Annotated in this window: 105 protein-coding genes and 4 pseudogenes (1 of these 109 running past the window's edge); 37 read left to right on the plus strand and 72 right to left on the minus strand. The window is 52.8% G+C overall.

The window, feature by feature from the left end:
- Position 1: 1 nt before the first annotated feature.
- Positions 2-415 (plus strand): annotated as a pseudogene (locus BLL42_RS27420) (DDE-type integrase/transposase/recombinase); the annotation flags it as partial.
- 84 nt (positions 416-499) lie between these two features.
- On the opposite strand, the gene BLL42_RS31180 reads toward BLL42_RS27420, so the two are convergent.
- Positions 500-649 (minus strand): DUF2790 domain-containing protein, encoded by a 150-nt coding sequence (locus BLL42_RS31180; RefSeq protein WP_408004044.1) that lies wholly within the window; start codon positions 647-649, stop codon positions 500-502.
- A 376-nt stretch (positions 650-1,025) separates the two neighbouring features.
- Positions 1,026-1,268, minus strand: a pseudogene (locus BLL42_RS27430) (IS3 family transposase); the annotation flags it as partial.
- 163 nt (positions 1,269-1,431) lie between these two features.
- Between BLL42_RS27430 and BLL42_RS27435 the strand changes: the two are divergent.
- From BLL42_RS27435 to BLL42_RS29910, 4 genes and pseudogenes are all read left to right on the plus strand, one after another.
- A pseudogene (locus BLL42_RS27435) lies at positions 1,432-2,024 on the plus strand (transposase); the annotation flags it as partial.
- A gap of 64 nt (positions 2,025-2,088) precedes the next feature.
- Positions 2,089-3,723 carry a replicative DNA helicase gene (gene dnaB / locus BLL42_RS27440; protein WP_071555872.1) on the plus strand — a complete coding sequence of 545 codons (1,635 nt, stop codon included), beginning with the start codon at positions 2,089-2,091 and terminating at the stop codon, positions 3,721-3,723.
- Positions 3,724-3,805: 82 nt separating this feature from the next.
- On the plus strand, positions 3,806-5,203 hold the full coding sequence (gene dnaB, locus BLL42_RS27445; RefSeq protein ID WP_071555873.1) for a replicative DNA helicase: 1,398 nt from the start codon (positions 3,806-3,808) through the stop codon (positions 5,201-5,203).
- 192 nt (positions 5,204-5,395) lie between these two features.
- Positions 5,396-5,797, plus strand: coding sequence for a hypothetical protein (locus BLL42_RS29910; RefSeq protein ID WP_129587017.1), 402 nt, complete (start codon positions 5,396-5,398; stop codon positions 5,795-5,797).
- A gap of 83 nt (positions 5,798-5,880) precedes the next feature.
- On the opposite strand, the gene BLL42_RS27455 is transcribed toward BLL42_RS29910, so the two are convergent.
- The 3 genes from BLL42_RS27455 to BLL42_RS27465 all read right to left on the minus strand — a co-directional run bounded on the left by BLL42_RS27455 (position 5,881) and on the right by BLL42_RS27465 (position 9,076).
- Positions 5,881-7,026: an AlbA family DNA-binding domain-containing protein gene (locus BLL42_RS27455; protein WP_071555875.1), complete on the minus strand. Its 1,146-nt coding sequence runs from the start codon at positions 7,024-7,026 to the stop codon at positions 5,881-5,883.
- A gap of 571 nt (positions 7,027-7,597) precedes the next feature.
- Entirely contained in the window at positions 7,598-8,245 is a 648-nt protein-coding gene (locus BLL42_RS27460; RefSeq protein WP_071555876.1) for a hypothetical protein, read from the minus strand.
- A 78-nt stretch (positions 8,246-8,323) separates the two neighbouring features.
- Positions 8,324-9,076, minus strand: coding sequence for a replication initiation protein (locus BLL42_RS27465; protein WP_071555877.1), 753 nt, complete (start codon positions 9,074-9,076; stop codon positions 8,324-8,326).
- Positions 9,077-10,061: 985 nt separating this feature from the next.
- On the opposite strand from BLL42_RS27465, the gene BLL42_RS27470 reads away from it, so the two are divergent.
- The 5 genes and pseudogenes from BLL42_RS27470 to BLL42_RS31190 all read left to right on the plus strand — a co-directional run bounded on the left by BLL42_RS27470 (position 10,062) and on the right by BLL42_RS31190 (position 13,163).
- The gene (locus tag BLL42_RS27470; RefSeq protein ID WP_071555878.1) at positions 10,062-10,967 is read left to right on the plus strand and encodes a hypothetical protein; all 906 of its coding nucleotides are present in this window, start codon (positions 10,062-10,064) and stop codon (positions 10,965-10,967) included.
- A gap of 72 nt (positions 10,968-11,039) precedes the next feature.
- On the plus strand, positions 11,040-11,222 hold the full coding sequence (locus tag BLL42_RS27475) for a hypothetical protein (protein ID WP_071555879.1): 183 nt from the start codon (positions 11,040-11,042) through the stop codon (positions 11,220-11,222).
- A gap of 219 nt (positions 11,223-11,441) precedes the next feature.
- Positions 11,442-11,891: a LexA family protein gene (locus BLL42_RS27480; RefSeq protein ID WP_071555880.1), complete on the plus strand. Its 450-nt coding sequence runs from the start codon at positions 11,442-11,444 to the stop codon at positions 11,889-11,891.
- Positions 11,888-12,455 (plus strand): annotated as a pseudogene (locus BLL42_RS31185) (Y-family DNA polymerase); the annotation flags it as partial. The gene BLL42_RS27480 and the pseudogene BLL42_RS31185, both read left to right, overlap by 4 nt.
- A 54-nt stretch (positions 12,456-12,509) precedes the next feature.
- A complete protein-coding gene (locus BLL42_RS31190) occupies positions 12,510-13,163 on the plus strand; it encodes a DinB/UmuC family translesion DNA polymerase (RefSeq protein WP_408004047.1) in 654 nt (217 codons plus the stop codon).
- A gap of 479 nt (positions 13,164-13,642) precedes the next feature.
- On the opposite strand, the gene mobI is transcribed toward BLL42_RS31190, so the two are convergent.
- Positions 13,643-14,122: a conjugative transfer protein MobI(A/C) gene (gene mobI, locus BLL42_RS27495; RefSeq protein ID WP_129587018.1), complete on the minus strand. Its 480-nt coding sequence runs from the start codon at positions 14,120-14,122 to the stop codon at positions 13,643-13,645.
- A 479-nt stretch (positions 14,123-14,601) separates the two neighbouring features.
- Between mobI and BLL42_RS27500 the strand changes: the two genes are divergently transcribed.
- Together BLL42_RS27500 and BLL42_RS27505 are read left to right on the plus strand one after the other, a co-directional pair.
- Positions 14,602-15,633, plus strand: coding sequence for a ParM/StbA family protein (locus BLL42_RS27500; RefSeq protein WP_071555884.1), 1,032 nt, complete (start codon positions 14,602-14,604; stop codon positions 15,631-15,633).
- Positions 15,634-16,049: 416 nt separating this feature from the next.
- Complete coding sequence (locus BLL42_RS27505) at positions 16,050-16,733, plus strand: hypothetical protein (RefSeq protein ID WP_071555885.1); 684 nt, start codon at positions 16,050-16,052, stop codon at positions 16,731-16,733.
- A gap of 14 nt (positions 16,734-16,747) precedes the next feature.
- On the opposite strand, the gene BLL42_RS27510 is transcribed toward BLL42_RS27505, so the two are convergent.
- Entirely contained in the window at positions 16,748-17,437 is a 690-nt protein-coding gene (locus tag BLL42_RS27510; RefSeq protein WP_071555886.1) for a S24/S26 family peptidase, read from the minus strand.
- A 377-nt stretch (positions 17,438-17,814) separates the two neighbouring features.
- Between BLL42_RS27510 and BLL42_RS27515 the strand changes: the two genes are divergently transcribed.
- The 7 genes from BLL42_RS27515 to BLL42_RS27545 all read left to right on the plus strand — a co-directional run bounded on the left by BLL42_RS27515 (position 17,815) and on the right by BLL42_RS27545 (position 24,290).
- Positions 17,815-18,375, plus strand: a complete 561-nt coding sequence (locus BLL42_RS27515; protein WP_071555887.1) for a lytic transglycosylase domain-containing protein — start codon at positions 17,815-17,817, stop codon at positions 18,373-18,375.
- A complete protein-coding gene (locus BLL42_RS27520) occupies positions 18,375-18,851 on the plus strand; it encodes a hypothetical protein (RefSeq protein ID WP_071555888.1) in 477 nt (158 codons plus the stop codon). Before BLL42_RS27515 ends, BLL42_RS27520 begins: the two co-directional genes overlap by 1 nt.
- Positions 18,848-19,498 (plus strand): FlhC family transcriptional regulator, encoded by a 651-nt coding sequence (locus tag BLL42_RS27525; protein ID WP_071555889.1) that lies wholly within the window; start codon positions 18,848-18,850, stop codon positions 19,496-19,498. Before BLL42_RS27520 ends, BLL42_RS27525 begins: the two co-directional genes overlap by 4 nt.
- Before the next feature lie 45 nt (positions 19,499-19,543).
- On the plus strand, positions 19,544-21,025 hold the full coding sequence (locus BLL42_RS27530; RefSeq protein ID WP_071555890.1) for a UvrD-helicase domain-containing protein: 1,482 nt from the start codon (positions 19,544-19,546) through the stop codon (positions 21,023-21,025).
- Positions 21,026-21,934: 909 nt separating this feature from the next.
- Positions 21,935-22,747: a ParA family protein gene (locus BLL42_RS27535; RefSeq protein WP_081427371.1), complete on the plus strand. Its 813-nt coding sequence runs from the start codon at positions 21,935-21,937 to the stop codon at positions 22,745-22,747.
- Complete coding sequence (locus tag BLL42_RS27540) at positions 22,747-23,715, plus strand: ParB/RepB/Spo0J family partition protein (protein WP_071555891.1); 969 nt, start codon at positions 22,747-22,749, stop codon at positions 23,713-23,715. The genes BLL42_RS27535 and BLL42_RS27540 overlap by 1 nt, the downstream gene beginning before the upstream one ends.
- A gap of 101 nt (positions 23,716-23,816) precedes the next feature.
- Positions 23,817-24,290: a hypothetical protein gene (locus BLL42_RS27545; protein ID WP_071555892.1), complete on the plus strand. Its 474-nt coding sequence runs from the start codon at positions 23,817-23,819 to the stop codon at positions 24,288-24,290.
- Here BLL42_RS27545 and BLL42_RS27550 read toward each other — a convergent pair.
- Positions 24,283-24,762: a hypothetical protein gene (locus tag BLL42_RS27550; RefSeq protein WP_071555893.1), complete on the minus strand. Its 480-nt coding sequence runs from the start codon at positions 24,760-24,762 to the stop codon at positions 24,283-24,285. The two genes, BLL42_RS27545 and BLL42_RS27550, sit on opposite strands and share 8 nt — an antisense overlap.
- A 156-nt stretch (positions 24,763-24,918) precedes the next feature.
- Here BLL42_RS27550 and BLL42_RS27555 point away from each other — a divergent pair, with 156 nt between their 5' ends.
- The 5 genes from BLL42_RS27555 (at position 24,919) to BLL42_RS27570 (ending at position 27,826) form a co-directional block, all read left to right on the plus strand.
- Positions 24,919-26,010, plus strand: coding sequence for a DNA replication terminus site-binding protein (locus BLL42_RS27555; protein WP_071555894.1), 1,092 nt, complete (start codon positions 24,919-24,921; stop codon positions 26,008-26,010).
- 57 nt (positions 26,011-26,067) lie between these two features.
- Positions 26,068-26,892: a hypothetical protein gene (locus BLL42_RS27560; protein ID WP_129587019.1), complete on the plus strand. Its 825-nt coding sequence runs from the start codon at positions 26,068-26,070 to the stop codon at positions 26,890-26,892.
- Between the two features lie 130 nt (positions 26,893-27,022).
- The gene (locus tag BLL42_RS27565) at positions 27,023-27,265 is read left to right on the plus strand and encodes a hypothetical protein (protein ID WP_129587020.1); all 243 of its coding nucleotides are present in this window, start codon (positions 27,023-27,025) and stop codon (positions 27,263-27,265) included.
- Positions 27,266-27,390: 125 nt separating this feature from the next.
- Positions 27,391-27,549 carry a hypothetical protein gene (locus BLL42_RS30105; protein ID WP_161492362.1) on the plus strand — a complete coding sequence of 53 codons (159 nt, stop codon included), beginning with the start codon at positions 27,391-27,393 and terminating at the stop codon, positions 27,547-27,549.
- Between the two features lie 46 nt (positions 27,550-27,595).
- Positions 27,596-27,826 (plus strand): hypothetical protein, encoded by a 231-nt coding sequence (locus BLL42_RS27570; protein WP_071555897.1) that lies wholly within the window; start codon positions 27,596-27,598, stop codon positions 27,824-27,826.
- A 200-nt stretch (positions 27,827-28,026) separates the two neighbouring features.
- Here BLL42_RS27570 and BLL42_RS30110 read toward each other — a convergent pair whose 3' ends face one another.
- The gene (locus BLL42_RS30110) at positions 28,027-28,188 is read right to left on the minus strand and encodes a hypothetical protein (RefSeq protein ID WP_161492363.1); all 162 of its coding nucleotides are present in this window, start codon (positions 28,186-28,188) and stop codon (positions 28,027-28,029) included.
- Positions 28,189-28,482: 294 nt separating this feature from the next.
- Here BLL42_RS30110 and BLL42_RS27575 point away from each other — a divergent pair, with 294 nt between their 5' ends.
- Positions 28,483-29,016, plus strand: coding sequence for a hypothetical protein (locus BLL42_RS27575; protein ID WP_071555898.1), 534 nt, complete (start codon positions 28,483-28,485; stop codon positions 29,014-29,016).
- Between the two features lie 341 nt (positions 29,017-29,357).
- Here the strand turns inward: BLL42_RS27575 and BLL42_RS27580 are convergent, their stop codons facing one another.
- Entirely contained in the window at positions 29,358-31,067 is a 1,710-nt protein-coding gene (locus BLL42_RS27580) for a DUF4145 domain-containing protein (protein WP_071555899.1), read from the minus strand.
- Positions 31,068-31,527: 460 nt separating this feature from the next.
- Between BLL42_RS27580 and BLL42_RS27585 the strand changes: the two genes are divergently transcribed.
- The 3 genes from BLL42_RS27585 to BLL42_RS27595 are packed head-to-tail and all read left to right on the plus strand — an operon-like array spanning position 31,528 to position 33,691.
- A complete protein-coding gene (locus BLL42_RS27585) occupies positions 31,528-32,310 on the plus strand; it encodes a MarR family transcriptional regulator (protein ID WP_081427397.1) in 783 nt (260 codons plus the stop codon).
- On the plus strand, positions 32,307-33,011 hold the full coding sequence (locus BLL42_RS27590; protein WP_071555900.1) for a hypothetical protein: 705 nt from the start codon (positions 32,307-32,309) through the stop codon (positions 33,009-33,011). The genes BLL42_RS27585 and BLL42_RS27590 overlap by 4 nt, the downstream gene beginning before the upstream one ends.
- Entirely contained in the window at positions 33,008-33,691 is a 684-nt protein-coding gene (locus BLL42_RS27595) for a serine/threonine protein phosphatase (protein ID WP_071555901.1), read from the plus strand. Before BLL42_RS27590 ends, BLL42_RS27595 begins: the two co-directional genes overlap by 4 nt.
- A 593-nt stretch (positions 33,692-34,284) precedes the next feature.
- Here the strand turns inward: BLL42_RS27595 and BLL42_RS27600 are convergent.
- Genes BLL42_RS27600 through BLL42_RS27615 form a run of 4 tightly spaced genes read right to left on the minus strand, consistent with a single transcriptional unit; the run spans position 34,285 to position 40,142 of the window.
- Complete coding sequence (locus BLL42_RS27600) at positions 34,285-37,404, minus strand: conjugal transfer protein TraG N-terminal domain-containing protein (RefSeq protein ID WP_071555902.1); 3,120 nt, start codon at positions 37,402-37,404, stop codon at positions 34,285-34,287.
- Positions 37,404-38,828 (minus strand): conjugal transfer protein TraH, encoded by a 1,425-nt coding sequence (locus tag BLL42_RS27605; RefSeq protein WP_071555903.1) that lies wholly within the window; start codon positions 38,826-38,828, stop codon positions 37,404-37,406. The genes BLL42_RS27600 and BLL42_RS27605 overlap by 1 nt, the downstream gene beginning before the upstream one ends.
- On the minus strand, positions 38,812-39,840 hold the full coding sequence (gene traF, locus BLL42_RS27610; RefSeq protein ID WP_071555904.1) for a conjugal transfer protein TraF: 1,029 nt from the start codon (positions 39,838-39,840) through the stop codon (positions 38,812-38,814). Before traF ends, BLL42_RS27605 begins: the two co-directional genes overlap by 17 nt.
- Complete coding sequence (locus tag BLL42_RS27615; protein WP_129587021.1) at positions 39,840-40,142, minus strand: hypothetical protein; 303 nt, start codon at positions 40,140-40,142, stop codon at positions 39,840-39,842. Before BLL42_RS27615 ends, traF begins: the two co-directional genes overlap by 1 nt.
- Positions 40,143-40,503: 361 nt before the next feature.
- Here BLL42_RS27615 and BLL42_RS27620 point away from each other — a divergent pair, with 361 nt between their 5' ends.
- On the plus strand, positions 40,504-40,752 hold the full coding sequence (locus BLL42_RS27620; protein WP_071555906.1) for a hypothetical protein: 249 nt from the start codon (positions 40,504-40,506) through the stop codon (positions 40,750-40,752).
- A 44-nt stretch (positions 40,753-40,796) separates the two neighbouring features.
- Here the strand turns inward: BLL42_RS27620 and BLL42_RS27625 are convergent, their stop codons facing one another.
- The 12 genes from BLL42_RS27625 to BLL42_RS27680 all read right to left on the minus strand — a co-directional run bounded on the left by BLL42_RS27625 (position 40,797) and on the right by BLL42_RS27680 (position 52,985).
- On the minus strand, positions 40,797-41,855 hold the full coding sequence (locus BLL42_RS27625; RefSeq protein ID WP_081427372.1) for a site-specific integrase: 1,059 nt from the start codon (positions 41,853-41,855) through the stop codon (positions 40,797-40,799).
- A gap of 451 nt (positions 41,856-42,306) precedes the next feature.
- Positions 42,307-42,855 carry a hypothetical protein gene (locus BLL42_RS27630; RefSeq protein ID WP_129587022.1) on the minus strand — a complete coding sequence of 183 codons (549 nt, stop codon included), beginning with the start codon at positions 42,853-42,855 and terminating at the stop codon, positions 42,307-42,309.
- A gap of 1,046 nt (positions 42,856-43,901) precedes the next feature.
- Positions 43,902-45,029: a DUF7146 domain-containing protein gene (locus BLL42_RS27640; RefSeq protein ID WP_071555909.1), complete on the minus strand. Its 1,128-nt coding sequence runs from the start codon at positions 45,027-45,029 to the stop codon at positions 43,902-43,904.
- A 300-nt stretch (positions 45,030-45,329) separates the two neighbouring features.
- On the minus strand, positions 45,330-45,452 hold the full coding sequence (locus BLL42_RS30830) for a hypothetical protein (protein WP_269086219.1): 123 nt from the start codon (positions 45,450-45,452) through the stop codon (positions 45,330-45,332).
- A 454-nt stretch (positions 45,453-45,906) separates the two neighbouring features.
- Positions 45,907-46,125 carry a hypothetical protein gene (locus BLL42_RS27645; protein WP_071555910.1) on the minus strand — a complete coding sequence of 73 codons (219 nt, stop codon included), beginning with the start codon at positions 46,123-46,125 and terminating at the stop codon, positions 45,907-45,909.
- A gap of 432 nt (positions 46,126-46,557) precedes the next feature.
- Entirely contained in the window at positions 46,558-46,872 is a 315-nt protein-coding gene (locus BLL42_RS27650) for a DUF5983 family protein (RefSeq protein ID WP_071555911.1), read from the minus strand.
- A 247-nt stretch (positions 46,873-47,119) separates the two neighbouring features.
- A complete protein-coding gene (locus BLL42_RS27655) occupies positions 47,120-47,851 on the minus strand; it encodes a hypothetical protein (protein WP_071555912.1) in 732 nt (243 codons plus the stop codon).
- The gene (locus tag BLL42_RS27660; RefSeq protein ID WP_071555913.1) at positions 47,829-48,200 is read right to left on the minus strand and encodes a hypothetical protein; all 372 of its coding nucleotides are present in this window, start codon (positions 48,198-48,200) and stop codon (positions 47,829-47,831) included. The genes BLL42_RS27655 and BLL42_RS27660 overlap by 23 nt, the downstream gene beginning before the upstream one ends.
- A gap of 227 nt (positions 48,201-48,427) precedes the next feature.
- Positions 48,428-49,978, minus strand: a complete 1,551-nt coding sequence (locus BLL42_RS27665) for a DNA cytosine methyltransferase (protein ID WP_071555914.1) — start codon at positions 49,976-49,978, stop codon at positions 48,428-48,430.
- A gap of 118 nt (positions 49,979-50,096) precedes the next feature.
- Positions 50,097-50,840, minus strand: coding sequence for an IS21-like element helper ATPase IstB (istB, locus tag BLL42_RS27670; protein WP_071555915.1), 744 nt, complete (start codon positions 50,838-50,840; stop codon positions 50,097-50,099).
- Positions 50,837-52,387 carry an IS21 family transposase gene (gene istA, locus BLL42_RS27675; protein ID WP_071555916.1) on the minus strand — a complete coding sequence of 517 codons (1,551 nt, stop codon included), beginning with the start codon at positions 52,385-52,387 and terminating at the stop codon, positions 50,837-50,839. Before istA ends, istB begins: the two co-directional genes overlap by 4 nt.
- Positions 52,388-52,694: 307 nt before the next feature.
- Positions 52,695-52,985, minus strand: a complete 291-nt coding sequence (locus BLL42_RS27680; protein ID WP_071555917.1) for a hypothetical protein — start codon at positions 52,983-52,985, stop codon at positions 52,695-52,697.
- A 111-nt stretch (positions 52,986-53,096) separates the two neighbouring features.
- Between BLL42_RS27680 and BLL42_RS27685 the strand changes: the two genes are divergently transcribed.
- Positions 53,097-53,513: a hypothetical protein gene (locus tag BLL42_RS27685; protein WP_071555918.1), complete on the plus strand. Its 417-nt coding sequence runs from the start codon at positions 53,097-53,099 to the stop codon at positions 53,511-53,513.
- 133 nt (positions 53,514-53,646) lie between these two features.
- Here the strand turns inward: BLL42_RS27685 and BLL42_RS27690 are convergent, their stop codons facing one another.
- Positions 53,647-54,624 (minus strand): IS5 family transposase, encoded by a 978-nt coding sequence (locus tag BLL42_RS27690; RefSeq protein WP_071550144.1) that lies wholly within the window; start codon positions 54,622-54,624, stop codon positions 53,647-53,649.
- A 139-nt stretch (positions 54,625-54,763) separates the two neighbouring features.
- On the opposite strand from BLL42_RS27690, the gene BLL42_RS29350 reads away from it, so the two are divergent.
- Complete coding sequence (locus BLL42_RS29350) at positions 54,764-55,330, plus strand: hypothetical protein (protein ID WP_129587023.1); 567 nt, start codon at positions 54,764-54,766, stop codon at positions 55,328-55,330.
- A 145-nt stretch (positions 55,331-55,475) separates the two neighbouring features.
- Here the strand turns inward: BLL42_RS29350 and BLL42_RS29915 are convergent, their stop codons facing one another.
- From BLL42_RS29915 to BLL42_RS29920, 18 genes are all read right to left on the minus strand, one after another.
- The gene (locus BLL42_RS29915) at positions 55,476-56,015 is read right to left on the minus strand and encodes a hypothetical protein (RefSeq protein WP_129587024.1); all 540 of its coding nucleotides are present in this window, start codon (positions 56,013-56,015) and stop codon (positions 55,476-55,478) included.
- Between the two features lie 662 nt (positions 56,016-56,677).
- The gene (locus BLL42_RS27700; RefSeq protein WP_071555919.1) at positions 56,678-57,037 is read right to left on the minus strand and encodes an immunity protein PIM1 family protein; all 360 of its coding nucleotides are present in this window, start codon (positions 57,035-57,037) and stop codon (positions 56,678-56,680) included.
- A complete protein-coding gene (locus BLL42_RS27705) occupies positions 57,034-61,254 on the minus strand; it encodes an RHS repeat-associated core domain-containing protein (protein ID WP_071555920.1) in 4,221 nt (1,406 codons plus the stop codon). The genes BLL42_RS27700 and BLL42_RS27705 overlap by 4 nt, the downstream gene beginning before the upstream one ends.
- Before the next feature lie 42 nt (positions 61,255-61,296).
- Positions 61,297-61,746: a DcrB-related protein gene (locus BLL42_RS27710; protein WP_071553200.1), complete on the minus strand. Its 450-nt coding sequence runs from the start codon at positions 61,744-61,746 to the stop codon at positions 61,297-61,299.
- 31 nt (positions 61,747-61,777) lie between these two features.
- On the minus strand, positions 61,778-63,733 hold the full coding sequence (locus BLL42_RS27715; protein ID WP_071555921.1) for a type VI secretion system Vgr family protein: 1,956 nt from the start codon (positions 63,731-63,733) through the stop codon (positions 61,778-61,780).
- A 92-nt stretch (positions 63,734-63,825) separates the two neighbouring features.
- Positions 63,826-64,344 carry an Hcp family type VI secretion system effector gene (locus BLL42_RS27720; protein WP_071555922.1) on the minus strand — a complete coding sequence of 173 codons (519 nt, stop codon included), beginning with the start codon at positions 64,342-64,344 and terminating at the stop codon, positions 63,826-63,828.
- Positions 64,345-65,309: 965 nt separating this feature from the next.
- Positions 65,310-66,191 (minus strand): DNA adenine modification methylase, encoded by an 882-nt coding sequence (locus BLL42_RS27725; protein ID WP_071555923.1) that lies wholly within the window; start codon positions 66,189-66,191, stop codon positions 65,310-65,312.
- Positions 66,192-66,272: 81 nt separating this feature from the next.
- The gene (locus BLL42_RS27730) at positions 66,273-66,518 is read right to left on the minus strand and encodes a hypothetical protein (protein WP_071555924.1); all 246 of its coding nucleotides are present in this window, start codon (positions 66,516-66,518) and stop codon (positions 66,273-66,275) included.
- A 206-nt stretch (positions 66,519-66,724) separates the two neighbouring features.
- Positions 66,725-67,177: a hypothetical protein gene (locus BLL42_RS27735; RefSeq protein ID WP_071555925.1), complete on the minus strand. Its 453-nt coding sequence runs from the start codon at positions 67,175-67,177 to the stop codon at positions 66,725-66,727.
- Between the two features lie 73 nt (positions 67,178-67,250).
- Positions 67,251-68,963 (minus strand): VWA domain-containing protein, encoded by a 1,713-nt coding sequence (locus tag BLL42_RS27740; RefSeq protein WP_071555926.1) that lies wholly within the window; start codon positions 68,961-68,963, stop codon positions 67,251-67,253.
- A 69-nt stretch (positions 68,964-69,032) separates the two neighbouring features.
- A complete protein-coding gene (locus BLL42_RS27745; protein ID WP_071555927.1) occupies positions 69,033-70,217 on the minus strand; it encodes a DUF3150 domain-containing protein in 1,185 nt (394 codons plus the stop codon).
- A gap of 67 nt (positions 70,218-70,284) precedes the next feature.
- Positions 70,285-70,746 (minus strand): hypothetical protein, encoded by a 462-nt coding sequence (locus BLL42_RS27750; RefSeq protein ID WP_071555928.1) that lies wholly within the window; start codon positions 70,744-70,746, stop codon positions 70,285-70,287.
- The gene (locus tag BLL42_RS27755) at positions 70,743-71,789 is read right to left on the minus strand and encodes an AAA family ATPase (RefSeq protein ID WP_071555929.1); all 1,047 of its coding nucleotides are present in this window, start codon (positions 71,787-71,789) and stop codon (positions 70,743-70,745) included. The genes BLL42_RS27750 and BLL42_RS27755 overlap by 4 nt, the downstream gene beginning before the upstream one ends.
- A gap of 293 nt (positions 71,790-72,082) precedes the next feature.
- On the minus strand, positions 72,083-73,078 hold the full coding sequence (locus BLL42_RS27760) for a YqaJ viral recombinase family nuclease (protein WP_071555930.1): 996 nt from the start codon (positions 73,076-73,078) through the stop codon (positions 72,083-72,085).
- A 78-nt stretch (positions 73,079-73,156) separates the two neighbouring features.
- Positions 73,157-74,254 carry a RecT family recombinase gene (locus BLL42_RS27765; RefSeq protein WP_071555931.1) on the minus strand — a complete coding sequence of 366 codons (1,098 nt, stop codon included), beginning with the start codon at positions 74,252-74,254 and terminating at the stop codon, positions 73,157-73,159.
- Positions 74,255-74,319: 65 nt separating this feature from the next.
- Positions 74,320-74,859 carry a single-stranded DNA-binding protein gene (locus tag BLL42_RS27770; RefSeq protein ID WP_071555932.1) on the minus strand — a complete coding sequence of 180 codons (540 nt, stop codon included), beginning with the start codon at positions 74,857-74,859 and terminating at the stop codon, positions 74,320-74,322.
- A 250-nt stretch (positions 74,860-75,109) separates the two neighbouring features.
- Positions 75,110-75,295, minus strand: coding sequence for a hypothetical protein (locus tag BLL42_RS27775; protein WP_129587026.1), 186 nt, complete (start codon positions 75,293-75,295; stop codon positions 75,110-75,112).
- An 84-nt stretch (positions 75,296-75,379) separates the two neighbouring features.
- Positions 75,380-75,655, minus strand: coding sequence for a hypothetical protein (locus BLL42_RS29920; RefSeq protein WP_129587027.1), 276 nt, complete (start codon positions 75,653-75,655; stop codon positions 75,380-75,382).
- 422 nt (positions 75,656-76,077) lie between these two features.
- Here BLL42_RS29920 and BLL42_RS27780 point away from each other — a divergent pair, with 422 nt between their 5' ends.
- Both BLL42_RS27780 and BLL42_RS27785 read left to right on the plus strand, forming a co-directional pair.
- The gene (locus BLL42_RS27780) at positions 76,078-76,836 is read left to right on the plus strand and encodes a hypothetical protein (protein WP_071555934.1); all 759 of its coding nucleotides are present in this window, start codon (positions 76,078-76,080) and stop codon (positions 76,834-76,836) included.
- 104 nt (positions 76,837-76,940) lie between these two features.
- Positions 76,941-77,786: a hypothetical protein gene (locus BLL42_RS27785; RefSeq protein ID WP_071555935.1), complete on the plus strand. Its 846-nt coding sequence runs from the start codon at positions 76,941-76,943 to the stop codon at positions 77,784-77,786.
- A 114-nt stretch (positions 77,787-77,900) separates the two neighbouring features.
- Here BLL42_RS27785 and BLL42_RS27790 read toward each other — a convergent pair whose 3' ends face one another.
- The 24 genes from BLL42_RS27790 to mobH form a co-directional block, all read right to left on the minus strand.
- Positions 77,901-78,473: a hypothetical protein gene (locus BLL42_RS27790; protein ID WP_071555936.1), complete on the minus strand. Its 573-nt coding sequence runs from the start codon at positions 78,471-78,473 to the stop codon at positions 77,901-77,903.
- A 922-nt stretch (positions 78,474-79,395) separates the two neighbouring features.
- A protein-coding gene (locus tag BLL42_RS27800) for an IS3 family transposase (protein ID WP_129586922.1) occupies positions 79,396-80,558 on the minus strand; the annotation gives its coding sequence in 2 pieces (ribosomal slippage) (positions 79,396-80,303 and positions 80,303-80,558; 1,164 coding nt in all).
- A 59-nt stretch (positions 80,559-80,617) separates the two neighbouring features.
- Positions 80,618-80,896 (minus strand): hypothetical protein, encoded by a 279-nt coding sequence (locus tag BLL42_RS27810; protein ID WP_071555938.1) that lies wholly within the window; start codon positions 80,894-80,896, stop codon positions 80,618-80,620.
- Positions 80,893-81,384, minus strand: coding sequence for a hypothetical protein (locus tag BLL42_RS27815; RefSeq protein ID WP_071555939.1), 492 nt, complete (start codon positions 81,382-81,384; stop codon positions 80,893-80,895). The genes BLL42_RS27810 and BLL42_RS27815 overlap by 4 nt, the downstream gene beginning before the upstream one ends.
- A 240-nt stretch (positions 81,385-81,624) precedes the next feature.
- Complete coding sequence (gene traN, locus BLL42_RS27820; protein WP_071555940.1) at positions 81,625-84,324, minus strand: conjugal transfer mating pair stabilization protein TraN; 2,700 nt, start codon at positions 84,322-84,324, stop codon at positions 81,625-81,627.
- 8 nt (positions 84,325-84,332) lie between these two features.
- Positions 84,333-85,355, minus strand: a complete 1,023-nt coding sequence (locus tag BLL42_RS27825) for a TraU family protein (protein WP_071555941.1) — start codon at positions 85,353-85,355, stop codon at positions 84,333-84,335.
- Positions 85,356-86,036 (minus strand): EAL domain-containing protein, encoded by a 681-nt coding sequence (locus BLL42_RS27830; RefSeq protein ID WP_071555942.1) that lies wholly within the window; start codon positions 86,034-86,036, stop codon positions 85,356-85,358.
- Positions 86,033-87,148, minus strand: a complete 1,116-nt coding sequence (locus tag BLL42_RS27835; protein ID WP_161492364.1) for a TrbC family F-type conjugative pilus assembly protein — start codon at positions 87,146-87,148, stop codon at positions 86,033-86,035. Before BLL42_RS27835 ends, BLL42_RS27830 begins: the two co-directional genes overlap by 4 nt.
- 14 nt (positions 87,149-87,162) lie before the next feature.
- Entirely contained in the window at positions 87,163-87,681 is a 519-nt protein-coding gene (locus BLL42_RS27840; protein ID WP_081427375.1) for a S26 family signal peptidase, read from the minus strand.
- Positions 87,678-87,986 (minus strand): hypothetical protein, encoded by a 309-nt coding sequence (locus BLL42_RS27845; RefSeq protein WP_071555944.1) that lies wholly within the window; start codon positions 87,984-87,986, stop codon positions 87,678-87,680. The genes BLL42_RS27840 and BLL42_RS27845 overlap by 4 nt, the downstream gene beginning before the upstream one ends.
- A complete protein-coding gene (gene traC, locus BLL42_RS27850; RefSeq protein ID WP_071555945.1) occupies positions 87,983-90,385 on the minus strand; it encodes a type IV secretion system protein TraC in 2,403 nt (800 codons plus the stop codon). The genes BLL42_RS27845 and traC overlap by 4 nt, the downstream gene beginning before the upstream one ends.
- Positions 90,386-90,392: 7 nt before the next feature.
- Positions 90,393-91,082 carry a DsbC family protein gene (locus tag BLL42_RS27855; RefSeq protein WP_081427376.1) on the minus strand — a complete coding sequence of 230 codons (690 nt, stop codon included), beginning with the start codon at positions 91,080-91,082 and terminating at the stop codon, positions 90,393-90,395.
- Positions 91,083-91,230: 148 nt separating this feature from the next.
- Positions 91,231-97,938: a tandem-95 repeat protein gene (locus tag BLL42_RS27860; protein ID WP_071555946.1), complete on the minus strand. Its 6,708-nt coding sequence runs from the start codon at positions 97,936-97,938 to the stop codon at positions 91,231-91,233.
- A gap of 115 nt (positions 97,939-98,053) precedes the next feature.
- Complete coding sequence (traA, locus tag BLL42_RS27865) at positions 98,054-98,431, minus strand: TraA family conjugative transfer protein (protein WP_236722028.1); 378 nt, start codon at positions 98,429-98,431, stop codon at positions 98,054-98,056.
- Positions 98,432-98,457: 26 nt separating this feature from the next.
- The gene (traV, locus tag BLL42_RS31195; RefSeq protein ID WP_081427377.1) at positions 98,458-99,012 is read right to left on the minus strand and encodes a type IV conjugative transfer system lipoprotein TraV; all 555 of its coding nucleotides are present in this window, start codon (positions 99,010-99,012) and stop codon (positions 98,458-98,460) included.
- Positions 99,013-99,061: 49 nt separating this feature from the next.
- Positions 99,062-100,384: a TraB/VirB10 family protein gene (locus BLL42_RS30905; protein WP_071555947.1), complete on the minus strand. Its 1,323-nt coding sequence runs from the start codon at positions 100,382-100,384 to the stop codon at positions 99,062-99,064.
- 12 nt (positions 100,385-100,396) lie between these two features.
- The gene (locus tag BLL42_RS27880; protein ID WP_081427378.1) at positions 100,397-101,452 is read right to left on the minus strand and encodes a TraK domain-containing protein; all 1,056 of its coding nucleotides are present in this window, start codon (positions 101,450-101,452) and stop codon (positions 100,397-100,399) included.
- Positions 101,436-102,083 (minus strand): TraE/TraK family type IV conjugative transfer system protein, encoded by a 648-nt coding sequence (locus tag BLL42_RS27885; RefSeq protein WP_071555948.1) that lies wholly within the window; start codon positions 102,081-102,083, stop codon positions 101,436-101,438. Before BLL42_RS27885 ends, BLL42_RS27880 begins: the two co-directional genes overlap by 17 nt.
- An 8-nt stretch (positions 102,084-102,091) precedes the next feature.
- Positions 102,092-102,373, minus strand: coding sequence for a type IV conjugative transfer system protein TraL (traL, locus tag BLL42_RS27890; protein WP_064363844.1), 282 nt, complete (start codon positions 102,371-102,373; stop codon positions 102,092-102,094).
- Positions 102,370-103,224, minus strand: coding sequence for a DsbA family protein (locus tag BLL42_RS27895; protein WP_071555949.1), 855 nt, complete (start codon positions 103,222-103,224; stop codon positions 102,370-102,372). The genes traL and BLL42_RS27895 overlap by 4 nt, the downstream gene beginning before the upstream one ends.
- Before the next feature lie 94 nt (positions 103,225-103,318).
- Positions 103,319-103,963: an IncC plasmid conjugative DNA transfer DtrJ family protein gene (locus BLL42_RS27900; RefSeq protein WP_071555950.1), complete on the minus strand. Its 645-nt coding sequence runs from the start codon at positions 103,961-103,963 to the stop codon at positions 103,319-103,321.
- Between the two features lies 1 nt (position 103,964).
- The gene (locus tag BLL42_RS27905; protein WP_129587028.1) at positions 103,965-104,420 is read right to left on the minus strand and encodes a hypothetical protein; all 456 of its coding nucleotides are present in this window, start codon (positions 104,418-104,420) and stop codon (positions 103,965-103,967) included.
- 7 nt (positions 104,421-104,427) lie between these two features.
- Positions 104,428-106,299, minus strand: a complete 1,872-nt coding sequence (traD, locus tag BLL42_RS27910) for a conjugative transfer system coupling protein TraD (RefSeq protein WP_071555952.1) — start codon at positions 106,297-106,299, stop codon at positions 104,428-104,430.
- The gene (gene mobH, locus BLL42_RS27915; RefSeq protein WP_129587029.1) at positions 106,296-109,007 is read right to left on the minus strand and encodes a MobH family relaxase; all 2,712 of its coding nucleotides are present in this window, start codon (positions 109,005-109,007) and stop codon (positions 106,296-106,298) included. The genes traD and mobH overlap by 4 nt, the downstream gene beginning before the upstream one ends.
- A gap of 206 nt (positions 109,008-109,213) precedes the next feature.
- Here mobH and BLL42_RS27920 point away from each other — a divergent pair, with 206 nt between their 5' ends.
- Positions 109,214-109,750, plus strand: coding sequence for a hypothetical protein (locus tag BLL42_RS27920; protein ID WP_129587030.1), 537 nt, complete (start codon positions 109,214-109,216; stop codon positions 109,748-109,750).
- 93 nt (positions 109,751-109,843) lie between these two features.
- Here BLL42_RS27920 and BLL42_RS27925 read toward each other — a convergent pair whose 3' ends face one another.
- Complete coding sequence (locus tag BLL42_RS27925; RefSeq protein ID WP_071555955.1) at positions 109,844-110,653, minus strand: hypothetical protein; 810 nt, start codon at positions 110,651-110,653, stop codon at positions 109,844-109,846.
- Positions 110,654-111,083: 430 nt separating this feature from the next.
- Between BLL42_RS27925 and BLL42_RS27930 the strand changes: the two genes are divergently transcribed.
- The 3 genes from BLL42_RS27930 (at position 111,084) to csrA (ending at position 113,783) form a co-directional block, all read left to right on the plus strand.
- On the plus strand, positions 111,084-111,950 hold the full coding sequence (locus tag BLL42_RS27930) for an eCIS core domain-containing protein (protein WP_081427379.1): 867 nt from the start codon (positions 111,084-111,086) through the stop codon (positions 111,948-111,950).
- Positions 111,951-112,569: 619 nt separating this feature from the next.
- The gene (locus BLL42_RS27935; RefSeq protein ID WP_071555957.1) at positions 112,570-113,571 is read left to right on the plus strand and encodes a ParB/RepB/Spo0J family partition protein; all 1,002 of its coding nucleotides are present in this window, start codon (positions 112,570-112,572) and stop codon (positions 113,569-113,571) included.
- A 26-nt stretch (positions 113,572-113,597) separates the two neighbouring features.
- Positions 113,598-113,783 carry a carbon storage regulator CsrA gene (csrA, locus tag BLL42_RS27940; RefSeq protein WP_071555958.1) on the plus strand — a complete coding sequence of 62 codons (186 nt, stop codon included), beginning with the start codon at positions 113,598-113,600 and terminating at the stop codon, positions 113,781-113,783.
- A gap of 146 nt (positions 113,784-113,929) precedes the next feature.
- Here csrA and BLL42_RS27945 read toward each other — a convergent pair whose 3' ends face one another.
- Both BLL42_RS27945 and BLL42_RS27950 read right to left on the minus strand, forming a co-directional pair.
- Positions 113,930-114,460, minus strand: coding sequence for a DUF2931 family protein (locus tag BLL42_RS27945; protein ID WP_330220795.1), 531 nt, complete (start codon positions 114,458-114,460; stop codon positions 113,930-113,932).
- 137 nt (positions 114,461-114,597) lie between these two features.
- Positions 114,598-115,343: the 3' end of a phospholipase effector Tle1 domain-containing protein gene (locus BLL42_RS27950; protein ID WP_071555960.1), read on the minus strand. 1,102 nt of this gene lie beyond the right edge of the window; the window shows 746 of its 1,848 coding nt (coding positions 1,103-1,848); its start codon lies off the right edge, out of view; its stop codon occupies positions 114,598-114,600.

The raw sequence follows: 115,343 nt of genomic DNA on the forward strand, positions 1-115,343 counted from the left end.
GCGTCGAGTTGTGGGCTGGGCGTTATCAGAAAAGCCGGATGCAGATCTGGTGGTCAAGGCGCTGGACGTGGCTTACGAACAACGTGGAAAGCCTCAGGGGTTGCTGTTTCACTCGGATCAAGGATCGCAGTACGCCAGCCGCCAATTTCGCCAACGACTGTGGCGCTACCGTATGCGCCAGAGCATGAGTCGCCGAGGAAATTGCTGGGATAATGCGCCGATGGAACGGGTGTTTCGCAGTTTGAAAACAGAATGGATACCGACCACTGGCTACATGACCGGCCAGCAAGCTCAGCGAGACATCAGCCAGTACCTGATGCATCACTACAACTGGATCCGACCCCATCAATTTAACGATGGGTTGGCCCCGGCGAAAACTGAAGAAAAACTCAAAACCGTGTCCGGGATTAGTTGACCACTACACCCGAGATTCCGTGAGGAACCAAAAAACCGCTAAAAGTAACGGATAGCGTCACTGGTATTAAATGAGAATCCCCCCCTAGTTATCGTTGCTACAAGTTCCCCAGATCGGGTAACGCAAAAGATGTTGCTGCCCTTGCGAATCTTCATACAGCATTTCCACTTCATGGATTCCACAAACATCATTCAGGTCGGGCGAGTGAAGCACTCGTTTCACATCCAGACGCATACCGTAGTAGTAATCCTCTGCAACGGGCTTCGCGGGGCCATCAGCGGCACCAGCTATCGTGCTTAGGCCAAAAAAAACAGACTGACAGTACAACGGAAGCTTTCATAGCTGACCTCCTAATGCATCACAGAGATGGCAGCGATCAAATAGTGTTTGTCGTCCTACGTCTCGCGATAAACTCCCGTGCATCCCTTCACGCCGCGCCATACCGCTACCATTTGTAGGGCAGGATGCCCTTAAAAAAGCGTAGTCTATGCCCGGTGTTAGATGTGTAAACTTGAACAAATTAAGCGGAGAAATTTGGCAGTCGCGGTTGTTACGACTGTGCGCGGCCTCTCATCGTGACGTCCTTTGCTGCATCCGCTGCTCTGCGACCTCAACTGGACTGCCCGCGCCACCACAGACAATTCCATCCTCCTAATGAGGCCCTTTCAAAGGCCTCAGGGCTTACGCCGCCCAGATGGCTGTAACGGCGTATTCGGTTGTAAACACCTCAATGTAATCGAACACATTAGCCCGGGCCATATCCCGAGTTTTGTAGATCCGCTTGCGGATGCGTTCCTTTTTCAGGCTGCTGAAAAAAAGACTCGGCCACGGCATTGACGCTCCCATGCCAACAGATCTAGCCGAGTCAGCCAGATCCGCCAAGATTAAGGGTACAGATCCGAATGGCACTTACTTAGCTGCCGACAGCGTCATTTAAGCGGGAAAATGGGAGAAGGCTAGCCTTGGTCTACGGTGATAGTTGCGAACACACGCCGAAAACCAAGGACACAGCCCAAATGAATCGTAGACGCCAAATTTTTCAGCATCAACAAAATCGCCTGCGTCAGCATGCTTCCAATGCAGACGCCTACGCGTTCTTCGATTTGCTTACGGCCCCGCAGCTATTGCCCGTTGTAGATTCCTTACTTCCTGAACATCGGGAGCGGTTGTTCCGCCGACCGAAACACTTTCCATGTTTCTCGCCCAAGCGTTGGGGGCTGATCGCTCCTGTCAGAATGCCGTCAATGATTTTTCAATAAAACGCGTCTGTGGAGGCTTGAGCCCTGGCAGCACCAGGACCGGGGGTTATTGCAAAGCCAGAAAGCGCCTACCTGTCGAAATGGTCTCTACATTGCTCCATCACACAGGTGCACTGATCAGCGATCATGCCCCAACGTCCTGGCGCTGGCTAAACCGACCGGTACGGCTGGTAGATGGCACTACGATCAGCATGCCCGATACGGCGGAAAATCAGGCGGCCTATCCTCAATCTGGTAGTCAGAAAGCCGGTCTTGGTTTCCCGCTGTTTCGAATGGTCGGTATCGTTTGTTTGGCCAGTGGGGCTGTCTTAGATGCTGCCGTGGGCCGTTTCCACGGCAAGGGCGGGGATTATTCCCATGTGCCGGAGAATACGTTCATCTAAGAGCGCCGCTGCTTCCTGGATGCATGCCGGAATGGAAGTCCTCACCGCTGCCTGTATGATTGCGTTCGGCTTCCTGCGGGCGATTTTCCACTCCAAATGGGCCTTCCGGCTGATTCTCGGCACCGACCAAAGCAGACATCTTGATGAACCTACCCACCCCGATGAGCCAACAGAAGCATTTCGGATTCCGCCTCACTCTATCGAGGCCGAGCAAGCAGTGCTTGGTGGGTTGCTTTTGGATAACTCTACGTTCGAGTCGATGATTGACTTGGTTTCTGCGGACGATTTTTTTCTGGCAGACCACCGAACGATTTTTCACGCCATCAGCACCCTTGCTGACCGAGGTATGGCGTTTGACGTCGTCACCCTTCATGACCAACTGAGCAGCGAGACTCAACTTGAGCAGCCGGGGCATCTGAATTACTTACGGGAGCTTTTGGCCAACACCCCATCTATCGCCAACATCGAGTCTTACGCGAGCCTGATCAGGGAACGTGCAAAGCTTCGGCAGATTATCTCGACCTGTGATGACATAACCCATAATGCGTTGAGCCCAAACGGTAGAACCGCTCCTGATCTTATTGAAGATGCAGAACGGAGAATGCTCATGCTCGTTAACTCAAGCCGAAAGCGCGGCGGCCCTAAAGCTGTTACTCAACTCCTAACCAGGGCTAAAAAGAAAATCGATGCGCGCTCAAAGTCAGCGAAGGCCATTACAGGTCTGTCGTCGGGCTTTAGCGATCTGGATCGAAAGATTGATGGTTTTCAACCCGCGGATCTGATCATCGTTGCTGGTCGACCTTCGATGGGGAAAACGACTTTCGCGATGAATCTCGTAGAAAACGCGGTTCTTCAGGGCGAGAAGCCCGTGCTGGTTTACTCCCTGGAAATGCCAGGCGAATCATTGATTATGCGCATGCTGGCATCCTTGGGCCGCGTCGATCTGACAAAGTTTCGCTCTGGACGACTAGAGGACAATGATTGGCCCCGCCTGTCCTCGGCAATCGATCTTCTCAACGATCGTAAACTGTTCATTGACGATACATCGAGCATCAGTCCGTCAGAAATGCGGTCCCGCACACGACGCATAGTCCGGGAGCACGGTGAGCTCGCGCTGATCATGGTCGATTACCTGCAGTTGATGCAGATCCCCGGCGCCAGCGGCCTGAACCGCACGAATGAAATTTCGGAGATTTCTCGATCACTAAAAGCGCTGGCCAAAGAGTTCAACTGCCCCGTAGTAGCTTTGTCTCAGCTCAACCGATCCCTGGAACAACGTCCTGATAAACGCCCCGTCAACTCTGACCTGCGTGAGTCTGGCGCGATCGAACAGGACGCGGACGTGATTATGTTTGTGTACCGGGATGAAATTTATCACCCGGACACCAAATTCAAAGGGACCGCGGAAATCATCATCGGTAAACACCGTGAAGGCCCTACCGGTTTCTGCAGGTTGAATTTCCTTGACCGTTTCACACGGTTCGAATCGCTCCTACCTGGTACCCATGCCTTCACCGACCTCGAACTGGGCATCACGGAGGTCATTGATGAACATCCTCGCTTAGGCAGGATGGTCGCCTCCGAGCTGGCCACACAAAGCAAATTAGTGAGGGTCATGACCCCATTATTTGGAATCAAGCGAGGTTCCAGCCGACCCAAAAAATAGCTCCCGTGAAGTCACTACTTCCGTTGCGCCCCTCAAAGGTCGCTTATCTAAGGTCAGCTTCTAACCCATTGGGCTCGTGTCTATGAACGATTTTTCCGCTCCTGAGCAATACGATCTGCAAACCTCCGCACTGAAGGTGCCGCCGCACTCCATCGAGGCCGAGCAAGCCGTGCTCGGCGGTCTGATGCTGGACAACAACGCCTGGGAGCGCGTGCTCGATCAGGTCTCGGACGGTGATTTCTATCGCCATGACCACCGCCTGATTTTCCGTGCGATCGCCAAGCTGGCTGATCAGAACTCGCCGATCGACGTCGTGACCCTGTCCGAGCAATTGGACAAGGAAGGTCAGACCTCGCAAGTCGGCGGTCTCGGTTACCTGGGCGAATTGGCGAAAAACACGCCGTCCGTCGCCAACATCAAGGCCTATGCCCAGATCGTGCGCGCACGGGCGACCTTGCGGCAGTTGATCGGTATCGCTACCGAGATTGCCGACAGCGCCTTCAACCCGGAAGGCCGCACGGCTGAAGAGATTCTCGACGAAGCCGAGCGGCAGATTTTCCAGATCGCCGAAGCGCGTCCGAAAACCGGTGGCCCGGTGAGCGTCAACGACCTGCTGACCAAGGCCATCGACCGTATCGACACCTTGTTCAACACTGACAACGCCATCACCGGCCTGTCCACCGGCTACACCGACCTCGACGAGAAGACCAGCGGTCTGCAACCGTCTGACTTGATCATCGTCGCCGGTCGTCCATCGATGGGTAAGACCACCTTTGCGATGAACCTGGTGGAGAACGCCGTGTTGCGCAGCGACAAGGCGGTGCTGGTGTACTCACTGGAGATGCCAGGCGAATCGCTGATCATGCGTATGTTGTCGTCCCTGGGTCGGATCGATCAGACCAAGGTCCGTGCCGGTCGCCTGGAAGACGACGATTGGCCGCGCCTGACCTCGGCGGTCAACCTGCTCAACGATCGGAAGCTGTTCATTGACGATACTGCCGGTATCAGCCCATCTGAAATGCGTGCGCGTACTCGACGTCTGGTGCGTGAGCACGGTGAAGTGGGCCTGATCATGATCGACTACCTGCAGCTAATGCAGATCCCGGGCTCCGGTGGCGATAACCGGACCAACGAGATTTCCGAGATTTCTCGCTCGTTAAAGGCTCTGGCCAAGGAATTCAACTGCCCGGTGGTGGCGCTGTCGCAGCTCAACCGCTCCCTGGAGCAACGTCCGAACAAGCGCCCGATCAACTCCGACCTGCGGGAATCCGGAGCGATCGAGCAGGATGCCGACGTCATCATGTTCGTGTACCGGGACGAGGTGTACCACCCGGAAACCGAACACAAGGGCATCGCCGAGATCATCATCGGCAAGCAGCGGAACGGTCCAATCGGTACGGCTCGACTGGCTTTCATCGGCAAATACACGCGCTTCGAAAACCTTGCGCCTGGCAGTTATAACTTTGGAGATGATGAGTAATCTAACTCATCACCTGTTGCTAATTGCTTCCTGTGGGGCAGTCTTTGGGCTTGCATTATTACGCGTCATGGGATGATTACTGCGAGTATTCGAAGGATGCGAAATTGCACCCCACTTGACACCCGGATGCAGCCCTATGGCCCATCAAGTCGCCATGAATACGCCACAATCACAGCGAACACGGAAGCTACCATGCGAAATACCTCTATAATCCGCCAAGCTATTTTTGATGTTTCGTGTTCTGTCCGTTCCGATTTTGAAATGCAGACGTCCTCCTCGATGAGTGCGCTGGATAATCTATGCGGCCCTATGAGCGAGTCATTGACTGCTGCTCTAATGGTCGCCGGCTTCGATGCCTGCACTGTTCGTGGAACCTACTTTGATTGCGATCCGAGTTATGTTCCCGATTTTACTGAATGGGACGAAGAAGCAGTTGAAGGGCATGATTCAGCCAATGGTTACTCCCACTGCTGGGTATCGTGCGAAGGCTTGTTCATCGACATCTGCGCCGCCCAGTTTCACCCTCATGAAAGGGACAAATATCGAGTGGTCGTGGTCAATCAAGATAGCCTCGACTATCAGGTAGATCAGTAACTAAAAATCATGAGCATGAAACCACTGGGTAATCCCGGAAAAACAGCTCCACCACAAGCCCTGCTTGCGGGGCTAAGCCAGCATTACAACGCCTCAAAGCTCAAGGTCTGCGCGGTGGCCTGAATTGTGGTCGGAATGCTAACCACGATCGGCGCGCGGAGCTCGTCAGCGTGAATGCGTACCTGGATTGAAGTCAGCTCGGAGGGTGGAGTGACCAAAAATATGTCGCCGCTTGGGACCGACTCTCCAGCATGAATTTTCCCAAAGCTGAATACGGCGGTGAGCCGATCGGGCTCCATGTGCTCGTCGAAGGGTGGATTTAGCAAGGTAGCGAGGTTGGCAACTTTCGGTACCGTATCGGTGCTGGGCATATCCTCAAGTTCAGCTTTAACACGCAGAGTTCCAGCTGGTTCAAAGCACAGGTGCACCCTCACGCTGTGTGCTGTTGCTGTGCCTCTGTTCACCAGGCTCAATCTGAATCCAAACGATCCTTTCTGCACCTGATGGTAGAGAGCTAAGTCTCGATAGTAATTGCGATTCACCAGTATGTTGTTCAACTTGAGGTACCCGTGTGTCCCGTCGGTGTAGTCTGGGTACTCCTCCAACATCAAGTGTGTATAGGCAAAGCTGATGCCACTGTTGAGTGGTGTCTGACCTTCGATATTGGTTATCTCAACGGCCAGCAGGGGTTCACCTGTCGCTCCCCTCATGGCTTCCATTGCGCCCATTTTCGCTATCTGCGTTGGATCAGCGATCGCAGTTGAAGAGCCATAACGGACATACACGATGTCTTTATCAACAATCCCATACTTTTTCTTTGCGTAGATCGGGCGCTCCTGAACCTCGATGGTGTAGAGCCCCAGCGAACGATCCTTGTACATGACTGCCCGGTAAGAGAACACCACGTGCTTGTTTGTCTTTCCGTTGATGAACTGCTGCAGCCTCGAATCATCTGGGTGACGATTGACAGGGTAGAATTCCTGCTCATCCTCATCAAAGCCAATCAGGATATAAGCGGGCTCCGTTCGCCAGGTATTGCTGAACGCCAGGATATCTTTGAGCAGTTCACTTTTTTTAACGTCATCGGACCCATCGGTAACGTACCCTTCCCGCTTGTAATCGAGTGTGGTCCCTTCACCGGTGTAAAGCAGTCGATCGATCAAGTCTTCATCTGTCATGGGCGCACCTAGTTGAACAATACCGGTGAGTTCGAGTTCGCGGCGCACCATGGTCAGGTCTAAGCCGTCGTCTTTTAAGCAAGATTGGGAGGTTCGCGGAGTTAACTCTTGTGACCAGGACGCCTGACGGTGATCCAGTTTCCGTATGGCTTGAGCTCTGAAATTGATCGAAAGACAGTATCAAGCGGTGGATTACCGAAGCTAGGCAATGACCTTTCAGGGTCATGGACGACAATCTCATACGCTGGGTGACTTTCCACCACCACCCAATGCCAACAATTAACGGGAGCCTCAGGGCCACAGCCCACCTTTACGACCCCCATTCCGCTCACATGACCCCACCCCTTCCATTGCATCATACGTGCTTCCAAGCGATGCTCGCTAAGAGCCGCGATCAGCTCACTGAAGTTTGAGGAAAACGGTTTGCGCTTCGGGCGACCATCGCCGTAGCCCAAACGAAGGAATGTTTCGCGTGCGTCCATATAGCTCGTACCGGCGAGCATGGCCAGACATGCTACGCCGCAACCAAACGGATCTTCCTGGGAGACATGGCTGATTGTGCAAGACGACTCCCACTCCGGTACCGTCTCCAATATCGCCTGTGTTCTGTACTGTTCTTGAGTCACTGTTCTAACCATACCGCCAGCTTTTCGACCTCGCCGATCGCCGCATGTAGATCCTCACGAGTCACGTGGATTGCAGGATCGATTAGCCAGCGCCCACCGCAATCTTTCATCAGGTCCTTTTCATAGTCGCTAACGAACAATGGACTCGGGTATTTACGAAGCGTTGCAGGTTTATGGTTTGCTCGGGTGTCTGTGATCCAGTTGACATGCTGACTCGTATTTCTGGCGAGTACCACTTGTTCCAGGATGCTGAAGTCAGCAGGACAATTGGCCCAATTGACGCCGTGCTTCGCGAAACAAATCCGATAACCACGGATGAAGCCTTTCGCGAATGCCGCACGTCCACACTCGTTCTCACAATCCAATCCCGCGTTGCGTTCATACGTAGCGAACAATACTTTCAAGCTCTCCGAGAGCATTGAAACACAGGTTTGGCCAACTACTTCCAACCCTGTTTGTGCACGGAGCCATTCGTCAAGAAACGCGGGCTCATCGCTCATCGTTTCAGGATCGAAATGCGGAGGCTCGAACGGTGCTTCTCCGGCATCGATTTTCCGGATTGTCTCCAGAAACGGCGCTGAGGCTTCGTCGAAATAGTGCCGGACGAAGACTGTGCGCTGCTCTAGAAAATATCTGACATCCACTCGACCTACTCCATGGCTGATTGATGCGGTGCAGCGAAGGGCCCTATCTTTCTATCCCCAACCAGGTTGAATGTGAATTCAACCCACCGCGGCCAGGGCTTCGAGGGGCTCAAGGGGCTCAGAGAGGTCCAGGCGCATCTGATCGCTTTCCTTGAACCGGAATGTCAGTCGCTTCACGGTACGGCCCTCGGTGTGAGTTTCGTAGGTGATATCAAGGTTACTCTTGGCCTTCAGCTCCTTGATCGACGGGTCGATGACTTTCTGGCGCAGGTTGTTGAACCTGGCGTAGCTGTCACCCAACTCCAACATTTCCCGAAATGCATCGACTTCGATCGTGTACCAACCGGTTTCACGGAACTGCATAAACAGCTCGAACATTCGGATCGAGTGAATGCTGTTCAGATGGGCCACACGCCTCAACTCATAAGTCGTGAAGTGCTTGTTGAGCATACTGAGGTACGGGAGAACGTGAACCGTAAAGTGCAGCGTCGCGCAGCCCTCGCCTTTCTCGTATTCAACGCGATCAACCCAGCGAAAACGCACAGTCTTAGATTTGCTCTCTTTGGTCTTGATGTCGCGGTCGTACAACGTGTTGCAGGCGTCAATCATTGCCTCGTAGGCTTGCTTGAGCGGGATGTTGTAAACATCGGCAAAATCCGTCGCGCGAACAGTGATTGGCTTATGGATCGGCTTACGTGAGTCGATCTGCCCAATCGTGATGAGCAACAACCGCTGCTCCTGCAATGTGAGCTTGTACGACGCCGACACCAGATCGTTGGCCTTCGTGACCTTGTGACTGGTTTGTGGCTGCACCACGACGATATCGTTCATCGACTAAATACCAAAACTCGTTTAGTCGAATGTAATCGACTACGAGAGAAAAGGGAAATAGTCGATTCAATTTATTTTCAGGAGCCGAAATTCTTAGTCGATTGCTCGCCCGGAATCATTAGTCGAACCAACCCGGAATCATTAGTCGCCAGCAGGCCGGTTTTTTTAGTCGATGGCGAAGAATGTTCTTTCGTGACGACATGCCCGGAATTCTTAGTCGTTGGTAGCAGAGGGTCATTTGCTGACAGCCGGAATTCATAGTCGATTCACAAAAGTCGGCCTGTAACCCCCGTGAATACAGGGCCTCGCGCCTTAGGCAGGCTACCGGAATCCTTAGTCGATGGATCTTTAGGGGGCTGATTGAGACCGGAATTGGTAGTCGATACCTGACGACAGCCCAAATCCAGGCGCCGATCAGGCACTCAGAACCCGGTTTTTTTAGTCGTCAAAGAGATTTAAACCACCGACAACCTGAGGAAACTCTACGCAACCCGCTGAAACCTAGACAAAATTTGACCGTGAGAGCTTAATGAGTGCTGAACTGATCAAAGATTGTTCGCTCGCAGACGGTAAGCCGGAAAACGGAGTCGATTGAAACCGGAATTGGTAGTCGTTGCCGGCCGGAATCCATAGTCGATAGGACCTAAACAGCCTCTGTGGATAACAGCCGAAATGCTTAGTCGTCTTGGCCGAAATCGGTAGTCGAAGCACCCTGAATCGGTAGTCGTTGGGCCCGATTTACTTAGTCGATACCTACCCTGGAGCCCTTGATTTACGTGGCTTGCAGCCTCTTAAAAACAAGGAGAAACAAGAAGAAAGATTTAAAAAGGACACATCGACGACGAATCAAGCTACGACTGAGGGGGTGGATAGACTCACGACCGCTTCCATCTCAACCTCATAATCCCCTTTTGAACACCAAGACGATTCTCATCTCCTACCGGCGTCCAGTTTGGAACGGTCCGGTCGCCATATCCGGTACCACATGACGATACCTCCTGAATTCCAACAGGCTTGCCTGCTGATACTCGTCCTTTACCTCGCGCCCATTCTGGTGATTCGTGCCTGGACAGTAATTTTCTCGCTGATGACAAACAAAGCCTGGTCGATATTTGTCTGGACTGGAGCAATCGGTGTTCCAATTCACGAGGCCTCACACCTTTTGGCCTGCTGGATCTTCGGTCTCAAACCCACAAACGTGGTGTTTTTCAGGCCCGATCGTTCTACCGGTACACTCGGCTACGTGAATTTTCGCTACAGACCACGATCGGTCCGAGCGAACTTGGGTTTATTCGTTCAAGGCATTGCGCCACTGATCAGCGGCGCTCTCGTAGTCTCTCTCTGCCTTTCGCATGCCTCGGGAAAATCCACTGCGCCACTGTTCATTTTTGACAGTGAGAGCAATGGTGCAGGAGTCGTTCTGTTCGTAATCAACGCGACCCTCAATACGCTGACCATGGCCTCAGAAGGAATACTCAGCGGTTTTACCGGCGCCCTCACAGTGTGCTTTGCCGCATGTGTCTCGCTACACGCCATTCCAAGCTGGGCCGACATTCGAATTGGTCTGCGCGGAGCCGTTGCCCTTCTGATCACCACCCTCTTCGGAATTGTTTCCATCGGAGCTCTTTCTGAAGTCACTGGCGTCGGCACATCCACCTCTTTGACCAGCAAGCTCCAACCACTGATCGGTGAAGTCGGCAGTTGGCTGACTTCCTCTCTGTCGTTCGCTTTGTACGGTACGGTTTCAGTCATGACGCTGACGATCGTTACGACACTCGCCGCATATGCCGTCTCAGTTCTATTGAAAGCAGTTGTGAATTCAAAGCCCTGGTCAACAAAACGAGCCAGAAAACAATCTTCTGATGATCCACCTGATCTGAGACAGCACTGAGATCGATCAGCACAGCCCAGTTGCATTTACCCCTGGCATGGGAAAATGAAGGCATCAACAGGAGAAAATGAAATGCAAAATATCTGGATCGCAATCTGCAATTTGCTCTTCAATCTGGTCAACCCTCACTCTGCGGCAGCCCAGCCCACCGCACAAACCTCATACCGCGCGGATCCATTCAATCCTGCGACTGGTCAGGCCATGGTTGACCAGTTCGACTCAACGGGAGCGGTCTATGGATACGACGCCCCCTAAAACGCGAAAGGTCTCCAACGTCCAGCATCACATCCCACGCCCTCTTTGCCCTTCAAGCTCCCGGCTTGAGGGGATTCACACGTTGCCAATCGCCTAACTGGTAAATCCTGGCAAGGCCTCCCCTCGCACCTCTCCTTTAGACATGACCGTTTGGCATTCCGCCTTGACGCAAATAGGCGACAGCACATAATACGCTGTATGTTTATACAGGTATTTCCCATGCACGCACTCCGCCTTATCGGACGAGCACTTCAGACATCGCCCACAAGGATTGTGGTCCCCTACTTCGGGCTCATTCACTGCGGATTTCCGTCTCCAGCGGAAGACTACGTTCTCGCAGAACTCTCGCTAGATGAGCTGATAATCCTCAATCCTCCCGCAACATTCATGCTGAGAGCCGCAGGCAACAGCATGCGCGATGTCAACATCAACGCCGGGGACATTGTCATCGTCGACAAATCCAGGTCAGCCAAGCACAACAACATCGTGATCGCCGTGTACCAGGGAGACTTCGTGTGCAAACGCCTGGTGATCGATCGACACAACAATCGCATCATCCTTCAGGCTGAAAACCCGGACTATCCGTCAATCGTGGTCGAGGACAGAGACCAATTAGAGATTTGGGGAGTGGTCACCTGGACCGCGCACTGCCACTTGGACACACCATGACCACAAGAACCTGGGGAGAAATCGCTCTCATTGATCTGAACAATTTTTACTATGCCGCTGAAGCCGCAGTTTCCCCTCACCTCCAGGGATTACCGGTGATCATATTGTCCAACAATGACGCCACGGTCATATCTCGATCTCCAGCCGCCAAGGCTCTCGGAGTCTCCATGGGCGAACCGGCGTTCAAGCTCAAGAACTTGATATGGCATGAAGGTATCGAGGTTCGATCCAGCAACTATGAGCTTTAGTTCAATGAGTCGTCGTTTCGTACAGACCGTGTCATCAGTCGTCCCGCGGCTCTACCAGTACAGTATTGACGAGGTGTTTTGTGACCTTCAGGGAACAACTGTCCCTTCCCTGGAGACCGCAGCGCTGCTTCGCTCACGGGTGCTCAAATGGACCGGGATGCCGTCCGGAGTAGGTGTTGGTCCTAACGCAACATTGGCCAAGCTCAGCAATCACATCGCAAAGAAATTTACTGACACTGGGGTCTTTCGCATCGAGAACGCATTCGACCATGCTCAGCTGCTGTCAGAAATCGACGTATCGGAAATTTGGGGAATCGGCAGCAAGATTGCTTCGAAACTGTCCAGCCTGGGCATAACGTCCGTAGCTGACATGCTGAATGTCGATAAGGCCCTAATCCGGGAGCATTTCCCAATCACGGTCCAGAGAACGCATGCGGAATTACAGGGACACCGCCTCATACATCCCTGGGATGATGGTACAGAAAAACAGGCCATTTCCTGCGGCAGGTCGTTCGGTCGCCCAGTAACAACGCTCCATGAGCTGACCGAAGCTGCAGCCGAATTTGCAGATAGGGCTACCACCAAATTGCGCGCTCAAGGATCCGTTACCTCAGTGATCCAGGTCTATGCACGTTCGAATCCATTTTCGGCACACGTGACTCCCTACAGCCGATCCAGGACTATCAAACTCATACGGCCTACAGATGACACCCGTGAAATCACCCGCGTGGTCGCCCTTGCACTGGCGTCCATCTTCAATGAGCGTGTTGCCTTTACAAAAGCTGGGGTGGTTCTTCTTGAACTTGATGCCAAGCATCGAATGCAGACTGACCTCTTCTCTGCGTTCAGTCTGAACCAGAAGGCTGAAGCCGTGATGTCAGTGTATGACGCCATCAACAAGAAATTTGGAAGGCGCAGCGTTCGTCTGGGACGCTCAACAGGGAAGAAAAACTGGGCCGCAAAAGCCGAGCACATGTCCATGCGTGCGACCTCTGATTGGCAAAGCATCCCCCCTTGTTACTGAGGCTCCCTGACCATTTTCCTTGGTACAGCGTTTGGCCCTTTTCCCTACCATTTTTCGATCAATCCGAGGCGTTTGCCTTTCCCTAGCCATTTGCGTTTGGGGGATTGGCGGCGTGAGCCTCTCCCTAACCATAAGCCCTTACGGGCCTACTTCTCCTTAACGTGATGACACCAGGCGAAGTCGCCCGTACCCGCTAGAACTGATCTTGTCGGTATTGGGCTCAGTGCTTTGAGCTGAAGGTCGAGGTTGTTGCAGAGCAAGGTCCAAAGAGCTTCCGAGATTTTGAGTTGGCAGATAATTCCATGGTGCCAGGATGAACTGCGAGAACCTCAGATCGTGAGCAGCGCCCATACGTTTTACCTCACTGAACAGATCTCCCCACACGTCTAATTCTTCATCGGTAAATCGATGCTCACGCATGCTCATGCCCTCTTGTTGAGTAGTCCTCCGACTTTACCGGACGCCCCTCCAATGCAAGCTCACATCTGCGAATCCAGAAACTCCTTACGCATCGCCGCCAGAGCTCGTTGGGTTTCGACAATAGCTGCGCGGTGTTTTCTGATCGCAATGCGGATGGCTGCAAATTTCGGCTCGAAAATTTGAAACAACTCCTCCTGACGCGCCGACATAGGGCCCATGGATTTTCGGGTGAAGGTATCTCCCGCACCTTTCGAAACCGCAAACAGTTGCCAGCTCCTGGACTTACCAGGTGCAGAAGCCTGACGCCACCGAACCTTCGACCAAGTGATGGTTGGAGTACCTGAGGAACTCCGAAACACCCTACAGGTATGGGTTTTCAATTCCTCGGTCGAATCAAGCCTTCGCCAGTGCTCTTCCTTCAGGCTGAAAGCTAGCTCGTACAGAGCGTCAAGGGCCTCCTTGGAAGTACTCAGCACATGGGCAGCTGAATGTAAGTAGCCCGAGTTTTTTTCTATTCTATCTATCCGCATTTCAGTCATGTTTTGCTAATGTGGAAAAATCGAGACAAAAACCAGCCTCAACCCCCCGCAAATCCTATGTTTGGTTCTATTACCGGGCGTTGCTAATAATCTGCAAACACAGGTGAATTTACGAATATGGAAATTTCACTTCTTAAATCCAGCTGGTTTTACGAATAATCAGCAAGCAGCCATTCGAAACCCAATAGCACCACATCCCCTCTTCATGATCAGGTCCTAACAGCCCCCAACTAGGGGGTTGATGATCGACTTGCATTATTTTCAGGCGTGCCAAGATCAAATCGACTCAAGACGCACTCCAGCATTTCGCAGGAACGACAAAGCGCTGATTGGCGGTTTGAGAGGCTCTAGTCGTCCTTCAGAACGACAAAAGGGTCTATCAAAGCACAGAGTCCAAATCTCACGCTGAGTGCCGCAATTTGTCGTTCTAGTGAACGACTGGTATTTGACTGAATTGATAAAGGGTAAGGAATTAGGAAATGGCTAAAGCCGCAGCAAAAACGGGAAAACTGGTAGTAGGCCTCGACATTGGGTACAGCAATCTAAAGCTCGCCTACGGTTTCAAAGATGGAGCTGAGCCAACCGTCGTCGTCAAACCTGCACAGGCAGCACCGATTACTCAGATGCCAACTGGCTACGAGGATGGGTCGGCTCGTCGAGAAGGGGAATATCGTGTGTTGGTCGATGGCCAACCCTGGATCGCTTGTATAGATCCGGGCCGATCCAGCGGCATGCAGCGTCAATTGCATGAAGATTTTACTTCGAGCGATGTTTACAAAGCGCTGTTCCACGCCTCTCTAATCGAGGCTTGCCAGGACGGTGATGTCGTCGATGTATTGGTGACTGGGCTACCGGTATCTCACAATCGGAACAGGGGGATGCGTGAGGCGTTGATTGCCCGTCTCACGGGGGAGCATCAGGTCGCGGCAGCTCGAAAAATCACCGTAAAAGAGGTCATCGTGCTGGCTCAGCCAGTGGGTACATTCGTCGACGTCTTTTCCTACCATGAGGATGGGGTTGCCTTCAGCGAATCCAGCGTTCTTGTGCTCGATCCTGGGTTCTTCAGTCTGGACTGGGTTTTATTTGTAAACGGTGAACTGGTTGAAAGCTCGTCAAACAGCTCGTTGAAAGCCATGAGCGTGATGCTTGATGCGGTGAATGAAGAAATCATCAAGGATCTGGGAGGGAGCCCCGGTACCGAAAAGCTTGAAATTGCCCTGCAACAGAACAAGACGTCTATTCGTCTCTTCGGAAAGGTGGTGGAGCTTGAAATTTACTTGCAGCGAGCAGCTGCGAGGATTGCCCCGGCAGCGCTCGAAGAAGTAAGACGCGATATGCGATTCCTGGCAGGAAAGGAGCTGGACTTTCTGGTGGGCGGCGGCGGTGGTGGAAAGTTCTATATGGATGCGGCTAAAGAGGTCTATCCGAAAACACAACCCATCATTTCCGACAGCCCTGTAACGTCCAATGCCACCGGATTTTTCTGGTATGGCGTAGATAAGGCAGCCTGATAAATGCCCTCCATCAAAACACAAGTCATTGTTGATGAGTCCCATCCTGAGTTGCTGGCCGAACTGGAGCACCTCTCCCCTCGAAGCAGAGCGGAGCGTGTGAGAGCGTTGGCTACTGCCGCCATATATTTGATGAGAGGGCAGAGTCAAATGTCGAACTTCGCTGGGGCACCTAGGTTCCCGGTGGAGCCCAGCGAAAAAACAGTCACACCAGTTCCAGCGGTAACCGAAGAGGTACCCTCCTCGGTTACTGCACCTCAGCAAGCTGACCTCAAATTGGAACAACGACAACGGGCCCGAAGGCCGTTGCCCGGCAACATCAACGCAACAATGTCTTAATCAGAAGGCCCCAGTAGGGGCCTTGTGTTTCCTCAGACCGAGGTAAAAAAGGGAAATGAAATAGCGAGGGTGATGGAGTGAATAAAATTACTGCACTGCTGATACCGGAAAGATACATCGACCGAACAGAGGTACTTGCGTGCTACAGCGGCCTACAAGCGGGTTGGGAGGGGGTGCTCATCGGAAGGATCTCAGGAGTCTCAAAACCGCGCACGAGTAGCCTAGCAGCGTCTATGAGTCTTTCAGACAGCGTTGGCAATGAACTGAACGCTATAGTATGTACAAACAGCCCCGAATCAGTCTTAGAGGGAACTTCTTTTGCCTACGCTGGCCGAGTAACTGCTGAAGGAGATGGGCTCGTTTTCGAGTGTTTCAATCTGGCCAGGCGGTATGTTGGAAAAGTTGAGCCGCAGTATCGGAACACAACCAACGCAAGCCATTACTTCTCGCGTCTAACACTTGAGGAATGGGAGGCCGCAAAGTGGTTAGCAATCCATCACATGCATTTTGAGTTGGGTCCGGTCCTTCCAGGGCTTCTCTCCGTCCCTCCCGCCCAGGTAGATGTGGTGCTATCAAGAGTCCTTCAGGATCTGCATTACCCAGAGAATCCTGAGGCTGGAAGAAAGGCCAGGTCCCGAGTCGCCAGGATCCTCAAAGCCATCAGTCAGGAAAAAGCCCAATTCAAGCAGCTTTTCGCAAAGGGAAAAGGCTTCGATCGCTGGGCGCAAGGTTTCGGCTGCTTTCAGTCTGCTACCTGCTAATCCAGTTTCAGGCGTTACAGCGGGGTGACTTCAAAGTGGTTGAACAGTCGCCCGATTATGCTGACTCCAGGATCAGTTGGGTAAAACTCAGCGTCCACAGTCAAAGTAAATCCTGGGTAAGTGGAGTTCACGGGCATAGCCATGTATCCGCGGATAGTGGGGGAAACAACCCTAATGATTGCGGACCCCTGAACCGCCAGAAGAAAGTAACCTTGAGTCAAAGGCTGCTTGCGAATATCCACTAAACAGTGATCCCCCGGTTTGAGCTTCGGGGCGTTGGTATCTGATGTGATAGTCAGCAGCCTGCACAGATCTGGATCCCTCCCACCCAGGGCAAAATAACTACGGTCTTGGGTGAGGACAAATTTAGTCGCCGTCTCATGTCCGACGGGCTTTTTGCTGATGTACCCCAACTGATAGGCGAGCTCATCCTCACTCAATGATACGAGCTGGGCTTCTTTCTCGTTTGCTGCCGCGGATTCGTCGCCCGTTACCAACCAGGTGAAATTCGCCCCGGTAGCCTGGCAAAAGGACATCAAATTACTCAGGGTGGGCTCCACCTCTCCCTTGAGGTAGGAGCGAAGTGTCGAATCTGAAAAGCTCACGCGATCACAGATCCATGAATTCCCCTTTTCGCCCATTGCACGTTTCATCCGGGCAGCAAAGGCTTCCTTATCGAAAGTCGTGGGTAACACATCACTCATTTATAAGGGGTCTCATCGTTCAAGTGTTTGAATCCATTCAAAGCCTTAGGATTCTGCGTATTTAGTCTACATGAATACTAACCTTAAATAGTTACCTACCATCGTAGTCAATGACATGGCAGCGCGCCATCATTTTGACTGTTCAAGGGAAGTATTCTTGCTAGCGTCAAAAAAACTCAGAATCCTACAAAAGTGTAGGCTCAAACCACAGTTTAACCAAAAAATACCACGGTAAGCTGTGATAATTCCGCAGCTTTACGACGGCAACCTATTGCAACCCCCGACAACCCAAACTAGAATTCCGTCACAAATTAGGCGCCATTTTCCGTATCTCGCTGCGCTCATGCGTTGGGATACCAAAGAAAAGCCACGGAATTATGAGAAAAACACTTAGGATCATCGTCTTCAGCACGGCAGCAGCCTGCACCGCACCGAATGTTTTTGCGTTCGATTTGCGTGGGACAGTGTGGGAGGAGTTTGGCAAGCCAAAAGCGTTGGATCCGTTGCTGCTTTATGCGGTGGCCCTCCAGGAAAGCCGAATAGCTGCTGGCGGATCTAAGGTTCGGCCGCACCCTTACGCAATCAATTGCAAGGGTACTGGCGCTTTTTACCCTGAGACTCGGGTAAAGGCAGAGGAGATTCTTCGTAGAGAGCTCAAGCGTACCAACCTCTGCGATGTGGGGCTCATGCAAGTGAACATTCGATGGAACGGGTACCGGGTTGATCGCGTAGAGGATCTATTCGAACTAAGAACAAACGTGAAGGTAGGTGCGCAGATCCTGAGAGAGGCTATCGATGCTCGACCAGGAGACATGGAACTGGCCATCGGCGGTTACAACACCCAGAACCCCGATCTAGAGGAGACAAGCCGCGATTATGCGAGAAAAGTCCTCTCTATTTGGCGACGGCTACAGATTTTGTCCGCCCAGGTGAAGTGATGTTTGAATCTCAGTTGCTTCTCGAAGCCCTCTCCTCACTCAGCCAATCACAACCTGATTCTTTCAGGAGCTTGACTGCATTCTCTCTCGCAGAGCGTGAGTGGATGAAAAAAGTCGACCATTCGACCTACATGGGATTGGCCAGTAGTCCAGTCAGTCCGCTGACTATCAAATTTGATGACACTGCGACCTCTCAACTCAAAGACTCTGAAGACCTTTACAAGGTCATGTGTGTGCTTCTGGAGATTCGTGCGCAACTGAAGAGCGACAAACTCAAAGCCCAGTTACGGCACGGCCTCACGCGACAAATGGCGGGCTGGTTACAAAACGCAAACTTTCAATCTGTCCATGATGCCCTCCGTGGGGGACGTATCCAGTTCCAGTTGCGCGCCGGGACTGATGCTGCGGACAGAAACAGTGCATTACAAACATTACGGATATTGGGCGGAAACGCTAAGCGAGGGAGAAAGCTATGAGCCAGGCAGCATCATCGGACACCATCATCTTTGCGAGGAAGATGATCGGCGCAGGTTTTCGAAGTGTTGTGGTCAGAAACTCCACTGGGGTTTCAAGAAAGATCATTGAAAACATGCGAAAGAATTCCGACGCGCCTGAATCTTCGTGTGGGCCATTGAGTAGCGCTGAGACGTTGATCAAAAGCAATGCGGCTGCTGTCGAGGCAACCATTTTCTTGCTCAGCTATCGTCAACTGGCGATGAAGCCGGAAGAAGAAATCGATGTTGAAGCGGTGATCGCTGCATTCGACGTCTACCAGGATGCACACGGTGCTGCCCGAGGCGGAAAAGTCGATGAGACGGTTCTCCTCGATATCAATGACACCTGGGTCATTGCCCGAGATTATCGTTCTGCTGAATTGAGCGAGCATTACTGCGGTCACTGCGGGATATCGTTTTTTAGGCCCGTTCGTCTTTCTCAAAAGTCCTGCCCGCTGTGTCAACTGCAGGACGTCGAAGATCAGCCATCGGCATTTGATACTGGCCTTAATATTGCCCATGTGAGGGACGAGGCTTTAAAAATGCGCAACTGGGGTCAATCCGACGATGAAATAGCGCGTTCACTAGGTGTGTCCAGTGATGACGTTGAGAAGTTGCTAAGTCAGTAAAACGAAAGGCCCTACCCTCCCCTCTCTCCACTACAGCAGCAGTAAATGCACGTACAGACTGAAGAGCAGATCCACTGTGTGAACTCTGCTCTGCGAGCGGCAAACTCTTCCAAGCCATTGGTCATTGAGGCTGGTGCGGGATGTGGGAAGACTACCACTCTACAGTCAATCTCCTCCGCGCTGTTCCAAACAGGCCATGCGAACCAGCTGTACCTCGCTTACAACTCCGCTTTGGCTGCCGCCGGAAGAGATGCTTTCCCGAGTGGTGTCGAGGTTAGAACGGTTCATAGCGCTGCCTATCGCGCGCTTTCTAAAGCCTTGGTACACCGCAAGACAGGCACCGTTTACAGCAAGCACATCATCGATGCGCTTGCTCTAGATGGTCGATCAGGGATTCCGGACAAGTTCGCCTATGCCAGAGCGCTACTCACATCAATGGAGCGCTTCTGTGCATCAGCAGACAACAACATATGTCTGGATCACATAGCCCACTGGCTGCTGCATGACTCCATTAGCAAGGAGCAGGCAATAGCGGATACCCAGAGCTTGTTCCAGCTAGTCTCCCCTCTTAGCAAAAGCAACATTCCCGTAAGCCACGACGCTTATCTGAAAACCTGGCACCTCCTGGGCGCACCAGGTATGAACGAATATGACTCGGTTCTTGTCGACGAGGCCCAAGACAGCTCGGCGGTCATGCTTGCGTGCTTGGAGCATGCGAACAATCTGATCGCTGTCGGTGATTCTGCACAGCAGATCTACGCATTCAGGGGCGCTGTAGACGCTTTGAGAAACATGGATGGGATGCGTTGCTCTCTATCGCAAAGTTTCCGGTTCGGTCCCGAGGTAGCAATTCTTGCGAATAAGCTGCTTCAAAAGAAGAAGGTTAAACCTAGCTTGTTCCTGAAAGGTATGGCTGCCAAGGGCACAACCCTAACTGCTGCGCCGAAGGGCGAAGCAGTTACCAAAATTTATAGAACCAATGCAGAGCTCGTGAAAGACGCACTAATGCTGTACGACTACAACCGTTCGGATCAGGTTTTCGTCATTGGAGATCTTGAAGATTTGGCATTGAAGGTCCGCACTGCTTTCGACCTAAAGTCAGGGGTGCAAAGCGGGAAAAAACACCCATCATTCTTTCAGTTCAAATCATTTTCTGAGGCTGAAGTCTGGGCTGAGAAATATGCCGACGCGGAGATTGCTCAGATAATATCGATGACGAAGGAGTTTGATTCCCGATCAAGCGATGTCGTTGGGATGCTGGAAAGTATAGGGGCTCGCACTAAAGCCTATAAGAAACCACCTAGTGATGCGAAGTTTGTTCTAACAACGGCTCATCGATGCAAGGGGCTGGAATGGGCGAACACAATCATAGCGTCTGACTTTGATAAATTGTTCACCCCGTTCAACCAGAAACGTCTTGGTTCTAAGGTTGATGATGAACTGAACCTTCTTTACGTTGCATTGACTCGTGGTATACAAACGGTCGACATTAGAAGCTCTTATCTGATGGATATCGCCAAAGCATAATACTGGTGATCTACCCTCCCCCCTCCCGCTTCCACCCTCTAAGGCTTACATGATTGGCTGACGTTAGTCATTCGTTAGTCATTCGCTAGTCGTTCAGCCGCCATCCAGCCGCTGCATGAAGACTATCCAACATCCTTCTGTCGGCCTTCAGTCGTTCGCACGAACGACACCTTAATGCGCTATCCTTTCTTCCTGTTCTACTGTCGTTCAGGAGAGCCGCTGTAGAATGGCTTGAACTTTGATCACCATCAAAGAGCCTGTTCCTACTAGGAACGGGTTGCCGAATTGGAACGCGCATTGCGTGCCGACGGTGTTCCTACTAGGAACACGGTTTCTTCGAATTATGAATACAAACGGCGTTACCGCAATTGAAGAGGGAGCTAGGGTCGATGGTGTCGCATCACGACAATCATCTGGGTTGTCAGCGACGGGCACCAAATGTTCCTAGTAGGAACGGGACGGCGGACTCTACAGTGTCGTGTCCTACCCCTACCACTATGCCAAGTAGGACAACGCCGCTGCAGATTTCGAACAAAAAAAATCACAGCCAACGAACCGTAAACTAAGCTGATCGGTAGCCGGCGACGAGCCTTATCGGACCTGCCTGTCGTTAAGGGCTGGATATCGTTCCTACTAGGAACAAGGTGGAACAGCTCGCTTTTTGTGGATTTCAAGATGGACGACTGTAGAATGGCCTCGTATCGACTTGGTCGATCCTCCACGACGCTGATGTTCAGAGCAGTACCACTGCAGAGCTATCGGGCGTAAGCCGTGGAAATCAACCAAAGATAGAAAATCAACGAGGGGCGCATCTAGATCGAGCGTTCCTAGTAGGAACAGGGTATCGGTGCTTGCGTTCTTCAAACGTGCGGTAGCATCAGATCAACATTTTCAAATGGGAGTTGAGCTGTGGGAAGCACGCCAAAGTTGAAGAGGACAGTTGTTCTCGTAATCGCGAATCACAAGGGTGGGGCTGCAAAAACAACAACGGGTATCAATTTGGGGGACAACATCGCGCAGATGGGCAAGTCAGTTTGCCTCCTTGATATGGATCCCCAGGCAAATGCCAGTCGACACATAGGGTTGAGCCACCCATCAGAAATTCAATATACCGCGGCAGAAATGCTGTCGATCGTGGAGTTACCACTGGCACTGTTCATTCATGACGAAACGCGAGTTGAAGGGGTATCGCTGATTTATGGTTCGATTGGTCTTGAAAATTCCGATGACTTACTGAGGGCCGAACCGCGTCCGAACGAAGTGCTGAAGGAGCGACTTGCTCCCCTTATGGGCACGGCTGACTTCATTATCATTGACTGCCCACCAAGTCTGAAATTGCTGACTACGAACGCACTGGCGGCTGGGACCCACTTGATTGTTCCGGTTGAATCGGGCGATGCGTATGGCCTGCATGGTCATGAAGACTTGCTAAGTCGGGTTAAGAAAATCAAACAGATTAATCCAGAATTGATAAATCTAGGGGTGCTGCTCAATCGTCATGATCAGCGCCAGGTGGTCTGTAAAAACATGGAAGAGAACGCAGCGAGTCTCTACGGGACAGTTGTCCCTGTAAAATTGGGTACAACTACGAAGGTGAAGCAAGCATCAAGCCTGCAAATGACACTGCGTCAACTGGATAGCGGGAACACTGTAAGCCAGCAGTTCCGGCAACTGGCGGAGTGGCTTGTTGAGGAAACTAGAGAGTTCAGGGGGGAAGCATAATGGGTGCGAAACAAGATGTTACTTCCCCGAAACCTCAAGCAGCAGCAAAAAGGCCGGGCTTGGCGGATATGTTGAAAAACTCATTGTCACAGCAAATGAGTCAACATCGGGAGATGCAGCCGAACGAGGATGACGAGCAGGGGGCGCGTATTGCTCAGCCTCTAAGGGTTGATTTGATCGACCCCAACCCTTATCAACCTCGAATGTCTTTTGACGCAGAGGAAATTGAAGAGCTTGCTCAGTCCATCGATGAATTAGGCTTACAAAGCCCTATTACCGTCAGAGTGAAAGGTGAGCGGTTTGAGCTTGTCACTGGCGAATGCCGCCTAAAAGCTCACAAAGTGCTCGGAAGGATAATGATCAGCTCCTTCGTAGTACAGATAGACGACGAAACCAGTGCTGCGAATGCATTGCAGGAAAATGTACAGCGTAAGAATCTCTCTGATTTCGAGATATTTAACTCGATAATGCGAATGAGGGCTGACTTCAAATCGAGCAAGACGATCAAGCAAAAAATCAAAATCAGTAAAGCCCACTTGTCGAGAATTGATGCTTTCGAGGTGTTTACACCAGGTGCGATTGAGATCCTGAGGAAGAACCCGAAAATCATGGGCAGCAATACAGCTGGGGCCCTTCGATCAGCATTGAATCTGCTTCCTGAACTTGATAAAACCGCAATTGATGACGCTTTCTGCAAGGCTCTCAGGGACCTAACGAGTAATAAAATCAAGCAGAATGCTTTTGTCAGTGCCGTGCTTTCTCAGCTAGGTGTTACAAAACCCTCCAAGCCCATAACAGCATCGTCGGATATTCAGAAGGAGGGTGTAGCTATCGCATATGTGAAAGACACCAAGAAAGAACGTGTGATCTATCTAGATAAGAAAGAGTTCACAGAGGATCAATTTAAAAGCATTTGGGATTACATAAAGTCAGTATCCCCGACCAGTAAAGAGAAGGGCGCCCAGTAATTAAAGTGGCCGGAGTGCAACTTCGCGTTCTGGCCTTCTTTCGAATCCAGCCAATCCTAAATAATCTTAACCATCAATTACCACAATCGATTAGAGCCCTTATGATTTCCCAAGCCCAGTTGCTAAGAGCGGCTTTCCAGTATTTACGGGTCAAAACTGAAGAGGATTGCCCAGGGCGCGAACAAAAGGCCTCGTTACTTCTTGCAGAATTGTTGACGCTGGTGCTGTTGAGAAACAGGAATCGAAAACTTGATGACAGCTATCCGTGGAAGGTCAGCGACCTAGCATCCCAGAAAACTGAAGATTGCTTGAAAAATGGAGGAGGGAAGTGGGAGTCATTAATTTGTCGCGATCCAGCCAGTCATGCTTTGTATTTAAGCTGGCTTGGTATGGAGCGAATGACAGCAGGAAAAGACGTTTTAACTCCCGATGATTTAATTTTTTTGGGACATAAAGGGATGGTCATGGAAGGGCTGGCAATACCAGATTTGATCGGTTTAGATGATGAGGAGGCGAGGGCGGTTGCGGAGCTCATCGGGTCCTACCTCCAGCGATTTGAGATCAGACCTAGATAGGAGGAGTCGCTTTGGCCTGATTGTGCAGTAGCCTGCCAGTCGTCAGTCGGAGGATTTCGAGAGCGTCATGTACAGGACATTTTGAATAGAGAGCGAGTTGGGATAAACCCAGCCTCCCAATACTAAAAGCATCTGCAGGGCCAATCGGCACTGCAACCCGTTTCCCCCCTTCAGATACTCGGCAGAATATTCTTCCGCTTGCCGATTGATTTTCCAGCATCAACGATTTGTTCCCAGAACCGTGGTTCGCTGCTGTAAACGTTGGTGTCCACCCAAAAATCGAAGCTAGGAGGGCAGGGAGTTCCCTGGTGGTCACCTGGAAAATTATCTTGTCGTCCCACTGATATTTATTCGGCTCGCCATTGGCAGCTTCGATCAGCAGTGTGGGATCACCTGCTTCAGTAACTGTCGGTTCAAATTTCAGCGCTCCGCTGCCGCCATAGACAGTAAACCCAATTCTAGTGGCTTTCATGCATATGACCCCAAGATCCTGTAGCTCGTAATACCAGCCCTATACTACCAAATCACAACGCCCTCAACTCCGAAATCCCGGCTCGGCCACTGATTGCAGCGCTTCGCGCGATGGGAGGGAAAAGGGAAGGTAGGTTGAAGGTGGAAGGTAGGGAGAATGGACGGGGAAGAGGGTATATGGTTTATATTGAACATCGAGCATAGGGCTGGTATTACGCTGTTCGGCTTGGACCATGGGAATGGCGCCACAAAGAACATGACCTTAGTGAACGTATGCGCTGGTAAGGGGGGAGCGATGATTTTCGACTTACACGATGCGTGGAACGATATGAACCGCGCGCAGCATGATTTCAATTCAGAGTGGATGTCCAAAGTCGTTGCAGCACAGGTATGGGTTTTGCCAATAAAGGCCACCGCTCAAAGTTCAAACGCGATTACACCAATAATGTTGGAAGGGCAGGAGGCTATCGAAGCTTCAAGTAGGGCCATGGCACAGTTTGAAAAGGAAGAGACTCAACACCCAGGAACGGTGATGCGTCTACCTGGCTGGATAGGCGTTCATACCTCGGTACTCGCTTCGGCCCGTGCGGCAAATAGGGCTCGGCAGAGTTTCTTGGATCTGCTCGACACTGAAACCCAAAAATCAAATCTAAAGACAATGTCCAAAGGGAAATATGCCCGGACGGTTTTAAAAGTACAGGTGGTTCTTAAGCAGATTGAACGCCGGATCCAGGTGTTTGACGGAACGCCACGACGTATTCTTTTCACCTGGGCGGGGAATACAGCCGCGCCGGAAATGGTGGCTCTCTCGACGGTTATCGAAAAGCTGCAGATGCAGTTGGAAGATGCTGTCCGTGCAGAGGATCTACCAAAAGAACAACAACGCCGAATGGAACTGAGAGCACTCAGTGGATTGAGTCAGGATGCTGTAATGCATCGATACAGACCAATTGCCCCACATCCGCGCGTAATGCTCTACTTTGGAGAAGGTGCTCGATACGATGCCATGCCACACGCCAACCTACCTATTTTCGTTGTCATGGATGAAAAAGCTCCCTGGCCAAGAGTGGATGGCTTAGGGACGTTCGATCCAGAAAAGGCTCGGCGTCTCCGATCGGACAAGGCAACTCGCCAACCCGTCATTCCGCGGTTGGACCTTTACCTACAGACGGATCGCGAGTCCGGTAACGGCGAGGTGGGTCACGGGACAGCTCTGCCCCTGGACTCAACGTACAACCAAAAAACGTAGAGGACTTGCATTAAATCGGAGGGGGTTACAATGGAAGTACAAACCGAGGAGAACCCCATGAACTATCTGAATCTGATTGTCGACGAAGCACGGATTGTGGAGCTGCACATCGAGGCAGCTCTATCTGTACGGGTGACCATCAACCGGAATACCGGGGTAACTCCAGGTTTGAGCGACCACCAAAATCTACTGCTGCGCTCGATGGCTGCCATTTTGACTAAAGCTGAATCGAACGGCGCGGATCAAGCATTGGCGGCTGACTTCATCAATATGGCCGATGAGCTGAAAGAAAGCGTATCGAATAAAGCAGAGTACCTAGAGCAGGCAAGTAGAGAAATATTGCCTTGGGAGAATCCAGCGCACTACGCAGTGAATGCAATTCAGAATGTTCTGCGTAAGATTGATAAAGCGACCGGCTCCTCAATGATTATGGGGCTGATCAAGCTAGGACTCGCATTAGCTATGGTCTGGGCCGTCAAGGAAGAAGGGAAGGGGACTGGTGAGTTTCTTGCCGCAGTAGCTGGGATGGTCTTCGTTATGGTCACTGTGATGGCTCGGGTTAAAGGCAAAGACTTGTCAATCGCCTCGTTCATTGTCGGCGCCGCTATTGCCTACGGTGCTGTCTACTTCACAACGCATGGTAGTACAGAGAATGCGCTTGGGATCTGTGCAGTCGGCGGTGTATTCGCAATGTTGTACATACTTATTGCCAGCGCGCAGAAAGTAGATCCAGGCATGGGGCATTCGTCGACGACAGCAAACAGAAATGTGATGGGGGGCCCTGAAGAAACCTTCCTGATGACAAATCCAGCAACTGGCTTGCCGATGATGGGTGATGTGGACATCGAAGGGAATGCATATGGAACGGGAATGGATCGTTAATTTCCTAAAGATCACACCATGAACACATTGGACGCGGAATAGCAAAATGAAGCGGTCGACAACATGGCTAAACACCAATGTAGGCCGCCACGTTCCCCCTAACGAACCGAACAGAAAGGATTCAGAAGCGATGCCCCTAATGATTAATACTGAACCGCTGCTGCCGTACCTGGCTGCCGTCGATGCGGCCAACGAGCCGCGCTACGCCTTGGCCAAGGCCTATCGCGAGTTGCCGCAACCGGTGACCCAAGCGCAAACCGACCAGTTCCAGGCAGACTACCAGAAGGCCAGCACCGACTGGGCGAACGCCTGCGGAACCCTAGCGCACTGGCTGGCGGTGGAAGTCGAGCGGGGCCAGGTCGCCGAGCAATAGGCAACGAGAAAGGAACCCCGGTATGGCGACGTTCACCTACGACGAGAAAGCCGCCGCCCTAGAGCACTGGCAGACGTATTACCTGTCGGCGGTTTCGCGGGGGGGGGGGGGGGGATCGTCACGACATGCGGCAAGCCTGTCTGGTCGCCAATGGCGTGGCCAAGGGGCTGCAATTGGCCGGACTGCTGAGCCGTGACGAAATGATGGGGCTGATTCGCCAAGCCACGACCGTGCGCCGTAAACGGCAGGTACTTTTGGACGAACTCACCGACTCGGGCGAGTAGCCCGCCGCGTTACCTATAACGAATTCAACCGAAAGGAATCCCCGCCATGCCAGAGTTAACCCCGAAAAAAGCGGCGGTCTATGCCGAGGTAAGTGACGCTCTGGACGTGGAAGGCTACGGTGATTTGTTGACCGGTCAGCCGGTGGATGTGCATGACGCCTTGGCGCAAATGGTGCTCGATGCTGAGCAGATGATGAACCGTGGCGAGCGGCTGCAATCGAAACTGGCCGAGGCGGATGATGACGCCGAGGTCGAGCGAGCCGACGCCGAAGGGTAGGGCGCCGGTACCGACATTTCCCCGATCAGAAAGGAACCCAGCCGATGATCGACAGTGACAAACTCCAGTCCACCCTGGCGGCTTAGTAGGCCGCTGGCAACGCCATCGTCACAACCGTGCAGGCGGCCGACGCCGCGTTCCTGCTCGGCGATACGCCGGTACCGGAAAAGTCCCCCACCGGATCCGGTGGGGGATCGAGGTCACCAGTGGTGGAGGACGTTGGCCACGGTGAACCCGCCGACCACGATGGCCACGACGACACTGAGGATCTGGAACAGGGGAACGTAGGGTTTAACCTGGTCGGCCAGGTCGAGGGCCAGAATTTGGACGGACAGAAAGACGAATAGTAGATAGTCGAACATTGGATTGTTTTTAATAGGTTCTGACTATTTATAGGGGGTCGAGGTCGACCTGACCAATTCGAAGCCCGAGAACCGAAAAAAGTCCGGTGCACCGAAAATGGGTGCGCGGAGCCACGAAGGCGGGGAGAGGCTGGGGAATATCCCGTTATTCGCAGCCACGTACACGCGGCTTGCCGGCTCAGACCGGGGGAATTATTCGGAATTATGGCTGGGCCATAATTCACGTCAGACTGTCGAAATGTCGTGCTAACTGTGACATAATGTCATCTAACATACGACGCAAGCGGAGCAGCTATGGTTGGCGACGATGATTTTCTGAATGCCGAGCAGACGGTCGCTGTCTTGGCCGAGAAGCTGCGCAACGACCTGGACGAGCTGGGCTGGACGCCGGCTGCGCTGATGGATCGCATGCGCTCCTTGGGCGACTACCGCTCACCGCAGACCATTCTGCGCGGGATCAACCGGGCCCTTGAGGGCCAGATTAAGGTCTCCGGCGAACTGCTGGCTCTGGTGCGGCAGATGGTGCGCTTCAAGCGCCGTCTGTTGCGCACCTATGGCAACGCGCTGTGGACGGAGCTGGGCGATGGCTCGCACACAACGCAGATCGAGGATTTCAGGATTACCGTGGCCCCGCAAACGAAGGGGCGGTGGCTGGTGATTGTGGTGCATAAGGACGGCTTCAGCCCGCCGTATCCGCGCTGGCAGGATACGCTGGAGGCCGCGCAACACATGGCCTTCATCACGTTAGATAATGCGCAGAACTGGATGCAGGATTACGCTGAAGAGCAGGCCCGTGAGGCACCAGAAAAGCAGGGTAGCGCCGGGTAGGCCTGGAGCACAGGAGGTTGCTGGCGGGTTCGACGCTGCAGCTGCTGCGCAAGCGCAGAGTGGTTCGACAAACTGCTGGCCGCCGAGGACTATTTGGCGGCGCGCGCGATCCGCGACGGCGGCTGTAGGTTGTACAAATAAATGCGAATGACACAGCCTGTGACTCTCGTTTTTTCGCTAAATCTCTCCCACATTAAATGCGACCAATATCGGAATTAGCTGCGCCCACGTCTGGATTTACGCGCAATAGGTGCGACAGCCCTAGGGGGTAGGTAAAAGACAAGCCTGACAGCCATCATGGTCACCAACTCGCGCATTGGACCTTTAGTCGTAGCGCAGACCTAACGACCATGGCAGTTCTTGAACTTCTTACCTGAGTCGCAATAACAAAAATCATTACGCCCCAACTTCTCCCCGCCAGGCGCTCTGGTGAGAACCGGCTCCGAAGTCAGAAATGTGCTACGCGAAGATTCCTTTACGTCGACAGCGGGGCGGAGCGGGATCACACAGGCCTCACGGTAAAGATATTTCGTGTTTTGTTCTTTTGCTTGCAGGCCGCGGCTCTCCAAAGTGGACTCTATATCCTGCGTGCGCGCGCTTCGGTCGACAACGGGAACACCGTTCTTATCGAAGAGCGCACAGATCATTAAATCTTCCACACCCGTCTCGCGATCTGAGCCATAACGACCAATATGCGCTCGCACTCGTCCTATCAGCCTGGCAGCGATTGCCAGGCAGTCTTCTCTTAGGCTGTGGGGATCATCATCTTTGGAGATTGTTTCGTAGCAAATTTGTAAAAGGTCCGCTGCCTTAATTAGACCTTTCACATCCAGATGAAGTGCCTCAGTCAATTCGGCAAAGGACAGCGCCGCGCGAGCTCGGTAAGTCCGATACTTCCCGTAACGCACGACTCGCTCGAACTTAGCCAGTGCATCGGTTTTCAATCGGCCAGGGACTCTGCCGGCCTGAATCCAGCAAGCCAAGTTGTAGACAGCGCCGGGGTGGTCTTGGTCTGCAGCCTCGATAAGCCACCTAAGAGACTCAGCCTCGTCCTTCGGCAAGACATTCCCGTCATGGTAAAACACGAATAGATTGAACTGGGCATGCGGGAATCCAGCCTCTGCTGCTTGGAGTGTGCATTGCGCAGCCGCTACGGGGTTGACCTCGCCGCCTAAGCCTTTCGCATACATCGCTCCAAGTTGCCCAAGCGCTTGCGGATGTCCTTGCCTGGCCGCTCTCTCGAACAGCTCACGGGCTACAACGTGGTCTTCGATAAAAATTCCAGTACCGTCGATGTACCCGTGGGCCACATACACAAGTGCTTCAACATGGTCGGCGTCGGCAGCACGTGAAATCAGGCGTTCGCCATCTGATTTTTTTTGTTCACCTACATCGCTTCGATTTACTTCGTAGATGCCAGCCTGATACATGCAGTTGGGATGGCTCTCCTCTGCTCCTCGCTTAAACCAGTACATCGCCTGGTCTATATATGGCCAGGCTTCGACGCTGTATCCGTCAAACCGCAAAAGCGTTTTTTGCTTCGTGATCTGGTCAGCCTTTTCCTTGAAGTACTCCCCCGCCTGGTTCATGGCCTCAACGTCGCTTTCCAGCATGGCGCGATAGCACATGTCCCGCAGTGCGCTGGACTCCACTGCGACAATCTCGTACCGAGGCACCTCCTCATAACGCAGCTGATAGATATGCTTGATCAGGTCTCGAGCCGCATCCAAGGCTTGGGCTACTAGTGCATGGAAATCATGCTCTTCGAACTCGAAGTCCTCAGGGTGAGCAGCGATGTTCCCTGTCCACTGAAGGGTCTTAAGGTAGCGAAGTGCCGGTGGTTTCAGCATGCTGCGGCCATTCAGGCTCTTGATTCTGGCATCAAGCCCAACATCAGAGAGATCCTTATCTAGGTAGACGCAAAAACTCGCCGCAAGCCCCCGAAGATAGGTAAGCGCATGAATGGGCGTGTCCACGCTAAAGGCTTTGCCAGCCTGGTAGAGGCGTCCAATTTCGGGCGTCGCGCCCTTCGCAAACTCGATGTCGTCCATGATTATCCGTTAGAGATGAGTACGACTGCCTCGCCCATCAAGCTAGAAATATCGTGGGCCGAGGCAATAAATTGTCGTTATCTGAGTATAGATACGAAGCTAGCTTCATACTTGAAAATAGAATTTTAACACCCGCCACATGAACACATGAACACATGAACATGAACACATGATTGTCCCAAGCCAAAGAGCGTCTGTGTCATCAGGTGGTCTTTTCTGGCTTGAAGGCGCCGTGGCCTATCTTACTGGACCAAGGTGCTTGCACTGACTGACGTGTATGAAGCAATGCCTGATGGCACAGGAGTGTCCGGGGCGATAGTCAAAGCAACCCGACGCGTTCATTAATCGGCAAATGAATCGTATAGCTTCAACCTTCGCAGGGATCTTCCTCAGAAGGGATTCGAAAAATAGCTTTGACATCGACAAAAACAGCATGCGACATTTGTCCACGTTTTATGGAATGTGGACAGAGAGAGGTTGTTTCCGTGTGAAAAGTCAAGACATTTTACTCATGTATAAAATGGCCAGCCTTCACGCACAGGAAGAGGTGTCGCCGACTGGCCGCCAAACAGTGGCATGGGGCGGTCTTTCCTTGATTGACTTACTGCCTGATGGCTATACCCCTGAATTGAAATTTATCACTTCCCCGCCGGCTGACGAATCCTGGGACAACATCGAGGTCGCCGTTAAACGCATCATCGACGCGGACTCGTTCAAGTGGGAGGGATGGGGCGCCGACGATGATATCCCCCAGAAAAGGGCCGCGGCTAAATGGGAAGACCGCTACACCCTGAGGTCTCTTGCTGAATCCTTGGGCTTGAGCAAAAGTGAAATCTCAAACTCATTCGTCCGGTGCCGGGAGGCTGGGCTTGTAACAAACGACTATGAGACGTCCCTGCCCAAGGTGAATCGCCTTGCTCTTTTAAAAATAACCGAGCACGCGCTGAAGTACTTTTTTCCAGTCAAGCCTGGCGCCCTGGTGAGAGGAATTCCAACAGGGTTTGCATCGCCGGTACTTTCCAAGCACCTCAAAAGCGCGGGTGGAAATATCCATGTCTGGCCCGACCCGCATGGCACAGAGCGTGGCCAGGCCGTCGAACCCATTTACAAGACAGTGCCTGAAGCTGTGAAGAACGACCGCACCCTTTACCACTATTTAGCGCTAGTGGACTCCATCAGGCTGGGCGGACCCCGCGAAACCAGCGTTGCAATTCAACTCCTTAAAAAAGGTATGGGCCTTTGAGCATTGCCTCAGATCACAACTTCGAGATGTTGAGCGCCGTCGCGGAAGGATTGGGCGACGAGCTTTTAAGGGAGGTCGCTTTTGTTGGCGGCTCTACAACCTGGCTTCTATGCACTGACGACATTGTGCTGGACGATATCCGCAGCACTGATGACGTTGACCTAGTCATTGAGCTGGGTGGAATTGCTGATTGGCAAAGACTTACAGAACGCTTGGCGGCGAAGGGTTTCAAAATTACCGCCGAGCACAGCGATGTGACGTGTCGGTTCAAGTTCAACGACGTCATTGTCGACGTGATGCCATCCGTGAAGGAAATACTCGGCTATGAAAACCGCTGGTTCGTGGATGGTCTGGCGAACGCAGACACCACCACACTCCCAAGCGGGATTGCGATCAAAATCTTCAAACCAACCTATTTTGTCGCTACAAAGCTCGAAGCGTTCAAAGGCCGAGGTAACGGCTATGCCTACCATAAAGATGTCGAGGATATCGTTCTCGTTGTAGACGGTCGAGAGAGCTTGCTAGAAGAGGTTAGCGAAGCGGATCAAGAACTACGGGCGTATATTGCGGCCGGTATCGCCGGTCTGCTGGCACTCAATTCTTTCGAACATGTTATTGAAAGCTCGCATTCAGTCAGCGCGAACCCGGGCCGAGGCAAGGTGATTTATCAACGTCTTAAACAGTTGAGTAACGTCAAATGATCTACTCAACAAGGTCTGTTAAGGGGCAAGCCAGAGACGAGAACCGCGATTGTGTAGGGGCAGCATTTGATGGAGTCCGGGGAATTTTTGTCGTAGTCGATGGCACGTCTAAACCCGGCAGCGGCCAGCTCGCACAGGCACTGATCGACCAGATACTCACACGATATTGCGAGAAAATCGCGAGTGGCTGCTCGGATAACAGCCATGAAGAGGCAGCGGTATTGCTCAAGGAGGTATTGAATGACGCACACGACACTCTCTTCTCGACGGCCTTCACAGGCTCGGCGAGTTATCTGGTCGGGGTAGCCGCCGCAGGACTTCTCACAATCGCTTACGAAGGCGACTGCTGTGCTGGTAGTGTGGAAATCTCAAGTAGCCCGATCACGTGGTTCACAGCACCTCACTGTCTTGCCAACTGGAAGCGTGATCGCGATCACAGACAACTGGCAGCAGATCTAGGCCGGCACCAAATAAGTCGGAGTTTCAAAGCACGGAAAAAACCAGACCCTGAGATAGTCACAAGGGCGACCGTTGAAGGTGAGAAACTGGTTTTTGCCACCGATGGCTTTTGGGCTGACTTGAGCGATGTGACACAAGCTCAGTTGCTTGGAGCTGAGATGTCCGATCCCACCTATGTCGATGACGACGTCTCCTGGATAGTCGTTCAGATCCCGGCTTAATATCACCCGACCACAGTCACAACTCGTCAGCAGATCCTAGCGGTTGGGCTGCTGGACATGCGTTCGGCACAATATATCGGAGAGGCAATGTAATTTTGTGTGCACAGTAATTTGCAGCTCTCACTTGACCGGTGGGGTGAATGCCAATGGCACCTGCACCAGATGGAAGCGAATTATCACGAACCGTCGAGCTGTGATAAGGAGCTCGAAAGCCTATGACGCCCATCGATGCGCGGCCTTGTTAGCGCCTGAAGGGCGCGAAATGCTTTTTGTGACAGTCGCATTTATCTCGAGGAATTCGCATTTATTTCGGAAACCGACAGCGGCCACGCCTTTACGGCCAACCAGGAGCAGCGGCGCGACATCACCCGAAGCGAGGCCGACATCATGCGCGCCCTTGAGCGTAACGCGGTCCGGAAACGGTAGACTGAAGATCTGGGGTGAACACCAAGCTTAGAACGTCGACTTCCTTCTCTGCAGGCTGAGCGGGGATGAGTTCTCCGACGGCAGAACTACTGTATCGTTCAGAATTCCACAGCACCTGCATCGTAAAACCATACCCATGGGTAGAGCAGATTAAGCATTTGCGGGATCTACAGGTGCCAACTCGTAAATAAAGAGCCCCGCCGAGCGGGGCTTAATTTACCGTCCAGGCATATAAGGCGGTTTATCAGTTGGTCCAGTTTCGGGAGGTAGCTGAGGGACATCCAGAAGGTCATGCCCACCGGAAGACTGAGCTTGAGGCTGTTTCGGCGCAAAGTCCGGAGACATGGCGCTTGGTCGTGTATCCGCTGGAAGATGAGGGACATCGTATGGATCGTGCCCACCGGAAGACTGAGCTTGAGGCTGTTCCGGCGCGAAGCTCGGAGACACGGTGCTTGGCCGTGTATCGGCTGGAAGACGTGGGACATCGTGCAGATCGTGCCCACCGGTTTGAGGTGGGGCAGGGGGGGATTATCCAGTGAGGCAGGTACAGGCGAATCAGGCCGCAATTGTCCTGGTCCGTATGATCCTGCCGCGTTGGGGTGGATGATCCCGGCTTCGGCAGCTTTCTCAAGCGCAGTCCCCATTACGCCCGCCGATTCACTCACAACCGCATGAGTCAAACGCTCGCCTGCACCAAATTGACCAACCTTCGGTACTTCAAGTTGGTCAGCACGCTCTCTGTGGTCAGAGCGCGCAGCATTGATACCTGAATTACCAAGATTTTCAGCCTCGCTTTTTCCACGTTGAAACAGTGAATCACGGGCACCAGCACCGGCAACGCCGCCCAAATCGTTGACACCCATGTGATCGAAGCGATTTGACATCCCTTCGGCATCAACTGAAGGTCCCTTCATTGCCAGATTCGAGTTATGGGCATCGTTCGAGACACCGAAGCCCGCAGTTCCAGGCATGACAGAGGCAACAGTTTCCCAGTCACCGCTGGTTGCCAAGGCCTGAACCATACCAGCGACTTGAGCCGCCTTAGGATCCGCCATTGTCGAACCATAGGTTGCTGCAAAGGAAGCTGCTTTTTCCTGTAGGCCTGACCCGTATACGGCTTGTTGAAGACGCTCCGCAGCTCCGTCGGACTTCAACACGTCCTGAGCCACAGCATCGAGCTTTATAGAGCTGGAGGAACCGAACATGTTCTGCAGACCAGACATTTCCTGGTAACTCTTCTGAGCAGAAAGAGTTTGTTGGGACTGCTTGGAGATCTGTTCCGAATCGGAAGAAGAGAAAGTCGATGTTTCAGCATTAGACAACGAGTGGGCCTGCTGTGCGTTGACTCCATTGTTAATGGAGCCAGTCAAAGCCTTATTGAATCCCGTCTCTTCGCCAATTTGCGCGAGCCTGCCCAAATCCTTGTTATCAGACTCCGTCAGGTTCTTACCGACCTGGCCAGAAAGTTTGCCACCGGTACCTAGCGCCTCTAAACCAGCAGAACCGCTAGCACCAATAGCGCCCATGTACGCATTGACTGACTTCTCGGAGATCCCTTCCGAACGAGCTTGCGAAGCAAAGTCTTTGTACGATGAAGACCCAGAAACACCGTAGGCCCCACCGACAGTTTGTCCTAGTTGAGCAAGATCGGTCGACGAGCTCGCATTCTGGTACGAGTTCTGGACACCACGGCTGAACGCCTGATTGAGCGATGTTTGGGCGCCTTCGGCTGTCTGTTGTGCTGACTGGACAGAGCTGGTAAGTGCAGAGTTCGCATTAAGGTTGGGTCGGTTCATTTCTGAGTTCGTAATGCGACTACCCATCGTCGGATCATTTTGCGCAAGAGCAGACATGGCCATACCTGCACCTGGGGTTACGACATCCGGGCTTACAATCTTCTCATCGATAGTATCTCGACCGTTCATTCGGTTGGCGATGCTCATACCAGCAACCGAGCCGCCCCACACAAGGAATCCGCACAGCACAGGCACAGAAGCCGCCATGTAGCCACCAACACCCACCCAGGTACCGAGAATGCGCTCGACCTGCATAACGGACTCAAAGGTGATCTGAGAGGTTTGCAACTGATTCAGCATCAGGCTCTGTATCTGATACTTGGCGCCCGAAATGATGAACAGATTGACGATCGCCATGATGGGTGTCCAAAGCATCATCCAGGCAGCCATCAACAGATACTTCCCGAGCATGGAAATTCCTTGGCTGCCAAGAACAAGGATGAAGGCCATCAACGGCGATATCGCGTAGATGAAACCCTCAAAAAACGTCAAGAATGGCCTGACGTTCCGGACGAACATGTTTCCTTCCGCCGCCCACTGGGTGTTCTGCTGCATCATAGCCTGGCTCATCATGATTGCTGCAGCATCCTGCATATCGGCCATGGCTTTGGAAGCGGGTCCGTCCTGGAACAAAGGGAGAAGGGCGCTGGCCAGCGCGAACTCACGGGCATCAGAAGCTGCAATCCCTAACGAATTCAACGAGTCGGTCACTTTTCCTTCAACTTCGAAGCCGTCATTAAGCTTTGGGAAGGCCGACTTAGTCGAGTCCATCAATGACGGTAGTTGGCTAGTTGTAAGCTCTACCAACCGCGTATGTGCATCAGAACAGTTCAACAACTCCTCTCCACCCGGAGCATAAATTAATGTTCCGTAAACTGCCGAATCAAAACGTAGAGCTTGCATAGGCGAGCCCTCGTTCTTGATCTTATTGAAAGCACTTGGATCTCTTTCAACATTTACCATTGTGCATTCGCGGACGTAGTTCATCCATGAGGAGTAGAGGTCACCCGCTCCACCAGTCTGATTAAAAGCTGGTATAGCCGTCATATCTTGCGTGACTCTACGGAACTTCATCAGAGTATCTAGAGGGTCCGCAAAACCATATTGGGTCATGGCCGGCGTTGAAAATCCTTGCTCAAATAGTTCTGAGAGTGTGATACCGATACCGGACAAGAAGGAACCCACAGCAACTGGACCAAGTGGTACGCCATCTACAACTTCGACAGCACCGGTGTACTTATCTTCAACAATAGCTGTTGCCGTGGCCCCAAACATAGCAAGATACAGAATCACGCATGCCAATAATTTGTGAAACTGAATTCCAGTATTGTTGCTGACTGCTTGAAATGCAATCAAGAACACGCCAAACATCAAACCAATGCGAGCCAGCGCCTCGACATCGCCAGTACCGGATATCATGGCCACAGCGTTGAGGATTTCGCCCAGGAATCGGGCGTATCCAATGGAATTAATTGTAAATTCGGCAGCCATCAGTTAGATGCCTCTGGATAGTTAGCCGCGCGACCTATAAAAAGACTTGTTTTTGGCATGGCGGCCATGAATTCGCGATATTGACTGATCAATTGAGGTTCTCCACCGAACTGCATCCGCAACGAGATGATTTCAGAGTCAAATTTCTTCCGAGCCTCAGCAAGTTTACGAACGGCTTCTTCGGTATGAGGAATGGTAGCACCGGCAATCGCCATATCAGCACCTCTCAACAGTTCGTCCATAAAATATTGAGACATTGCAAGAGCAATAACGCGGGAGTTAGTTCTGACGTAAGTACGAGCCAGACTATCGGATCGGCTAGCCAAGTTGCGGATCATTGTCCCGAACGGGGTCCCGTTCAAACTGCCGATCATGCGCTTCTCATCGTCGCTAAAAGAACCGGTGTTATGATAGAACTTACCGATAATACCGATGCTTCCACCAACACCGCTGAACGCCTTTTCGATTTTCTGAGCCAAACCCTCGATCTTTATCTCCTTCATAGAAGGCTTTGTACAGTAATCATCGTCATCGCACTTGTAGACAGGCGCCGTACCGTCCCCTGTGCCCTCAAGGAAGTCCTTAAGGCTCAGACCGGTAGGTTGGATGTAGCTTATGCTAGGGACTTTACCTTTCCCGTCCGCAGCGCTTTGATCAGGCGCGCCAAGGTTTATAGAGCCAACGATGCTCATGATCAATTCTTGAGTCTGGGTGTCGCCATAGGTATAAATACCTTTGGTGTTTTTCTCCTGCATAAGGCACCAGAGGACGTTACCCTGGTCCTTACACATTTCGAATACACCGGCCTCATAGTTTTTTGAGCTGGTGGACTTTGTAGAGTCCCCCCAGCTACCGAACACGTCTGATAGACCTTTAGAGACAGATTTGGAACTAGAAGCACTCTCCCGCTTGCTATCTATGGCGCTGAATGCATCTGTAACTAGACCCTGTGCTAATTGGCAACTGTTGGAAAACATCTGATTCAGCTGTTGAACTTTTTTCTGGAGGGTTTCGATATGTTTCTGGCAGGTAGGGCACAACGCATCGAGGGCCATATTGAATGCATAACCAGATGCGATACCAACAGCGTTACTTGCTACCGACCGTAGTAACTGAACAAACTGTTGAGCGTTGATAAACGAGAACGAGCCACCAAACATATCAATGCCACCGCAACCTGATTCAAACGACGGTGGTTTAATCGAAACAAGTGAGGTCGTCATGATCTTGTTTCTCGTCGTGAACGCCCCCCCTGTTAAAACACCACGGCGAGCGGTTTCATAAGCACCAGGAGCTGTAGTGTTAGACATATTATTGAACATACTATCAAGCTGGGAATTCAGATTCGCATATGCACCAGTGGCACATAAGCCGAATGTTGCCGTGAGCATGAGAGATAAAACAGTCTTACGGAGCGATTTCATCGTTATTCATCCTCACGGTTTCGCGCAAATGGTCTTGAAGGTATTGGGAAAGTTGCGCCGGGTCTTCAAGTACCGTCTTATCGACCGACTGCAGCTCTTTAGAAATTAGTAGGCCATTGTCAAATACAGGTTGTGTTGACTGATACTGTTTGGTGGTGATGACTTTTGCATCCCTTGCCACAACAACTATCCTATTGAGTAAAGTGTCGAGCGTAACAGCTCCAAAACCTACGACTTCCGTTCTAGAAGGAGGGATTGCCAGCGCTAAAGCTGGAGTTTGATAAATACCTAACTGTTCAGCTTGACCGGAGTCAACCTTATACTCCGGGAACAGTTGATTATCCAAAGATTTGCCATCTAGGGAAATTGGGATAATTGGCACGCCTGTAGCATTCCGAAGAGCAACCAAAACGCCGGCCTGCTCCGTACATAGGATGCAGTTACTTTTAAAGAAGAAAAACAAGCCGGACTTAGTGCCGATTTCCTTTACTACTTCGTTACGCTTATCCAACGCTTCCCTAGCCATAGCGTTCGCCGCATAGGTAGCTTGTGGGCGACGTGAATCTTCATCAAGAAACGGGTCTCTCATAATGACGTTGGTCGACATTTCAGAGAACTTCGTGGCCTTGTCCATGGCCATCCGCTGAAGATAGTAATAAGCCCGGACGTTCTCTGGCGACGGATCGTCCATTGCCCTATCTCGAAATTTCGGCAGTTCAATCCTTATCCAAGCTGACGTGAAGGGCTTTGTTTCATCCCGCTCAACTTTGGAAACTTGCTCAGGGGCAGGTTGCGTTGGGGGGGAGGGCAAAGGTGGCATTTCCTTGACCTCGGGCTCAGCATCCGGGTACTCCTGGTACCAGAACCACCCTTCGCTTTTTCCTTGATAGAAGGACTGGCCTGCGATCGCTTCAGGATTGCTGCCCTCACGCTGACCGTCGGCCACAGCAAAAGGCGCCAGACACAAAGCAGCCGCACTCACGAGCAATCCTAACGATCGACTTTCAATCATCAGCGATCACCGGCAGCGAATGCGGCTACCTTAATGGTAGAGAAGGCGTCATTGCGCCCAGGTCGGACCCTTGCATTTCTGATTGGAAGAACCCAGGGCAGGTGTTCAAAACGCAAACTCCCGAGCTTTTTCTTCATCGTAATTTCAGAAAGGCCCAGCTCAGAAGCAACCTGGGCCAAGGTCATTTTGGAGCCATACTTGTGCTTGTAGTCCTGTTCAAAATCCGACTTCGCGTCAGATACAAGGCGTACAGCATCACGGGCTAGGTTGCCCGCATAACTGAGATGCATTGAGGCGCTCACCCTATAACTCCTTATCCCGGTTGGTTTTGTCTACCGTTAAGGTATTGAAGGTGGGGAGAGCAGGGGGAGGGTGTTTGCCCCCGGTCTGGGGGTCAGGTTTCAATGAGTTGTCGGTTAGGGGGAGTCAGCGAATTCGGAAAAAAACGTACGCTAGTACCGTATCGATTATTCAAGAAAGGCGGCGTCTCTGTGCACTGAATCAAAGACGATGCGTTTATATTTGGTCAGGGAATGTTCATCTAAACGCTAACGATTGGCCTCCTTTGCTGTAATGTTCACTGCGCGCACCGGCCCTTGATCGGGCTTTCGACAATACCTGGATGAGTTTTTTTGCGTCCACGAAAACGAAAGGGCTTTTCAAATGACTGAGCAAAAAGTCGAACTCTGCTTGCAGAAAACACGCCTCTACATCGCAGCGATCAGCACCGCGGCCAACGTCGTAGATCTAGATTTGAGCTACGGCCAAGCAAATGGTTATCTTCGCTGCATGCTGGACACTGGGGCGATTTCTAATGACCGCTGGCAAGAGATGTCATTGCTTGCGCAGAGAGCCCACCTCGGAGGTCTAAACCATTTTGGTGTAGATCGAGTGATGGACTACAACAGATAGGAATCGGTCTGAAGTGGATGTTCTCAACGTATTCGTCCGCCAGGTTAGAAGTCTTCACCCTTCATTATTTTTTGCTTCTCCTTGTCCCCTCGCATGTCATAAAGCAGTGTGGTGGTGACGTTCGCGTGGTCCGCCAACTTCTGCGCCATCCCCTCACCATGCTTGTCGATCATGCGGGTTATGAAGGTGCGGCGCAGATCGTGGGGTTTAACCTTGACGCCGCATGCTTTGGAACGTTTATCGAGAATGTAATAGATCGCTTGAGGGGTTAGCCCCTCATCGGTTATCAAGCCTGGCGTGACTTTTTGCTCGGCAGAGTCTGAGCCAGATGCCTGGGCATGTGCTGATTGAGTCACCACTTTTTTTCTACCTTTCCTGATCCGCGTAAATAAAGGCCCCTCTGATCCAACCGCCGCGTTGCGGATCTCCAACCAGGCGCTGATGCGTTTCACTGCGCCAGGGGCGATCCACTTTTTGAGTTCCTTGTTCCCCTTACCGATGACCGTCACAAACCACTCGCTTTGATCGAGGTTCTGAAGATCGATTGCTACCCCTTCGGCTCTACGAAGGCCGGAGCCATAGAGCAACGAAATGATCGCTGCGTCTCGAAGCCCCTGGTGTCGCCAGTCAGAAACACAGTCAGCCAAAAGTTTGTGAAAGTCCTGTTCCTCAACAAATTTGCCGGTAGGCAGCCGCTGCTCACGAAATGGCTTTACCTCGCGCAAGCTATGCAACCGATCGTAACTGATCAGCTCGAGGTGTTTGGCTTCATTGAAGACACCCCTCAACGCCGATAAATAAAGCCCGCATGTTTTCGAAGCGTAGCCATGCAGACGCATTTTTTCGACGAGGGCGTAAAGGTGAACCCGCTCAACTTTTTGCCAGGCAATTTCTTCCAGAGGCACATCCTCGGCCCCCAGCATGGTGGCGACCTCCTGGAGTGCGTACCTCATCGTCAGTTTTGATCCAGGGCCAAGCCTCCGGATGAAATTGCTGTACGGATTGTTCTGAGGGTGCCTGGAAGAACTCAGAACAATGTTCTGATCATCGTCGGCCAGTAGCGTGTCAATGTCGAAGCTGGCCAGGTCAGTCGAGGGTTCCAAAGTGACGCTCCGCAGGTGAAACCGAGGAATTTCAATCTGCCTTAGTGAGCTTCGCGCTAAAGGACAGATTTCTTATAGCTTTTACTTTTCAAAACAACTATTTAGATAAGTAAAAATACAGCATGATTTTGTCACGCGCGTGTCGAGATTACTTAAATATGCGAAAAAACAGCTAAATATGAAACGGGATACAAATCAGGCCCTTAGCGAGCATGGTACCTAGCATTGGCCTGGAAAAATTATTTAAATATGCGTATCAGACTCAAGCCCCCCCGGATCAGGACGCCTACGGCCGGCGCCTCTACCGATCTAGTTGAATTCGTCGACGCGACCTGGCGAAGGGGCTGGAGCAGCTTGGCCCAACCATTCAGATCTTGCGCCTACGCGAAATCTGTCGAGCAATCAGGGGCAAACAGCACACATTTCACGTAGAGAACGGCCACACGGTCGGTCAGCCCAAGTTCACGTCGACCATCGACACCGTGTCCCCTGTGGTCATCGAAATGAGCTCAGTGATCGAAACTGTTCGGACATCCTCACCAAAGTCACCAGCACCGTTTTCTGCAAAGCGTTCTATCGTCGCAAGTACCTGAAGAGGACTTCCATCACTGTCTTTGTCAACTCTTATTGACTTTAAAACATAGATCATCATATTAGGTCTTAATATCACATCTGCGTTCGGATAAAAACCATAGCCATACAAAATGGTATGAGAAAGCATTGTTAGTAACTGGACATTATTGGCCAGTGAAACAATTTGCTTTGCTGGCTTTTGCTTCGCCACTTTCTTATACAACTGAGGGTCCTGACTACGCAGAATAGTTAACATCTTATGTCGATGTTGATCTATGTAGCCACGTACTACCTCTTCGGCTTGTTCATTTGTCAATGAGTCGCTGATAAATAGTTGCAAGGATAAACCTTCCTTTCCTTTCCTCAATAACCATCTGCCAACCAGTTTTTGTTTGGTAGTAGAAAGTATTGTCTTGCCGAGATCCATAAAAAGCCCTTTTGTCCCGTATCACCTTCTGAGGAAGGGTAGTTACCGGTAGAGCCCCTTTAATGTGTAACTGAATTTTTCGAAAAACTCTGTCTAAAGCGAGGTCTCCCCTCGTGCGTTGGTAGTACCTGTGAATCGCGTAAGGTGAAATGCAAACGAACCCCAGGCCCTGGGCCCATGCGCCGGGAAGCTGCAACGAGCTTTCTGTCCAGATGGCACAGGCAAATGGCTCAAAGTCTGTTGACCAAGATGACACGCCGACGAAGCTGATTTCGGCCCCGATGAACTGTGTCCGAAGGAATGTCGCAAGCTTATTCAGACCAGCTGTCCTGCTCTGTAGGCGGCTAGCTAGAACCACCTCCTCACGTGAGAACTCTATTTTCAGGCCTGTCCCTGCCCTATTCTGGCCAGCGACTTCAAAATGAACGAGTAAAAACCAAGTGGCGATCAGCGTTGCTCTTTCATTATTTTTATGTTCGATTCGGTCACGCAGAGGATGCAGAACCTTGATTTCGAGAGACCGCGGTGGCTTCCCATCACACGTATAAATGCAAAGGATTTTGTCCTCGCCGATGAGGTATCGAGCATCAATGTTAAGCGATAAAACCGACATTTTAGGTCCTGAATGGCGTTCTATGGCTAGGATACACCACTTAAAGAAATTGCAATCTCAACTATAGAAAATTTTCAAGCCCTGACACTTTAACTAGTAAAGCTTGGGTTTTTGCACAAAAAAAGGCCGCACTTGGCGGCCTTTTAATTTTCTTGCTTGTTACTACGATGACTTACAATCTCCTCTAGAATCTTAATAACTTCAAGACTATATGGACCTGTAACTGTCACTTGCCCAAGCTCAAAGCAGTTTGAAGTATCGCGGATTCGTCTTGTATCCAGAGCGCTAGAGCGCTTTCGCGCTCTTAGCAACTCCCGATACTCTAAATTACCTCCATCGAAACCAAGTGGTGGACAGAATGGATTTACTGCACACGATCCCGGCTTTGTCGGCACAACTCTAGGGTCAAATATATAGCTAGTCATTATGCCCCTCACGCAGCGTGCCGTTTGGATTGAGGAAAGCCAAACCGTCCGAGCTGGATCAAAACATCATTCCAATCCACAGACTTTTCACCTTCCGGAACAGTTAACGGAGGAGTGTGACGAGCACACTTCAACCCTAACGCCCAGGCACGAGCTTGCAAAGCTTTTGCAGCCTTCTCCCCTCCACCAGAAACGTCTTTATCCTCCCAGATGGCAATGCCTTTGAAGCCAGCTGGCGGGACAAATGTTTCCATCAGACCTGTATTGACCAGTGGCCATACTGGAACTCCCATAGCCATCGAAATGGCCAAAGCAGTTTCAATACCCTCGGCGACATGCAAAATCTCACCAGGTTTCCCCAGTTGAATTGAACCGCCTGTCACCGAACGATCGGAAGGAATTGGGCACATCTTTTTAACGCTTTCAACAGGAGCTTTCTCACCTTTGGTGGTCAGAAAAATCCTGTGAAGTGTCACCGGAACACCTGCTGCATCGCGGATCAGCGCGACAATTGCCGGGAATTCACCTTCACAAACACCGTCCTCGTTGTACGAGCGAAGCTTCGGGTGAAACCGCAACGTGGCGGCGTAACCAGGAGCATCCCAATTAAGAATTTTTCTTGAGCTCAGATAAAGCCTTGCGGGCTCAGCCTGAACCGCACTTAGAGCTAAGGTTTCGCTCCAGATTTTTTTCAGGATGTAGCGAATACGCACATCATTTTCTTTCTGATCTTGAGCTTGTTTCTCTCTCAACCGTTGTATTTGCGCAGCTTCCTGCTGATTGTCATGTGCTGCTTTTCTTTCATCTTTACGGTCTTTGATGTTGAGGTACTCCCCAACCTCTTCAACCGCATCAGCAAAGACATATCTACCGTTGTAGGATTGGCGATACCACATGAGCAAAGCGAAACCATCTCCTTTGAACCCACATGTGTTGCAACCACCAGCTCCTTTAAATGCTCCGTCACCATTTTTCTTGAGCATTCTGAAACCATCCACTCCCCCATGCACAGGGCATGGGGAACGTTTACCAACTTTCTTACAAGATGGGCCAATTCCAGGAACAATGGCACTCAGTATTTCAAGCCACTTACCTTGAGCAGCTTCGCGTACAGTTTTAGCATTCAAGTTTCTCATGGTGTACCTCCAGTGTTAGCCCAACTGGGGCTTCCCAAAACCCTCCAAGAGGGCTTCGGGAAGCCCCAGACAGGGTTTTGGAATCTGGGGGTACACCTTCCCTAAAGGGGGGGTGTCCCCCTTTAGGGAATTCGCACGGCTATTTCGGTGTTACTTCTTCGGATCCGGCGTGCTTGGTTTCTTAGTCGGTGGAATGTCGCAGAGTTGCTGCATCATTCTGACGAATGAATCATCAGACAACGCTGCGACAACAACCCGATTAGTATTTGTCGTCTTTTGATGGTTACTCATGTTGAGTCCTCAATAAACGACAATGACGCGACCACATAAGAGAACCTCAACAACATGAGATCCGGCCAAAAAATGGACCTGATCAATTTGTTGAAGTCCAGCTATGCGGAAGCTTGAGATTTCAGCAGCCATGGGATTTCCTCTATTCGAGGCGAAGCTGCTCCCCACCGGGAAGAAGCCCCGCGTGGGTGTGCCTTTCGGCGATGGGTGGGTGTTTGTTTTGAGTGTTCACCGGTCACTATCAAACGATCAACCTCAAGGCTGAACGCAAGAATCTGCTTTCGTCGGCGCGGTGGCCGCGGAAGAAGACTCTAAAAAAGCCCCCTAGATAGGGGGCTTGAATCAATGTGTCTTTTTACGATCGTCGAGGTGATAAGCGAGCCAGAAGGCTGCGCCTATTACGCCGATCGTGAAAATCATTGCAGATGTCACGTATATACCACCAGCGTCCTTACTAATCAGTCTCTCAGCAATTTTCATATCGCCCTCCAAGGCTTCATTAGCGGTGAGAGCGACCCCGCTAGGGGTGCTTCCCCGCGGGTTATGTCGTTAAATTGTTTTTACAGCGCTACAGCGGCCTTCCTGCTTACGCGGCACATGCCGGAGCAAGCCACTGAAGGTGCCATTCGTAGCAATTCAGAAAAACTCTCCGTTCGTTTTGCTTCGGCATGATCTCCTTGTAATACCAAGGAACTCTTGTCACGAACGTTGAACAGAAAACGTCTTTGTAGAACACGACGTCAAAGTTGTCGGTTTCTCCAGTAACGTCTGGTTCTTTACGTGCAAATACTTTAATCGGCTGCATGTCCTACTCCTGTGAGCGGGACTTCGCCCAAAGGGACTGAAATCCCAATGGGTTGCCAATTGGCGGCTAGATACCTGAAAGATGCAGGTCCAGATTTGAGTTACAAGTGAACAAGAGGCGACTCAAAAGTGAACCAATTTCCACACCGTACGATGTAACGGTGATCAATGATTCGGTCGTTAAATCGCTTGGAGCTTTCCACTTTTCTTGGCTCACCACAGTCTGTCAGATAGGCGTGAGCAACAGCCAACATCGCTGATGGTGCTCGGACCTCGATTTTGTGTTCAGTGAGGGCATTCCTAACTAGATAAGCTGAGAAGCCAGATTGACTGTAGTGTCGCGACAGCGAACTCGTTTCCGAGTACGCAACCACTGGGGCTTCCCAACTCGGCGAATTGTTGAGAGATGGTTCAGCGTAGAGATCCATGCTGCTCACCAATCAAAGCTAGGAAGCTCTTCGTGACAGTTCCCATCCTTATCAAACGCAACAATCAAGAGTCCTTCATCCAGGGCTGCATCCAAAAGCGATGCAAGCTCGTTACTGATGCCAGACAGCTTGATCTTAGCCACGGTGATGGCTCCAATCATAATCACGAAGCCATGTTTAGAATCAAACACATACGGTGCCTCTCCCTCTCCCATCACGTATCGTGCAGCGAGACGCTCAAGGCACTTGGAATCAGCCTGTGTGATGTGTGCGGTGGAAAGTTCGACTGCTTGAACAGCAGCAATATCCAGAAGTTTCATGTCGTATCTCCGATAGCAGGGGATACGACCCCAAAGGGGTAGGATCCCCCAGGGTGGTTGTTTAAGGTGGCTGTTTTTTTTCTCAGGTCAGCAGCCTGATCAGTGCCTGGCGCCTCAAGGCGACAGTCAATGTTCTGCAGGTACCGCGATTGGTTAGAAGAATAACCAGCAGACTCCGCAAATCAAAGGCTCGATAATTTAAAACCCCCGCACAGGGGGTTGTCCTCCTGTGCGGGGATTACCGTTTTCACAGCCGCTTCGCAATCCAGCTCACGCGATCGACTGTAACTGGTTCTTCTCCAATGACATTGCCTAATTCGTCAATGACATTTTGCATGACTTGTACAGGCACTTTTCCGATTCGCTTAAGCGCAATTCGGTCTCCAATATCAATGTCATATTCAACCATGCAGCGTTCCAAATCGACTCCCCATACCTCAAGGGTACCGAGGCGTATCATATAGCTGATTTTTTCGCCTTTCTGGTGCTTGTATGGAAACGCACCAAAGGACGTAACCTCCCCCTTCAACGCATCAGCCCACACATCGATCTCCGGTGTGGTGTCGGCGCAGTTTTGGAAGTGCTGCGCGTAGGCCTCCATATCCGCCTGCAGAGACTCGTTGTCGACCTCTTGCTGATAGTCGTACACGCCTTCAGGAGTGTTCTGGCTCAATACACGATCCCACAGCTTGTCTTCCTCCGAACGGCTGGGCAAAGCCTTTATACGGTCGGGCGCAGACAACTGCTTAGGCCGAGCATCCTTGGTACGTCTAAAGGAGCGTAAAGAACCTTGGCTTTTAAGGGCGGCGGCACGTTGCTGAACCTCAAGACGGCGTTGACTGATCACTTCGTTTTCGCGGGCTGCAGATTCATTCAACAAACGAATTCTGTTGGCCAGCGGAGACTCTTCCAGAGAAGGCTCTACCATATGTTGAACGTAGCTTGCAGGTACAGTGCTATCGAATTGTTGAAAACGCATGGTGTTTCTCCTGGTTGGAGGTAGCTACACCCCATTGGGGTGTTGAACCCCGATCATCGATTTCTATCTCGTCTTCGGAGCTCATGCAGTAGTTGTTTCGTGCAGCTACCGCAAAAGCGTTCGATTCAGACTCCTCACCAAATGCTCGGACGCATTGACTGAACTCCAATCCATTTTCCTTCGCCGCCGACAGGATCTCGATCGGACTGGCGATGGCTTGAATTTCGTCGAGAAGCGCTTTGACACGACCATCAGCGTCGCCCGGTGAATTCACCACTCGCAAAAGCGTGGACGCGAGCAACGATTGATCGTCTAGGGAGAGCAGAAGAATAATTTTCTGGTTTGACATGGGTACGCTCCAGATTGAGGGCGTACCAACCCAGAGGGTGGTAGCCCTATGGGTTTGAAATACAGCGAGAGGTGGGTGTTTGTTTTGAGTGATCACCAGTCACTATCAAACGATCAGCCTCAAGGCCGAACGCAAGAATCTGCTTTCGTCGACGTCGACGCCGCGGAAGAAGACTCGATAAAACTGTGGCCCCTAAAGGCCACAGAGATTACATCATCGAAATGTTACTACAGCAACATCTGCTGAGTAGATCCAACCGCCACCACGGAGGGCAGCATCAGGGATGCCGGGTTAAGATTTTGTGTGAAATCAGGCCCAGCAATGAGGCTCTTTACATCGAGGCTCAAAGAGTCCCGAGAAACAGGTAATTCAATGTTCGTTCTGAACAATGAGAGTCCGATTTCTTCACCTATCGAGTCAAACTGCTCGTAGACGACACTTTGCCCCATAATTTCGTGTGCTGCAGTCTCCGATACCCCTTCAGTTACAACCGCAGGGATCGTTTTCACTCGTCCGTGCTCAAGCCGTGTGAACAGCCGGAACAGGTCAGGATTTTCAGGGTGAATCAAGAAGGGTTCAGTCGATCGGCCTTTAAAGTAGTGTCGACCGATCGTTCCACAACCGCCCTCATTTCCTGTCAAACGCTGAAGTGCGAAGTTCTTTCCTGTCGCCTTATCTTTTACCGCCTTCTCAGACAAATACGTGTATGGCTTCCAACGCGGTGAGTCCAAAGGAACGGACTCAAGGATCTCATTGATGGATGCTTCACGAACCTTATGGGGTTTGAGGTTTTCGAAGGAAAACAGATCTCCCAGACCAGGAGTATAGGCAATCATCACCATTCGTTTCCGTTTCTCAAGCGCGCCGAAGTCGGAGCCATCGAGCACTTTTTCTTTGAGCACGTATCCCAGCGATATCAAAACGCTGCGAATCACCGCCATCGAGGCAGTACTCTGGTACTCAGGCACGTTCTCCAGAACGACGATGGCAGGATTGGTTGCCTTCACCCATGCCAGGTAGTCAAAAAATAACGTTCCTGCGCTGTCATGCTCTTCAGCAAACTCTAAATCGTTCTTGGCCCGCCCCGCTTTTGAGGCCCCTACGCAAGGCACCCCTCCTGTCAAAATGTCGCTCTGGGGGATATTTCCCTCCAGACTGACATACCGAATATCGGAACAAATCGCAATAGAGTCCGCCTGCCAAAGATCCGGGTTGTTGCGCAATGAGGCGTTGAGGTACTCAGCTTCTAACTCAACACCCACTTGCACAAACGAACCAACCCCTGCTCGCAGTAGCCCAGAGTGGATGGCCCGATCGAGCACACCACCACCGTGGAATAGGCTGGTAACGGCCAATTTTTCGCCGCGTGCCAGCTTTTCTTTCAGACGCTTGAGTCGTTCTCGGATTTTGGTTTGCAGCTGTAGTGCCGTTATGACAATACGACCGTTTCGAATCGCAATCCGGACCTTCTCGTCATCCTCAAACACCTGGCGTATCTCATCGCTGCGAAGTTGAAGCAGCGGATGCACTATCCCGTTACGCTCGCGCTTTGAGACAGTGAATGTGCTGCCGACAAAGCTCGTGGGTACCGCGATCAGCTCCAGGCGCCTGGCGGCTTTATCAGAACGAATCGTGTACTTGTCTCCGATCCGCAGACCTCCGTGAGTTAGCTTTTGGCCTTCGAAATTGCACCTCACTTGACCACCTAATTGCATTGCCGCTGACCAGTCGTTTGCATTCGTGCTGACCACCCAATTGCATAGCCACTGACCGGTCATTTGCATTCGTACTGAGCACCCAATTGCATTCGACTTGACCACCTATTTGCATTCGCACTGACCACTCAATTGCATAGGACTTGACCACCCCACAGGCAGGTAGAGTGGTCGTCGCTCTTCAGTTTTTCCTGTTCTTGAGTTTGCGCATCGATTCGCCCTTGAGCGGAATCACATGCGCCTTGTGAACGATTCGGTCCAACACCGCATCGGCAATCGTTGGATCCGTGAAAAGGTCGTACCATTTTTCTTTGGGGTACTGACTGGTGATCAGCAAGGAGCCATTGCGTGATTGCTGATCGATGACATCCAAAAGGAAGGGGCCGAGCTGGGAGTCAATACCGCCGATTCCCAAGTCATCAATGATCAGGAGTTGCGCCTTGATCAATTGCCTGCGCAGTTTCGGAAGCGTGTGATCCGCGTAGGACAGTGTTATGTCTTCAAATAGCTGCGTGGCTGTACGGTAATAGGTATTGAACCCGAGGCGGCAGGCCTGATTGCCAAAGGCGCAAGCCAACCAGGTTTTTCCGGTACCGGTAGCACCAGTCAAAATAAGATTCTGCCGGCGACGTAACCATTCACAATCCGCGAGGGTCATGACCATGTTGCGATCCAGCCCTCGGCTTGCCTTGTACTCGACACCTTCCAGTGTGGCCTGTGACTCGCGCAGCTTGGCGCTTTTCAGAAAGCGCTCAACCTTACGTGTTTCACGCTCACTGGTTTCGGACTCCATCATCAGACCGAGACGCAAATCGAATGTCTGTTTCTGAAGGTTCGGTTGGTTCAGCTGATGTTCATAGGCACGGGCCATGCCTTTCAGGCCTAGCTCAAGCAGTTGCTGGCTGGTATTTAACAGCGGCTTCATACAGGCTTCTCCTCTTGGGTGGCGTAGTAGGTCGCTCCCCGGATATTCGAATGCTCAATGGCGGGAGTCGTAATCATTGGTGGACGTCGAAGGTCCGAGCCATTACGTAAAATGGCGCGCAACCGTTCGGAGCTGACAATGCCAAGCGAGTTCGCATACGCGCAGGCAGACTCCAGGCGCTGATGAGGTATCTGTTCCTTGCGCACATCTCGTTTGAGCGCGGTCACAGCCCTCAGCCCTGTTGCAAAGTCTCGACGGTCTTCCAAATTGCGCTGTACGTAGAGGTGAGTTTCAGGGCCAATGTCTGCCGCCCACGCCAGCAAGGCTGGTGGTTGAGAATCCTGAAATTGATGGTGGTTGGGAGCCAAGTGCTCACGCAAGGTGCTGACCCCAGGTGTGGTATCGATGCGATGACTGCTGATCACCCGTCGCTGGAAGGTGACCTCTAGCCAATCGGCATTTACGCGCAAGTCCACCAGTTGATTAGCATGGTGATACGGCACCGAGTAGGACCGACCTTGAAACTCGACGTGGTAATCACCGCCAATACGCACCTGGTACACCCATTGGCTATAGCTGTATTGCCTTTCAGGGAGAGCCTGTAAGGCGGGTGCATCCGTTTCTTGAAATCGTACCAGCCGACTCTTGGGGTAGGTGCGCGTGACCCGCTGGTTTAACTGTTCCATCCAGTAGGTGATCTGCTGATTTAGTTCGTCCAGAGAGAAAAACGTCCGATCACGTAATCGTGCCAAGACGAAGCGTTGGACGATTTGCACACCTACCTCGGCCAGCGACTTATCTTTTGGCTTTCGTGGCCGGGAGGGAATGATGGTGAAGCCGTAGTGCTCGGAGAGCTCTGAATAGGCCTTGTTGAGGATGAGACAGTTACGGGTAGTTTTGATTACCGCGGCCTTCAGGTTGTCCGGTACGACAAAGCGCGGCACACCGTCGAAGTGTTCCAGTGCTTCGATGTGGCAACGAAGCCAGTCTTGTGTCGTTTGGCTGGCAACGGCTATTGCAAACAAGTACCCGGATGAGCCCAGTGTGGCAACAAATACTTGGCAGGAGGCGATTTCACCGGTGCTCGGATCGGTAATGGGCATAGTGCGTCCGCAGAAATCGACAAACATCTTGTCGCCTGGTGTATGCACTTGCCGCATGCTGATTTTCTGCGTTTTCACCCAGGCCCCGTAGTGCCGAGTGAACTGCGCGTAAGACACCCCGTCGGGCTCTTTTTCACGAAACTCTTGCCAGAGCAAGTCCAGCGTCATGTCACGAAAACGCAGTTGCTCATGAATCTCATGCCACTGCGGTACGACTTTGCGCAGAGCCGGAGCACGACGATCGTAGTTAAAACGCAAGCTGAAGGTGGCGTTGTCGAGCACCTTGAGGGATTCCCAGCTTTCACCACTCAGCACGAGTTGATCACGCAATGCCCGTACCGTGTTGTGCGATACCTGCACGATTTGAGCGATTGCCCGGTTTGAGAGCGTAGAGCCGCTGGCAATGCGAAGAACTTCGCGCTGTTCATCAACGGATAACTTCATAATTTCTCCCCTCGACGGGCACAAGAAGGCCTCGCCGGTCGCGATCAATGCAAATTCATGGATGAATGGGCAGGTACTGACTTGACGTCAGTCGAGGGGAGACACAGAATGAGGCGTCAGGGGTCAAATCTGACGCTTCTCCTAAAAGCTCTGGGCTGCTACCCAGGGCTTTTTTCATCTCCAAAGCCTGCTATTTCAATACGCTTATCCAGTTGCACTCATTGATATGTCCCTCCTTTTAAGTTTCAAAGTCTATTTCCTGCCGTTCGATTAGCCGAACGGCAGCTCTGTTCCTGTTCACCTGAGGTCAGCTGTTGTCCTGTGACAAGACGGGTTCGGGTTCAGTGGTGCACTGATAGCGCTGCTGGGCCACCCACAGGGCAACGTCCTTGGACAGCGCAAAGTATCCACGACGGTGCTTTACCTCAAAAAGTGGAACCTCCATCTTTCCCCGAATAATCGCCTGGCTAAAAGCCGCAGCCGAATAGAAACCAAGCTCCCGCCATAAGATGCGACTTCCCAAAATGACGCCATAACGAGTTGTCAGTTCTCGCTCCAGTTCAGCGGCGAGCTCCTGAATAGAAGGTTGTTGGTCCATGGCAATCATCGTTTGAAGTAGTTGGACACATAGTAAAGAAAACAACTACAGTCGAGAAGTCGTGAAAAATCACAATATTTTACTGTGAAATTGCATGAGGGATTTCTCTATATGTCTGATTTTAAAAGAATTAAGGAGATCTATCTAAGTTTCGCAGAAGATGTGCGAAACTCTTTCGGTGAAAATAATTTCGCCGAAATCGAAACAATCGACACTCTGCGAGTGCGTTATTGGTATGAGGTGTTGAGGTTGCGAACCCGGTTGGAGACGGCATCCGACATGGAGTACTACTTTGAGAGCGAGTCGTTCAAAAGGAACGCGAAGGGGGCTGTTGCCTGGTATCGGAACAAGTGGTCACGCTATGCGACTGGGCAGCATGTGCCTCAAGCCAAAACGCTTCGTCGAGTCGAGGCGCGAGAGCATGGCTCTATTCGAGAGCTCCACCTCCCGCTTTGGGAGGTCCTTGATGCCTCAAATACCCGTGTAATGAAGGGCGACAGCTTTCTCAAGTGTCTAGGGAAGGTCTGAAGTAGTCAGCGATTTTTGATGCCCTCGTTGGTAGAGGTTCAAAAAACGCTGGCTGGTCAGAAATCAGACCTTTCCTATTCTTAACTCATCGTTTCACCCTTGAGCGACGCCTTTTCAAGGCGCTTTTCCCGCATTACAGGCGCATCTCTCCCGCGACCAGCAGCCGTTTTCGCATCATCCACAGGTTCGACAGGGCAAATAGCGTGGCCTGTTGCGCGGTGTTTTTCATCAGGCCGCGAAAGCGCACTTTCGTATAGCCAAACTGACGCTTGATCACTCGGAATGGATGCTCAACCTTCGCCCGGACTTGTGCTTTCGCATATTCGATTTTGCGCCGCAGGCGCCCGATCAAACTCTTTTTCGCGTGTTTTTTATAGCTGCTGGGCCGTGCGGCAATCGACCAGATCATCTTGCGATTCTGATGCTCAGGACGCTTGTCCACACCGGTGTAACCGGCATCGCCAGACACGTATGATTCCTCGCCATGCAGCAACTGATCGACCTGCGTCACGTCCGCCACATTGGCCGCCGTGCCCACCAGGCTATGCACCAAACCCGACTCGGCATCGACGCCGATATGCGCTTTCATCCCGAAGAAATACATGTTCCCCTTCTTCGTCTGATGCATTTCGGGGTCGCGTTTACCCTCTTTATTCTTGGTCGAACTCGGCGCATGAATGATCGTCGCATCGACCACCGTACCTTGGCGCAACATCAGGCCACGGTCGCCCAGATAACCGTTGATGACCTGCAAAATCCCGCCGGCCAACTCATGTTTTTCCAACAGACGTCGGAAGTTGAGGATCGTGGTTTCATCGGGAATCCGATCCAGATGCAGCCCCGAAAACTGGCGCAGGATAGTGGTCTCGTACAGCGCTTCTTCCATCGCCGGATCGCTGTAGCCGAACCAGTTCTGCATCAGATGAACCCGCAACATCGCCATCAATGGATACGCCGGACGACCACCTTCGCCTTTCGGATAATTCGGCTCGATCAAGGCAATCAGACCCTTCCAGGGCACGACCTGATCCATCTCGATCAGGAAACGCTCGCGGCGGGTCTGCTTACGTTTGCCGGCGTACTCGGCATCGGCGAAGGACATCTGTTTCATCGGGGCTCAACCGTCGTGTTCGGATCAGGCGGCTATTTCACCAAATCTGAAAGTCTTTTTCAGAGTTTCCCTAGATCCTGAAATCCAGGCGGTTATTTGGGCCCGATCATCGTCGGGGATGATGACATGCTATGCCCGAGTGGCCATCACGCAACTCGTGCTGGAAAAGCTGGAGCGTCGAGCCAGTCTGGATGCATTGGCTTGTTTGACATGGCTGCTGCGCGAATCATCCATGCAGGAAGACCAGCAGACCACGCTGAAGATAGCCCGCGCACTCCACAACGTTTTATTGATGGTGAGTATCGAACTGCACCCGCATAGAGCAGGTTTACCACTGCTGGGTTTTTTCATCCGAGACATTCTGCCGCTTGGGCTTGAGCGGCATTTGAAGATGTGGATGACGGAAAACGATTTTATGCACGCGTCCGCACGCCTCAATCTGCTGGTCTACCAGACCGACCAAGGCAACAAGCGCTCCTTGAGCTGGTTGCAACGGGTCAAAATCATGCGGCGGTTGTTGAAAGGTGATTTCGGGATGGATGTGCAGTTCGCCATGACCCCACAGTTCGACCTCAACAATGAACTGGATATCCCAGAGGATATCCTCAAGAATTACCGGCGCGCAACACGACTACGCGAGTGGGGCTGGGAACAGATCATGGGCGGCCGATGTGAAGCATTTCCACCAACCGAACTCCTCCTATAATTCCAATGTAGCCGGCATTCGTGCATGCGCGCCCGCTAATGGCTCGATGATCTTGGACGAAGATTTTTTGAGTGGATGCCATTTTGGGTGCTGGCGTTTACAGTGGAAAACATAGCCTATTGCCGGTATTGCCCACTCTAGATCTTTATCGAATACCTATGTACTTGCGCCGTTTGTGGTTATTGCGACATTTGGACAGAAAAGAACACAGCGGACACCAGTGCCCCTGCGTAATAGAGTGAGGAATCGCGGCCCAGGTGTGTCCGTAACTGCACATCCACTGCAACTTAGTTTGCGAATCGACATAGCGTTCCGAAAGACACTGACCGCCGCGTGCCTGGGCCATAGTCTGCATGGCTTTAATGTTGCTGCGCATGCTGTCGTAATAGCACTGGCGACACCAAGCGCCTTGCATGATGTTTGCAGGCCCTGCGTCCCAGATATGACCTTCAGCGCAACGCCAGGTGAGTGGTGTGACACCGTTGATGTATTGGGAGGAAAGGCACTCACCACCGCGTTCTTGTGCGATGGACTGAACCTCCTCCAAGGTATTGCAACGCGCCTCCACAGCACAGACTGGACACCAACTGCGGTGCTTGACACTGGCGGGCACCGCTTCCCAGCGATGCCCTTGGCCACACTCCCAGAGCAAGGCGCTTGCGCTATTGACATAGGTCTCGGACAAGCAGCGGCCTCCCCGTTGAGTTGCAATCTGTTGCATCGCCTCTAGCGTGTCGCGTTTGCCTAAGCGGAAACAGATTGGGCACCAACTGCCCCGCTTGATACTCGCCAGCGTCGTCTGCCAGTGATGACCCTGCGCGCACTGCCACTTCAGGGGCACACGACCTGACTCGCATCGGATCGACAGGCAGTGGCCACCCCGTTCGACAGCAATACGCTGGGCTGTCGAAAGGGTGCTGCGTCGTTGCAGACGAGCACACACCGGACACCAACTCCCTCGGATAACGCGGTAAGGGTCGGCCAGCCACTCATGACTGTGTGCACAGCGCCAGAACAGCCGCGTAGACAGGTTATGATAGGTGTCGGACAGACACCATCCTCCCTGTGACAGGGCCAGTTGCTGCATACCTTCAATGGTTTTAAGAGGCGATTCGGTCATGCTGAAGATCTATGGGTCATGGCTGTGGTCAGTCAGCGTGATATTGGCTCGTCCTATTTGCACTTTTTATGTTGCGCCGTGCATGGTCAAGCTCCCATGCACGGTGCCATGTTGTGCGACCACGACGATATACCAAGTGTAATCACCTGCCTTTCAGGTGGGCTACCAATGTTATTGAATTCCAAACGGAATCTTGGAGCAGTATACTGGTGATATATTTCAACCCCCTAACTTGGGAAACTCCCTTGCATGTAGGTCTTCCAAAGATTGTTAATAAAATCAATGTCAACTTCATTCTTGAATGCCTGCGCAATCAGGCCCAGGTCGTCCGATACATATCCTGCAAGATCAGAATTTTTTGTTATTTGATAAACCTTCTTGAACGCAGACTCTCTTATCTCCTTAATTGATACATCTTCAGGCGGACATGACGAAGTTATTTTTTCGTAGCTAGCGCTCCACGCGCTATCAAACTCAATGGAATCCCTTGAGTCCAACTCAGCATCCCAATCGGTGTTTTTCTTAAAGACAAGCTCAAGAAAAACACCATCATTTATCCTAGATAAAATCTCACTTGTGGTTATCATCTTAATCCTGTCTCCTTTAACCAGTTCTCTACTAGGTCTACAGCTTTAACTGGAGTGACGTTTTCACCCAAAACATGAGTTCCATTCGGAGAGCGCACATCGACTTTTATGTCATTCAAATCTTTGTAAGCATTCCGATACGCAGCAAAAAGCTCATCATCAGTGCCCTTAAAATCACCTTGTCTAGGACCAATGACGGACCGCTCCGCATCGTGCATTCGCCAGTGATCATGTTCCGCATTAGCCCCCCGAGGGAATAAGGTAGGTCTAGTTTTATCTGATCTGCTAACCGCAAAAGGCCTACCCACAGATTTCCTCACTGCTGGGACGTGGTGTCCAGATGAATTTACCCCCATACCTTTGTTGCACCACCCCCACGGATCAATCCACCCCAACGCATTCGGCGCATACCGATAAAGATTATCCCCGCCCAACAACCCAATCGGATCCTGCGTGGTAAATCTTCCTACCGCAGGATCGTAGTACCTGAACGTGTTGTAGTACAGCCCGCTTTCCCAGTCGTGGTACTGCCCCTGAAAGCGCAGGTTCTGCTCCACCAGATTCGGCGACAATGCCTCCAGCCCACCCCACGCCTTGTAATAGGCGCGCCACACCACTTGGCCCTCGGCGTTGGTCATTTCCTGCGGCGTACCGATTTGGTCGGTGTGAAAGTAGTAGTGCCTGGCTTCTTGCTCCGGCAGTTCGGGGTCGTTGTCGATACGGGCCAGCGGAGCGTAGCTGCCTGGTTCGTAGAGGTACAGGCTGTGTAATTGCGGCTGCTGTTCCTGGAGCAGGCGCAAGCCTTGCCAGAGGAACTTTGTTTCTTGAGTCTGGCCGTCTTGCGTAACGTGTTTGCCAATACGCCGGCCCAGGGCATCGTAGTGGTAATGGGCCTCGCTATGCAGTGTCAGGCCTTGCCAGGTTTGCGCTTTGATCAGACGGTTTTCACTGTCGTAGTGGAAGCGTTGCATGCCCCCGGCCGCACTGCTTTTCTCGCTGAGGTTGCCCCAGGTGTCGTAGCTGAAGCGCAGGTCCTTGAAGGCCACGAGGCGATTGTCCGGCAGGCTTTCAAATTGCCAGCGACCGCTGCCACTGAGGTTGCCTGCGGGATCGTAGGAGAAGTCTTCCGTCTGCAACTGTGGATGATCGGGTTGACGACTGCGCAGTTGGCCGCTGGCGTCATACGTGAAGTTTGTCACCCCACGCTGTTTGTCCGTCACGCGCTGCACTTCGCCGCCCGGACTGTAGTGGTAGCGACGGTGCAGGGCGGTGGTCGGGTGCTGCGGATGGCCGAGCAGGCTGTCGGTTTTTTCCTGAAGCTGGCTGAGTTGCTCGTGAGGGAGGTGGATTGCCGCCTGCCACAACTTGCGCCCCTTGGTGTCGTAGCCATAGCGACTGGTCAGCGAGCCCTGGGTACGCAGGGTCTCGCGGTGCAAGGCGTCACGCTCGAAGTCGCTGATCAGCTGACCGTCGAGGTTGATCTGGTGCAGGTGACCGCTGCCATAGTAAAGGTGATTGACCTTGCGCCCGTCAGGTAACGCCAAATGGGTGAGATTACCCAGTTCGTCGTAGCTGTAACCGAGGTTGCCGGTGCTGCTGTCTTCGCTCAGCAGTTGGCCGGCGGCGTCGTAGCTGAACGCCAGATGGTCACTGCCGATTCCCAGGGCCTTGCCTGCGGCACTGGGTTGGCGGTCGACGGCAATCAGGCGATCGACATCGTCGTAGAGGTAGTCCAGACGCGCATCGTCGGTGATGCGGCTGACCAGTCGCCCGGCGGCGTCGTGCTCGAAGTGTTGCTGACGTGAGACTTCATTGAAGCCCTGCCGAACAAGTTCGTTCAGATGCGTCAGCGCGCCACTGACGCTATAACTGAAGCGCCGGCGGAGTCCGTCCACCCGAACTTCTTCTTGCAGGCGATCGCTGGCGTCATAGCTGAAGCGATACGCCGCCTTGTTCTCGTTGAGCAACCCGATCAGGCGTTGGCATTTATCATATTCATAGTGAACGTGCTGACCTCGTGGGTTCTGGCGTTTGCTGAGTAACCCGCGTGATGTGCGGGTCACGTAGGTGGTGCGATCATCGGCATCGGTGTGGCTGAGCAGTTGGCCAAGGGCGTTGTAGCTGTAACTGTCGTGGCTACCATCAGGATGTTCGATTCGAGTCACTTCACCGTTGGCCTTGCGGGTCAGACGGGTTGTGCGTTCCATGGCATCTTTGATGCTGACCAGGTGCAGCCTTTCGTCGTAAGCATAGTGAGCACGATGGCCGGAACAATCCTGATATTGCTCAATTTGACCCAGTCCGTTCCACCACAGGTGTGTGGTGTTCCCCTTTGGGTCGGTACAGCTATGGGGCAGCCCATCATTGGTGTTGAGGTACTGGGTGAGCTGCCCCAGCGGGTCAATGCTATCGAGTAGCGTACCGCTGCGGTCGTAGACCCAACTCTGGATGCTCCCGTCCGGGCGCTGGATGCTGGCAATCAGGCTGGTGTTGAGGTGGTAGCTGTAGCAGGTACTGCGGCCCAGCGGATCGATCTCCTCGACCAGGCGAGAATAGTCATCGTAGGCGAATGCCAGCTTGTTGCCGTCAGGCAACTCCAGGCCGGTCATATTGCCCGAGGCATCCAGCTCGAAGCGGTATTGTTCGCCACCGAAGTCGCGACTGGCAACCACCCGACGCCCTTCGTTGTAGTGGATCTGGGCGACACGGTCGAGCACGTCACGGATATCGGTTTGCCACTGTGCAAGGTCGTAGCGGAAATGGTAACGCTCACCGTCGCTGGTCCAGTGCTCGACCACACGAGGCTGATGATCGTCGAAGCGCGTTGACCAGCGATAATGACAAGCCAGCCCTAGAGCATTCTCGTGGGCAACCATCAGCCCGTGCTCGTAGGCGAAGTGGCGCACGCGATCGCCGTTGCGATTGATGACGTGTTGGAGCTGCCCTTCGGCGTCGTAGTGGTAGTGAACCAGGGTTTCCACGGGCCGGTTGTCCACCACCCGCTCAACCCGGCTCAGGCGTCGTTCATGGTGGTCGTAGCACAGGTGAAGACGAATACCGCCGGTAGCACAGACATCGCTCAGACGCTCTTCCGCGTCGTAGTGGAAGGTGAGGAAGTGACCGAGTGCATTCTCGATGCGGCGCAGCGGCGAGGGTTGGCCGCTTTCGGACAACTCGCCGAAATAGAAGAAGGTATTGTCGAGGGTCTGAATGAGGTAGTGCCCGCCTTCAGAGCGCACCAGGAATATCTGCTCGCTGGCCAGGAAAAAGCGCTCCCCAGGCTCAAGGCCTGGCAGATTCAGATCTCGTCCCTGGTTGTCGCGCAAGTAAAGCTGATCGCCTTCCAGGCGTAGGCTTTGCTCCCACGGCAGTACCCAGCCGCGTCCCAGCAGGCCCTCGTGACTGATATCGCTGGCATAGAAACGCGCCCAAACAATAGGCATGAGGCCCGGAAGAGCAAAGTCTGTTTCGCTCTCTTCCAGAAGTAATTTGCGCCCGCTGATTGCATCCACCGGGTTGCCAAACAGGCCGCCGGCCACTCGGCTAATAGCCGGGCCGATGACAAACCGGGAAGCCAGTTCACCCGCCACAAAACCCGCGGCGAACTGCAAGGCGCAGGGGGCGGCGGCCTTGAGTCCTGCCTCACTGGCCTTGATCGCTAGTTGCGCGAGGCTACCGGCAAGGCCGGCGACGATCATGAGGATGTCGACCGTGTTGCGCAAAAACTCGGGAACTTCGTCTTCGATCGGCAGGTACTGTTCTTTTTCGGCGCCGATAAAGACGTTCTCCGAACCACTGTCGATCACACTGCCGCAGGTCAGTTTGTCGCCCTTACGGGCCGCAGGCAGACCGTTGATAAAGACCTTGGCCGAACCCTCCGCCACCATCGGCGGCGTCGAGTGCTTTTTGCAGATGCCGACACTGTCTTGTACGTAGGCTGCCTTGAGGCCATTGATACGGACGTTACTGGAACCACTCGTGATCCCTCCGGCGGGCGCCTTGCACATTCGTCCTATGGCTTCACCCGCCATAACCAGCCCCGTACCTCCCAGGCCCGCCAGTAACCCCACCAACAACCCGGCCCCGAAGCCGCAGGTAGCAACGACAAAGATCGAGGCTACTGCGACCAGTGCCAGTCCCAGCGCGGCCCCCACCAGAAACCCCACGAGAGCATTTGTATGAGCAATCTCATCGTCAAAACGTGCTGCTTCAAACATCGGAAACTTCCATGTCATACCGACCTTTCAAGTCGGGTGTCCTTAAGGGATTGCGGTAACAGGAGGGTGCTGCTGAAAGCTCGCCAGAACATTCGTCCATAGCTGATTCAACTGATCGTCGAACGGCACCTGGCTGGTGGCGGTGAAAATCAGCGCCCGGTCAGGTGCCACAATGAAAGCCGCCTGGCGCTGATAAACCGGTCGACCATCGCTTTGATAGTGAGCATCGACTTGCAGGCCCGGTATCGGCGATTGCGCCGACAGCTCGACAGGGGTGGTGCTCTGGCGCTGGTACTTGCGCAGCTTGGCCGCAATCAGGCTGACCTGACGCTCGACGTAGTCGGGCAAGGCCTCGCTCGGTAGTGTGTTATCGCGTGAGAGGGTCAGGCTGAAAGGTGCAGGTAGGGTGATACCCGGAACAAACATATTGACGCTGCGGTCTTGAAAACCTGTTGGCAACGTGAGCTTGCCTTCCTGAATCAAATATTCCATTTACGGTGCTCTATTCTGTTGGGGGTCGGGATCAGGAGGCCGGTTGCGGCGGATTTGAAAAAACGCCGTCGACCTTGCCATCGATGGTGCCCTTGGCGCCATCGGCACCGGGATCCGTGGCGGCGGCCCCGCCGGGCATGTTGATATCGAGATTGCCGCCGGTATTGATCTGAGCGTCGCCTGTCACCGAAAAGTTGAACTTCGTGCCATAAAGGTTGATCTCCCCACTGGCATTCATCTCGATAACGCTCTGGCCGCAGACCAGACGCAGTTGCATCCCCGCTTCCATCAGGTATTGAGTGCCAACACTGTCTTGTTTGGCGCCGCCGACGAGCAGCGTGTCATTGACCTTGACCGTCCTGACCCGGTTCTGACCGATGGTGACGGTTTCATTCTGACCGACGGAATGGGCACGATTAACACCGACCCAATGACTTTCATTGTTCCCGACGGTGCAATCCTGATCGCGCTGGGCGTGGATGTAGATTTGCTCCTGGCCCGCCCGGTCTTCGACGCGAACCTCGTTGGAGCCACCGCCTCCAAGACTGCTGTTGGTCTTGAAGACGCTACGGGTTTTGTTCGCCGGTAGCGGATACGGCACAGGCGTGATTTTGTTCGGGACACAACCGGTAATCAGCGGTTTGTCTGGATCGCCTTCCTCGAAGGTGATGAACACTTCCATTCCGATGCGCGGAATCACTACCTGGCCAAAGCCCGGCCCTGCCCAGCTGGACGCCACGCGCACCCAGCAACTGCTGTTTTCGTCGAAGCGGCCTTCGCGGTCCCAATTGAACTGGACCTTGACCCTACCGTACTGATCGCAATGTATTTCCTCTCCCGCAGGTCCCGTCACCTTCGCCGTTTGGCTGGCCAGAACCGGTTTGCGGGTTGGCATTGACGGTCGGTAGAAGGTGTCCCAGGGGATGGCGGAGAACGTGTTGCGATAGCCCTGCACAAAACCATCCGCTGGCTTCGCATCGCTGGTGATCGACTCTTCGAGCACTTGGGGTTGCAAGCCTTCGTGACAGACCTCGATTAGCAACCAGAGATCGTTCCAGGCGGTACGTGGATGGTTAGCCAGTGTCAAGAAGTGACCGCTGACTAGGGCCGGTTCGTCGCCGTTGCCTTTCACCAGACGGTAGTCAGTACGGTGACGCTCCAGCGCCCGCTGACTCAGCAGCTTGCCGCGATCGCGACTGATGAATTGACCAGGGTAGTCATAATCTTCCAGGTCAGGTTGCGGGGCCTGATTTTCTGTTTGGTACTTTGACTCCAGCAGCATGCTCGGCTTTTCAAAGTCATAGTCACGGCGCGTGGTACGGCTGGTACGCGCCTCGACCCTCAAATCAAACCCCTTGATCACAGGCCTGTCAGCGACCATGCCACTGCCGGCCTGATACTCGGTCGGTTGATCCAGCTTGGGAAACACAGTCTGGTCATCACCGAACACCAATAGGTGGCCCGTTGGGCTGTGATGGTGGTGATAGTGAATACCTTCCTCGCTGCACAGACGCTGGACAAACTGTAGGTCGGATTCGTCGTACTGTACGCAGTAGTCGCGCGCCGGATAAACCGTGTTCAGCTGGAACTGATAGGTATTGCTCAGAATGCCGTGCTCTTCCAGTATCTGCGCGATGATTTTGTTGACCGGCAGGTGTTGGAAGATGCGCTGGTTGATTCGGTGACTCAGGTAAGTGAGGTGGGGCACCAGCGTGAGGCTGTAGCGGGTCAGACGCTTGCCACTGGCCCCTTGCTCCACCCGATAGATGATCCCGTGGATGCCATCACCTCTGTCGCTGAATGCGAGAAAAGCGGGCTTGTGGAGCAAGCTTTCAAGGTCCAGTTCGTGTCGTTCGCTGACCAACTCTACATCGAAGGCATACGGCGTGCTGATAGCCTCTTTACCGACAAAGGAGAGTACCTGGAGATCACTCGGAGTCCCCTCGATGGTCAGGCTAAAGTGCGTCTGATTGGCTGAACTGAACATCCCGTGTTCCTCTATGTAAGTCCTTCAGAAGCGACAAGCAAAACGCCTGGGCCAACAAAAACTGACCCAGGCGGTATGACGATCGGTCAGCCTTAGCCAGCGACCGGGGAACGCCAGTCATCGGAGCCCGAAGTACCGGATACTTCGTGGGTCCAGGTGATTTTGCGGTAGGTGAAGTGCACGTCTTCCAGGTGGGTGAAGTGCGAGTTCGCCGGGTCCTGGCAGTTGTGCATGTAGTCTTTGATGTCGACGATAATCGCGTCTTCAAGCTTAGTGGTGTAGTAATGCTCTTGGGTGCCAGCAGCCGAAGTGCGGTACCACTGAATAGTGATTTCGCTCAAACGCTCGCCGGAGGTCAGGGCCGCCAGCAGCAATGGGGAAGCCTTGTCGAACACCTTGGTGATAACTACGGGCTTGTGAACGCGCTGACCGGTCGGTTGGCCAGACTGCGGGTCACGCGGGATGATCACTTCGTGGCTGAAGCCCTGAACCATGACCTGGTCTTCGTGACCTTCCTGGTAGGTGTTGCCCACCGAATCAGCGGTGAAGGCACCGGCAGTGATCAGACCTTGTTTGGTGCCGGTGATGGACATATACGCTGGTGTAGCCATGGATGCTCTCCTTGCTCAATAAGTGAGGTGCCCGGGAGGCGAAATCGCCTGGTGGGTGCCTGACTGATATCAAGGTTCATGCCACAAATGTTAAAGGCTATATAAATCAGGTGGTTGTGTGTTTTTTCTTATCGCCAAATCGATTTTTTGCAAAAAGCGCCTCGGAAAGTGCGCAACTTCTTGCGCAGTACTGTGCAAGAAGTTGCGCACTCATCTGTACAGAACGTAATACATGGCTTGCAGCGATGTATGCACACAGTTATCCACATTCGAGTGCGCAAGAAGTTGCGCATAAAGGCAAAAGGCCGCTATCCGGTTAAATCTCAAATCTGCGGCGCGTAATGGGGAGCCCAAAGAATTCGGGAAAAAACGTACGCAAGCCAAAGCCTCGGACGGGCCTCCCGCGACCAAACAACGTTGCTACAGCTCAGCCTCAACTGCGGCCATTTTAGCAATCGGTCGCACGACCGCCGACGACGATGGCTTTGAAATCAGGTGATGGCTCTTCGATCTTCACATCCCCGCTCATGACTGGACGGCAAACCATGCATGCGTATCAATTTCAGAGGCGAGCCGCGCAATCTCCGAGTGAACAATTTTTTTAGACCAATGCGGGGCTCGGGTATCCGAGTAACTCAACCACTGGTCAAGTCGAATGCAATTGGGTGCTCAGTACGAATGCAAATGACCGGTCAGTGGCTATGCAATTGGGTGGTCAGTGCGAATGCAAACGACTGGTCAGCAGCGATGCAAATGGGTGGTCAAGTGCAATGCAATTGAGTGGTCAAGTCCATGCAATTACGCACTTGCATCCAGATCGAAGGTTTCTGGCGAGCCTCGCCAATTTTCGCGTTAATAATGGTCGTCATTTCATGCTCCAGATTGCGGAGGCACGACCTCCCCTTACAGGGAGATCGCCCCCCTGTAAGGGATGGCCACCCGTGAGGTGGCCTTTCACATTGAAATCAAGAAGCCAGTCGATACACGCCGGGCTTAACTCGTTCAAAGAAAGCTTCGTTCTGCAGGACCTGGCGAATCTTCGCGGCCCAATGTTGGTTGTTTCTGGTTTGTGCGTAGGGTTCCAATGCTGCGTTTATTTCTTTCAGATGCAGCATCTTGCCCCCCTGCAGTACGCGTCGAACAGCGGCGCGCCAAGTGATACTGACCATGGCCTCCGCGCGTTTTTCGATGGTGGCAAGGAAGAACAGCGCATCCTGTTGTTTACGAAAAACCAGCAGTTTTTCATGAGCAATCCGGATTAAGCGGCCCCGATACTCTCTGGAGTCACTGACGCAGTTGTGCTGGACCTTGATTACCTCATCGATGAGACGCCCAGGGGAAACCCGTTCAACGAGCGAGGAAAGATTGAAATACTCTCCTCCCTTGCGCAGATTCCCCATCAGAATTCCATACACGCCGCCGCGTTCAACGGCATCGTGAATGTTCATCACGGCCAGCTCCAAGGCCTCAGTAAAGTCCGGGAGACACATCCGGGACATATCCCACTTGTTTGCTTCGCCCCACTCAACACCACTGTACTGAAGCATTCCGGCGTAGGGTGGATGCCACCACGCCAAATGAGCCTCTTCGCCGACATGTGACTTGAGGTCGTCGACCAAAAGATTGAAACCCTGGTGCAGATCTGTGCCAAAGAATCGCAGCCCCATATCCCGAGCCACATCAGCACTTGTTCCGCCGCCAACGCTTGGATCGACAACAAGCCCATCTTTCCGGCGCTGGTAAGACTCAACAAAGCCTTTGACGATATGCCCCGTGCAGTTGCCACGGTAATTGGACTTCCCCCAGGGGCCCCGGTCGGGGAACGAAACGACTGATGAATTGAACATGGTGCGCTCCAGTATTGAAGGACCATGCCCCGGCAGGGAATGGCCCCTGCATGGGTTTAGTGGTGGCCAGATGGCCTCTGATCAATGAATGATGTCGGGTGTGAACACGCGATTCTGCGTTTTCTCTCGAAATCTATTTACGAGGTCATCGAAGCTTTGCTTGAGTTTTGATGGCGTTTCAAAAGCACCGCCCACGTGCCGCAGGATGATGACCTCACCGGTGGAAAGCTCCCACAAGTGAACCTTTACTGCCCCGCAGATTGACCACGCTTTTCTTGTGACCTTCGCGTCGCCCTGAAGGCGCGCAGCGACCATTATCGGACTCATACTTTTCTCCAGGATTTCGCGGAGAAAAGCCCCGGCGGGCTTACCCCGCTGGGATGGTTTGGTGGGTGTTTATTTCAAGTGCTCACCACGCACATTTCAAACCCGATCGCGCAGCGACCGAGCCAGAAATCTTTGTTGGCCAGGCTCATCGAACCAACCCAACAAAGTATTCTGGAAGTACCACCCCCGTTTTACGGGGGGTGGATTTAAGCGACTTGTCTACGAAGCTGACTCCGCGCTTTTTCATCTCTCATTCGATGGGTTCTTCTTTCCATCCCGGCTATGTTGCAGCGAAGCGCATCGTGATCGATGACACCCCATTCCGTGATAGCCGTCCCTAACGCGCAGCAAGCTCTGAAACTGAAAGGACGAAGGGAGTCATCGTTGATCCAACTCCAGATCTCCTCCCTCATTTCAGGACTTGCACGGCGGTCCAGGGCTGTTTGAAGTGCATCCCGAAGGATACGGTCGTACATAACCTGGATATCTGCATCGGACCAATTGACCCGAATGAAAACATCTTCTGGCATGGCCAGAATGTCTAAGAACGAAAACTGTTCCACATCGGGAATGTATCGCCGCCGACGTTGCGGAACTTTGGCCAGTACGGCGAGTTGAATTTCACTCTCCGATGGCGCCTCAAGAAAACTCATTTGCATGCTGCACCTCCAGAAAGCGGAGGTAGCAGCCCCAGTGGGGCGCTCCCCCCACTGGGTTTATGGCTGACGGTTGTCAGGCCACTTTTGCTGTCAAAATGTTTTGCACAAGCTCAAACAAGGCTTGTCGAAGGTCACTCACACCGCTGATGTAGCGGTAGTTGCTTCCAAACAACACTCTCAGGTTCGAGCTTTGCGTTCCCATTGCAATACCGAGCACTTCAACACCGCTATTGCGGCATCGTTCGATAATGTCAGTTGCCGACGTAACATCGTCAGGATCACCGTCGGTCACCACAATGAGAATCTTGCGATCCTCACGTTGGCGTACCAGAAGCGACGACACAGTCCAAAGCGCCTGCGCCAAAGGCGTGGAGCCTTCAACGCTCACAGCGAACCGTCCATCACGTCTCGCTTTCTGGAACATCTCTCCGTGTTTGAGTATCGGCGCGATACCCAGTCGACCGTTGACGGTCACTGGGAACCGATAACCAGCAGGATTAACTCCTGGCAGGCCATCCATCGCTTGCAACAAGGACGCCACAGCTACTGTTGCCTGTCGAATGGTGCTCTGCATCGATGGCGAGTTATCCAAAAGCACCTGGAGGGCCGCATTGGTTTTGACGATTGGGTCTTTATGCCGAAAAATCCGGCTATCCCCTACCATCAGCCTTGCGATCCGAGTGCTATCAGGTGACCTGCCAGTACGGCGCAATGAAGGTCGGGTATTCCTAACACCTTGCATCAACCCATTCAGCACAGCTCGTAGACCCATCGCACTTTCAAATGCCTTTTCGGCAATCTGGTCGCTAAAGTCACTTTGTCTGGCTTCAACATCATGAAGATCGGCAGGTGTCGGCTGGCTGTAGTCAGCATGCGACCTCAAAAGCTCTGAGGCCGCTTGACCCTTGTCCGATATAACGCCCTGCAGATCCTCATCTGTAGCATTCATGATTTGCTGGATAAGGTTGTCATCGTTGGACGACCAATCATCCCCTTGCGCATCATCAGTTGTCTGTTGCTGACATGGCGTAGAAGAATCTTCGCCATCACCTTGGTCATTGCTCGGCCCAGATAAATCATCCGTATCCGCGCTTGGCTCCGGTTCAGCATTGCCACCAGATTGCTCATCTGGATTCTCTGCTGTGTCCGATGGGTCTTGCTTATCCTCCTCGGGTTCTTCTTCAAGTACCGAGAGAAGTTTCTTCGCAAGGCCGAATGACTCAGCCGTTGATGAAAGGCCACCAACGCTGGCCCCCAGCAACCCCATCACCTTGCTCGTTTTCCCCTTTCCCAAGACGTCGACCATTGCCACAAGAGCTTGATCGGCTTCCTCGCGAATCGGCTGCCGGAGGTACCTCGCACAACCATTCAACAGGAGTCCATTCAGCAATATTGCAGCTGGATGAATGTTCTGCCGAATGTCTGAACCTCTGAACAAATGAACGGCCAATGCATCGAGATCACGTCGGCTACCTGGGTACTCATTCATCATGAGCTGCTCGATTCGAAGATCTTCGACCAGGTTGGTCATTCGAGCCTCGATCGGGGACGGCTCTACGCCACCAAAAACATCCAGACTAAAGTCTGTGTGTTTCACATGTGACGCTTCGTGAGCCAGATACCCATAGGCGATTTCCGCGCCTTTAACATCATCAGGATCGATGTTCGGCAAGTTAATGACCTTGCCGTCGGTACTGGCGATATCACCGCCAAACCGAAGCTTCACTCCCAGGTTGTCCGCAAGAGCACGTGCAACGATTGGCATGGCACTGGTTAATGTTTTCATGGTGCGTCTCCAGTAAAAGCAGGTGACACATCACCCCTAAAGGGGCGGTATGCCCCGTTAGGGTGGGATTTAGAACCATACGACTGATTGAGACTGCGCCGGTTGCGCCGCAGGGGGCACTACCGGATCAGTCGTCGTAGGCGCGATGGTTTCTTGTCTGACCGTCACTTCTGCAGCCGTAGTTTCGGCTGGCGTTGGTGATGGCTGGCTCAAGTGAGCCCACTCCTCAGCGAGATCCGGATACTTGATTGGCAGAGGTTCTGCGTTCACAGGTATCTCTGGTGCTGCGTCGTGAGTTTCAGAGGTCGGTTTATTCGGAGCGCTGCTATCCACAACAGCCTCCATTTGAACCGGAGGCTCCGTTTCAATCTCCGGTTCGTCATCAGCCATTTGCACGCCCAGCGAAGCCGCATGAAAGCCCCTAGCCAGTTCAAGAATCTTCGTCTCATCTGACAAGTTCATCATCAGACTCAATACCAGCTGAAAATCTTGCCCTTCAACGTCTCCCTTGTCGGGGAGCCGCATCAACACATCGTCAAACGTCTGAGCGACTGTTGCGACCTGAGGATTTAGAAACGACAAGCTAGCGAGCTTACTTTGCATTTTCTTGAGTGCGTTAACCGCACGCTGTCCAATGCTCTGCTTGCCCAAAAAGCTGCTTTCCAATGCCTCGCGAGCTGCTTGCGCAATTTCACGGAACAGTTGACCAGCGAGACCGCTAACCTCCTTTTCCAAGCCTCGATTCAGGATTGGCTGATCACCACCCGCAGGTGCCAACCGGCAAGCCGTGTAATGACACCCCAGGCGACTCTCAACCACCCTTACCGGCGTAATTGCGACTTCCAGCGCGGCCCTGAAATTAGGATTTGCAACGATCCAGTCCTGGTCGAGCCATTCCTGAATGTTTTTGTCGTAGTCTTTGCAGAACACGTTTCGAGCATCAACAAACTCACGCTCAATCGCATCCAATTTATCTGCCAGTTCAACGGCCCTGGAAACAGGTACCGCATAACCACCGAGAAACCGAACACCGACTTCTTCGCATGCGCGAATCGCGCGGCGCTTCAGTCGATCGAACACCTTGGTTGTTTCGGGATCACAGATCCGTTTCGACCCCAAGCTGACCAACTGCTCGGGGGGAAGATCTACGACACCAAGGTCTTCTGGTTTGAGCTTCTTGCGACCGGACCAAATACTGATATCCAAACCGAAGAGCAGAACTTCTTGTAGGACTTTTACGTCTTGAATTTTCATGGAGCATCTCCGAAAAAGGTGCTCCTCCCTTGCGGGGTAGAGACACCCCGCTGGGTTTAGGTTTGAGCTAGAACCAAACCCCAGTGGGGACATTGGTACCAGCAAATGCTGCTTGTAGGTTGATGCGTTTGGCTATAACGCCAAGCGCCTCCAGTGCGTCAAGGTACAGCTGCTCATCTGAGCCCGATGAAGGGTTCGGCACCATGAACAGCGAACAGATCTGCTTGGAGTCGAGGGTGACACTTTCCTCGTCATCTTCTTTTGAGAACAGCACCAACTCGGCGCCGCTACCCGTCATTAACTGCGAAAGTTTTACCAACAGGATCAGCTTCAGTCGTTGAGCACGGTGCTGGAGCAAAATCACTCCAGAGCCGAAGCCCTGGAGATCAAGCTCTAACTCGGCCCATGCAGGCGCCAACTCCTGGTAAACCCTTAACTCGACTTCACTCTCTCCAATACCTGATAGAAAAAGTGGCATTACGTCTAACGCTTCCTGAGTATCCATAACCACCCAGTTGACGTTATTCATGCCTCAGTTTCCTTCCAGAGTTGATCCCCGAAAATCTCTTCACAAATTTTGTGAATAGCTGTGCGCTGAAGAAAATCTGCGCGGTTTGTCAGGGACTGTCTCATCGACACATACAGTGGCGACTCGCAACGTGTCTTCGACAAACCGGCCTGCATTTTCGCCCAGCGCACCAGGGTTCTGGTGCTCATGGTTATGGTTAACTGCCCGCGATCATCGGCTGTTGCGGACCCTGCACTTCCAGGATTCGCATTCGCGACAATACGGTTTCGCTCTTCTTGATCGCACCCAATGAACTGAGCGCGGATTTTGTTGGCGACCTTAATGAAGGGCTCCAAAACACTCGCATCCACACCAGGCAATGCGCCCTGCAACACCTCTACTTCGTCTGCCGGGTCCATGTAGGACACCCGCAAAGTTCGATAGCGGTCCATCGTTGCCAGGTTCTGTTGCTGGGTACCGCCGTACAGGCCGGTATCATCACCCTGCCCCGCAGTGTTGGCTGTACCAACGAAGCGGAAGTTGGGGTGAGGATGGATGATGCGACCGCCATCTTCAGCGATCACCAGTGGACGCCCCTCCAACACCGCGTTGAGCGCGGAGGCGGTTGAGGGATCAAGAAAGTCCATTTCATCCAGGATGAAGATGAACCCTCTTTCGATTGCCATCGTCAGCGGACCATCCACAAAGACCATTTTCTGGTCGCCAGTGGCAGGTTCAACTGTGAGCGAGTGATGACCGACTAACTCGGGCCACTCCAAACGGCTATGGGCATTGGTCTGCAGTGCAGGCCAGTTGAGACGCCCAGCCGCTTCGAGAATCAACGAAGTCTTGCCCGATCCAGTTGGACCGACCAAAAACAGCGAATCATCCATCGGATCACTCAGCCAGGCCAGAAGACCGCGAAGAAGCTCGCGGCGAAACTTGTAGCCGCTCGACACTTTCGGAACAAAGTCCATATGGGCATGACCAAGCGCAAAGCCGGGCACACTTACGGGAGCTTGGATTCCAAACGAAGTCAGCGGGATTTGAGCATCAAATTGCATGGTGTATCTCCAGAAAAAGAGACACGCCAGCCCCAACGGGACGGTGTGTCCCGAAGGGTCGTAGGAAGGTGGGTGTTTGTTTTGAGTGATCACCAGACACTTACTAGCCAAGTCGTACCATGACGACAGAGCGAGATACTTGAAGCAAATTGCTTTGGTCAGGTCTATGACCTCACCAAAACATTCTGTCGGTAAATTTAACGCAGTCAGCCATCATGGGCTAGACGTTGCAAAGCACCACCCCTGTAAAGGGGGTGAATAGCTGAGGGCCCAAGGGCCCCCGCTATCCTCCTTCAGAACCAGATGCCTCCTCGCATCTCGGCTAGCACTTCATCCAGCGAAGCTGAGTCAGTGGTTGCATCGGTATCAACAGTCAACCGAACACGCCCACCACCCGCTTTCCGGTAAGCAGCATACTTCTCATCGGACAAGTCCGGGTCGAGCTGCGTCGCCACTGCCTTCCAATCGATCGAACCATCCTGGATATAACGCGTGATGGATATGCCATCAGCTTTGGCTGAAACATACCCCCCCATCAGCGCAACCAGTTCATCCCGAATGGTCTCTCGTTGTTCCTTACAGACTTTGACGGTCTGCATGGCCTTGACCAGGTCAGCATCAACCCGTTTCAACTGATCCGCGTACGTTGCCCATTGCACTCTCACTGCATCCTCGGGGGTGTAGTGATCACGCTCAGGATCCTTTGGTGGAGCTTTGCCAGTCTGAACCATCTCCCAGAAATCCAGCTCGCGATCCAGCATCATGTCGATGAAAGAATCTTCTCGCTGAATTTCGAATACCACGGGTGAATGACTGGGGTGATAAAACACCAGATACCCCATGTCCGCACCGGCTACAGCAATTTGGTGCTGGACCTGCGGGTAGTACAGCCTGTAGCCCTTGCTCGCCATTCGATTGACAACAACGTCTTCGAAGTTACTGGTGCTCGGGCATTTGATCTCTAGAGGACGTCCTTGATGTTGAATCCCATCGAACGACGCCCTGATGATCGAGTTAACAGACGACTCTGCACAAATCGGCAGAGCAATCGTGTCGTACTCCTCTTCAAACCACTGTCTTGCATAGGGCTCATGAATTATCCCGTGTCTGACCCAAGGGTTCCTGGACAGATCGTCGACAGGCAGCACTCCTCGAATCTCGCCCCATAAACGCCAAGGCGTTTTGAATGGCGAGCTTCCCAGAATAACTGCAGCGTTCGAAGCTGAAACACCGCCCCGACGCCACTCATGCCACTGCGTTGTTCTTTGCCCAACATCAACGACTCGCATAGCAGCCTCCTCGTGAGTTGGGGCTGCCCCAAGAGGGGAAAGCCCCTCTTGGGTTAATGGTTGATGATGAACAGTCCATCATGCTGACTGCTGTAGGGCCGCTGCTTCAGACTGTGCCTTGTCAAGCTCATCCAGCGAATACTGTAAAAGCTCGCGAGAAAAGCCTGACTGCTCTTCGAACCAGTCTCGAGCAGCTTGCCAGCAACCTGTCGAGTAAGCCCGGTCAATCACTGACTGGATACGCTGTAACACCTTCGGAAGTATTGTGGTTGGGTCAAATTGAGACTGAGGCTCGACATGTCCCATTTCCTCGAACTCAGCGTCCGCCACCACATGAGAATCCATGTGTGGAGCTACGAATGCTTGAGTCTGGCCAGGGTGCTGAGAGCTCACTGGCACGACAACTGGGTCAGCCGCCTGAACAAGCATGGCTTGACCGTCGATTACTGCGTCAGGATCACCAGAGAAGCCCTCACCATTCTGAATATCCAGAATCTCCATAGCGGTATCCATGCGCGGACTGGACAATGGCCAATCCTTGCGTGCTCGCTTAGTGATGGTTTTGAGGTACATCTCTTCCGCCCAGTTCATCCATGGCCCTTTGTCCCTCTTGAAGGCTTCGGAGGAATCACGGATCTGGAAAATCTTCTCGGCCCGAACCGGCGTCACGAGATGATCTCCACTAGGTAGCTTCGCGATGTTGTAACCGCCGCGGAACTTACCCCGCTCCTCGATCGATGCAAAAGCATCGAACTCGTGAACGGGAAGCTGTGCGGGTCCGCGAAACTTGAAGTGATCGTTGCTGTAGACCAACTCGGATTTGGACCAGGAAATACTACCGGTATCGGTAGCAATCTTGACCAGGCCGCGATAGCTAATATCCAGCATGATTCGACCGTCGCGCGGCACTAGGTAGGCCAATGCCAGAGCTGGGTTCAACGTCAACCCGACAGCAGCGACGTTGATCATTGCCATGATCACGCTTGTAGGATTGCTTTGGGCAATCTTCAATGCGAAATCCTTGTTTTTACCGCTGAACTGTTGGACTGCATACAGTGCTTCCGCGCTGAAATTCAGCCCCACGTTCGTGCTCTGGACCATTTGAAGAAACTTCTCCTCAGAACGCCTAACGAGAGAAGTAACGACCTGGATCGGTGATAACGCTTGATTGGACATACATGTCTCCTTTTAGGGGACATGATCCCCAGTTGGGGACAATGCCCCCAAGTGGGTTATTTTAGTTAAATTCCTGATAAATAAGGGATTTTCTGAAACGGAATATCGTCATCAAAGGAATCGAAATCCCGTGGCGCACCTTGTTGACTCTGTTGTGTCACAGGAGGATTTTCACGACGCGGTGCTTGGGATTGCTGCGGGCGTTGTTGCTGAGGCTGATGAGCCGAATTAGACGAGCCTTGTTGCGACCCACCGTTTTGCGGACGGCCACCCAAAAGCTGCATGGTGCCTTGCATGTCGACGACGATTTCAGTGGTGTAACGCTTGATACCGTCTTTTTCCCACTCGCGAGTTTGCAGCTTGCCCTCGATGTAAACCTGAGAGCCTTTACGCAGGTATTCACCCGCGATTTCCGCAACCTTGCCGAACATCGACACTCGGTGCCATTCAGTCTTTTCGACTTTCTGGCCGGTTTGTTTGTCGGTCCATGATTCACTTGTAGCAAGACTCAGGTTGGTGACGGCATTCCCGTTAGGCAAATACCGCACTTCAGGATCTTGGCCACAGGTGCCCACGAGAATTACTTTGTTTACGCCACGAGCCATGGGGTATTCCTCCAGGAACAAATGAAGGGCACGACTCGTCCCTGAGGGGCGTGGTGCCCCAAAGGGGTTTGTGATGGGTGGGTGTTTGTTTTGAGTGATCACCAGACACTTTTTCCGCCGCTCCGCATGGAGCAGGACGAGAAACTGGTAGGAAATAGTTGGCTGAAAGTACCTTCCGCAGACAGGAGCATCCAGTCTCTGGAAGGCGCTTTCCGGAGAGGTTGCCCTCTCCGGTGCAAGCAGCGACTGATCAAGCTACCAGGCCGATTTCCGCATGTTGCGACAGAAGCTTCTGTTGCACGGCCCAATTCTTGACGTAACGAAAATCAACTTGGTCCTCGTTCACGGTGTCTGCAATGTGTTTTGGCACAGGGACACAGCGATTATGGTCAAGAAGAAGCTCGCGTAGCTGCATGCAGTAAATAGCGTCGATCATGGAAGTGTCCTTTACGGGGTGTGCCACCAAAACCAATCCTGGGATGGGCTTTGGTGGCACACCCCGTAGGGTGCACCACTTGCTTCAGTCGACTCTGCTCATGCGCAAAAACGAAGGTTCTTCGTATTGCTTCCAATCCCGAGGCATCCACAGCTCTTTATAAGCAGCTGGGGTGAGATCAGTTTTGGTTGCACCAGTAGGTCGAGGTTCGGCAGGCGAAGGAGCAACAGACTCCTTCTTAACAGGCGTGATGCAGTAAATGAATGCTGCAACATGCTCTCTTGCGAACTGAACAACTACGACAACGCAGATGAGCAATAAAACAATTGCGATCGGGCTAAGTGTAGTCAGAGAAGTCATTTTGCAGACTCCTCAGTGGCGGCAACGTGCTTAGCATGAGCTTGAGCAACGGTAGAACCGTCATTAGCCAAAACATCAGCGAAGGTAAACAGAGCAAGGTATTTCATGAGAGGCCTCTCTTGAAAAGTAGAGACCTCGACCCCTGTAGGGTGCGGTCCCTACGGGTGATGAGTAGTAGCGAACTACTCAGAAGGTGGGTGTTTGTTTTAAGTGATCACCAGCCACTCCGGAAGCAAGCTTCCGGGATTCTCTCGACAGCGCAGCTGTGCGAGAAGAAAACGAATTGAAAGAAAAACTACCAGCGCAGTCGGGGGCTGTAAAGGCGACATCTCACGCAACCCCCTACCAGGGGGCAGACTCAAGGTCAGGCCAAAAAACACCTCAGTACCCTAAGGATACCCCCCCAACCAAAGGATATGACCATGACAGCAGTTGTCGAACCAGTAGAGAATCAGTTGAACGCGATCACCGACGTAGCTGAGCCGCTGAACGCCTCCGCAAGCCCCAAGAAGACCCCGCCTGAGCCCAAGCGGAAAGCTGAATCCAAACGGAAAATCTCGACGCCGACCATCAGCTCTTCCGTGTCATTGAACACCGATGTTGCTCAGCGAGTTTTCAGAGATACCTTCCAGGTCGCAAGTCGCTCCCTGTTCACAATCGACGTTGTGACACGAGCACTTGCCAAAAAAAATACGGCATTCGACTACAGCGAAGTACTGAATGCCGTCATGAAAATCATCGATGATATCAAAGCCAAACTCAGTAAGGACACAGCCCAGATCGAACAGATGCTGGCCTCGGAAAAAATCACCGGCAAAACCCGGTACGATCACTCCGTTGAACAGGCCTACTCGATTTCGACTCCTCATGCGAACCGTTTCGCGGTGATCATCAGCGACCTGGACAACTATCTGGTATTGATCGACACAGCCTGGCTGAGCGGCCTCATTCCCTCCAACGCTGTCGCTGATCTGAAGTACGGCTGGCGCCGATCCGTGCTTCGAGCGACCCGGCAACTGACACATATCGCACGCGACTCGATGAAAAAAGTGAACCGTTCCGGCGAAGAGCTCGCAGCAGAAGTACGTGAAGAGCTTGGTGACGATGTCGAAACGGATAAAGCAATCCTCAACGACTCTTTGGCCAGCGAAGATGATCAACAGCCTGCTGAAGTCGCCTGACGCCCCAACTCGATTCAAGCCCATGACCCCCGCTATATGCGGGGGTTTTCTTTGCATTTTTTTAAATCATGGCACCATAGAAAAAAACGAAAGGATGCTCAAGCATGACAAAAGTGAAGGTATTAACAGGACTGCTCTCCGCACTCACGCTGGCAGGTTGTGCGACCACTTCACCAGTGGTCCCCAATCAGTTCGAAGTTGACGGAATGAAATACGGCTTCGAGGTAAAGGACCGTTCGACGCTGAGATTGGTCAATCAGGCTCCATTGAAATTCTCGGAAGACACTTCCATGACTGATCAGGTACTGCTGTCAGCAGGGTTGCCGACCCTTAAGCAGGTTCCGTTGGGTCGACTGAGCGCTAATGAAATCGACAACTCGACACGCAAGGAAGGGTTCGACAATGCCCATACAGCGGCTTCGCTGGCGATGGATGTGTCGAGTGGAGTGACCAACGCTGCGACTGCAGGTGCGCTGGGAGCAGTCAACTTCCTGCTAGCTCCGACCGACAACGACCCGCGCACGCTGAACAGCGCATACTGCTTCGTGCCCAGCGCTGACTACCCCGACCAGAAGGCTGCCTACAAAAAATGTCTGGGCGATATCAAGGCCGACCTCCAGGCCGCAACACAATCCACCGGTACACAAATCAGCTCAGGTGGTACTCAAGTGTCAATGGACGACGCCCGTTGCAAGCTTGGGCCGACGCAATGCTTCACTGTCGCAGTGAACACTGGAAATGCCGTCGCTGCGTCAGGCTACGCCCCTGTGAACAAGGGGGGGTTCGCGGCATACATTTTCAGGGTCAGCCTTGGCTTTTACCGAAGCAAAAATGCGGCACCAGGAGCAGAAGCTGCCTTGGCCAAGGCCTTGGCAACCTCAAGGCTGAGTAAGACAACGACATACCGTCTGTACGACCGTGGCAATGAGAAGGTCTTGGGAGTGTACTAGGGGGATTGGGTCAGAATTGACGGACGCTAAGTCAAACTGAGACTTAGCGTCTTTTTATTTCAGGCATAGCCAAGAAAGCCCTGCCTCAGATCGACCTTCAGAGCGCGAGTCGACTCAGAGGCCATCCCCCTTTTCTATGTGTGCGATGTAGGTCGCCATCTCGCCATGAACGATTGGGTCAAATGGATGCCCAGCCACTTGAAACAACAGCCGTACTTGCTCTTCAGGGTCTAAAGGTAACCGCTGTTCACTGCCATCAATTTGGACCACGGTTCGGCTCACAAGGCCAGTATTGCGAAGAGGCATCAGCAATGTGCGGATAATTTCCCAGGAGCGCAGTTCCTTATAGGCCGTCCAATGTGGTCGTACATGCAGCGGGCCTTCAACGAAAATGAGCGAGCAGTCCAAGGTCGGCGTGGTCTGGTTGATGTCAGTACGTCCACCAATCCGCACAAGCCCGATCTGATTCACGTCTACGCCGTCGAGCAACTCTGGGAAGGGTGGGGCCGAAGTCCCGTCGCTGGCAACCAGACTCTTGTGCTCAGCTAACAATCGACGCAATTGTTGAGTGAAATGAGCCTGCCCAGAAAGCCTCGCGTTACGCAAAAGCTCAAACAACCTGATCGCCTTTTCCTTGCCACCTTCGCGTGTGTTAATGGTCCCAAAATAGAAATCGTCGTGTTCCATCCATATCTCCTATCCGATCAGTTATCCGAGTTTTTGTTTCGCTTTCTACCCGCTTAGTGTCCGCGATCAGCTGGGTGAAAAGCCAGCACCCGAAAAGCTATCAATGCCTCCTCGATCAGCCCAGCATGCCCGTGAAGAAGCGATCATTGCCGGTGTTACCGGCGAGGTCGAAACACTCGCTCTGACCAGCTGAACTCATCGCCCCTTAACCTTTCCTCCAAGGCGATAATTCGGACTTCGCGCCCGCCACTCGACATCATTTGCAATGCACGATCTACAGCAACGGATTCCATCCAGTCACCCTGTCGCGTGGACGTTGCAGGTCGATGCATTTGGACGATGGCCACGTAGCCCCGGCCAGCTGAGTTTACTTGTTCGATGAGCTGCGCAAGCCCCGCGGCGGCAAGCAACTGTGTCTCGTCGATAATCAACGTACTCCCAGTACGAGCCGCCCAACGCTCTTGGGCACTTGGGAGAACGCAACCACCTGGAGTTTTACCAGTTAAAACCTCGTCTCTCTTGTCGACCAGGTAACCGTTGGGGAACGCCCTCATAGCCAAGACAGTCTTACCGTGACCTGGCCGACCACCCAATAGAACTCTTTCTCCTGCCTCGACATAGCTAGCCAGCTTCCGAGGCAGATCAACCCCAATATGAAAGTCGATGCTCCGCAATTTTTCTCCCTCAAACTGTCTCATGAAAACAGCCCCAGACTATCGTCTGTCATGGGTTGACGTAGGACGTGATTACGAGGAATTCGCTCACTGACAGCCACCTTGAGCGAAGTTGGGGGTTCGAACTCTTACAGCCAAATGGGCAGCATGAGACGCGATTCGATCCTTGAGCCTCGCCAGAACAGGAGCAAGTACTGGGAGAGCTTCAGCTTCCTCAAGGGAGTAGCTTTTGCCATCCTGTGTAGTGGTCAACTAATCCCGGACACGGTTTTGAGTTTTTCTTCAGTTTTCGCCGGGGCCAACCCATCGTTAAATTGATGGGGTCGGATCCAGTTGTAGTGATGCATCAGGTACTGGCTGATGTCTCGCTGAGCTTGCTGGCCGGTCATGTAGCCAGTGGTCGGTATCCATTCTGTTTTCAAACTGCGAAACACCCGTTCCATCGGCGCATTATCCCAGCAATTTCCTCGGCGACTCATGCTCTGGCGCATACGGTAGCGCCACAGTCGTTGGCGAAATTGGCGGCTGGCGTACTGCGATCCTTGATCCGAGTGAAACAGCAACCCCTGAGGCTTTCCACGTTGTTCGTAAGCCACGTCCAGCGCCTTGACCACCAGATCTGCATCCGGCTTTTCTGATAACGCCCAGCCCACAACTCGACGCGCGTAGAGATCCAGGACAACCGCAAGGTAGTGCCATTTACCCTGCGCCCAAATGTAGGTGATATCGCCACACCAGACCTGGTTGGGCGCCTCGACATCAAACTCCCGGTTCAAGATGTTCGGGATATCAGGCCGCTCCACCGTCGCTTTTTTGTAGGCGTGTGATCCCGGCTGCTTGCTGACCAGCTCCAGTTCGCGCATCAGGCCGCGTACCTTGAACCGCCCGATTTGCTCACCCTCTTCTTGCATCATCACGGTGATGCTGCGGCTGCCCGGCGCACTTCGCCCCCGGGTGAACAACTCGTTCACTCGACTACGCAGCCTGAGCCGCTCAACGTCAGGGGTTAGCCGTCTGAGACGATGTGCGTAGTAACTCGAGCGGGCGACTTCGAACACCTCGCACAAGCAATCAACTGGCTCATGGACGCTTAACTGATTGATCAGCGCGTACGCTCGAGATCTTCCGACATCAAGAGCGCGGTAGCCTTTTTTAGTATCGATTTCTCGCGCTCAAGGCGAGCGATCCGAGCTTCCAGCTCCTGGATTTTTTGCTGCTCTGGAGTTAGCGCCTTGCTCTGTGGGGTGATGCCTGTGCGCTCCTGCTGAAGCTGGTCGACCCAACGGCGCAGAACCGATTCGCCAACGCCGAGCGAGCGGCTGGCCTCGATGAAGCTGTAGTTTTGCTTGAGCACGAGGTCGGCAGCCTCGCGTTTGAATTCAGCGGAAAAGGTACGGCGTTGCTTGGTCATCTGACACCTCGATCTGGCGGGTATTCTCGCCTAAATGGGTGTCCGGAATCATTAGACCACTACACCTGCTCATAATCCACAATGCGAGGAGCACATGCTTGCTTCGGGTACTCGGCCAGTCGATCTAAGGAGAAACCACCCTCAAGCTCACCCTTATCGTTGATCGATTGAGTGACAACGAAATGAGATCCGCCAACCTCCGTGTCAAAGCGGGTATCGAATGGCTCACCGATCGTCCAACCTTCGGAGAAGGTGAATTGCATACGATGACGCTGCCAGAACAGCACTTCCTTACGGGTTAGCTTGAACTCATCTTCAATCAGGAACGATGCTTTCATTTTGATGTTGCCTCCGATATCTCGCCCAAACCTAGTCCTTCTTCCTTGTGAAAAGACACGTCACCATCTGCAGCCACACGGAGCTTTTTTCGAGCCAATTCGGCTTTTCTAGCTTTGAACTGGTTTTGATAACCCAGCTTTTGAGCGTTTATCAATGCACCAAAAAATACGGAGAAGAACGCGATGACAAACGAGATCAGCGCATTAGCTGTGAACCACGCTGCGGCATTATCTGTGATCTGGCGATTGACGTCGTCAGGGCTTTGCACCGCCATGACCAGAGTAAACGCGAACATCGCCAACGGAGTCCGCTGGGCTGAATATATGGCACCGCGGGCTATACAGACCAGAACATGAATAACCTGGGCAGCTAGGAGACGCTTGTCACCCCGCACCTCCTCCTCCAACATATCCATTTGTGTACTGTCGAGGTGACCGACCGTTACCCCGTTAACCATTACTGCCCACTTTGTCTGGTCGAGTTGCATATGATTTCTTCCCTTCTTGCCCAGCTACGGCTGGTACGGTGCGCAATGCGCCTATTTGGCTGGCGTACAGTCCACATAAACGCATCCATATTCCCACGCGAGTAGAGAACACAATCGAGATGACTGCCCCCTTGTCCGGGGCAATTACAGGGCCTAATGAAATTGACTCACCGACCTTTTGGGCACACACAAAAAAACGGGCTGCGATACCCGTTTTTTTTATTTGCCTCATTGCCAGGGCTATTTCACCTCGGTCCAGCCCTGCGTCTCCGCTTCGTGACGCAGAGTGTCGGCGTCGATGCCCTGCAGACGCTGCTCGTTGCGCTTCAGAGTGTCGAGTCGGTCTCCTTTTACGTTGAGGTTGCTCCCCTGCCCTGTCAGGTTGTCGAGATTTACCGTACTCGCGTTTGGAAAATTGCCTGTTGTCTGCAAAATGCCAATCCACTCGCCTAAGTCGATTTTGTCCCAGTTCACTTTGTCTAGCGCCGCAATCGGTATAGGGTCGCATGACGGGTTTTCCGCCTCGCCGAAAGTCGATCCAAGCTGGGCACGAATCTGCTCCTGGAGGATCCGTGCGACCGGGCTGTTGAAGCAGCAGTAGGATTCTCTCTTCTCGATGCAACCCAGCGGGGTCTTGGAGGCGCAATAGCTACCGACGAAGTGGCACACCTTAAGTTCCTTTTTAGCGCCGAGCTCAAACTCTTTTGCTTCGCACTCCCAGATGATGTTTACAAGGATCTCAGTCAGAACATAGATCGTATAAATGATCATGATCACGTTCGCGGCCATGGCGATGTTCTGCGCCACTGGGCCGAGAGCCGCGTTACCACCTGTCGAGACCGTACCGTCGGCCCCCGTCTTGGCAAACTCGCCACCCGCCTCGCTGACGAACACGGCGTTGGCAGCCTGGGCGCCGAATGTCTGGGCTGTCCATTCCGCCGTCTTGTTCATCAGAGTCTGCTTGAATGTGGCAATGATGCCTTGCTCTGCCCCCTTCGCCACCAGATCGGTGGCCGCCATCCCGGAGTCCGTCATGGACGCCCACAAATCGCTCGTCGCACGCCAGGCCGAGTTAATACCGTCGATGATTGGTTGCTTCAGTTGGTTCCACGCGCCATAGACGGGTTTGGTCATCTCGAAGTTACCGGTGGCCTCCATCAAGGAATAGGTTTTGATCGTGAGGTTCACGTAATCAGCCAAGGAGATGCCGCCAGGGTTCTCGCAACAATTGACCCATCCGCCCACCGCCTTTTTGCACTCCATTGGTTCGCCCTTGAACAAAGCACAGGAACGGTTGTTCTCGATCCCGTCATCTCCAGTACAGTCCATATCGTGCTGTGCTGACTGGGCGATCTGCAGGGCTGCTACGGCCTTGGAGAAGTCATTGCTCTTGTCGTATGTCGGGTTGTAGCACTCCCCACCGGCACAACGAACTGGGCCCGCGCAATTGTAAGTGGTGTCGACCTGCTGATTGGGTACATCAACGTCGACGCCACAGTCCCACACCTCCTCAAATACGGCGCAAGATCCGGACTTGCCCTGGGCCCCGCCAACACATTTCTGCTCGATAAATCCGCACTTCGGGTCATCCTCGAATTTTTTGCAGGAATCCAAATTCCCACCATTGTTCGTTGGGCAGCGCTTCACGCCATGCGCATCGACGTAACACTCCATATCCCCTTGATAAAACTTGCATTCAGATGTGAAGTTAATTTGTCTGCACAGCGGGCTAATGCTAGGAAATGGCGAAGGCTTTAAATTACTCTCGCACACCTGAACGCCATTGATAAAGGTGCAACCATTTGTCACTGTTGGCATGTCACTGCAAGTTAATGCTGGCGCGGTGCAAAAACCATCGGCTACTTGGGTAGCAGCTTTGTAAGCCTCCTCTGAGAAATATTCATCTTGAGTAACCGCTTTATTAGGGTCGAACAAAACTTTAATGCGTGCGTAGCCCTCACCTTCACCCGCAACGGAAACACGGGTTTTAAATTCAACCTGACCATCCACCTTAAAATACTGGGTGACGTCTGTATTCAGCGTTTGCTCCCAAGATGTTCCTAACTCACATGCTCCACCGGTTTCCGGAGGAAAGTTTCCGTTAGGACCATTCCATATCTTGGTGTTGCCGGTCCAGACTTGCATATAGTCGTCATACTTTGCGTATTCCAAAGTGGCTTTTGTAATCGCATCAGGGTTTACGATTCTAACCTTCATGAACTCTTCGAAAATCGTGCAGTAACCTTTCCAGTAGTTATCGCCGACAGTACCCAGCCAGAGGTACACACAGCCAACTCCGCAGCTTTGGATATTTGCGGGCCCTGCATCATGAACAAGAACGCCAGCATTGTAGGAATGCTTAAGTACGTGCGCTCCAGAAGTGTCTGTAATCCGCTCGCAAGTTCTGTAATCTGGGATGTGTTTCTTGATTGTTGTGTTATTGAAAACAGACTCTGCTTTACAAGCAGAAAATTCGCCCTTGAAAAGATCTGGTTTTGAAAGGACCTCGTCTGTCGTATTCCAAATAGGGTCTTTTATCAGGTTCGGGCTAGCCCGGTTTGATGAGTCAACCAATGTTCTATAGGCATCACCATTCCCGCCCTGCTCTGTTTCAAGACGAGTCTGAGCGCCGCGCCCTATGAGCTGGGTGTCTTTATCGTTGCCGTAGACATTGTTGAGCTTGGTATTTGAACCACCTCCCGCACCAGGAAATAGACTGTCAACGCTGACCGTTCCCCCACCTGGGAAGATTGCGCCATTACCACCATTACTGACTGGCCCTTGATAATCCTTTAAGAATTGGTTACCAAACTGATTAGCTTCAGCCGCTGAAGACGTGACTCCATCGGCCCAAGCACTAAACGCGACAGTATTCAGCATCAGTCCCATCAATGGCACGCACACAGCAGTGACAAGTTTCGAGTTTCTTAAAATATTCATCCGGTCACCTACAATGTTGCGCAGCAGTCAGCCCAACGCCACAGCATGTAAAGCGCGTCTTCGCCAACAAAGGGAATCAGTCGACCGCCAGGGCCGCCATTCCATTTCATTGGATGCTCTCCAATCCAATGAGCACGAGCGGTTTCGGGAAGCGGGGAGAACATCGCGAGCTTGTATTGGGACTTCACCACCGTCGGGAAAATTTGTGACTTACAGAGTGCTTCGTCACCCATGGTCAGGCGAGCGAGGCCGCGGCGATGCTGGACCGCCAATGTTTTTGCTGCCAGCAAGGACGTACTTCGCTCGAACTCCATGTTTCCGGTATGGCCCGCAAATGGATAAATTGCTCCCCAGCTGCCTGCACACCACCACATCGAATCCAGAGGCTGGCCAGCCGTGAGGGTCAGGGCTTCAGCAGTACACGCTGCTTGCGCGATCGGCGAACTCACAGCCGCTGCCTCGGGGTGCGTGAAGAACGCCAGTTCTGGGTTGGTCCAGGTTGGGTCGATTTCACTAATAGAAATTAAGTCAAAGTCGTTGAAGCCATCAATGTTGCACCGACTAGGAAGATATATTTCGAGGATCTGTAGCAAGGGGAAGGAGTAGTAGTGAACATTGTAGAAAACCGTATCACCGCTGTCGTAGTCCCCGCTGCCATTATGTCCACGCAGACGTTTGTCGCCGATCGCCAGGTTAGCGCCACCTAGTGCCATCGAGCAGCCAGGCGATCTGACGACCTCCACCAGACGAGCAGGTTGCCACATAGATGTCACGAGGCCAGGGCGGTAGATACCGTTGTTGTCCGAGCACGCGCAGACAGTTTTGTTACTCGATTTATCCGGAGCCGTGCCCCCGAATAGACTCACGCCTGCCACTTTGATCGGGAATAAACACGCCCAGCAAACATCGGTAAAAATCTTCGGACCTAATATTTGCGCATTTTGGCATGTAGGATCTCCTGGCAGGCTCTCGGCGCTCACTCCGGAAATTAGCACGAAGAACAGCCCCAGAACTTTAAGAAACGACTTCATTCAATTCGACCCTACAGGAGTGTCTATCAACATCGGCTTGGACAAAGAGAAACCTTGTATCCAAGCGCCTTTCAAAGAGTTAATAACTTCACATGGTCGAGGTTGCTCATAGCGCTCAAGCACCATTTGAACGCCATCGCTTGTGCAATACTGATAGGCCTCATACAACCATTCGAGATTTTCTGACAGTCTCAAAGCAGTAAGATCGATTTTACAATAATCCCAATGCACCAATTTTAAGCGTTCAATATCAGAATGCTCATACCCAAAGTCGTCAATAGCCAGTTTTATACCCAAGCTTCTCAGGTGGGTAACTTGATGAGCCATAACCTCTTTACTTGCGTAGTACTTCTCGGAGACCTCAAGCACCACATCATTGGAAACCCATTCGCGCAGTACCTGCAACTGGTTGGCTGCACGGGCTAAAAGGATTTCGTTTCTCAATGTCGCAGCGGAGAGATTTATGAATATCGGTACCGAAGTGTTCCGAAGAAAGTCCGATGAGTTGGCCAAGCCGAGGACCAGGCTGTCTAATTCACACCACGACAACCCACGCTCGGGGAGCACGAACTCATGAGGAACCAATATTTGACCTTCCGGCTCTACTTTACGCGCTAGCACTTCGTACCCTTGAAGAGAACTCCAGGCATGAAGTCCCTGAACAGCAAGTTTCAAAGTCATTCCGTGAGCCTCTCAACCATGGTTTCTTGAACGATGAACTTATTACGGTCGGAGTAAACAATGCTTGGTACTTTCTCAACTTCGAAAGCCGTAAGGACTTCTGGTGTGAGTAAATACAACGGAGCGCCAAGCTCTTTTTGCAACTGCTGAAAGCTTTCCCAACCATCAGTCGTATCAAGGGCAGAGAGAATCAATGTCACTCGTGTGGTCTGGGAATGATCGTCGAACTCTTGCTTGGCAAATTTTACTTGCCCTTTATCTCTTCCATCGAAAACAACCAATCGCTGTGTAAATGGCCGAATGTCCAAGGGGTTAATTCTTGTCCCTTTAGCTGTAATTACATTGCCCTTCGGGTCCAGGATGTCCTGGCCAACAATCACAGTTGGGTCGATCTCACGTGTTCTGCTTTCAACGGCATGATCGAGCTCAAAGTATTTTTGGTTCGCCCAGAATCGATCTTTCGCTGATTTTTTCAACTTCTCAAAGTCGAGCTGATGAGCACGCTCCTGCATGACGTCGACCAAGTCCCTTTCGGCGATGTCCATCATCGGGCCGGTAACACCGAGGTCGCCCCTCTGGCCCTGAGCATAAGCATCGGCGACATATTGGGCGCTGCTGTTCCCTTTCGCGGTCAGCAACGCCACCTCGCTCTCCTCCAGGATGGTTACCGGTACCTCCGTGATGTTGTGACGCTTGAAAGCCGGTGGGTCGATGATTAAACCGGCTTTTGAGTGTGTCTCCATGACGAGCTTTTGCAGGTGCGCTATCGCCTCAGCTGTATTGACGCCATCGGGGAATCCGCGCACTACCAGCTGCACGGATGTATCGTCGGCGTTCTCAAGCAGAATGGATTTCAGCTCATTGTCCGACATGGACCGTGAGACGAAAATCAACGTACGGCGTCCTTGAAAAACCTTCCGATCGGGGCTGGCAGTGAGGTTTGTCTCGGGATCAGCTTTCACCTGGTCAGGAATGCTCTCCAACGGGTTGCCGGTGTAGTCGCCTTGTTCTGCAGCAATACTTTTCGCCCACCCGGTGACGTCTTCAGACGTCAATTCAGCGGCGCCCAAAGTGAATGGAAGCAACGAAGCGAAAGCCGTCAGGGCGATCACCTTATGGATTGGCCTCACCATAGCGGATAGGCCCGACCGACGAGCTGGGTCTCATCTACCGTCCCCCAGTAGCGCGAGTCGAAAGAGTCCTTAGTTCTGCCGGAGAACCAGTATTTTCCCGTCGCCAGGTACTCGTCGCGGATGTACCTTGATTCGGGTTTGTTCAACGTCACCGCCAGGTACAAACCATCAGCGGTTGGAACCTGGCTACCATTCACGACGACTCCGTCATGACCGACTTGTACCCGGTCGCCTGGGACACCATCGATCATTTTTGTAAGCAAGGTACCATTGGGGAAATACGGCTCAGTCCCGAGCGCTTTGAAAGTGAAAATCTTCCCCCTTTCAGGAATCTTGTCTGTCTTGTCGATAAAGAAGACCCTGTATCCCAGGCATCGGCTTTGCTGAGGGTCAATGCCGATGGAGTAACGATCGGCCAACAACGTGCTTCCTCCGCCCACCACGCAAGCGACAACCGCAGTCAATGCGAAGCTCTTAACCAGGAACTCGCCTCGGCTCATCTTTTTCTTCACTGAGGCAACCCCTCTTCCGGTGCTTGGTTCATGCTCGGCAGTGGGACTTCCATATCAGCGGGGACCTGGATCGCCGCCCGACTATCGAGGACCAGAAATCCACGGGCAGCTAGGCGTGCGGCCTGCTGGTAAGTTTTGCTGGTGGCTTCTTCAATAGCTTCCGGGGTGCGTTCTCCCGGTATCGCTTCGATGGCCGCTGCAATGTTGATGACCGCGATTTTCGGCACCTCGTTTTGACGTGCCTCCCAGGCCAAATAAAGCGCGGCAAGAGAAACGGCCAGTGCGATATAGGGGATAATTTTCAAACTCGTGCTCCTCGATCATTGATGACCGCCTTGATGGCATCAGCGGTACTGAAATTCTGTTTGACGTAGGTATTGATGGCCTGGACGTCTTCAGGCGCTGTCGAGTAGAGAAGCAGGCTGTACTTGTCTACCGTGAGGCGCCCAACGCCGCTGCCGCGGTCGGTCATCATGAAAATTTCCGAGTACTGGCCTTTCACCGTATGCACGGTTTTCAGGTATTCGTAGCCGCCTTCGGAAAGAGGTAGTCGTTCATCTTTCTTGATCTGGTTGATCGCTTCTTTCTTCTGGCCAAGGAGAAAGGTGTTTGCGCTGTTCTCTGCAATCGCCCGCCCGGTGGGGTTTGCGTAAAGATCGTTCACTGATTGAGTAATGGTGATCGCGCTGCCACCGTACTTCCGGAATCGGCGATAGCCGTGCTCGATGAACTTGGCCACGTCTCCCTCGGTGAGAAGCGACCAAGCCTCGTCGATGATCACGATCTTCCGGCGATCGCGATCGCCCAGGTACATGTTCTGCTGAATCTGGTAGATCAGCTGGAGCAACACCACCTGCTGCAAGTGCTTACGGCCCTTCAGCTCTTCAAGCTCCAGAACTGTGAAGGGATTGTTGAAGGCAACGGTGTTCTTTCCGTTGAAGAACTTCCCGTATTGACCTGCGGAGGTGAAGGTATACAGCTGCTTACCGATATTGCGGATCGGCTCATCATCGTCCGACAGCAAGCTCTGCTCGATGTCGTCGACCAACATCGAGGTGCCTTTCTCAAGCCATACTTTCGTGAGGTGACGCTTGAGGCCGGAGACCTGAAGGTCTGAAAGCGGCTGTGTAGGCGCGGCCATGGCAGATAGCAGTCCGACCAGTACGTCTTCTTCTTCTGAGTACTGCTGAACCAGTTCGAAGGGGTTTAAGCAAATCTTCGAGGCTTCAGTAAACTCGATGAAGTCACCGTTGAAGGCGTGACACAGCTTCTCGTACGACCGACCGACATCGATTACCCAAATCTGAGCGCCGGAGCTCAGATAGGAGGTGATCAGGTAGTTGGTCAGGAATGACTTTCCTGAACCGGATTGCGCGGCGACCGTAGCGTTGTAGTTTGTTTCCGAATCGAACAGGTCAAAGTTCATGAGCTGACCGTTACGGCTCACGAAACACATCTCAGGGGAGCCCGTCCCCTTCCAATCCCCGTAGATGGGTAAGAGCGGCAACGCATGGCTGATCGCCATGGTCTTGTAGCGGTAAGTCTCTTTGATGGCCTTGATGTCAGCGCCGAATGGCAGCGAATTCAAGAACAGAGGAAGCATGAAAAAGCGATCTTCCATCAGCTGAAACTGATGTACGCCCCAATAGTTACGAGCCTCGCTGGAGGCTCGAACTAGCCGTTCACGGTCATGAGCGAACACTGTCACTGATAGGTAGGTTCGGACCATCAGGTCCCCGTCGTCCAGTTCCTTGAACAGGGCGTCGTAGCTGTGCTTCTTTGCGGCCAAAACAGGTACAAACTTGAGCAGCGGGCCGTAGGCCTGGTTGTTTGCCCAAGTGCGGCGTGCGGACATTTTGTCCTTGGCCGATTGCTGGTCTGGAAACTGCAATGTCATGTTAATCATGCAGTTGTCACGGATACCGTGACGCCCAGTCATCATGTCGCCCAGGTACCAGGCTGCCTTGCCCTGATATGCCACTTTTGGCATACGCTTGACACTCAGTGTCTTGATCAGGGTATCGCCGATCTTGATGTAATCTGGATGTGGCTCTACAGCCTTGTCGTAGTCGAGGATTTGGTACTTCAGTTCTTTGTCAGTCTCAGCCTCGACGGGCAAACGATCTCGCCACGAAGCGTTCTCGCCTTGGTTGAGAATCGATGACATGACCTCGACGTAAAGATCGTTGGTCATTGCCCGAGGAGCAAAACCAACCGAGCTTAGTGTGGACTCGAACTGGGTGCGGTAGTCCGAGTACTCCTCGATCTCCTTTGCCGTAGGCTCCATCGATTCCATTGGCAAACGCACGGTAATGACCAGAATCGCATCCCTGACTTTGATGCCCGAGAACGCATCGATGGGCTTCAAAGTCGCCGCGGTCAGATAGTCTGCACGTTCCTGAATAGCGTTCAGCAGCAGTGGATCTGTTTGCGCCATGCGGCGGCGCATTAGGGCTTGGATCTGATGGGTGATGTTCTGCCCCGCGAACAGGGTGAACTGCATCAGCGAATCTTTGGGCCAGGACTGCTTCAGCAGTGAACGCAAGTGTTCGGCAACGCTTTCATCGCCGCCTGAAAGAGGCTGGCAGACAAACGCGAAACCCATTGCGTTGTCGTCCAGCAGAAACAGCTTGTTGTCGGGAGAGTAGGCGAGGACCTGCAGGTGATCTCCGAGGCGGTAGATCGGCTTCTGAAAAATACCCATATCGACCTCAGCCCTTACCTTGGGCTAACCAGCCCTTCAGATCGGGGATGAACCCTTTGGTAATGAAACCGTCCTGTCGAATCGAGTGCGGAACACCCTTGATCGCAAAAAACTGCGCTGTGATCAGCCGTTTGTTAACCGGAAGCTGGTCACACGAGGCCACCTGTTTCAGGTCGCTTTTGTTGTCCCCGGCCAGCACCGTCTTCAGTGCTTCGGACTTGTCTGCTGCACAAACTACGTCTCGTACTCGCGCGACACTGGTTTCGCCAAGGATCGGTAGCTGAACGATGTTGAAGGTGTATTCGTTTTGCAGATCCTGCATCTGCCCGAACATCTTGTGGCAGAAACCACAGTAGGGATCGACGAAAACAGTGACCTGCTTTTTGCCAGTCCCGAACACCAGAGGATCAAGGTCTTGAACATTGAACTTCATCTTCTCGAAGTCGATGTACTTCGACGCTCGGTCTGCCATTTCCAGCGAGTCGATGTACTCCTTGTTCCAGGTGTCGTACATACGGCCTTCAATCAGAAAGCGCCCATTGTCCGACACGTACCGGAGCTTTCCATTCTTCTCGGCAACAGCCAGGCCGTTGACTGGGAGTCCAACCAAGTTCTCTGCTGCAAGGGACAGGGGGGATGAAAACAAGCCAATCGCTACGGTGAACGCCGCGATCGTTGCCAGGATGAATTTGGTCATTGGAGTCCTCTCACAAGACTTAGGGATCTAGTGGAAGACTATGGAAAGGCCCCTGCTTTGATGGCTCACATTCACCCCCTTACGGGGGGTCGTCGAAGACGGGTTGAGGCAAAAAGGGCCCCGAAGGGCCCCCGATAAATACTCGTTCTTACCAGACGACAGGTTCGGATTCGGCGCCAGAGTCGTCCACTCCGATCAGCCGAATCTGAGGTGCTGATGCATAGGACTTTTTAGATACGGTGATGATTCTTCCGTTGATACCGACTTCTGTGTCATTGAGCATCCATAGGTGCTTGGCAATTTTCCCATCCTCGTCCTTGCAGTTGGCTTTCGCCGTCCAAGCGCCAAACCCTTCGGTGACCTCCAACTCGCAGACAGGCGGTTTGTTCTCCTTCACTTCCACCTCGACTTCTTTACGGGCTGTTTTACCCATTTCAGTTTCGATATCCAAACTGATCTGGTAAGTGCCTGCCTCGGGCAACTTGGCTCTGCCATACCGTGATTTTCCAATATCGAGTAACTCGCCATTGATGCTGTAGGCCATTTTTGTGACTCGGTCCCTTGGGTGGCCACCCGTCATCGAAGGTCTGAGGAATATCCCGAGCGGTGCCCGACTTGCAGGGTTGTCTCCAGCCCAATTGATGCCCACATTCCATGGCGGCGGCTCTCGGAAGCGAAGGCTTCGTTCAACCACGCTGTAGTTCCCGCGACCATCGCTAATATGCACCCTGAACATAAATTCGCCCGGTTCATCGATCGAAACGATCCTCACTGGGGCGTAATCGTCCTTGACCATGGTGAATCCGGACACAGGAGGTAACTCCCAATCGAAATTGAGCTTCTCAAACTCTTTGAATGGTCCATTGAACTTCACCCGCATTTCCAGTTGGGCAGGGGCATACTCCGCGGTGTAGGTGGGCTGCAGGAACCAAGTCGGCCAGACGTATTCCCAGAAATCCAAGCGTTTGGTAGTCGTTCCAATGGCTCCACGGGACTCCCAGTCGACGACCCAGGATTTGACGGAAAGATAGTTGTCGGGACGATCACGGTCCTCTGCGGTCGGAGTGAACTCGACAGTGTTACCCTTTACCACTTCCCCCGTCGGCAAGATGAACTCACTGCCCATTTCAACGTCCATGTTGATGTAAGGCGGGTAGATTTTCGCCGTCCAGGTGACGGGCTTGTCGATCTCTGGACGGGTCCGCCCAAGGATCTGCACACGCGGTGGCCGGATAGCCCTGAAGCCGACAGCGCCACGAACCTTGCGGTAAGCACCTGGCTCTTCAGGCGAGTCCAGATAGCGGGCCCTGGCCATGACATAAATCCTGTCCTGCACGTCGCGGGTAATATCCAGGGTGCCGGTCCCCTCCTCCCACGTTTTGCCTCGGTCGAGGGACCACTCGATTTTCTTGTCCGACGGATCGAATACAGTATTGTCTTTGTTCTGAAGCCTGTAGTGAGCTGTCCCGGTCACAAACACGTTACCGGGCCCTTTGATTCTCACGGCTGGAACATTGTAGGCCTCAATCTCAACACTCTGAGTCATCGAGGTGGCCCCACTGTGCTTGTTCACGAGTTGAGCTCGCACCAGGTATTTCCCTTTGTTCAGGGACATCGACAGCCGTTGCGATGCGCGGGATGGATTCTTGACAGGCTGCCAGGACCCTCCGTTGTTGGTAGACATCTCCCAGTTGACAGTGCCCAGATCACGCGTCTCTTTCCTCTTGGCCAAATCGGCAAAGAGAGTCACACGAAGCGGGGCTTCCCCCGACATTCTCAGAGCTCTAACCGAACCGTCCAAAGGATCACCATTGAGGACAGAAAGGAACAATGGTTTGAGGCCTGTCCGTACGGAAGAATATTCCGGTACCGGCGAGATAACGCGCGCTTCAGCCACAATGCGCAACACATCGCCAGCCACATCGGCCACCGGCACATCAAAGGACGTTTCCCCCGCCCCGTTGGTGTCTACCCAGTCGGTCAGCGGCGTCGATTCCTTGTAACTTTTCATCGCCAGCAAACGTACTTGCCATTGACCCATTGTGCTGGCGTCATAGGTGTTCCCAGGAACGTAGACATCCTGGATACCGACATCGATCGACAATTTTTCTGTTGAAAGGACTGTCGTTTCTTTGTTGAGAATGACCGGTTTAATACCGTCGTCAGGAACGGACAGAATGTCAAACTCGTGCTCGACAAGGCTGCCTGGCAATGCTTCAAACGCAGCTTTCGCGTTGAATGCAGACAAAGTCCACAGACTGCTTTTCGCGTTAGCATTCACACGGCGGCGAACATTTTGTTCATCCATCCAGCTCTTGGGCGCAACACCGTTCTCAATCACCTGACCATCTTGAGTCAGTATGAGTTTGATCGGCGCGTTAAAGCCTTTGATTGCTAACTCACCGAGATAGCCGCCAGACAGAGGCGCCGAATACAGATCGCCCTTGATCAGCCTGCGATTGTCCATGCTGATAGCCAGGGTAGCGGGCTCCATAGCATTAAAGGTGTGCTCGCCCTCACTGGCTTTGATCTCGATACCTGTTGGCGAGAAAATCGAAACGGCCCATTTGATAGTTTGCGGCCCAAGCTCTTGAACTGCGTTCAGCAGATATGGACGTTCCCAGTTCTCACGCTGCTGCAAGCCGTTTGGAATTTGGGTCCATTTCACATAGCACATAACGTTCGACGACCAGCTGGACGACGAAATCTTCGCGCGCTGTTCGACGGTTGTGAGCGTACATTCTGGCCCCGCAATCTGCTTGAGCAGGAAATTGATGTCCTCCACCTTGTAGTAAACCTGCTGTATTGCTGGTTCAGGACCAAGCCGGATAGATCCATCAAGGGGCACCGTTTCCAAGTCATGGTCAAAGTTGGCCATGAAGAACTTATTCCCATCCCTGTCGACTACGTATGAAGTAGCTCTGACAGGTTCAACCATGACCTGTGACCCCGCGGCTTCGAGACTCAGGGTGTCCCGGTTACTCCGATCCTTCCATTCCTTAGGGGTCGTAGCCCACTCCAGGTAGCAGGTCGGAGCATCGATAACATTTCGGGCTTTTGCGGCGACAATTGACGTTGTAGGAACGCAGACGTTGTTCGACGGTTTGAACTCAACCTTCGAACGGCCAACACCCTGCAGCATTTTCCAGGACTGTGATTCAAGACCGCCTTGTATCGACCAGACGCTGACGGGCACCGCATAGACCGGGCCGGTTCTGTCCATTCTCGATAAAAGAACCATGGACTTTCCGCTATCACCTGCAGAAAGCGCCGCAAGCGGCTCCTCTAACGACGTCGGCGAGATCAGGTCGGGAGTGAATCGGCTGCCGTCTCCAACGGCCAGAGCTCTGTGACCCAAGCGAATGCCGAGCGAGCTCGTCGGTTGAACGACCGCTACGATATCGTTCCCGAGCGCGTTCATTGCGTCCTTGTCCAGAACACGGAACGAATGCCGTCCGTTACCGTCCACCAACGCAGCGGTAACGCCTGGAATTACTGGTTTGAAGCCCAGCTCAAGGATCGGCCGATCGATGACAATGTCACTGGCCGGACGGAACTTGATATGGATGTCCTTCTCGAACGAAAGACCGCCGCGGTCAGTCGCCCGCAGTCTTACTACCGTAGGTGTCTTGCCATCGGTGCGGTAGTCCATTTCAAGGCCGTTGAAATTGACAGTGCCATGTTCAGGCTGGTTGACGACCTCCAGACGATGAGCGTCCCAAAGGTTAGGATCAGATACGCTCATAAGGGCATTCCCACCAACGCCCTCGTACATCAGCACCTCATCGGGTCCGATATCAGTGGGCGCCGAATTCAACCTCGCCACCTGCGCTGTACCAACGCCCTCTACATACAAACCTCCAGTGTCTACCACACGGAATCTGAATAGCTCCTCACCGCTGAAGCCAAGATTTGGCGTATAGACCAAACGGTCACCTGTCACCACGACCTTGCCATTGGATGGCTGCCTGATGATCTCTACCGTGAAGCTATCCCAGGCATTAGGATCGACGATCCAGGGTTGTACCGGATTACTGGGCTGCCCTTCGACGGTGTAGATCGTGACGTTTGTCTCCGTGGGCGGATAGTTGTGTTGGGTTACTACGACCTCGATTTCCCCCACGACAGAAAGACCACTTGGGTCAGTCGCCTTAACCTGAATCGTATCCTGTCCAAAAAATCTGTCCGACGGGGTGTAGATGATTCTGTTGTTCAGTACCTCAGCCAGGCCGTGGGCGCCGTTCATTTCGATCGACAGTTGGTGTCTCATCAAGTCATATGCATTGCTATCGATGATGGTTGGATAGTACGGCTCACTAACCTGCCCTTCCTTGACTGTGATTTTGCCGGAAAGCGCTTCAGGAGCTTTGACTGTGCGCTGAACGTCGACCCACACGGTTCCAACGACCGACTCTCCACTCGGGTCCGCCGCACGAACAGTAAAGGTGATGACGCCAAAGAATGAGTCCGGCGGTGAATACTTCACAGCACCGCCCACGAGTTCGACAACCCCCACAATCGGCTGCGTCTCGATCGTGAAGGTGTGTGGATCAGCAGGGTTCTTGTCTTCAACAGTTGGCACACCGCTGACCGGTACACCTTCCGGCGTTGTCATCATCAGCGACAGACCAGTTGGTGGGAAGTTCTTGTGTTTGATTGTGACCGAGGCAATGCCAGAAACGGCTAAATTGCCCTCGTCGACCGCGATGTACTTGAACTGGGTCACTCCTTCGAAATCGTATGGTGCGGTGTACACGAGCTGGTTATTGATGACTTCGGCGAAGCCAATCATGGACTGTGCTGGTACCGTAAAGGTATGCCGACCCTGGTCATAGGGATTCGGATCAATCACAGCTGGCGTTACTGGATCGGACTTGAGACCTTGTTCAGCTACAAGGTTCGCGCTGGTCGAGGTGGGGGCGTAGTTGTACTTGCTGACCGATATACTTCCTGTCGTAACAGGGGACTCAGCGCCTGCCGCATCTCGAATAAGATAGGTGAAAGAAGCCTCGCCATAGAAACCCGCAACTGGCGTAAACACGACCTCAAGACCATTAGCCTTGATGCTGCCAACGCTTGCTGGTGGTTGAGCAACAATAACGATCGCATGGCTGTCAGGATCATCCGGATCCTGAGCGACCACGATGTGGTTCTGAACCTCTACTGAAATAGTCGCAGGTACGGAAACCGCACCCTCGGGATCAATAGCAATAACAGAGGCCGATGAGATCCCCACCCAACCAGGTGTTGGTGTGTATTGAATTTTGGACCCGCTGAGGCTCAGTGAACCTGCCTCAGCCGGGAGAGCAGATGAGATCTGGTATGAAATCGGTGAATCACCATTTGGATCTGTAGCTGCCAACATGGCTTCGACCGGGACTCCGAGTTGGGTCTTCAACGATAGAGCTGACAGACTCGGCGGCGCGTTTACCTTCTGCACATCGACAAACAGCGTGTTCGGTGCGGAGACGGCGCCCGCCTTATCCCTGACCACAAACCTAAAGCTTTGTTTGCCCGCGAACTTTGCATTTGGGGATACGGTGATGTTCAAGCCTGACACCGATAGCGTTCCGAAAGATGCCGGAACCGGGTCCAGCAAGCTCACCGTATGAGAATCACCTTTGTCAGGGTCGACAACCGAGATGGTGATTGATTGGGATTGCCCCTGGGCCAGGCTCATGTTCTCGTCTTTGGACGAAGGCGCATCGTTCTCTGGAGTTACGGTAATCAGAACGTCTACGGGCAGGGAGCTGGCATGGTCGGTATCATGGGCAACGATTTTACCGGATGTAGTTCCAGCCCAGTCTTTCGCCGGTTTAAACACCAGCGTGTTCCCAACTACGATCAGCGAACCTTCCGAGGCTGGAACCTGGGTGTAGACCTCGAAGATGAAATCGTTTGGGCTATCAATGTCAGTGGCTGACAACGGTGCGGATGTTTCATGGTCCTCTGCAGTTGTGATGGTGATGGGCTGCATCACCGGTACATCGTTCACCGGTTTGACCACTACTTGGACCGTTGCGATGTTCGATACTGCTCCAGCGGAATCACGAGCGCGATATTGAATCCGTGTAGCACCGTTCCAATCTTGGGCGGGTGCAAATGTGAGCTTGTTCCCGACGATGGTGGCGGTACCCTCCTCAGCTGAAGGGGACGCGGTGATTTCGAATGTATGTGTATCGCCCTTGTCTGGGTCATGCGCCGTCAAGGATATTGATGCCGCAACATCTTCCGGGGTAACAATCTCGCGATCATCGACCGACGGGACATCGTTCACCGGATTGACCGTAATTTGAACTTTGGCCGGTTCGGACCACATACCTTTAGAGTCTTGTACCCGATACCCTACGATAGCCGCCCCATTCCAGTCCGGTGCAGGGGTAAACGTGAGCTGGTTACCCACCAGAGTGGCCCTTCCGACCGCCGTACTCGGTACTGTATCGAGTCGATAGATCACTGGGTCTGGGCCATCAGGGTCACGGCTACTCAGCGTGACCTGGCCAGGTGTCTCTTCATCAATGACCAACGTCGCGTCGTCTGCGATCGGCGGCTGATTTGAATCCGTACAAACCTGCCAGCGCGCGTCGACAACACCGTTGTCTTTAACGTCATTTTTTGTCTGCGCTCCGCGGGTGTACTTCACACCATTCACATTGAGCTCTTGCGATGGTGAAACGCCTAAATTAACCCCATTAACCCAGAGCACCGGCTGGCCATTTCCGACGCAGTTGGTCAGGCCGCTGCAGGACTGCCACATGGTAGCGTTGCTGAAGGTGCATTCTGCGCTCGCCTGCACGGATACGAAGACGATGCCTAGCAGGGCTAGTTTGCGGAGGTGTGTAAGCCAGGGAGTCATAGATGTCCTGCCAATGCGGAATATGCAGGACTATCTTGCTGAGGAGGATAGGCAAAAGGGGGCCAATTTGCCCCCTGAGTGGGGGTCGCCCCCCGATTGGTATTACCTGAGTCGTTTAAACGAATGCAGGATGGATCGTGGCGGACATGATCGATTCGATCACGGTTGGCGAGTTATACAACCCAACACCGCCGCCGACGCCCGTTGCGAAAGCCATGATGGATTGACGAACGACACCGCCCACCAGGCCGACCAGGATCATCGCACCGGCAACTACCCGGCCCAGAGTGCCCTGCATCCAGCCCTGCAGGCTTTGCCAGATGGGGTCGAACTCTTCACCACCGGTACCGGCCAATGCCATACGACCGAACACCATCAACCCAACGACCAGGGCGGCTTGTGCGTAGCTGCGATTGCGATCGCGGTTGCGGTTGCGGTTGCGGTTGCGATTAAGTTTTGGAACACCTTCTTGGCGTTCGAACAGGTTTTGCATCATATGTTCCTCGATAGTTGGGGGTACTACGGACTTACACCAAGGGGGTTCTTGGTATCAGGAGTTGGTTGCGCAGTCGGGTGTTGGATTTGCAGGGGCCGCAAAGTCGGAGTGACCTTGGGCGATGGATTCCCAAGCTCCCAGCGGCGTGGCTCAATTTCGGTGTACACGTAGCCGGGAACATTGAGGTCCCCGTCCTTGCCTTCCCAGGGTGCGACCCAGATACGCATAACCGTCGCCTGGCTCCGAATTGGCAGAGGCTGTCGAGCTGCTTTCGGAATGACGTATCGCTCGCCAGCAACAGGCTGATGAACTGCAACTTCGGTTTTCCCGCTCTGAGGCTCTGCGTTTGCGGAGCTTTCACCTGGCCCCAAACGCTTGCGGAAGCTGTCGCTCTCAGTCGCGCTATAAACATCACGGGCGGACATGCAGGTAACGCCCTCAGGCATCCCTTTACAGCCGTAATCAGGTTCACCGATGGACAAGAACGAGCACCCCCCAGTGAAGAGGCGGCGATTAGAACGATCGAAGTTAAAAGTCCGCGCATTGTTAAATCTCCAAGTGTGCTGATTTTTGGGCATGCGAGGCCCATGCGGAGGGCGAATTCGCCCCCCGAGTGGGGGTCAGGATTTATGGTTGAAGCTTGAGGGTCTGGCCGCGTTTGACGATAAAGTCGATCTCGCGAAGTGCATCGACTTCAATCACCGGATACAGACTCTCGGCCATCTGAAGATAGAAATCGGCGATGCGTTCCAAAGCCTTGCCGGTACCACTGATCGCAGCACCTTGAAGTGCTTCGCCGTTAAATGCCTGTTCCATTACAGGGCTATAGGTTTTGTTTGAGTTGGTGTTGTTGATATCGCGTACGTTGATCGTCGGTACGCTCTTCACGCTGAACGCTTCGCTGACACCTTGCATGAAGCCAGCCATCAAACTTCTGGCCAGGATTTGCCCCTGTTTGCTGACCAACCTACCGCGAACGCCCGCTTTACCATCCTCACCGGCAGCGTATGCGTCCAGCTTGGTTTCAATGACCCCGCCGTCTTCTCGCACACAGCTGATGACCTCCGCTCGCAAATAAGCGCGCTCAGATGAGAGATCGCCAAAGCCACTGGCAATGAGGAAACATTCCTTAATGTCAGCCCGAAACCGGTTGGGAAGAATCGCTTCTTTCTTGATCCGCAGAAGAGCTGGAAAAGGTTCTTTTCGCGCCCCCTGACCAGTTGGAGCATCCATGCCGGTGATCAATGCGCCGGAGAGAATTGAACCTGCAGGAAGAAACATTTCATGTTCCTTCTCGGCCTTTGGGTCCGCTTCTTTTCCTTCGGAGGCAATGGTGCGAATTTCGATTTTCGCATCTGCCTTTTTGGCACCAGAACCACTTTTAGGCGGCTCTGGTGGTTGCGGTGCAGAAGCAAAATAGGTCTCAGGATTTTTCTGTACTGCTGAAGGTGAATAACGATTGAATTCGCCACCTGTTGGGGTTTTCATTGCACCGGGATCTGCTGATGCAGAAGGATCACCGCCTTTCGATTCCCCCTCCATGAGGGACTTTGCTTGCGCCGACTTGAGCTCTTCCATTTGCTGTTTTAGCAAATCCGAATCGCCCGCAAAACGAGTAATTTGCTCCTGCAGCAGCTTGTTCGACTCGGTCACCTCTTTCATCGCTGCAACCGTATCGGTTTGGGCTTTCTGGTTCTGAATCAGTTTGCTGATCTGAGAACCCTGGGATCTGAGAGTCGCGTTCATGGCGTCGATACCAACCGACCGCGGATCGTGGTCAGTAAGCGCGGTCACAATCTCCTTACGCGCTTTCTTTCGAGGTCCGCTGGTACTGTCGAGCACAGATGCGGATACCCACAGCACAACAATCACGACAGTCGCGATGGTGCCCCAAGTCCAGTACTTACGATGCACAGGGTCAAGCTGAGACCATCTATCTTTTAGAGTCACGGCATACCCCCCTTAATTCAGCAAACTTGGGCGTTGAGAATCATCGGTCTGCTCTTCACCTACCCGCAGCACAATGTAAATTTCCGTCTTCATACCCGGCTCAAGAAGATTGTTCGGCCAAACCGAAGCAGCAGCCAGCGTCGGATGCGTACAGGCTGTTTCGTCGACCAAAAGAGGTTGATTGGTGACGTTACTAGCGACTGCTACCAGCACTTGGAAGTTATGACCGAGCATCACCTGGGACCGGCTGAAATCGACGTCCAGGCCATCCTGGTAACACGCCGGGACGGTATCGCCTGGTGCGAGTTTCGCGAGGCTGTAACCCTTCGGAAGCTTGTTCAAAGCAAGCGCCCGCATGATTCCGCGAATCGAGTCCATATACGGCTGGGACTCCTCCCACTTACGGGCGGCTCCGCTGTAATGGCGGCGCACACCGAGTCCTCCCGACGACTTACCTTGAGCGCTGCGTCCTTCATCCAGAATCAAGTTGGCTTCGATTGGCGGAACTTTCTGCGGAGCAAGGGTCAAGGACAACGCCAGACTTTCGTCGTCCTTTGGCGTGACGTACATCGTGACGGGCGTATCATTGTCAGTGGCAACGTACACAACGTTTTTTTCCACCTTGGTGGTGGCCCCCGTCACTGTCTGAACGATCGGATCTTCAAATGGAGTGACGATGCGGTTCAAATGCCCAACAGCAATTGGGATGATGGTATTCACCCCTGGCGCAATCAGTATCTGCCGCATGGTTTCAACAGGCTCTGCCTTCACCGCTTTAGGTTGATGCATCACAGATCCGTCCACGGCAGGCAAATCGTTTGATTGCCCTGGTGTAACCTGAACCATCTTCGCAGACTTTGCTTCTGGCGTTTTTGCAGCCTGTCCAGCGTTCTCTTTACTCGGAACCGGGACCGTACTGCCGTTTGCTGGTGCCGCTGGTTGGGCTTGAGGCGCGTTCGCCTTACTCACTGAAATATCGGGCAATACCAGCTTCGACTCTGCATGCGCCGTAGAGGCCGCAATCAAAAGCATCGCAGCCAGGGCCTTAAAATTATTGTGCACGTTCACGTTCACGCTCCTGACGACGACGATCTTTGTTTTCTTCAGCACGATCGAGACGGCTCTGCACAATCTCAGTACGAGGCCCACCCTTGTAGGTTTCAACGAACTCGATGATTGGCTTGTAGCGCTTGATTCTGATCTCCACGACGTAAGTCCGATCCTCGCGCTCTTTCTTCCCCGTTGGCCCTTCCATGGTCGACCGACCACTCACGTAGAAGAGGTTTGGCTTGCCTGGCTCTTTAGTGATTTTGCGAGGCTCGAATTTGAGCGAGACGCGGTCCCGACGAATTTCGCCGACCTGCTTCTGCAGCAAGTTCACGAAGGCCTGGTAAATGTCTGGTGACAGCAACGGGTCCATGATTTTCTGAATCATCTCTGCCGTTCCTGGCGTGACGTTCCCGAGGACCAGAGCCACGTACATCGCCCACGCTTCGGTGTAGGAATCAGACGCCGAGTTTTCATCAACCCACGCTTGTTCCACCAACGTGGGAGGTGTAATCGTCTGAATCGATTCCTTGTTCAGCGCGACGATTGTCAGGAGAAAATTGGTAACGACCATGGCGTACAGCAGTACCTTGAACGTAGCGTTCTCTTTCTTCAGACCCGCGGCGGTGTTACCGAAAAATTTGCTGAGCATGAAGTGCCTCAGTGCAGTCGATTGATAAAAGGATTGGGTATCGACCTGGCTTTTGGCCCACCTATTCCGGTGTACCACCAGATCATGTGGGCCAAGTAGCCGTCAGGGTTTCGATCTCGGTATTTGCGGTAAACACGGGTCATCAAAACGCCTGCCAGGGTCAAGATTCCCGCCATCCCAAAAAACACCCCAAGGACCAGGCCGAGGCCGATGGGAGCGACCTCATCCGCTTGCCAAAAAAGCACGTGAGGGGGATCGTCAACGTACTGAGGAATGGTTACTTGCTTCATTGAGGGACTCCTTGCTGAACGGGCGCACCATTGACCAGTGCCGACATGGCCTTCACGATTTCATCGGGAGGATATGCACCGGAAAGGACCTGCTTGCGGCCCGTCGGGTTATGGATAATGAGAGTGGTCGGCGTCACCTTGACCCCGGCTTGGACGGCCTCCTGGAGATCAGCACGGATCTTGTCGTCGTAACGACCGCTATCCACGCAGGCGGTGATTTTTCGAGAGTCGAGCCCCAAATCTTCGGCAATGCTCGAAAGGGGTTTTTGCGTTCCACGACCGTTCCCTGCCGTAGAAGAAAAAATGGAGCCGATCATGCGGTAGAAGGATTGATTCCCTCCCTGATCAGCCGCGCATTCCGCAGTCAACGCTTGAAGCCTAGAGTTCTCGCCATGCAGGGGAACGTGCTTGTAGATCAGAGAAACGTTGCCACGTGAACCGTCAACCAGGGCCTTGGGAGCTGGGTAGAATTGCTGGCAGTACGGGCACTCGGTATCACTGAATTCCACCAGCGTGAACTGGGAATTTGCTTCCCCATAACGACGCTCAATTCCAGCAGGCGCTGGGGCGGTATGTTCCTGTCCAGGCCCAGTGCTTGCCGATGCCCCTATCAACGACGGATAGAGAAGTTGCAACTGCTCCACAGCATCTTTCATATGCTCATAGGAGTACGCCCACGGCTTAATCTTCGCTTGCTGGGTGCCCAAGCGATCGAGCAGGTCGTTGGTTTCGGCTAACTGGCGCTGAAGATTGTTCTGGGTGTACAGCGAGAGTCCCGCCACTACGATCGCAAGAGCAGCCATTGCAACCGGGACGAACCTGGATAACTTCTTTTTGGTGGCAGTAGGCACAAAATCACTCCTATTCAGATGGTGTGATTTTGTGTTGGTCGACTGGATCTAAGGGGGGCAGTTCGCCCCCATATAGGGGGCGGTTCTTCCCGTGCTAGAGACGCTTGGGGAGGTTTCCAAGCAAAAGAACACAAGCGAACGGTATGACGATGATTGTCAAAATCGGGATGATCATCGGAGGGATCGGCAAGGGCGCAATAAAACTCACAATCAGGGCCGCGCTAAAGAACATCAACAGCATTGAACTGTATTTGTTCAAGAAAGGTGACGAGTACGCAAAATTGTATCGTTTTATTTGCCATGCCATATATCCCGACACCATCGAAGGGATCACCATGATAACCATCGAGGGTATCCACATCCCAAGAAGAATTATTCGATAAATTATATGGTATATGACCATTGCCAGTGCCTCGCCTCGGGCCTGGATAAAGGGAAACCAAAGTTCGCCCAGATGTTCCCACCCTTTTGACTTTTCCATTTCTGCGGCTGAAGGAATGAAAAAACTGGAAACAGTCTCTTTGATACCGGAGTCGCCCAAAAAGGAGATATATAGCTGATCAGTCGACTGCCTCACTAAGGCTTCAGACTGCTCACCTAACATATTTCGAGTCCAACCCTGCTCTTTTAGGATCGAGCGCTCAATGAAGGTATTCGGTACCAAGCAAACGACCAGGATGATCTCGATAAAAAAGCAGACGACGAACGCCCAGAATGTCTTGGGCCATTTCTCTTCCATATCATTTTCTCCCAGACTCAATCAGGGTCCAGACCTTCGATAGTGGGTTCTGTGGTTGTAAAAGGGCCTTGATGACCGAAGTCCGATCACAGAAGTCACCTTCACAGTCAGAATCAATCATTATTCTTGCGATTTCTTCCGCAACAACAGAGCTATTCTGGATTAACTCCTTATTTCCGACGATTTCACACATACCGTCAATAAACGGGTCCATAAAAGCAGCAAGGCGCTCTCTGTCAGTTGCCCCCACATTTGCCAGGTATGACTCAAGTGCAGCTTGGATTACAGATTTTGTCACTTGCGCGGTATCAGGAGCCCTGAGTAAAGCTGCAGCCACACTGATAAGTGCCGCCGCGCGCGGCCAATCCGACTTTAGAAGGTATAGAGCGTCTTTCAACGAACGGTTATCGCCGAAAACTTCCATAAAGGCTTTATTAGCGGTGTTGGTATTATTCATGGATTGTCTACGCTGCATTTTTTAGCACAACTTCTTTATATTTGGCGGCCTGCTGGGCAGCTTTAGCCATGTCTTTAGGCGTCGTGAGCACAGGAACTTTCCCTTTTATAAGTCTGCCGCCTGCCATAATTGCGATGTACTCCAGGTTAGGAAGTTGTCCAAACATCTGGGACGGGAACAGCTCGCCCTCCTCTTCCATCAACCGCTCACCGACATTGCCCGAGTGCATATGCGGGTCCTGTCCAGAAGAAGCACCTTGTGTACGCATAATGTATTTGTATCGGGTCGGAGGGATCTTCGACGCCACGTACTCTTGTGTATCGGGGTCTGTGATTCTCAAAGCTATGAGGTGGTTGGTGTTACCCAACACCTGGCGTGCTTTAGCTGCATCCCCCATACGGGCTTCAAAGTCCGCAATGGTCTGAGTCGCAACATACAGACTCAGTTTTGCCCCACGTCCTTTGTTCAGCAACTGAATCAGCTGGTCGTTCACTACCTCGGCAGCCTCATCGACGAAGATGCTGACAGGACGCAACGAAACGCCGTAGTTGTAGCGCTCACCGGCTACGGAGGCGAGGTCAGCGAGGAAAATCGATCCGATCGCAGAACCGACAAGCGGGTCAGAAAGGGAGTCGAGGCCCAAGTACATGACTTGCCCACCGTCGATAATCTTCTTGGTGTCTGTTACTTCACGGTCATCATTGTCGTCGTCCATTGGGGACAACAGCGGGCCCAAGTGACCCGATGTGAGCATGTTTAGCACAGGCATCAAGGATGCAATCATTTTCCCGAAATGTTGGCTGTCATGCTCGAACATCGAAAGAACGCCTTCGAGGTCTGAGTTAGCCTTAACAGGTTGAACTTCCACACGATACATAGTGATCAGAGCAAATGCTCTGGCATCATCGGATTGAGCACCTTTCAAATAGTGTTTACAGGTCGCCTCAAAATCTGAAATCAGAGGTTCTGAATAGGCCTTTATCGCTTTGATAATTAAAGATGCCAAACCTCCTTCAAGCGCCCTTCGTATTGAAACCAATGTCGGCTGCTCACCACAAATTAGCATCGCCTGAACAACATTGTTGATCGCCATCATTGCGAACGCTTGGAATGGGTTACCCGCCTCAGACTTCATCAGTGCAGCGATACGGCTTGCAACTTCAGTGGGCCTAGAGAAATTTTGAGTAGGAGATATCCTTGTAGATTTCTCAGGAAACGCCGGATGGAAATATTTGAATCTATTAGGCTCGCCTGCAATTTCACAGGCTCTTCTCGTATTCTCGGCAAGCTCACGATCCCCCTTCGGATCAATTACGATTACCGCCTCTCCACGAAGTACTGCTTGGGTTATTTTTAAATCGAAGAGCCGGGTTTTTCCGCTGCCCGTGGTACCCACAATTAATTCATGGAGCGAAGTAAGCTCTGTCTCGACTTTTTGCGCTTCATCTTTTTTCTGACTGAGGCCATGAATCCATGGAGCACCCATGAAACCGTCTTTAACTTTTGGGACAAATTTAGTTACGTCCCGTTTCAGAAGATCGAAAAGCATCTGACCTTCCGACTGTGTCCATTGATAACCCTGCCCCAGATATACGGAGGTCGGATTAGCAATCATAAAGTCTAGAAGCTTGTCTTGACTTAACAGGTCAACTGGCTGCGCTCCTAAACGCTGTTTAATCCTGTGCAGCTGGATCGCCTTGGGTAGCTTTTTAAAGGCAAAGGCTGCCTGTATCCCTAAAGTGCAGGCGAAGGGCATAAACGGAAGACCGCTACTTAGCAAACCTAATGAAGCAGTAGCGACCATACCGCCAGTCCATGCAGCCACCTCGACCGCTTCAAAATTCGGACGCCAGGGAACGTCATACGTCCACTCACTCATACCATTAACTCCCGCGGGATAATGACCACGATATTTTTACGCCGCATGACAAATTCGCAGTATTCACACAACGCATTTCTAATTTCGTCATGACTAAAGCCAATTACAGGCTCCAGCGCCTTAAACGATCCTGGCGTAAACTCAGCTGCTACCTCACCAGTCTCAAGTGAGATTCTTTCCACATGCTGAATAGCGAGTTTCACAATTCGCCTACTTCGTTCTACGGAGGCCTGATCGCGTTTTTGATTCACAGAAAGAAATTCGAAATTTTGCCCGGTTAGTTCTTCAACAAATGCGGCGATTGGATTGCTCAGCACTACGCCAGCAATATTGTTTAGTTTCTGAACGACACGCTGTTTCAAACCTCCGCTCTTTAGGAAGTTTTCCATAACCCAGCCTGAAGTATGAAGAGTCATCACTTCGTCTTCGGTTAAAACACTGTTTCCACTTGAAAGTGGCAGAAATAGTTTTGAATTCAAGACCGACCAATGCACCACATTCGGAACATGTCGAAGAAGGATGCTCATTGCCTCAGGCGAAGACTTCACCAAGGAATCGGCTATCGGCGTTAAGGACACTGGGTTGGCAGAATCTGTCGAGACCTGAAGGTGCGAGTGAGAAGAATCTTTTGGGTCTGTTTTCTCCGCCCCCAGTTCAGCAACCTCAGCGACAGAAGCTGTCGACTGAACCTGAGTTGATGGTGGTTTACTTCCATTTCGGCGCTGCTTTGGCGTGCTGCCCGAGCCCCCAACAAGTGGCGCCAGCAAATCACCCTGGCTGCCTTTCCCAGTCGACTTGTGCGCGGGCTTCGGAGGCTCAGGAGTGAGGTCCAGGCCTTCGAACAGTCCAAACAGCGGGTCTTTTTGCGGAGAGACGGTTTCCGGAATAACAGCGGTCGCGATTGGAGACTCAGACTCGGGCTCTTCAAACACCACGCCTCCCAGACAAGAATCGTAATCCTGACTCTGAGTACTTTGAGTCTGATCTGCCAGGTAAGCTTCCACATCAAAGTCGCCTGGGCTTACAACCGGGGATGGGAGCGCCTTCTCATTTTGCGCCTGCACTGGCGGTACCGTCGGTGGGCCAAAGGCGCTTTGGTCATCATCAAGTGAAAAGGTCAGTGGCTCGAAAGCGTCACCCACAGGTGCCTCACTGCCTCCCAGCTCGTCCTCAGAGAACAGGCTTTCAATATCGAGCCCCTCAACGGCTAGATCTTTAAGGCCCGCTGGCCGGATTTCGGGTTCAAGGACCACCGCCAAGGATTCTGTGTCGAGAGGTTCTAGGCTGATGCCCTTGGCGGCTGCCTTTTTGTGCAGCGCCGGGCTCGCAGTGCGTTTTCCACCAGCAGGAGTTGGTGTGAAGTTATTGACCAGGTCGCCCAGTGCGGTGCCCAAGTGAGCTCCAGCAGACGACGCTGGAGCTTGAGGTTCTCCTTGCGCGGTAACGCTAGGCGATGCAGAAGTCACCTCAAGAGTGACTGCGTCTGCGTCCTTACCCAGTGTCACAGAAACGGCTGCAGGCGGATGGTCGTAACCAAAGACGGTATCCGCGCTCATGATTTTGAGGCACTTCAAATACGTCTCTTTGGTAAAGCCAGCACCATCGACTTTTCTAAGCTCAAAGGGAGCGACATCCCAGTAAGGTCCCCCATCCGGTCCGCGATCGGCCAACCCGTTATCGATCAGCACATTTGCCAGCAGATCGGGTGTGCGAGGGATCGCGTTAACGCCCTGCGCGATGATTTCCTTTACGACGTCTTCCGCGCCCTGCTTCCAAACGATGAAGACACCATCCAAAGTGAGCCACACCCTTGAGCCTTTCTTGTTTACGGCCCAAGTCCCCATCGAAACCAGGCGCCTAATAGCATCGACTACAAGACGGTTAACCGGCACACCGGTACCACTCGATGTGGCTTCGCCGCCGTGGCGTTTCATGTCTTGCTCGACTGATGCCGAGTCGGAACGTATGACGATCCCGGTTAAAACACTATTGGGATCATCACCGCTGATCGCATTGACCATGGACGCATAGATGTCCTGGCCCGCGTTCATGATCCAGCCTCGGGTTTTGCGCGGAATTAGGGTGTCAACCATGGTCGCCGACAGGTGCTTGTGGACCTTGTGGCGATTCGAGTTCCAGTGCAGGTAGTACCGTGCCACGCTCTGACTATTGGCCCATTCAAGCAACGACTCCTCAACCGGCGCCCACACTTTTGCACCGGTTTCATCGGTTACCCGCAGGTCGGTCAGAGGCTTTCCCGCGTCATGGATGAGGCCAGCGCACATCGCAGCAACACGCCAGGGTTTTTCGCGCTTAGATTTTTCTTGGGGATACTTATCGTGATCAAAAACAGCGTTGTTTGACTTCAGAACCGCGAATGCTGCGACCTCGATGCCATGTCGCATTAACCCGCCAGGCCCACGGTGATGGTGTAGTTCTGAAGCTGGAAGGAGATGAACATAATCGGCATAGGCGCGCAGCACCGGCATCACCAACTCATCGAACTCCTCGGGACGAAGCCCCAAGGTGGTTTGGATTTTGGTTAGCTTGTCGGCGTGCAGCTTGAGCAGATCCCCACCACGGATCAGCGCGGGATAGCCGCTGATAAAGGGCGGGTATCGCAACATGTGTTCATCACCCTCCTTCAGTCCTTTGATGACCTCAGGAGAGAGCAGAACGTGAACAGGGTGTTTGGGCTCAGGAATCACTGGGCCTGCCTGGCGGCGGCCAAAAATCCTGGCGAGAGCGTTTCTGAACAATTCACAGCACCGATTCAGTTCTTGTGACTGAAAGGATGCCTACCGCTAAGAGGATCACGCAGGCCAATCGACCCCCTAAGTGGGGGCAGACCAATGCCGATGGCCAACTCGGTGCCATTTATTCTCACTGTCATCCACTGACAGAGACCTTCACCGTGAAGTATCAAACTTTAGCGATCGCAATAGCCCTGGGTATTGCCGTTAGCGGCTGCTCATCGAAACCTAAAAAGCAGGAAATTACCTACGTTGCCCCAACGACCGTGGAGGTCCCTGTACGCCACTGGGAGGAGTTTCGCGCGTCCTGGGGACATGAAGGCCGTGGGGGCGCGGCTCTGCGCAAACCAACCTATCAGCATGTGATAGCGTCCGAAGATGCGATTGTGATTCGTCCTGTCGTCCGGAATGAAGAGTCCGACCATGGAGCAGTCAAGATTTTTGCGCTGCGCGGGACACCGGAAGAATGGCAACGCTTAGCGTTGGCCCAAGGCGTCCCAGCTCCGTCGTCGCCCCAGGTAGCCCAACAAAAGCCATCCACTGTTGATATGGATTCTGAGCAGTACCTTCGGGCTTATCGAAAATTCTGTAAGGGGGCTACCAACGAAATGACTGAAGAAGAGTGGTCAATGGTCGCGCTGGGCGGGCCTAACCACATACCGCCTTCGCTACGTGGAAAATGCCTCACTCAGAAATAAACTGGGATAGTCATCTGTCCTCAAGAACTGTAAATGGCGCCGTTGCTGACTGGGCATATCCTGAACACCGGGCAGCTACGGTGTCTCTTTCAATCATTCCTGTTCTGCGGTAACTGCCATCACGCTCGCTACGATTTTCCACGAGAGCGCACCGAAAAATAGCCATCCAAATGTGGAAACCAGCAGCACTCCGGCACCCAGCGCCTGGTGCAGATTGCCTGCTGCTTTTGCCGCTGCCTGTATAACGACTCCCGCAGGCAAAACAATCAGAACTGGTAATAGCACTCGCTTGCCGGAAACCTTGACCAGACTGTTTACCTGGTCCGCGTTGCCTTCGGCAACCACCCCCAGTGAAAGACCAATATTGACCACGAAGTGATATATCCCCCCAAAAAGGATCAGCGGCGGAACGAGGATCATCTGCTGCTCGATAGTCGTGGAAAACAGGATGACGTAAAGCGCCGCTTGCTCAAAAAAACTTCGTTCCAGAACCGTTCCCTGGCCAGGGGAATGAGGGGGACTCGCAAAATATTGCGAATAAAGCATTAGGCCAATGAAGACGAAATGCATTCCAACCAAAAGTACGAGGATGGGTTTAGCAGATAACCGTGGCAGGTTCAGCCAGTACGAGCCCTTCGAGATCTGCCGATAGCAGGTTGCAGCAACGGGCGCCCCGGTGTCTTTGGCGAACGCTATCGCCACAATGATCAGGAAGAACGGTGAGCTGATGTTGAAAAGGTGATAAAGCGCCTTTCCCCCCATCAAGTAGATAGTCAACCCAAACCCACCAAACATCGAGGCGGCTAGCAGGTAGCACGGTAAGGCTTTGATAGAGAGAGCACCTGCACCAGCTAACCACTCCCCCCAGTTTTTCCAATAGAGCTTATGCGGTAGCGGTTCCACTCAGTGTCCAGGTCGTTAGTAAGTGAGGTACCCCAGCGGGACGCCGATAATGATCCCGGCACCAGAGTCGATGAACACGGCGATTATTGCAGACTTAGTCCAAAATTTTTCACTCGGTATGGACGCATCGAGATGATGAAGATCTTCCTCGATCGTGCGGTCGAAAGACGACCGTGGTTCAAAAGCTGCGAAATTGCAATGACTTGACCACCCAATTGCATTGCCACTGACCAGGCATTTGCATTCGTGTTGACCGCCCGTTTGCATGCGGCTTGACCAAAACACGCCGTAGTGGCGACCGGCTGCTACTATCACCAACTAGAGCAGAAGGCCATCTCGGTCTGACTCAAGCGGAGGGGCGTCCACAGAAACCGGGGCGTTTCAGGAGTCCTTTCAGTGTGGATGAATTAACTTCATCGGGGAGCCGATTATGCGAAGAATGATCAGACCACCTGCAGCGTTGCAACGTATGGCGCTCGCTCTGAGCGCTTTCTTAGTTGCGTCACCGGCCCTCTCTTGTGGCAGCGTCCTCGACGTGGAATGCAACTTGACACATGGCGGCCTTAGCCCTGAAAACATAGGTAATCAAACCGGCATAGTCATACAGCAAGGCTCAAACACGTTGCAGAAGGCGGGGCAAGATGTATCGAACGCACTGAATGAGCTACAGGCGAACCTTTTGACCGGACCGGTTCTGGAGCAAGCGATTCAATCATCGCGCGACACCGCGATAAACGGCTCCATGCCCATACCACCTCAGATCCGAAGGAATCTCACGGGGTATGCCAGCGAGGAATCAATGAACCAAGTCCGGTACAAGGTCGGAGATAACGGATTCGTGAATCTAGCGCGCCTTCTCGAACAAGGTGGTGCAGCGGCAGCGGTCACGTTGATCGATGTCGTGGTCTTCCGGGGGGAGTCTGACGCGGAAGATGAGGCGCTCTGGGCACACGAACTGACGCACGTCGACCAATACCGAAACTGGGGTGTTCGAAGCTTTGCGGTTCATTACGCTCGAAACGCCAATAGCGTTGAGGACGAAGCGTATGCAAAAGGGAATGGCTATCTCGCTTGGGCACAGCGATCAGGCCCAGCACCCACCCCAATGCCTGCCCCCATTCTTGTAAGAAATCCTCCTGGCCTGCCGAGTGGAACTGTCATGCAGGCGTGCGGCTGTTACGGGCCGACCACCGGCTTCAACCCGGACGCAAGATGTGCCAGCGGTGGCATCATGGCGACTGCCTGTCAAGGATTTTGCCCTGGTGGTGGCGTGCCGTATGGATGGGTGTGCCAATAGCGCAGGAGCGCAGCAGACCACTCCCACGGTCACTAAACCCCCAGAGCGCCAAGCCGGTAAGCTTATGACGGGTGGCCGTTCTCTGCCGATCATGGCCACGAAGCGTACTGGTCAAAACCGATGCAATCGGTGGTCAGAACGAATGCAAGCGGGTGGTCAAGTGGAGTGCAATTTTCCAAAAAGCCGACCGCGGCGTGTCATTCGCGATTCTTGCAATCTCATCAAGTGACTGCTGTTGCCTAAGCAGCAGGTCACCTGCTTGGATATTCTTCGCTTCTGGAAATGGACTGTGTGGACATCGTTTTCACCTCGACTTTAGGTGTCGAAACACTATCCGTGCAGCCTCTTCGCTTTATCGCCGATTCGCCCCTCTAGAGGGGGTTTGTCGTCTAACTGCCCCCTTGGACGGGGCTAATCAACCCTCCTCCCATGGCCTGCAACTTGTAGAGTTTGCCCACATCGGGTGAGCAGCGTCTGCAAAGAAACCGCTGCTGCCAGGCAAACGGTTCCCCTGAGCACCCTTGCATTATTTCGGGAACCCACAGAATCGAAACGAGTGAGGGCCAAGCCCCCCGTTCAATTCAATGAAGACGGCAGTAGCCGGTCACGGAGGAAGATTGTGAGTAACAACATTTCTAGCCTTAAGGCCCTGGCGGCCAGCATCACGCCAAAAAAAGAAGGCGACATTGGTGCCAAACGGGGAGATTTTTACTCATTCCCTTTGGACTTGTTCGAAGAGCAGCCAGGGTTCAACCCTAGGAACTACGACAATCCAAAAACCAAAGCCCACATTGAGAAACTCGCCCAGGCTTATATGGCAGGGCAAATGTTGCCGCCGTTGATAGTCCAGGTTGTTGACGGTCGCTTGATTGTTCGTGCGGGACATTGCCGACGCCTCGGCGCTCGACTTGCTAGAGAGCGCGGCGCACAAATTCTGCGCCTCAGCTGTATTGAAATGAAAGGTGACGTGAACGAGCAGGACGCTCTTTTGGTTACTTCTCAGGACAGTTTAGACCTCTCACCTATTCAGCGTGCCCGCGTCTACATGCGCTACATCAACCGCGGCATGTCTCCCGATGAAGCTGGCGTTTACGTCAACAAATCCGGCAAGCACATCAAGGAGGAGCTCGAACTGCTCGCCCTACCAGATGAACTCCAAGCCCTGGTCGAGGATGATGTCGTCAAACCATATCTCGCTCGAAAACTCTTCAAGGTTCACGGTGGTGAAAAGGCCCTAAATATGGTCCTGGCCCAGATCGCAGCTCTTGAAAGTGAAGACGAGAATGATCCACAACAGCCTCTTGTGCCTGGCGCAACTGCCACTCCAAAAAACCGAAGGGTCACCGAAAAGCAGTTCAAGAACGTCATGCCATTGACGATCAAGAAAAGTTTCGCTCAAACGATGTTCAACGGTTTTTCAAGCCTCCGGCAGCATGTGAAGGACGCCCAACCGGACGCAACAGACGGCACGATCCAACTAAAACTACCTGCTGATATCTTTGCCCAACTGGACACGATCCTGGCTGAGGTCGAGAAGCTCAAAGCGAAACAGTTGGCACCAAAAACAGACGGTACCGAAGAAGGCACAAACGACGACAACCAACAGCAGTTGGCCGTTTAAATCTGGAAAGGAAGAAGGGAAATCAAATGCTGATTCTTACTCGACGTAACGGTGAAGCTATCAATATCGGTGATGACATCATCATCCGTGTTCTTTCGGTTGACGGTGGCCAGGTCCGGATCGGGATCGATGCCCCCCAGGAAGTCCCAGTACATCGGGACGAAGTCTACGAGCGTATTCAGAAAGAGATTCCGCGCAAGCGCACTGCTTGATCCCTCACATCGTTGCGCAATGCTCTGCACTTAAGGAAAACCGCCGCTTACCCCGAATGGGGAGGCGGCGTTTTTTTGGCTTTCGTTGTAGGGCCTGAAATCAAAGCTGCATAATCGCTCAGATTGCTGGCTAAACACGAGGCTCCTTACCAGCTCCCGTAGGGGATTCCGTACTTTTCGACATAGCGTTTGGAGGCATCCTCCAAAGGGAAGTAATTCCCGCCGGATCTTCCAAGATCGGGTCCCAAGGGCACTATCTCAGCTTGGCCGCGTGCGACTTTAACTGGTCGTTGACACTGATCACGCACCCAAATTTGTACTATGCCGCCGGGGGCCAGACCTAGCTGAACAGAACCCCCTGCACGAATTTCCTTTAGTTCCGGATATTCTGGACAGTCCTTTGTTACCGCATCATGCATGATCTGCCGTGCGCTTTCCGGTATCTCAAACCACCCTTGATAGGATTGCGGCTCGACCAGAGATTGCCAACGCACGTAGATCCGAACAGGAATTTTAGCACCTACAACGGTTCTTTCGTTGCCACCAATCCCCTTACGCCAACCACGAGCCGCATCGGGACTGCTGTTTTTTCCGCCGGAAGCTACGCCGCTTCCGACCCGGCGATAAAAGACGCCATCAACATCAACAACAGCACTGTCTTCGACCCAAACACTCATAAGGTTGGGCTCGGTAAATCCCAGCTCCCAAGGTACTGAGTCTGGATCTGAGTGCCCCGTTGAAAGCCCCGTCGCTTGGCAGGCACTCAGCAACAAGATCCCCAACAAGATCCATAGTGTTCGCATGTTCGTGACTCCTAGTCGGGTACATGGGGATGTTGCACGCGAATCCCATCCGTCGTGGGTGCATTAAAATAGAGCAGCGCCACACTGGTACGCGGCGTTGAACCTTGCAGAATCGTCGGAGGGTTCCAGTTGGCTGAGGTGTGAATATACCTCAGCTTGAGCAGGCGCTCTTCGACTGGTGTCGTACTGTAGTCTCCCACGACAAAGCGATCACAAAGCGCTTGAAGCTCCGTCGGAATGACATAACTCGAATTCTGCACCTCGATTGCTTTGAAACGTACGCCCTTTTGCTTAGCCAACTCGTACATGACTCGCAGGTAAACCCGTGATAACTCGCCGCGTACCGGTCGCTTGAGCTGCAATGCCGCATAGACACGCTTGTAAGGGGTCAAACGGTCCTGCTCTGACGGTGGTAAGCCCCGAACATACGGTGTCACGACCTCCAGCATCTCTGCTGGCCAGCCATTGGCCTCCCACTTAGCCTTCATCTGTTGCGCGTCGCGATAGATCGACGTGTATTTCACGTCGGTCGTGACTGGAACATCCAGCGCCAGCATCGGGCTGACTAGCAGGCACTCTTTGCTCTCGGGAAAGTACCCGCCGCCAATGTCGGAATGGACACCAGGCAGCGTGTACTCGGGATGGTCGGCTTTAACGCGGGTCAGGGGGAAGTTGGCGCGAATTTCATCCCTGGCAGCCAACTGGACGACATTGGGGAACAAGCTGCGAGGCAGGTAAAGTTTAAGCCAGGGTGCTG

It is taken from the genome of Pseudomonas frederiksbergensis, assembly GCF_001874645.1.
Lineage (GTDB): Bacteria > Pseudomonadota > Gammaproteobacteria > Pseudomonadales > Pseudomonadaceae > Aquipseudomonas > Aquipseudomonas frederiksbergensis_B.

Coding starts and splice junctions, on each gene's coding strand:
- BLL42_RS31180 (WP_408004044.1), bottom strand. CDS start 649: ATGCGTCTGGATGTGAAACGAGTGCTTCACTCGCCCGACCTGAATGAT.
- dnaB (WP_071555872.1), top strand. CDS start 2,089: ATGGAAGTCCTCACCGCTGCCTGTATGATTGCGTTCGGCTTCCTGCGG.
- dnaB (WP_071555873.1), top strand. CDS start 3,806: ATGAACGATTTTTCCGCTCCTGAGCAATACGATCTGCAAACCTCCGCA.
- BLL42_RS29910 (WP_129587017.1), top strand. CDS start 5,396: ATGCGAAATACCTCTATAATCCGCCAAGCTATTTTTGATGTTTCGTGT.
- BLL42_RS27455 (WP_071555875.1), bottom strand. CDS start 7,026: ATGGTGCGCCGCGAACTCGAACTCACCGGTATTGTTCAACTAGGTGCG.
- BLL42_RS27465 (WP_071555877.1), bottom strand. CDS start 9,076: ATGAACGATATCGTCGTGGTGCAGCCACAAACCAGTCACAAGGTCACG.
- BLL42_RS27470 (WP_071555878.1), top strand. CDS start 10,062: ATGACGATACCTCCTGAATTCCAACAGGCTTGCCTGCTGATACTCGTC.
- BLL42_RS27475 (WP_071555879.1), top strand. CDS start 11,040: ATGCAAAATATCTGGATCGCAATCTGCAATTTGCTCTTCAATCTGGTC.
- BLL42_RS27480 (WP_071555880.1), top strand. CDS start 11,442: ATGCACGCACTCCGCCTTATCGGACGAGCACTTCAGACATCGCCCACA.
- BLL42_RS31190 (WP_408004047.1), top strand. CDS start 12,510: ATGCTGAATGTCGATAAGGCCCTAATCCGGGAGCATTTCCCAATCACG.
- mobI (WP_129587018.1), bottom strand. CDS start 14,122: ATGACTGAAATGCGGATAGATAGAATAGAAAAAAACTCGGGCTACTTA.
- BLL42_RS27500 (WP_071555884.1), top strand. CDS start 14,602: ATGGCTAAAGCCGCAGCAAAAACGGGAAAACTGGTAGTAGGCCTCGAC.
- BLL42_RS27510 (WP_071555886.1), bottom strand. CDS start 17,437: ATGAGTGATGTGTTACCCACGACTTTCGATAAGGAAGCCTTTGCTGCC.
- BLL42_RS27515 (WP_071555887.1), top strand. CDS start 17,815: ATGAGAAAAACACTTAGGATCATCGTCTTCAGCACGGCAGCAGCCTGC.
- BLL42_RS27520 (WP_071555888.1), top strand. CDS start 18,375: ATGTTTGAATCTCAGTTGCTTCTCGAAGCCCTCTCCTCACTCAGCCAA.
- BLL42_RS27525 (WP_071555889.1), top strand. CDS start 18,848: ATGAGCCAGGCAGCATCATCGGACACCATCATCTTTGCGAGGAAGATG.
- BLL42_RS27530 (WP_071555890.1), top strand. CDS start 19,544: ATGCACGTACAGACTGAAGAGCAGATCCACTGTGTGAACTCTGCTCTG.
- BLL42_RS27540 (WP_071555891.1), top strand. CDS start 22,747: ATGGGTGCGAAACAAGATGTTACTTCCCCGAAACCTCAAGCAGCAGCA.
- BLL42_RS27545 (WP_071555892.1), top strand. CDS start 23,817: ATGATTTCCCAAGCCCAGTTGCTAAGAGCGGCTTTCCAGTATTTACGG.
- BLL42_RS27550 (WP_071555893.1), bottom strand. CDS start 24,762: ATGAAAGCCACTAGAATTGGGTTTACTGTCTATGGCGGCAGCGGAGCG.
- BLL42_RS27555 (WP_071555894.1), top strand. CDS start 24,919: ATGGACGGGGAAGAGGGTATATGGTTTATATTGAACATCGAGCATAGG.
- BLL42_RS27560 (WP_129587019.1), top strand. CDS start 26,068: ATGAACTATCTGAATCTGATTGTCGACGAAGCACGGATTGTGGAGCTG.
- BLL42_RS27565 (WP_129587020.1), top strand. CDS start 27,023: ATGCCCCTAATGATTAATACTGAACCGCTGCTGCCGTACCTGGCTGCC.
- BLL42_RS30105 (WP_161492362.1), top strand. CDS start 27,391: ATGCGGCAAGCCTGTCTGGTCGCCAATGGCGTGGCCAAGGGGCTGCAA.
- BLL42_RS27570 (WP_071555897.1), top strand. CDS start 27,596: ATGCCAGAGTTAACCCCGAAAAAAGCGGCGGTCTATGCCGAGGTAAGT.
- BLL42_RS30110 (WP_161492363.1), bottom strand. CDS start 28,188: ATGTTCGACTATCTACTATTCGTCTTTCTGTCCGTCCAAATTCTGGCC.
- BLL42_RS27575 (WP_071555898.1), top strand. CDS start 28,483: ATGGTTGGCGACGATGATTTTCTGAATGCCGAGCAGACGGTCGCTGTC.
- BLL42_RS27580 (WP_071555899.1), bottom strand. CDS start 31,067: ATGGACGACATCGAGTTTGCGAAGGGCGCGACGCCCGAAATTGGACGC.
- BLL42_RS27585 (WP_081427397.1), top strand. CDS start 31,528: ATGTGGACAGAGAGAGGTTGTTTCCGTGTGAAAAGTCAAGACATTTTA.
- BLL42_RS27595 (WP_071555901.1), top strand. CDS start 33,008: ATGATCTACTCAACAAGGTCTGTTAAGGGGCAAGCCAGAGACGAGAAC.
- BLL42_RS27600 (WP_071555902.1), bottom strand. CDS start 37,404: ATGGCTGCCGAATTTACAATTAATTCCATTGGATACGCCCGATTCCTG.
- BLL42_RS27605 (WP_071555903.1), bottom strand. CDS start 38,828: ATGAAATCGCTCCGTAAGACTGTTTTATCTCTCATGCTCACGGCAACA.
- traF (WP_071555904.1), bottom strand. CDS start 39,840: ATGATTGAAAGTCGATCGTTAGGATTGCTCGTGAGTGCGGCTGCTTTG.
- BLL42_RS27620 (WP_071555906.1), top strand. CDS start 40,504: ATGACTGAGCAAAAAGTCGAACTCTGCTTGCAGAAAACACGCCTCTAC.
- BLL42_RS27630 (WP_129587022.1), bottom strand. CDS start 42,855: ATGGATCTCGGCAAGACAATACTTTCTACTACCAAACAAAAACTGGTT.
- BLL42_RS27640 (WP_071555909.1), bottom strand. CDS start 45,029: ATGAGAAACTTGAATGCTAAAACTGTACGCGAAGCTGCTCAAGGTAAG.
- BLL42_RS30830 (WP_269086219.1), bottom strand. CDS start 45,452: ATGGCTGCTGAAATCTCAAGCTTCCGCATAGCTGGACTTCAACAAATT.
- BLL42_RS27645 (WP_071555910.1), bottom strand. CDS start 46,125: ATGCAGCCGATTAAAGTATTTGCACGTAAAGAACCAGACGTTACTGGA.
- BLL42_RS27650 (WP_071555911.1), bottom strand. CDS start 46,872: ATGAAACTTCTGGATATTGCTGCTGTTCAAGCAGTCGAACTTTCCACC.
- BLL42_RS27655 (WP_071555912.1), bottom strand. CDS start 47,851: ATGCGTTTTCAACAATTCGATAGCACTGTACCTGCAAGCTACGTTCAA.
- BLL42_RS27660 (WP_071555913.1), bottom strand. CDS start 48,200: ATGTCAAACCAGAAAATTATTCTTCTGCTCTCCCTAGACGATCAATCG.
- BLL42_RS27665 (WP_071555914.1), bottom strand. CDS start 49,978: ATGACCGGTCAGTGGCTATGCAATTGGGTGGTCAGCACGAATGCAAAC.
- istB (WP_071555915.1), bottom strand. CDS start 50,840: ATGAAGCCGCTGTTAAATACCAGCCAGCAACTGCTTGAGCTAGGCCTG.
- istA (WP_071555916.1), bottom strand. CDS start 52,387: ATGAAGTTATCCGTTGATGAACAGCGCGAAGTTCTTCGCATTGCCAGC.
- BLL42_RS27680 (WP_071555917.1), bottom strand. CDS start 52,985: ATGGACCAACAACCTTCTATTCAGGAGCTCGCCGCTGAACTGGAGCGA.
- BLL42_RS27685 (WP_071555918.1), top strand. CDS start 53,097: ATGTCTGATTTTAAAAGAATTAAGGAGATCTATCTAAGTTTCGCAGAA.
- BLL42_RS27690 (WP_071550144.1), bottom strand. CDS start 54,624: ATGAAACAGATGTCCTTCGCCGATGCCGAGTACGCCGGCAAACGTAAG.
- BLL42_RS27700 (WP_071555919.1), bottom strand. CDS start 57,037: ATGATAACCACAAGTGAGATTTTATCTAGGATAAATGATGGTGTTTTT.
- BLL42_RS27705 (WP_071555920.1), bottom strand. CDS start 61,254: ATGTTTGAAGCAGCACGTTTTGACGATGAGATTGCTCATACAAATGCT.
- BLL42_RS27710 (WP_071553200.1), bottom strand. CDS start 61,746: ATGGAATATTTGATTCAGGAAGGCAAGCTCACGTTGCCAACAGGTTTT.
- BLL42_RS27715 (WP_071555921.1), bottom strand. CDS start 63,733: ATGTTCAGTTCAGCCAATCAGACGCACTTTAGCCTGACCATCGAGGGG.
- BLL42_RS27720 (WP_071555922.1), bottom strand. CDS start 64,344: ATGGCTACACCAGCGTATATGTCCATCACCGGCACCAAACAAGGTCTG.
- BLL42_RS27725 (WP_071555923.1), bottom strand. CDS start 66,191: ATGTTCAATTCATCAGTCGTTTCGTTCCCCGACCGGGGCCCCTGGGGG.
- BLL42_RS27730 (WP_071555924.1), bottom strand. CDS start 66,518: ATGAGTCCGATAATGGTCGCTGCGCGCCTTCAGGGCGACGCGAAGGTC.
- BLL42_RS27735 (WP_071555925.1), bottom strand. CDS start 67,177: ATGCAAATGAGTTTTCTTGAGGCGCCATCGGAGAGTGAAATTCAACTC.
- BLL42_RS27740 (WP_071555926.1), bottom strand. CDS start 68,963: ATGAAAACATTAACCAGTGCCATGCCAATCGTTGCACGTGCTCTTGCG.
- BLL42_RS27745 (WP_071555927.1), bottom strand. CDS start 70,217: ATGAAAATTCAAGACGTAAAAGTCCTACAAGAAGTTCTGCTCTTCGGT.
- BLL42_RS27750 (WP_071555928.1), bottom strand. CDS start 70,746: ATGAATAACGTCAACTGGGTGGTTATGGATACTCAGGAAGCGTTAGAC.
- BLL42_RS27755 (WP_071555929.1), bottom strand. CDS start 71,789: ATGCAATTTGATGCTCAAATCCCGCTGACTTCGTTTGGAATCCAAGCT.
- BLL42_RS27760 (WP_071555930.1), bottom strand. CDS start 73,078: ATGCGAGTCGTTGATGTTGGGCAAAGAACAACGCAGTGGCATGAGTGG.
- BLL42_RS27765 (WP_071555931.1), bottom strand. CDS start 74,254: ATGTCCAATCAAGCGTTATCACCGATCCAGGTCGTTACTTCTCTCGTT.
- BLL42_RS27770 (WP_071555932.1), bottom strand. CDS start 74,859: ATGGCTCGTGGCGTAAACAAAGTAATTCTCGTGGGCACCTGTGGCCAA.
- BLL42_RS27775 (WP_129587026.1), bottom strand. CDS start 75,295: ATGATCGACGCTATTTACTGCATGCAGCTACGCGAGCTTCTTCTTGAC.
- BLL42_RS29920 (WP_129587027.1), bottom strand. CDS start 75,655: ATGACTTCTCTGACTACACTTAGCCCGATCGCAATTGTTTTATTGCTC.
- BLL42_RS27780 (WP_071555934.1), top strand. CDS start 76,078: ATGACAGCAGTTGTCGAACCAGTAGAGAATCAGTTGAACGCGATCACC.
- BLL42_RS27785 (WP_071555935.1), top strand. CDS start 76,941: ATGACAAAAGTGAAGGTATTAACAGGACTGCTCTCCGCACTCACGCTG.
- BLL42_RS27790 (WP_071555936.1), bottom strand. CDS start 78,473: ATGGAACACGACGATTTCTATTTTGGGACCATTAACACACGCGAAGGT.
- BLL42_RS27810 (WP_071555938.1), bottom strand. CDS start 80,896: ATGAAAGCATCGTTCCTGATTGAAGATGAGTTCAAGCTAACCCGTAAG.
- BLL42_RS27815 (WP_071555939.1), bottom strand. CDS start 81,384: ATGCAACTCGACCAGACAAAGTGGGCAGTAATGGTTAACGGGGTAACG.
- traN (WP_071555940.1), bottom strand. CDS start 84,324: ATGAATATTTTAAGAAACTCGAAACTTGTCACTGCTGTGTGCGTGCCA.
- BLL42_RS27825 (WP_071555941.1), bottom strand. CDS start 85,355: ATGAAGTCGTTTCTTAAAGTTCTGGGGCTGTTCTTCGTGCTAATTTCC.
- BLL42_RS27830 (WP_071555942.1), bottom strand. CDS start 86,036: ATGACTTTGAAACTTGCTGTTCAGGGACTTCATGCCTGGAGTTCTCTT.
- traC (WP_071555945.1), bottom strand. CDS start 90,385: ATGGGTATTTTTCAGAAGCCGATCTACCGCCTCGGAGATCACCTGCAG.
- BLL42_RS27855 (WP_081427376.1), bottom strand. CDS start 91,082: ATGACCAAATTCATCCTGGCAACGATCGCGGCGTTCACCGTAGCGATT.
- BLL42_RS27860 (WP_071555946.1), bottom strand. CDS start 97,938: ATGACTCCCTGGCTTACACACCTCCGCAAACTAGCCCTGCTAGGCATC.
- traA (WP_236722028.1), bottom strand. CDS start 98,431: ATGCAAAACCTGTTCGAACGCCAAGAAGGTGTTCCAAAACTTAATCGC.
- traV (WP_081427377.1), bottom strand. CDS start 99,012: ATGCCCAAAAATCAGCACACTTGGAGATTTAACAATGCGCGGACTTTT.
- BLL42_RS27885 (WP_071555948.1), bottom strand. CDS start 102,083: ATGCTCAGCAAATTTTTCGGTAACACCGCCGCGGGTCTGAAGAAAGAG.
- traL (WP_064363844.1), bottom strand. CDS start 102,373: ATGAAGCAAGTAACCATTCCTCAGTACGTTGACGATCCCCCTCACGTG.
- BLL42_RS27900 (WP_071555950.1), bottom strand. CDS start 103,963: ATGGAAGAGAAATGGCCCAAGACATTCTGGGCGTTCGTCGTCTGCTTT.
- BLL42_RS27905 (WP_129587028.1), bottom strand. CDS start 104,420: ATGAATAATACCAACACCGCTAATAAAGCCTTTATGGAAGTTTTCGGC.
- traD (WP_071555952.1), bottom strand. CDS start 106,299: ATGAGTGAGTGGACGTATGACGTTCCCTGGCGTCCGAATTTTGAAGCG.
- BLL42_RS27930 (WP_081427379.1), top strand. CDS start 111,084: ATGCGAAGAATGATCAGACCACCTGCAGCGTTGCAACGTATGGCGCTC.
- csrA (WP_071555958.1), top strand. CDS start 113,598: ATGCTGATTCTTACTCGACGTAACGGTGAAGCTATCAATATCGGTGAT.
- BLL42_RS27945 (WP_330220795.1), bottom strand. CDS start 114,460: ATGAGTGTTTGGGTCGAAGACAGTGCTGTTGTTGATGTTGATGGCGTC.